The organism is Tamaricihabitans halophyticus, from assembly GCF_004340875.1.
Taxonomy (GTDB): domain Bacteria; phylum Actinomycetota; class Actinomycetes; order Mycobacteriales; family Pseudonocardiaceae; genus Tamaricihabitans; species Tamaricihabitans halophyticus.
Genome location: NZ_SLXQ01000007.1, coordinates 1 through 115343 on the forward strand (window position 1 = coordinate 1; position 115343 = coordinate 115343).

Annotated in this window: 97 protein-coding genes, 1 pseudogene and 3 riboswitches (1 of these 101 running past the window's edge); of the genes and pseudogenes, 58 read left to right on the plus strand and 40 right to left on the minus strand. The window is 65.5% G+C overall.

Annotation, left to right across the window (positions count from 1 at the left end; genetic code table 11):
- Positions 1–206 precede the first annotated feature (206 nt).
- Both EV191_RS16570 and EV191_RS16575 read right to left on the minus strand, forming a co-directional pair.
- Entirely contained in the window at positions 207–440 is a 234-nt protein-coding gene (locus tag EV191_RS16570) for a hypothetical protein (RefSeq protein ID WP_132877987.1), read from the minus strand.
- 119 nt (positions 441–559) lie between these two features.
- Positions 560–1135: a flavoprotein gene (locus tag EV191_RS16575; RefSeq protein WP_243659010.1), complete on the minus strand. Its 576-nt coding sequence runs from the start codon at positions 1133–1135 to the stop codon at positions 560–562.
- A gap of 293 nt (positions 1136–1428) precedes the next feature.
- Here EV191_RS16575 and EV191_RS16580 point away from each other — a divergent pair, with 293 nt between their 5' ends.
- Positions 1429–3264 (plus strand): vWA domain-containing protein, encoded by a 1836-nt coding sequence (locus EV191_RS16580; protein ID WP_165912979.1) that lies wholly within the window; start codon positions 1429–1431, stop codon positions 3262–3264.
- Between the two features lie 51 nt (positions 3265–3315).
- Here EV191_RS16580 and EV191_RS16585 read toward each other — a convergent pair whose 3' ends face one another.
- The 5 genes from EV191_RS16585 to EV191_RS16605 all read right to left on the minus strand — a co-directional run bounded on the left by EV191_RS16585 (position 3316) and on the right by EV191_RS16605 (position 8579).
- Complete coding sequence (locus EV191_RS16585; RefSeq protein WP_132877989.1) at positions 3316–4530, minus strand: acetyl-CoA C-acetyltransferase; 1215 nt, start codon at positions 4528–4530, stop codon at positions 3316–3318.
- Positions 4531–4542: 12 nt separating this feature from the next.
- Positions 4543–5403, minus strand: a complete 861-nt coding sequence (locus EV191_RS16590) for an HTD2 family dehydratase (RefSeq protein ID WP_132877990.1) — start codon at positions 5401–5403, stop codon at positions 4543–4545.
- Positions 5404–5407: 4 nt separating this feature from the next.
- Positions 5408–6163 (minus strand): 3-oxoacyl-ACP reductase FabG, encoded by a 756-nt coding sequence (gene fabG / locus EV191_RS16595; protein ID WP_132877991.1) that lies wholly within the window; start codon positions 6161–6163, stop codon positions 5408–5410.
- A 16-nt stretch (positions 6164–6179) separates the two neighbouring features.
- Positions 6180–7328: an acyl-CoA dehydrogenase family protein gene (locus EV191_RS16600; RefSeq protein ID WP_132877992.1), complete on the minus strand. Its 1149-nt coding sequence runs from the start codon at positions 7326–7328 to the stop codon at positions 6180–6182.
- Between the two features lie 63 nt (positions 7329–7391).
- The gene (locus tag EV191_RS16605; RefSeq protein ID WP_132878216.1) at positions 7392–8579 is read right to left on the minus strand and encodes an acyl-CoA dehydrogenase family protein; all 1188 of its coding nucleotides are present in this window, start codon (positions 8577–8579) and stop codon (positions 7392–7394) included.
- A 150-nt stretch (positions 8580–8729) separates the two neighbouring features.
- On the opposite strand from EV191_RS16605, the gene EV191_RS16610 reads away from it, so the two are divergent.
- Positions 8730–9416 (plus strand): GntR family transcriptional regulator, encoded by a 687-nt coding sequence (locus EV191_RS16610; protein WP_132877993.1) that lies wholly within the window; start codon positions 8730–8732, stop codon positions 9414–9416.
- Positions 9417–9549: 133 nt separating this feature from the next.
- Positions 9550–10776, plus strand: a complete 1227-nt coding sequence (locus tag EV191_RS16615) for an acetyl-CoA hydrolase/transferase family protein (RefSeq protein ID WP_165912980.1) — start codon at positions 9550–9552, stop codon at positions 10774–10776.
- A gap of 18 nt (positions 10777–10794) precedes the next feature.
- On the opposite strand, the gene EV191_RS16620 is transcribed toward EV191_RS16615, so the two are convergent.
- Positions 10795–11217 carry an MmcQ/YjbR family DNA-binding protein gene (locus EV191_RS16620; RefSeq protein WP_132877995.1) on the minus strand — a complete coding sequence of 141 codons (423 nt, stop codon included), beginning with the start codon at positions 11215–11217 and terminating at the stop codon, positions 10795–10797.
- A gap of 147 nt (positions 11218–11364) precedes the next feature.
- On the opposite strand from EV191_RS16620, the gene EV191_RS16625 reads away from it, so the two are divergent.
- Entirely contained in the window at positions 11365–12126 is a 762-nt protein-coding gene (locus EV191_RS16625; protein WP_132877996.1) for a phytanoyl-CoA dioxygenase family protein, read from the plus strand.
- On the opposite strand, the gene EV191_RS16630 is transcribed toward EV191_RS16625, so the two are convergent.
- Positions 12107–13000, minus strand: a complete 894-nt coding sequence (locus EV191_RS16630; protein ID WP_132877997.1) for a helix-turn-helix transcriptional regulator — start codon at positions 12998–13000, stop codon at positions 12107–12109. The two genes, EV191_RS16625 and EV191_RS16630, sit on opposite strands and share 20 nt — an antisense overlap.
- A 127-nt stretch (positions 13001–13127) precedes the next feature.
- Between EV191_RS16630 and EV191_RS16635 the strand changes: the two genes are divergently transcribed.
- Positions 13128–14033: an SDR family NAD(P)-dependent oxidoreductase gene (locus EV191_RS16635; protein WP_132877998.1), complete on the plus strand. Its 906-nt coding sequence runs from the start codon at positions 13128–13130 to the stop codon at positions 14031–14033.
- A 31-nt stretch (positions 14034–14064) separates the two neighbouring features.
- Here the strand turns inward: EV191_RS16635 and EV191_RS16640 are convergent, their stop codons facing one another.
- Positions 14065–14526 carry a VOC family protein gene (locus tag EV191_RS16640; RefSeq protein ID WP_132877999.1) on the minus strand — a complete coding sequence of 154 codons (462 nt, stop codon included), beginning with the start codon at positions 14524–14526 and terminating at the stop codon, positions 14065–14067.
- Positions 14523–15110: a DinB family protein gene (locus tag EV191_RS16645; protein WP_132878000.1), complete on the minus strand. Its 588-nt coding sequence runs from the start codon at positions 15108–15110 to the stop codon at positions 14523–14525. The genes EV191_RS16640 and EV191_RS16645 overlap by 4 nt, the downstream gene beginning before the upstream one ends.
- A 62-nt stretch (positions 15111–15172) precedes the next feature.
- On the opposite strand from EV191_RS16645, the gene EV191_RS16650 reads away from it, so the two are divergent.
- Positions 15173–16171 carry a helix-turn-helix transcriptional regulator gene (locus tag EV191_RS16650; protein ID WP_132878001.1) on the plus strand — a complete coding sequence of 333 codons (999 nt, stop codon included), beginning with the start codon at positions 15173–15175 and terminating at the stop codon, positions 16169–16171.
- On the opposite strand, the gene EV191_RS16655 is transcribed toward EV191_RS16650, so the two are convergent.
- Positions 16168–17115, minus strand: coding sequence for a LysR family transcriptional regulator (locus EV191_RS16655; protein WP_132878002.1), 948 nt, complete (start codon positions 17113–17115; stop codon positions 16168–16170). The genes EV191_RS16650 and EV191_RS16655 overlap by 4 nt on opposite strands.
- Positions 17116–17301: 186 nt before the next feature.
- Between EV191_RS16655 and EV191_RS16660 the strand changes: the two genes are divergently transcribed.
- Positions 17302–18597, plus strand: coding sequence for an aromatic ring-hydroxylating oxygenase subunit alpha (locus EV191_RS16660; protein WP_132878003.1), 1296 nt, complete (start codon positions 17302–17304; stop codon positions 18595–18597).
- Between the two features lie 53 nt (positions 18598–18650).
- Positions 18651–19409 carry a class I SAM-dependent methyltransferase gene (locus EV191_RS16665; RefSeq protein WP_132878004.1) on the plus strand — a complete coding sequence of 253 codons (759 nt, stop codon included), beginning with the start codon at positions 18651–18653 and terminating at the stop codon, positions 19407–19409.
- Positions 19410–19435: 26 nt separating this feature from the next.
- On the opposite strand, the gene EV191_RS16670 is transcribed toward EV191_RS16665, so the two are convergent.
- The gene (locus EV191_RS16670; protein WP_132878005.1) at positions 19436–19768 is read right to left on the minus strand and encodes a VOC family protein; all 333 of its coding nucleotides are present in this window, start codon (positions 19766–19768) and stop codon (positions 19436–19438) included.
- An 88-nt stretch (positions 19769–19856) separates the two neighbouring features.
- Entirely contained in the window at positions 19857–25370 is a 5514-nt protein-coding gene (locus EV191_RS16675; RefSeq protein WP_132878006.1) for an ATP-binding protein, read from the minus strand.
- Between the two features lie 385 nt (positions 25371–25755).
- Between EV191_RS16675 and EV191_RS16680 the strand changes: the two genes are divergently transcribed.
- The 3 genes from EV191_RS16680 to EV191_RS16690 all read left to right on the plus strand — a co-directional run bounded on the left by EV191_RS16680 (position 25756) and on the right by EV191_RS16690 (position 28641).
- The gene (locus EV191_RS16680) at positions 25756–27009 is read left to right on the plus strand and encodes a DegT/DnrJ/EryC1/StrS family aminotransferase (RefSeq protein WP_165912981.1); all 1254 of its coding nucleotides are present in this window, start codon (positions 25756–25758) and stop codon (positions 27007–27009) included.
- Complete coding sequence (locus EV191_RS16685) at positions 27009–27758, plus strand: SDR family NAD(P)-dependent oxidoreductase (protein ID WP_132878008.1); 750 nt, start codon at positions 27009–27011, stop codon at positions 27756–27758. Before EV191_RS16680 ends, EV191_RS16685 begins: the two co-directional genes overlap by 1 nt.
- 124 nt (positions 27759–27882) lie before the next feature.
- A complete protein-coding gene (locus EV191_RS16690) occupies positions 27883–28641 on the plus strand; it encodes an SGNH/GDSL hydrolase family protein (protein WP_132878009.1) in 759 nt (252 codons plus the stop codon).
- Here EV191_RS16690 and EV191_RS16695 read toward each other — a convergent pair.
- A complete protein-coding gene (locus tag EV191_RS16695; protein ID WP_132878010.1) occupies positions 28638–29336 on the minus strand; it encodes a YoaK family protein in 699 nt (232 codons plus the stop codon). The two genes, EV191_RS16690 and EV191_RS16695, sit on opposite strands and share 4 nt — an antisense overlap.
- A gap of 609 nt (positions 29337–29945) precedes the next feature.
- Between EV191_RS16695 and EV191_RS16700 the strand changes: the two genes are divergently transcribed.
- From EV191_RS16700 to ssuE, 3 genes are read left to right on the plus strand one after another with little or no spacing between them, the layout of a single operon-like run.
- Positions 29946–30914, plus strand: a complete 969-nt coding sequence (locus EV191_RS16700; protein ID WP_243659012.1) for an acyl-CoA dehydrogenase family protein — start codon at positions 29946–29948, stop codon at positions 30912–30914.
- On the plus strand, positions 30901–31086 hold the full coding sequence (locus EV191_RS30585) for a hypothetical protein (RefSeq protein ID WP_243659013.1): 186 nt from the start codon (positions 30901–30903) through the stop codon (positions 31084–31086). The genes EV191_RS16700 and EV191_RS30585 overlap by 14 nt, the downstream gene beginning before the upstream one ends.
- A 14-nt stretch (positions 31087–31100) precedes the next feature.
- Positions 31101–31652 carry an NADPH-dependent FMN reductase gene (ssuE, locus tag EV191_RS16705; RefSeq protein ID WP_132878011.1) on the plus strand — a complete coding sequence of 184 codons (552 nt, stop codon included), beginning with the start codon at positions 31101–31103 and terminating at the stop codon, positions 31650–31652.
- Positions 31653–31682: 30 nt separating this feature from the next.
- Here ssuE and EV191_RS16710 read toward each other — a convergent pair whose 3' ends face one another.
- From EV191_RS16710 to ku, 4 genes are all read right to left on the minus strand, one after another.
- On the minus strand, positions 31683–32894 hold the full coding sequence (locus EV191_RS16710) for an FAD-dependent oxidoreductase (RefSeq protein ID WP_132878012.1): 1212 nt from the start codon (positions 32892–32894) through the stop codon (positions 31683–31685).
- A 74-nt stretch (positions 32895–32968) separates the two neighbouring features.
- Positions 32969–34009: a DNA polymerase IV gene (locus EV191_RS16715; RefSeq protein WP_132878013.1), complete on the minus strand. Its 1041-nt coding sequence runs from the start codon at positions 34007–34009 to the stop codon at positions 32969–32971.
- Between the two features lie 60 nt (positions 34010–34069).
- Positions 34070–34306: a hypothetical protein gene (locus EV191_RS16720; protein WP_132878014.1), complete on the minus strand. Its 237-nt coding sequence runs from the start codon at positions 34304–34306 to the stop codon at positions 34070–34072.
- Between the two features lie 136 nt (positions 34307–34442).
- Positions 34443–35429 (minus strand): non-homologous end joining protein Ku, encoded by a 987-nt coding sequence (ku, locus tag EV191_RS16725; protein ID WP_132878015.1) that lies wholly within the window; start codon positions 35427–35429, stop codon positions 34443–34445.
- Positions 35430–35655: 226 nt separating this feature from the next.
- Here ku and EV191_RS16730 point away from each other — a divergent pair, with 226 nt between their 5' ends.
- The 6 genes from EV191_RS16730 (at position 35656) to EV191_RS16755 (ending at position 39504) form a co-directional block, all read left to right on the plus strand.
- Positions 35656–35925 carry a hypothetical protein gene (locus tag EV191_RS16730; RefSeq protein ID WP_132878016.1) on the plus strand — a complete coding sequence of 90 codons (270 nt, stop codon included), beginning with the start codon at positions 35656–35658 and terminating at the stop codon, positions 35923–35925.
- Positions 35926–35998: 73 nt separating this feature from the next.
- Entirely contained in the window at positions 35999–36463 is a 465-nt protein-coding gene (locus EV191_RS16735) for a MerR family transcriptional regulator (protein ID WP_132878017.1), read from the plus strand.
- Entirely contained in the window at positions 36460–36888 is a 429-nt protein-coding gene (locus EV191_RS16740; protein ID WP_132878018.1) for a carboxymuconolactone decarboxylase family protein, read from the plus strand. The genes EV191_RS16735 and EV191_RS16740 overlap by 4 nt, the downstream gene beginning before the upstream one ends.
- Before the next feature lie 25 nt (positions 36889–36913).
- Complete coding sequence (locus EV191_RS16745; RefSeq protein ID WP_132878019.1) at positions 36914–37453, plus strand: MarR family winged helix-turn-helix transcriptional regulator; 540 nt, start codon at positions 36914–36916, stop codon at positions 37451–37453.
- 129 nt (positions 37454–37582) lie between these two features.
- On the plus strand, positions 37583–38785 hold the full coding sequence (locus EV191_RS16750; protein ID WP_132878020.1) for a homogentisate 1,2-dioxygenase: 1203 nt from the start codon (positions 37583–37585) through the stop codon (positions 38783–38785).
- Positions 38786–38874: 89 nt separating this feature from the next.
- Entirely contained in the window at positions 38875–39504 is a 630-nt protein-coding gene (locus EV191_RS16755; RefSeq protein ID WP_132878021.1) for an NUDIX hydrolase, read from the plus strand.
- A gap of 3 nt (positions 39505–39507) precedes the next feature.
- Here EV191_RS16755 and EV191_RS16760 read toward each other — a convergent pair whose 3' ends face one another.
- Positions 39508–40455 carry a LysR family transcriptional regulator gene (locus EV191_RS16760; protein ID WP_132878022.1) on the minus strand — a complete coding sequence of 316 codons (948 nt, stop codon included), beginning with the start codon at positions 40453–40455 and terminating at the stop codon, positions 39508–39510.
- A 161-nt stretch (positions 40456–40616) separates the two neighbouring features.
- Here EV191_RS16760 and EV191_RS16765 point away from each other — a divergent pair, with 161 nt between their 5' ends.
- The 6 genes from EV191_RS16765 (at position 40617) to EV191_RS16790 (ending at position 45922) form a co-directional block, all read left to right on the plus strand.
- Positions 40617–41087 (plus strand): MaoC family dehydratase, encoded by a 471-nt coding sequence (locus tag EV191_RS16765; protein ID WP_132878023.1) that lies wholly within the window; start codon positions 40617–40619, stop codon positions 41085–41087.
- 33 nt (positions 41088–41120) lie between these two features.
- Positions 41121–42488 carry a sodium/glutamate symporter gene (locus EV191_RS16770; protein ID WP_132878024.1) on the plus strand — a complete coding sequence of 456 codons (1368 nt, stop codon included), beginning with the start codon at positions 41121–41123 and terminating at the stop codon, positions 42486–42488.
- A 227-nt stretch (positions 42489–42715) separates the two neighbouring features.
- Entirely contained in the window at positions 42716–43168 is a 453-nt protein-coding gene (locus tag EV191_RS16775; RefSeq protein WP_132878025.1) for a helix-turn-helix domain-containing protein, read from the plus strand.
- 133 nt (positions 43169–43301) lie between these two features.
- Positions 43302–43817 (plus strand): hypothetical protein, encoded by a 516-nt coding sequence (locus EV191_RS16780; RefSeq protein ID WP_132878026.1) that lies wholly within the window; start codon positions 43302–43304, stop codon positions 43815–43817.
- A complete protein-coding gene (locus tag EV191_RS16785; RefSeq protein WP_165912982.1) occupies positions 43814–44947 on the plus strand; it encodes an MAB_1171c family putative transporter in 1134 nt (377 codons plus the stop codon). Before EV191_RS16780 ends, EV191_RS16785 begins: the two co-directional genes overlap by 4 nt.
- 111 nt (positions 44948–45058) lie before the next feature.
- Positions 45059–45922, plus strand: coding sequence for a 3-hydroxybutyryl-CoA dehydrogenase (locus EV191_RS16790; protein WP_132878028.1), 864 nt, complete (start codon positions 45059–45061; stop codon positions 45920–45922).
- 58 nt (positions 45923–45980) lie between these two features.
- Here the strand turns inward: EV191_RS16790 and EV191_RS16795 are convergent, their stop codons facing one another.
- On the minus strand, positions 45981–47588 hold the full coding sequence (locus EV191_RS16795; RefSeq protein WP_132878029.1) for a peptide chain release factor 3: 1608 nt from the start codon (positions 47586–47588) through the stop codon (positions 45981–45983).
- A gap of 349 nt (positions 47589–47937) precedes the next feature.
- Between EV191_RS16795 and EV191_RS16800 the strand changes: the two genes are divergently transcribed.
- Positions 47938–51018, plus strand: coding sequence for a VanW family protein (locus EV191_RS16800; protein WP_165912983.1), 3081 nt, complete (start codon positions 47938–47940; stop codon positions 51016–51018).
- Positions 51019–51045: 27 nt separating this feature from the next.
- Positions 51046–51957: a LysR family transcriptional regulator gene (locus EV191_RS16805; RefSeq protein WP_132878031.1), complete on the plus strand. Its 912-nt coding sequence runs from the start codon at positions 51046–51048 to the stop codon at positions 51955–51957.
- A gap of 22 nt (positions 51958–51979) precedes the next feature.
- Here EV191_RS16805 and EV191_RS16810 read toward each other — a convergent pair whose 3' ends face one another.
- Complete coding sequence (locus EV191_RS16810) at positions 51980–52741, minus strand: SIR2 family NAD-dependent protein deacylase (protein WP_132878032.1); 762 nt, start codon at positions 52739–52741, stop codon at positions 51980–51982.
- A 524-nt stretch (positions 52742–53265) separates the two neighbouring features.
- Here EV191_RS16810 and EV191_RS16820 point away from each other — a divergent pair.
- The 8 genes from EV191_RS16820 to EV191_RS16855 all read left to right on the plus strand — a co-directional run bounded on the left by EV191_RS16820 (position 53266) and on the right by EV191_RS16855 (position 61735).
- Entirely contained in the window at positions 53266–54615 is a 1350-nt protein-coding gene (locus EV191_RS16820; RefSeq protein ID WP_132878034.1) for a cobyrinic acid a,c-diamide synthase CobB, read from the plus strand.
- A complete protein-coding gene (gene cobI, locus EV191_RS16825; RefSeq protein ID WP_207894559.1) occupies positions 54612–55352 on the plus strand; it encodes a precorrin-2 C(20)-methyltransferase in 741 nt (246 codons plus the stop codon). The genes EV191_RS16820 and cobI overlap by 4 nt, the downstream gene beginning before the upstream one ends.
- Positions 55349–56164: a precorrin-4 C(11)-methyltransferase gene (gene cobM, locus EV191_RS16830; RefSeq protein WP_132878036.1), complete on the plus strand. Its 816-nt coding sequence runs from the start codon at positions 55349–55351 to the stop codon at positions 56162–56164. The genes cobI and cobM overlap by 4 nt, the downstream gene beginning before the upstream one ends.
- Positions 56165–56233: 69 nt before the next feature.
- Positions 56234–57424, plus strand: a complete 1191-nt coding sequence (cbiE, locus tag EV191_RS16835; protein ID WP_132878037.1) for a precorrin-6y C5,15-methyltransferase (decarboxylating) subunit CbiE — start codon at positions 56234–56236, stop codon at positions 57422–57424.
- The gene (gene cobJ / locus EV191_RS16840) at positions 57421–59172 is read left to right on the plus strand and encodes a precorrin-3B C(17)-methyltransferase (protein WP_132878038.1); all 1752 of its coding nucleotides are present in this window, start codon (positions 57421–57423) and stop codon (positions 59170–59172) included. Before cbiE ends, cobJ begins: the two co-directional genes overlap by 4 nt.
- 91 nt (positions 59173–59263) lie before the next feature.
- A riboswitch (cobalamin riboswitch) is annotated at positions 59264–59434 on the plus strand.
- A 129-nt stretch (positions 59435–59563) separates the two neighbouring features.
- On the plus strand, positions 59564–60157 hold the full coding sequence (locus tag EV191_RS16845) for a precorrin-8X methylmutase (RefSeq protein WP_243659014.1): 594 nt from the start codon (positions 59564–59566) through the stop codon (positions 60155–60157).
- Positions 60157–61071, plus strand: a complete 915-nt coding sequence (locus EV191_RS16850; RefSeq protein ID WP_132878040.1) for a sirohydrochlorin chelatase — start codon at positions 60157–60159, stop codon at positions 61069–61071. Before EV191_RS16845 ends, EV191_RS16850 begins: the two co-directional genes overlap by 1 nt.
- A 22-nt stretch (positions 61072–61093) precedes the next feature.
- Complete coding sequence (locus tag EV191_RS16855; protein ID WP_132878041.1) at positions 61094–61735, plus strand: hypothetical protein; 642 nt, start codon at positions 61094–61096, stop codon at positions 61733–61735.
- Here EV191_RS16855 and EV191_RS16860 read toward each other — a convergent pair.
- From EV191_RS16860 to EV191_RS16895, 8 genes are all read right to left on the minus strand, one after another.
- Positions 61732–62007, minus strand: a complete 276-nt coding sequence (locus tag EV191_RS16860) for a hypothetical protein (protein ID WP_132878042.1) — start codon at positions 62005–62007, stop codon at positions 61732–61734. The genes EV191_RS16855 and EV191_RS16860 overlap by 4 nt on opposite strands.
- A gap of 116 nt (positions 62008–62123) precedes the next feature.
- Positions 62124–64019, minus strand: coding sequence for an ABC transporter ATP-binding protein (locus EV191_RS16865; protein ID WP_132878043.1), 1896 nt, complete (start codon positions 64017–64019; stop codon positions 62124–62126).
- A gap of 235 nt (positions 64020–64254) precedes the next feature.
- A complete protein-coding gene (locus EV191_RS16870; protein ID WP_132878044.1) occupies positions 64255–65142 on the minus strand; it encodes a methylenetetrahydrofolate reductase in 888 nt (295 codons plus the stop codon).
- 101 nt (positions 65143–65243) lie between these two features.
- Positions 65244–66707: an adenosylhomocysteinase gene (gene ahcY / locus EV191_RS16875; RefSeq protein WP_132878045.1), complete on the minus strand. Its 1464-nt coding sequence runs from the start codon at positions 66705–66707 to the stop codon at positions 65244–65246.
- Between the two features lie 68 nt (positions 66708–66775).
- A complete protein-coding gene (gene metH, locus EV191_RS16880; RefSeq protein WP_132878217.1) occupies positions 66776–70324 on the minus strand; it encodes a methionine synthase in 3549 nt (1182 codons plus the stop codon).
- A gap of 47 nt (positions 70325–70371) precedes the next feature.
- Positions 70372–71349: a carbohydrate kinase family protein gene (locus EV191_RS16885; RefSeq protein WP_132878046.1), complete on the minus strand. Its 978-nt coding sequence runs from the start codon at positions 71347–71349 to the stop codon at positions 70372–70374.
- A gap of 64 nt (positions 71350–71413) precedes the next feature.
- Positions 71414–72616: a methionine adenosyltransferase gene (gene metK / locus EV191_RS16890; RefSeq protein ID WP_132878047.1), complete on the minus strand. Its 1203-nt coding sequence runs from the start codon at positions 72614–72616 to the stop codon at positions 71414–71416.
- Positions 72617–72703: 87 nt separating this feature from the next.
- A complete protein-coding gene (locus EV191_RS16895; RefSeq protein ID WP_132878048.1) occupies positions 72704–74425 on the minus strand; it encodes a glycine/sarcosine N-methyltransferase in 1722 nt (573 codons plus the stop codon).
- A gap of 1007 nt (positions 74426–75432) precedes the next feature.
- On the opposite strand from EV191_RS16895, the gene EV191_RS16900 reads away from it, so the two are divergent.
- Positions 75433–75714: a metal-sensitive transcriptional regulator gene (locus tag EV191_RS16900; RefSeq protein WP_132878049.1), complete on the plus strand. Its 282-nt coding sequence runs from the start codon at positions 75433–75435 to the stop codon at positions 75712–75714.
- 35 nt (positions 75715–75749) lie between these two features.
- Here the strand turns inward: EV191_RS16900 and EV191_RS16905 are convergent, their stop codons facing one another.
- The 3 genes and pseudogenes from EV191_RS16905 to EV191_RS16915 form a co-directional block, all read right to left on the minus strand.
- The gene (locus tag EV191_RS16905; protein WP_132878050.1) at positions 75750–77330 is read right to left on the minus strand and encodes a SulP family inorganic anion transporter; all 1581 of its coding nucleotides are present in this window, start codon (positions 77328–77330) and stop codon (positions 75750–75752) included.
- Positions 77331–77456: 126 nt separating this feature from the next.
- Positions 77457–78395: a LysR family transcriptional regulator gene (locus EV191_RS16910; protein WP_132878051.1), complete on the minus strand. Its 939-nt coding sequence runs from the start codon at positions 78393–78395 to the stop codon at positions 77457–77459.
- A gap of 75 nt (positions 78396–78470) precedes the next feature.
- Positions 78471–79126 (minus strand): annotated as a pseudogene (locus tag EV191_RS16915) (LysE family translocator).
- A 405-nt stretch (positions 79127–79531) separates the two neighbouring features.
- On the opposite strand from EV191_RS16915, the gene EV191_RS16920 reads away from it, so the two are divergent.
- From EV191_RS16920 to cobO, 4 genes are all read left to right on the plus strand, one after another.
- Positions 79532–81832, plus strand: a complete 2301-nt coding sequence (locus EV191_RS16920; RefSeq protein WP_132878052.1) for a SulP family inorganic anion transporter — start codon at positions 79532–79534, stop codon at positions 81830–81832.
- Between the two features lie 282 nt (positions 81833–82114).
- Positions 82115–82320: riboswitch (cobalamin riboswitch) on the plus strand.
- 33 nt (positions 82321–82353) lie between these two features.
- Positions 82354–86043, plus strand: coding sequence for a cobaltochelatase subunit CobN (gene cobN / locus EV191_RS16925; RefSeq protein ID WP_132878053.1), 3690 nt, complete (start codon positions 82354–82356; stop codon positions 86041–86043).
- A gap of 143 nt (positions 86044–86186) precedes the next feature.
- Positions 86187–88250 carry a magnesium chelatase subunit D family protein gene (locus tag EV191_RS16930; protein ID WP_243659033.1) on the plus strand — a complete coding sequence of 688 codons (2064 nt, stop codon included), beginning with the start codon at positions 86187–86189 and terminating at the stop codon, positions 88248–88250.
- A gap of 15 nt (positions 88251–88265) precedes the next feature.
- Positions 88266–88880, plus strand: coding sequence for a cob(I)yrinic acid a,c-diamide adenosyltransferase (gene cobO / locus EV191_RS16935; protein WP_132878055.1), 615 nt, complete (start codon positions 88266–88268; stop codon positions 88878–88880).
- Positions 88881–88938: 58 nt separating this feature from the next.
- Here the strand turns inward: cobO and EV191_RS16940 are convergent, their stop codons facing one another.
- Positions 88939–92286 carry an AfsR/SARP family transcriptional regulator gene (locus EV191_RS16940; protein WP_132878056.1) on the minus strand — a complete coding sequence of 1116 codons (3348 nt, stop codon included), beginning with the start codon at positions 92284–92286 and terminating at the stop codon, positions 88939–88941.
- Positions 92287–92462: 176 nt separating this feature from the next.
- Here EV191_RS16940 and EV191_RS16945 point away from each other — a divergent pair, with 176 nt between their 5' ends.
- From EV191_RS16945 to EV191_RS16955, 3 genes are read left to right on the plus strand one after another with little or no spacing between them, the layout of a single operon-like run.
- Positions 92463–93467 (plus strand): cation diffusion facilitator family transporter, encoded by a 1005-nt coding sequence (locus tag EV191_RS16945; protein ID WP_132878057.1) that lies wholly within the window; start codon positions 92463–92465, stop codon positions 93465–93467.
- A 32-nt stretch (positions 93468–93499) separates the two neighbouring features.
- A complete protein-coding gene (cobA, locus tag EV191_RS16950; RefSeq protein WP_132878058.1) occupies positions 93500–94750 on the plus strand; it encodes a uroporphyrinogen-III C-methyltransferase in 1251 nt (416 codons plus the stop codon).
- Between the two features lie 57 nt (positions 94751–94807).
- Positions 94808–95662, plus strand: coding sequence for a crotonase/enoyl-CoA hydratase family protein (locus tag EV191_RS16955; protein WP_132878059.1), 855 nt, complete (start codon positions 94808–94810; stop codon positions 95660–95662).
- A gap of 47 nt (positions 95663–95709) precedes the next feature.
- Here the strand turns inward: EV191_RS16955 and EV191_RS16960 are convergent, their stop codons facing one another.
- The gene (locus tag EV191_RS16960; protein WP_132878060.1) at positions 95710–96252 is read right to left on the minus strand and encodes a hypothetical protein; all 543 of its coding nucleotides are present in this window, start codon (positions 96250–96252) and stop codon (positions 95710–95712) included.
- Positions 96253–96496: 244 nt separating this feature from the next.
- Between EV191_RS16960 and EV191_RS16965 the strand changes: the two genes are divergently transcribed.
- The 13 genes from EV191_RS16965 to EV191_RS17025 all read left to right on the plus strand — a co-directional run bounded on the left by EV191_RS16965 (position 96497) and on the right by EV191_RS17025 (position 110418).
- Entirely contained in the window at positions 96497–97051 is a 555-nt protein-coding gene (locus tag EV191_RS16965; RefSeq protein ID WP_165912984.1) for a MarR family winged helix-turn-helix transcriptional regulator, read from the plus strand.
- Positions 97048–99753: an MFS transporter gene (locus EV191_RS16970; RefSeq protein WP_132878062.1), complete on the plus strand. Its 2706-nt coding sequence runs from the start codon at positions 97048–97050 to the stop codon at positions 99751–99753. Before EV191_RS16965 ends, EV191_RS16970 begins: the two co-directional genes overlap by 4 nt.
- A complete protein-coding gene (locus EV191_RS16975) occupies positions 99750–100556 on the plus strand; it encodes a YceI family protein (protein ID WP_132878063.1) in 807 nt (268 codons plus the stop codon). The genes EV191_RS16970 and EV191_RS16975 overlap by 4 nt, the downstream gene beginning before the upstream one ends.
- A 94-nt stretch (positions 100557–100650) precedes the next feature.
- Positions 100651–100884 carry a hypothetical protein gene (locus EV191_RS16980; RefSeq protein WP_243659016.1) on the plus strand — a complete coding sequence of 78 codons (234 nt, stop codon included), beginning with the start codon at positions 100651–100653 and terminating at the stop codon, positions 100882–100884.
- Positions 100885–100975: 91 nt separating this feature from the next.
- Positions 100976–101602 (plus strand): cardiolipin synthase ClsA, encoded by a 627-nt coding sequence (gene clsA / locus EV191_RS16985; protein WP_132878064.1) that lies wholly within the window; start codon positions 100976–100978, stop codon positions 101600–101602.
- A gap of 104 nt (positions 101603–101706) precedes the next feature.
- On the plus strand, positions 101707–102135 hold the full coding sequence (gene gcvH, locus EV191_RS16990) for a glycine cleavage system protein GcvH (RefSeq protein WP_243659017.1): 429 nt from the start codon (positions 101707–101709) through the stop codon (positions 102133–102135).
- A 189-nt stretch (positions 102136–102324) separates the two neighbouring features.
- Positions 102325–102789, plus strand: coding sequence for a glycogen accumulation regulator GarA (garA, locus tag EV191_RS16995; protein WP_132878065.1), 465 nt, complete (start codon positions 102325–102327; stop codon positions 102787–102789).
- A complete protein-coding gene (gene ftsR, locus EV191_RS17000; RefSeq protein ID WP_165912985.1) occupies positions 102786–103529 on the plus strand; it encodes a transcriptional regulator FtsR in 744 nt (247 codons plus the stop codon). The genes garA and ftsR overlap by 4 nt, the downstream gene beginning before the upstream one ends.
- A 203-nt stretch (positions 103530–103732) precedes the next feature.
- Complete coding sequence (locus EV191_RS17005) at positions 103733–104206, plus strand: bifunctional nuclease family protein (protein WP_132878066.1); 474 nt, start codon at positions 103733–103735, stop codon at positions 104204–104206.
- A 255-nt stretch (positions 104207–104461) separates the two neighbouring features.
- The gene (locus EV191_RS17010) at positions 104462–105028 is read left to right on the plus strand and encodes a MerR family transcriptional regulator (RefSeq protein ID WP_132878221.1); all 567 of its coding nucleotides are present in this window, start codon (positions 104462–104464) and stop codon (positions 105026–105028) included.
- Positions 105029–105170: 142 nt separating this feature from the next.
- A riboswitch (glycine riboswitch) is annotated at positions 105171–105262 on the plus strand.
- Positions 105263–105433: 171 nt separating this feature from the next.
- Positions 105434–108322, plus strand: a complete 2889-nt coding sequence (gene gcvP, locus EV191_RS17015; protein ID WP_132878067.1) for an aminomethyl-transferring glycine dehydrogenase — start codon at positions 105434–105436, stop codon at positions 108320–108322.
- A gap of 152 nt (positions 108323–108474) precedes the next feature.
- Complete coding sequence (locus EV191_RS17020) at positions 108475–109224, plus strand: DUF3137 domain-containing protein (RefSeq protein ID WP_165912986.1); 750 nt, start codon at positions 108475–108477, stop codon at positions 109222–109224.
- 27 nt (positions 109225–109251) lie between these two features.
- On the plus strand, positions 109252–110418 hold the full coding sequence (locus EV191_RS17025; protein WP_132878069.1) for an amidohydrolase family protein: 1167 nt from the start codon (positions 109252–109254) through the stop codon (positions 110416–110418).
- On the opposite strand, the gene EV191_RS17030 is transcribed toward EV191_RS17025, so the two are convergent.
- Positions 110405–110683 (minus strand): hypothetical protein, encoded by a 279-nt coding sequence (locus EV191_RS17030; RefSeq protein ID WP_132878070.1) that lies wholly within the window; start codon positions 110681–110683, stop codon positions 110405–110407. The two genes, EV191_RS17025 and EV191_RS17030, sit on opposite strands and share 14 nt — an antisense overlap.
- A gap of 113 nt (positions 110684–110796) precedes the next feature.
- Between EV191_RS17030 and EV191_RS17035 the strand changes: the two genes are divergently transcribed.
- Positions 110797–111621 (plus strand): aldo/keto reductase, encoded by an 825-nt coding sequence (locus tag EV191_RS17035; protein WP_132878071.1) that lies wholly within the window; start codon positions 110797–110799, stop codon positions 111619–111621.
- A gap of 27 nt (positions 111622–111648) precedes the next feature.
- Here the strand turns inward: EV191_RS17035 and EV191_RS17040 are convergent, their stop codons facing one another.
- The 4 genes from EV191_RS17040 to EV191_RS17055 all read right to left on the minus strand — a co-directional run.
- A complete protein-coding gene (locus EV191_RS17040) occupies positions 111649–112275 on the minus strand; it encodes a hypothetical protein (RefSeq protein WP_132878072.1) in 627 nt (208 codons plus the stop codon).
- Positions 112276–112425: 150 nt separating this feature from the next.
- Positions 112426–113304: a 3-methyladenine DNA glycosylase gene (locus EV191_RS17045; RefSeq protein WP_132878073.1), complete on the minus strand. Its 879-nt coding sequence runs from the start codon at positions 113302–113304 to the stop codon at positions 112426–112428.
- A gap of 58 nt (positions 113305–113362) precedes the next feature.
- On the minus strand, positions 113363–113941 hold the full coding sequence (locus tag EV191_RS17050) for a TIGR03086 family metal-binding protein (RefSeq protein ID WP_132878074.1): 579 nt from the start codon (positions 113939–113941) through the stop codon (positions 113363–113365).
- Between the two features lie 96 nt (positions 113942–114037).
- On the minus strand, positions 114038–115343 hold the 3' portion of the coding sequence (locus EV191_RS17055) for a cytochrome P450 (protein WP_132878075.1). The gene runs 11 nt beyond the window's last position; only the last 1306 of its 1317 coding nucleotides appear in the window; the start codon falls outside the window, past its right edge; the stop codon is at positions 114038–114040.

Here is a 115343-nt window from a genome sequence, read left to right on the forward strand (position 1 = left end):
GAGAGCCATACGACCGGCAGTACCCGATAAGCCACGCCCCATCGCTTCTGGGCGGTCAGGGCGATCAATCCCTGAACAAGATCAACCTTAGGGGTTCCCGATGAGTGCGTGCTAATCCGCAACGGTGTGCACGTTGCTGACACCAGTCATCTGACCAGCCAAAGCGGTCGCGCCGGGTAGACGGAGGTCGTTGAGGGCGTGGCGGGTCAGTCTTTGTTGAGCGAGCGCCGGATCTCCTCCAGCTTGTCTCGGCCAGCCTGCTCTCGCGCGGTGAACTTCTCCTCGAACTCGGCGGCTTCTGGCTGCTCGCCGGCCAGCTCGGTGGAGCCGAGCGCGGTGGTGAACCGTGACTCGATCTGGTCGCGAACATAGTCAAAGCTTGGTACCCCGGACTCGGCGTAGTCGCCATCCGGCGCCGGTGGCAGATTGTGGTCGGTCATGAAGATTCCCTTCGCCTGCTTCCCTGCCATTGTGCGCGCGATGTCCAGGCGGTGTCCCATGAGCGTGCCGAGGGCGGTGGTTTCCTGGGCGAAGTCAGCTGGAAGGCCTGCCTGAGCTGCTATTGCCGTGCTTGGCGGGTGGACACGATCGCGTCGATGATCCGACTCCAGGCAACGTCGTGCGACGGTATGGCACGCGGCTGGGGGAGCGGCCAGATGTCCTCGCCGATGAGTACCCGCACTCCGGCGCCGCGAAGTGTCGCGACGTGGCCGGGCCAAGCCGGGTGCTGGGCATGTGCGGTATTGATCCGAGGGAAGACGACGATCGGCGGATCACCAGACCCGATCGCTTCGCTGACGGATGTCAGTGCCTGGTTGTCCGCGATGCCGACGGCGAGCTTAGCGACTGTGTTCGCGCTGGCGGGTGCCACGGCGAAGCAGTCGATCGGTGGGTGCGGGCTGACCTGGATTGGCAAGCGTGCCTGCGAGCGCACCGGGAGTCCGGTCGCCGCCTCGATTCTGGCGAGGTCACCAGACGCGCGTAACCAGGTCGCGGCGGTGGGCGTGAGGGTCACGGCCACTCGCCAACCTGATGCTTGAATCGGCTCGATCAAGCTGGGTAGAAGTTCGTCAAGGCCGTCGGTCGCCGAGCCGATAAGGCCGAGCACGGGTGTAGCTGGTTGTTTATCGCTCACCGTACGGCACGGTACCTCCTGGTACGCCGCCGTACCTTACCCGTAGCGCAATCGAATACCACGCGGCGACGTGCGGTTTTGTCGTTTAGCTCAGTGACAATCGACAGCAAGCATCGACTGATTAAATATAGACTATCTATATTTGTGTTGAGATCCGGATATTCGAGTAAATACGATTCTTTTGCTTATCGAGGAACCCAGGCTTACGGGTATTCGTCAGAATCCTGGTCTCACGGATATCGGCGATACGAACGGTTGAATCAATGTTCACGAATAGGGCCCAGCGTGGTCGCATGGCAAGCCTCACCGCCGTGACATCGATTGTCGGCATACTTGTCTTGGGCTTGTTCGCAGTGCCAAGTTACGCCCAGGATGGGCGCGAGACGCAGGAGAAACTCGCGCCCGTCATGCTCGTCCTAGATGCCTCGGACTCGATGAACGGGGACGACCCGAGTGGCGGGAGCAAGCTGGATGCCGCCAAATCGGCACTCCGCAAGATGATTGACCAGCTGCCAGCCGAAGCGGAGGTCGGCCTCACCGTCTACGGGAGCGAGGCCGAAGTCTCGGATGAGCAAGCTTCTTGCGCCGACATCAAGACGGCCTTCGAGGTCGCACCGATGGACCGGGACGGAATGCGGTCCGCCGTGGACGATATCGACGCGCGTGGCTGGACACCGATCGGCGGCTCACTCGAGCACGCCGCGGCTGAGCTGCCCGACGAGGGACCCCGCTCCATCGTGTTGATCTCGGACGGAGCGGAAACCTGCGCGCCGCCCGAGGCGTGCGAAGCTGCCAAGAGTCTGGGCCATGCCGGGGTCGAGTTGAAGATGCACGCGGTTGGCTTTGATATCGACGAAGCCGGTCGTAATGAGCTGGAGTGTATTGCCGAAGCTGGCGACGGTGACTACGTGGATGCTCCGGATGCCGGCACACTTGAAGAGGAACTGCCGAAGATCGCCGAACGCGCGCTACGCGTCTACGAATCCGAAGGCATTCGGGTGCGGGGAACCGAGACCCTCAACAAGGCCCCGGAGCTGCGGCCGGGGCAGTACCTGGATCGGATCGGAACGGGCGCGGCCCGCTATTACCGCGTTGACGTGCCGGACGGGATGGGCGTCCACGCGGCGGCCACCCTGATTCGACCGGCTGATGAGGGGCAGGGTGGTACCGCCGCATCCTATGTGGACTTGAAGCTGATCAACCGGAACGACGACCAGTGCGACAGTGACCGGGTCGTGGACAGTGATATGAACTGGACGTCGCACAACACGCCATCCGTCTACGCCGATATCTCGGAGGACGCGGACTGCTACACCGGAGAAGGGCGGTACTTCCTTCGTGTTGAGCGAGGCGACTCGGGCCGCGCGGAAGGTGAGCGGGACATCGAGATCCTAGTCGCCTTCGAGCCACCGGCGCGTGGGGAACAGACGTCCTCGACGGAGGAGGTGCCGTTCGCGGAGCCGAGCGGACAAGCTCAGGAAGCCGTCGGCGGTAGCTCATTCAACAAAGCCACCGAATTGACCGGTAGTGGCATCTACACTGACCGGATCGGGTATGGCGAGGCCGCGTTCTATCGAGTGCCCCTGGACTGGGGACAGGGGTTGTCCTATCAAGTGCATTTCGGTGACTCCGGAACTCAGGGCATCACCAATATGTTGACCAGGGTGTACAACCCGGTCCGTGCTAACGGGTATGACCTCGGCGCCACTGGTGCCTACGGAGGTAGGTCGACCGAACTCGGTCCGATCCAGACCGCGCCCGTCTATCACGGAAACCGGGAGTCCGGCAGCATCGAGGCCGAAGTGGCGAGTCTCGCCGGCGACTACTACATCATGGTCCAGCTCGCGCATCCGCGCATGGATGACACCCCAATCGACATCGACTTCGAGCTCACCCTGAACATCACCGGGCAACCCTCGGATCCGCCGCAGTACGCGAAGGTGAAGGACTACCCGGCCGAGGTGATGTATGACCTGGTCGCCAACACCGCCGCGGTACGCGTGGACGGCGTGACGACGACAAGTAGGCCAGCGCTGCTGGTTGGAATCGGCGCGGGAGTCGCCATCCTGGGGCTCGGTGCGTTCGGCCTGCGGTTGTGGTTGCGTAGCAGGCGAAGCGGAGCGGCCTAGCTGACGATGGCGAGCCTGCTGCCTGTCGAGGCTCGCGGCGAATCGGACGGCTCAGCCGTTGACCTTCTCGAAAACCGCCGCGAGCCCCTGGCCGCCGCCGATGCACATGGTTTCGAGGCCATAGCGCGCGTCCCGACGCTGCATCTCCCGGGTCATGGTGGCCAGGATCCGGGCTCCGGTGGCGCCAACGGGGTGGCCGAGCGAGATACCCGAGCCGTGCACGTTGAGCCGGTCGAAATCGGTCGCGCCGAATCCCCACTCCCGAGTGCAGGCGAGTACCTGCGCGGCGAAGGCTTCATTCAGCTCGATCAGGTCGATATCGGATATCGTCAGGTTGGCCCTGGCCAGGGCGGTCGTCGTCGCCGAAACCGGACCGATCCCCATGATCTTCGGCGCGACGCCCGCGACACCCCAGGACACGAGGCGCGCCAGCGGGCGCAGGCCGAGCTCGGCGGCCCGGTCCGGGTGAGTGACGATGCACAGGGCCGCCGCGTCGTTCTGGCCACTGGCGTTGCCCGCCGTGACCGTCGCCGCGGAATCCTGCTTGCCCAGTATCGGGCGGAGTTTGCTGAGTGAGTCCATCGAACAGTCCGGGCGCGGATGTTCATCCGTATCGACGACGATGTCGCCCTTCTTGGTTTGGATTGTTACCGGGACGGTTTCCTCGGCGTAGACACCGGACTGCTGGGCGGCGACCGCCCGCTGGTGCGAGGCGACGGCGAGTTGGTCTTGTTCCTCCCGGCCGATGCCATAATCCCGGCGCAGATTCTCGGCCGTTTCCAGCATCCCGCCGGGCACCGGGTAGTGCTTGCCACCCGGTGTCGTTCGCCCTCGGGCGAGCGTGTCGTGCATCGTGACGCTGCCGCTCTTGCTTCCCCAACGCATGTCGGTGGTGTAGAAGATCGCGTTGCTCATGCTTTCCGCGCCGCCAGCGATAATCACCTCGCTGGCGCCCGCCTGCACCTGTTGGGCGGCGAGTAGCACCGACTGCAAGCCGGAGCCACAGCGCCGGTCGAGCTGCATGCCGGGCACGGTGGTCGATAGGCCAGCGTCCAGGCCAACCACTCGACCGATCGCGGGGGCTTCGGCGCTTGGATAGCAGTGGCCGAGTACCACATCGTCCACCACATTCGGATCGAGCCCGGTGCGCTGCAGCAAACCAGTCAATGCGATGGTGCCAAGTTCGGCCGCGGACAGGCTTTTCAAGGAACCACCGAACCCGCCGATCGGGGTACGTACCGGTTCACAGATCACGGCGTCACGCATGACTGTTGCCTCCTACTCGATATCCATGGTCATGCTGGCGTGCGCCCCGGACGAACTACCGCCGGAACCGAACAACTCCAGCACAAGGCCGTCCGCGGTCCGTTCACCGTGCAGCTGGGCGGGCTCGCCACAGAACAACGGCGCCTTGCTCCGGTGCCGTACCCGGATCACGCGTCCCGGGTGGTTCTCCAGTCGGGGCAGCTCAGCAAGGGCCAAGGTGATCAGTGGGCCGTGCACCACGAGCCCGGGATAGCCCTCCACGCCGGTCGCATACGGCCAGTCGTAGTGAATGCGATGTGGGTTCGCCGTCGCGGCCGAAAACCGCATCAGCAACGTTGGGTCAGTAGCGAAATTCCACGTCCATTCCTGGACGCGTCGAAGCGGCGTGGCGACCGGTTGCGGTGTGCCGGCGGCTCCGACCGTCCGTGGCGTTGTTCCGGACTCCCGATAGATCAGATCCTGACGTTCGTCAACGCAGAGCGAACCGTCCGCATCGAACAGTCGGGTTCGGACAACCACGACGACCAATGCGCCGGAACGACCGGACTTCTCCGTGACCGACTCGACGGTCGACTCGCGTCGAACGGTATCGCCAACCCGTAGCGGCCGGTGCAACGTGACATCGCCGCCAGCGAACATCCGACGGGGGAGGTCGACTGGAGGCAGGAAGGATCCTCGGGCAGAGTGCCCGTCCGAACCCAACGCGCTGGACGATGGCCAGCGGGCGAGCGCCAGCCAGTGCCACAGCGGTGGCAGTTCGTCACCAGGCCGCGGAGTCGCGCGGCCGTCGTCGAGCAGCGCAGCAAAGGTCGCGACCGGATAGGGATCGAGCAGCTCGGTATCGCTGACGGTCCGCGGTTGCCAGTTCCGCATACGGCTACATGAACCTTCCGCCGGTCACCTCGAGCACGGTACCGGTTTGATAGGACGACATGTCTGAGGCGAGAAACAGCGCCACGGAGGCAACTTCGGCCACCTCGCCGGCGCGCCCCATGGGAATTTCGGACATCTTCTGCTCCCATGCCCTCGCCGGCATCGCTTCGGTCATCGCCGAGCGAATCAAGCCAGGTTGGATCGCGTTGACCCGAACGCCATGATGGGCAAGCTCCTTGGCCGCCGCCTTGGTCAGCCCGATTATTCCCGCCTTGGCCGCCGAGTAGTTCGTCTGGCCAACCATCCCGACCTTGCCGGACAGCGACGAGATGTTCACGATCGCGCCACGTTTGCGTTCGCGCATGATCGACGCCGCCTTACGAGTGCCGTTCCAGCTACCCTTCAGGTGAACGTCGATGACCTGGTCGAACTGTTCTTCGGTCATCGTGCGCATGGTCGCGTCCCTGGTGATCCCCGCGTTGTTGACCAGCACGTCGACGGGGGAGAAGGCCTCAGCGGCAGCGGCGAGCAGCGCGTCAACATCGGCGCCGTCGGTGACGTCACAGCGGATCCCGCGGGCCCGCGCAGGGCCACCCAACCGCTGTGCTGCCTGCTCCGCGGCGGCACCGTCCAGATCGCCGAGGACCACTCGAGCGCCCTCGGCCACGTACAGCTCCGCGATGGCGTAACCGATGCCCTGTGCACCTCCGGTGATCACCGCGGTCCGTTCGTTCAGCAAAGGTTGCCGTGTCGCTGACATACTGACTCCGTTCCCGTTATATCCCGCTGCGGGCGATGAGTTGCGCGGCGATCACATTGCGTTGGATCTCGTTGGTCCCTTCGCCCACGATCATCAGTGGTGCGTCCCGGAAGTACCGTTCGACGTCGTACTCCTTCGAGTAGCCGTAGCCCCCGTGCACTCGTAGCGCGTCGAGGGCAACCTGCATCGCCGATTCGGAGGCGAACAGTTTGGCCATCCCCGCTTCCATATCGGCGCGCTGGCCGGCGTCGAGCCGTTCCGCGGCGTCCAGGGTGAGCAATCGGGCAGCGTGCATCTTGGTGGCCATATCGGCCAACTGGTTGCCGACGGACTGGTGTTTCCAGATGGGCTTGCCAAAGGACTCGCGTTCCTGCGCGTAACGCACCGCGGCATCCAGTGCCGCCTGGCCAACGCCGAGCGCCCGCGCGGCCACCTGGATCCGGCCGACTTCCAGGCCACGCATCATCTGTGCCCAACCCTGGTGTGGGGTGCCGCCGAGTAGCGCTTCGGCTGGTACCCGCCGCTGATCGAAGGCCAGTTCGCAGGCCTCGATTCCGCGGTAGCCGAGCTTCGGCAGCTTCTCCGAAATACTCAGTCCTTCGCCTGGCTCGACGAGCAGCACACTCATCCCTTGATGAGCCGGCTCCGCGGTGCGGTCGGTGCGGCACAGCAGGCCGATGAGATCCGAATGGGCCGCATTCGAGATCCAGGTCTTCGACCCGGTAATTGACCAACCGTCGCCATCGGGCGTGGCGTGCGTGCGCATGGCTTGGAGGTCGCTTCCACCGCTCGGTTCGGTGAGTGCCATCGTCGCGCGCACGGCGCCTGTGGCCATTGCTGGCAGGTACCGCTCCCGTTGTTCGGTGGTCCCGAAAACGCGGATCAGGTAGGTGATCACGGAGTGTCCGCCGATCGCGCCGGCCAGGCTCATCCAGCCGCGTGCCAGTTCCTCGGTGATCCTGGCGAAACAGGTCGTGCTGACGTCGACCCCACCATACTCAGCCGGCACGAGAAGCCCGAAGAATCCGAGCTTCTTCATGTCGTCGATGAACTCGGCGGGATAGACATCGTCCTCTTCGAACTCGCGTACCCGCGGCCGCACCCGTTCGTCGACGAACTCCGAGACCAAGGTGACCATCTGTTCCTCGTCCTCGGTGAGCTTCACTACCCGCTTCCTTTCGTCGATGGCCGGCGAACAGATGCCGCGTGCTGTCCTCGATGGCCAGTACTAGCGGTTTCGCCGCGCTTCCCGCACCAGGGCGCCGCCGACGATCAGCCGCTGGATCTCGCTGGTTCCCTCGTACAACCGGAGCACACGAACGTCCCGATAGATCCGCTCAACCGGAACGTCGCGCATATAGCCGCTACCACCGTGGATCTGCACGGCGAGATCGGCGACCTTGCCGACCATCTCCGTGCAGTACAGCTTCGCCGCGGAAGGACCGATGCGCCGGTCTTCGCCCGTGACGTAACGCTGCGCGGTCTCCCGTACGAGCGCGCGGCCGGCGAGCACGCCAGCCTGCTGATCCGCGAGCATCGCCTGCACGAGCTGGAAGTCGCCAATGGGGCGCCCTCCTTGCGTAGCCGATGCGGCATAGTTGACCGATTCGTCGAGCGCGCGCTGTGCCGCGCCCACCGCGAGCGCCGCGATATGCACTCGGCCCCGTGCCAGGGCGGTCATCGCTGCCGAGTATCCGGCTTCCTCCTGCTCGCCGACCAGCGCCGAGCTGGGTACGCGTACCCCGGAGAACGTCACCTCCGCGGTCCAGGCTCCTTCCTGGCCCATCTTCCTGTCCTTGGTGCCGACCTCGATGCCAGGCGCGTCTGCGGGTACCAGGAACACCGCGATACCAGTCCCGGACTCGTCGGCTGGCCGAGTGCGGGCGAAAACCACGAACAAGCCGGCGATGGGCGCATTGGTGATGAAGCATTTGCGACCCTCGAGCACCCATTCATCGCCTTCACGTACTGCCGTAGTACGCAGTCCCGCCGGATTGGAGCCCGCTCCAGGCTCCGTCAATGCGAACGAAGCCACAACCTCGCCGGAAGCGATTCGGGCAAGCCAGGCAGCCTTCTGCTCTTCGGTGCCGAAACCAACCAACACCTGGCCGGCGATTCCGTTGTTCGTGCCGAACATCGAACGTAGCGCCAGCGACGTGTAGCCCAGCTCCATGGCCAGCTCGACGTCCTGGGCGAGATCAAGTCCAAGACCGCCCCATTCCTGGGGTATGGCGTATCCGAACAAGCCCATCGCGGCGGCCTGCTCGCGTAGATCCGTAGGGACGGCGTCCGCGTCCATGATCTCCTGCTCGCGCGGTACGACCGTGCTGCGGACAAACTCGCGAACAAGTTGACGCACGGAGTTGAAGTCGTCATTGCTCACCGTGGGTACGTATCCGCTGTTGGCCGTAAGCATCGCCATAGGAGGATATTTTATCAGATCTATGTGATAGTGATCATGCGTTGCGACGTCAGTCACGCCTGGTCCGACGGATGCTGGTGGGCCAGCGACGTTAGTATCGAGAGCCTGAGCAGCAGGCGTGAGCACTGATCGGAGTGTGGGCACATGGTGGCCGGGCTTGGCGCGAACGATGCGATCTCGCGCCCCAACCTGCCGTCGAACCTGAAGGGGGTCGCCGCACAGGAGATCAGGAGACAGGTTTTCGCCGGCGAGTTGCGCCCAGGAAGCAAGGTTGACCAGGAGGCGCTCGCCGAACAGCTTGGCGTCAGCAAGATCCCGATCCGCGAGGCGCTGCTGATCTTGGAACATGAAGGCGTCATCGAGAACGTCGCACGTCGCGGCGCTTTCGTGGCCCGGTTGAGTCGGAACGATATCCAGGACCACTATCGGGTGTTCGGCGTCGTATCGGGGTTGGCCGCCGAACGCGCGGCGAAGAACATGCCCAAAGCCAGCCTGCTGGCGCTGACGGATATCGCGGACCGGATGGAGTCCGGAGTCGGCCCGGAAGAGCAGGAGTCACTGAACTTCGAGTTTCATCGACGGATCAACTATGCCGCGGACTCACGTCGGTTGACCTCGATACTGGGCATCATGTCCCGCACCTTGCCGCATGGTTTCTATGTGGCACACCAGGAATGGCCGGAGAAGGCGCACGAGGATCATCGGAAGATTCTGCGCGCCTTGACCGCGCGGACCGCGGCACGGTCCCGAACCGCGATGGAAAAGCATTTCGCCGACGCTGGTGACCACGCCGTCGCCTTACTCGAAGCGCAGGGCTTCTGGGATCACTGAGCCGCGTTCCGGTGCGGGAATCGAAGGGCGGGCCACGCACCAACACTCGCCAATCGAGATACGATATATTTTATCGCGACTTGCTTCGATGGCTGCCAGCCCTTGCGAACCAGTGATGCGAAGGAGTGTCGCGGTGTCCACTTTCGACATCACGAAGTACCTACGTCCTGGCGACACGGTGGTGGTCGGGCAAGCGGCCGCCGAGCCACCGGAACTCGTTGCGAAACTCATCGAAGCGGCGGTTTGCATCCCCGATCTCACCGCGCTCTGCGGCTATACGGTGAGCGATGCCTGGGCCGGGGCAACCGAGAGTCGGCCTACGGTCAAGAGCTATGTCGCGCACGGCGGCCTGCGCGAGCTGAGCGACAAGGGGCTGCTGCAGCTCGTCCCGTGGAACTACAGCCGGTTCGAAGAGCTGTTGACCAGCGGGCATCTGCGCGCCGATGTGGTGCTACTGCAGGTTGGTCCGCCAGATGACGATGGCTACTACAGTTTGGGAGCCACCGTCGACTACGCCGTTGTCGCGGCGGAGCGGGCACGAGTCGTGCTCGTCGAGGTGAACCCGAATATGCCGCGCCCGAACGCGGCACGCCGGCTGCACAGTTCGCTGGTCACGGCGTCGATTTCGACAAGCCGCGCGCTTGCGGGCTCTCCCGCGCGAGCGCCGAGCGAAGTGGAGCGCGACGTCGCGGTGAAGGTGGCGGAGCTGGTGCCCTCCGGGGCGACGATTCAGCTGGGCGTCGGCGCCCTGGCGGAGGCGATCGGCTGGGAACTGCGCGGTCACCGAGGTCTGCGGGTCCGGTCTGGTTTGGTCGGTGACTGGTTGGTGGACCTTCAGGAAGCGGGCGCCCTGGACGCTGAGCCGGGCAGCTGTGTGGTCGGCATGGCCGTGGGGACGGAGCGGCTCTACCGGTTTCTGGACGAGTCGGACATCGTCTATCTTGCACCGATTACGGAGCAGATCTCGCCGGAGGCGATCTCGCGAGACGGCCCCTTGGTTGCGATCAACGCGGCGATTGAAGTGGATCTGCTTGGCCAGGTCAACTCGGAAGCGATCGGGGATCGATACGTCGGTGGAATCGGCGGACAGCTTGACTTCTTTCGCGCGTGCCGAGCAAGCGCAGGCGGGATGGCGATCGTGGCGCTGGCCGCGACCGCGCCATCGGGTACCGGACGGATCGTTGGGCAACTGAGCGGCCCGGTGACCACGCCGAAGAGCGATATCGACGTAGTCGTGACCGAATGGGGCGCGGCGGATATTCGCGCCTGCTCGTTGTCGGAACGCGCCGAAGCGCTCGCGCGTCTTGCCGATCCGCGCCACCGCGCGGAACTGCGCGCCTCACGTCCGAACTGGGCGTAACCGGAAATGACGCCTAGTTCAGGTACCTCGCCAGGCGTTGAGCCAGGCGGCTGCCCTGGTCGGTGAGGCCCGGGAGAGCCATGCGTCCTGGACAATCTCGGTGAGCTCCCGCAGGGTCAGTTCGCCGATCCGGCTGGCCCTGACCAGTACTGACTGGTGCCCATCGAAATGCGGCGTGGTGAAGAACGGTGATGTTTGGTCCTGAACAAGTGCCTGCTTGTCCGATTCCGACGGCACCCAGAACACGACCACATCCGGATAGCGTTCGCCACTGTCGGGGTCGACGGCATCGGGGCGGGGATTGCGGAAGAACACGAACGATCGTTGGCCGACTTGGTAGACCGGATTGCCACTTGAGCCGTGGACGACCGTGACATGAGGCATCCCGTACGCCAGCTCATGCACGTCCTCGACGCTGGCGCGGCGCGATCTGGCCGACATGGCAACAGGGTACGGGGCGCCCGAGGCCGCCACCAGGGGCGACAGTCCACACCACGACGGTCGTGGCCATCCGAAAACAGGTTGATCGGGTTGTTCGTTGCCCGCAGCATGGGGCGACACCTCGACTCCCGATGATTGGACCCTTCCGTGCAGCTCAGCTCTGAGCAGATCGAGCGGTTCGTTGACGACGGCTTCGTCAAGCTCGAAGGGGCCTTTCCCGCCGAGGTAGGAGAACGCTGCTTGGACGAACTGTGGGCGGCCACCGGATACGCCCGGGAAGATCCGGCGACGTGGACCGAGCCGGTCGTTCGACTGGGCGGCTTCGCGACACCCCCATTCCAGGAGGCCGCGACCACCGCCGTGCTGCACGAAGCCTTCGATCAACTGGTCGGCCCTGGGCGCTGGCTTCCCCGTATCGGACTCGGCACTTTCCCCGTCCGTTTTCCCAGTTCGGAGGAACCCGGCGATGACGGGTGGCATGTGGAGGCCAGCTACGCCGGGCCGGAAGGGGAGGGCAGGCTCAACCTCCGTTCCCGAGAACGGGCATTGCTGATGCTGTTCCTGTTCTCGGAGGTCGGCCCGGACGACGCACCGACGCGGATCCGCGTCGGCTCCCATCTCGACGTCCCGCCACTTCTCGAGTCCTGCGCCGACGAAGGGCGCGAGTGGATGTCGCTGTGCCGCGACGCCGCTTCCGCGTCCGAAAACCGACCCGTCACGCTCGCGACAGGCACCTTGGGCGACGTCTACCTGTGCCACCCGTTCCTGGTGCATGCCGCGCAGCCGCATCACGGACGTACGCCCCGGTTCATGGCTCAACCGCCGCTACACGCCAAGGAGCCGCTCGACCTCCAGGACGAGTACCCGAGCCCGGTTGCCCGCGCCGTACTCAACGGCCTGCGTCGATAGCTCGCGTACCGCGCGGTCCAGGCAGAACGTGGTTCCCGGCGCCGGTGGTCTGCGCGCAGGTGACGCGGAGGAGATCGAGCTTTCCGGCGTCGGTGGTTCCGGTTGCCGCGGTGTAGGTGACCATGCGGAGGTCCGCACCTGGGGCCAGGAGGACATCGCAGTCAAGCAGGATCTCGCCGACGTCTGGGTGGTGGAACGTCTTCTGCTCGCTCGTATGCCGAGCAGCGAACTCCGTGACCCAGTGGTGCGCGAAGGCTTTCGACTCCGCACGGAGGTGCTGGACGAGCCGATCGAGCTGACCGTCCGCGGGATAGCGGGAGACGGCGTCCTTGAGGTCGGCGACGATCGACGCTTCGAAGACGTCGAGTCCGCGTTCGGTCTCCATGGGCGGCAGGGCCGGGCCGTTGTTGCCGAACAGGGCCAGGGCGAGGTTGCGTTGCTCCGCCGGGAGCGCGGAGGGATCGCCGTTGAGGGAGCACCACATGGCGTTCCACCACACCAGCGTCCAGTCAGCCGTGAACACGCCGATCGGAACGTCCCCGAGGCGCACGGCGAGCCGCTGGATGCTCGCGGGAATATGGGTGCTGATCGTGCCGTCCCGCGGCGGCAGCAGCCCCGCGCTGCGGTAGAGCTGGTCACGTTCGGTCCGGGACAGCTGCAGGGTCCTGGCGAGTGCGCCGACGACCTGGGCAGAGGGGTTCCGCGCGCGGCCCTGTTCCAACCGCAAGACGTAGTCGACCGAGAGTCCGGCCAGCTGCGCCAGCTCCTCACGTCGCAGTCCGGGCGCGCGCCTGCCGTTCGTCGCGGTGAAGCCGGCGTCGACGGGGGAAAGCCGGTCGCGCCAGCCGCGGAGGAGCTCGCCGAATTCAGACATGGGTCCATTCTGGCGGCACAGTGATCGTTGAGCCTGGGTACCGCGAGTCCTAGGGACATCCACGTCACTGGCTGGCTGCGGCGCGCGCGAAGACAATCACGGCGCACCGACCAGCAGGGAGCCGTCCATGCAGCACACCATCGTGATGACCGGCGCGAGCCGCGGTATTGGCCGAATCGCCGCCGAGCACATCCTGCGCCAGTCGCCGGATGTCCATCTCGTAGTCGTCGTCCGCGAATCCACCAGCACGCGGTTCGGCGGCAACGTTTCATACGTCGAGGCGGACCTGAACTCGCTGCGGAGCCTCCGTTCGGCGGCCGGCGAGATCCGCGACCGGCTCGACCGGGGTGACCTGCCGCCGCTGCGGCACTTCGTGGGCAACGCGGGCATCCAGTACACCAACAACCTCACCGAAGGCCCGGAGGGGATCGAGTCGACGTTCATGGTGAACGTACTGGCCAACCACGTGTTCGTCCGCGCGTTCGAAGATCGCTTCGCCGCCGGCGGCCGGATGGTGATCACGGTCAGCGACACGCATTTCGGCGATCGCAAACACAACATGGGCATGGTGCCCGGCCCTGCATGGGACGCGCCCGGTGTCCTCGCCCGGACGCGTGCCTTCGCCGAGCCCGAGACCGCGGCCGCCGGGCGTACCGCCTATTCGACCAGCAAGCTGGCCGCGATCTACCTGGTACACGAGTACGCTCGCCGCCTGCCTGCCGGGGTGGACGTCATCGCCTACAACCCGGGCTTCGTCCCCGGCACAGGTCTCGCCCGCAACGCTGGTCCCCTTGACCGCTTCCTGATGCGCAGAGTCCTGCCGATACTGGCTTACACGCCGTTCGGCACCCACCGTCACGTCGCGGGCAGGTGCCTCGCCGAGGCCGTCCTTGGCGGCACGCCAGCTCCGAGCGGCTGCTACATCGACCGCGACAAGGTGACCTCTTCGTCGGCGGAGTCTTACCACCCGCGGCGCGAACAGGAACTGTGGGACGCCGCCGAACGACTCATCGCCCTTGATCTGGCGACATGACGTACGGCCGCGTCGATAGTTCGCTGCTCGCTCAGTCCAGACAGAACTCGTTTCCCTCCGGATCGGCCAGCACGATGTAACCGGCTTCCAGCGGTGGCTCCGGTTCGGTTCGGCGGATGCGAGTCGCGCCGAGCCCGACGAGCCGGTCGCACTCGGCGTCCAGCGTGGCCATGCGCTCCGCGCCCTCCATGCCGGGAGCGGCCCGTACGTCGAGGTGCACCCTGTTCTTACAGATCTTGTCCTCGGGAACCCGCTGGAAAAACACCCGAGGACCTTGGCCAGACGGATCCTCGATGGCGGCCCTCGAGTGATGTTCATCTTCCGGTACGCCGATGCGCGTGAGGAACTCGTCCCACGCGGCGAACGGATCCGCCTCGTCGACCGTCTCCACGCCCGGCGGGCTCGGATGCACATAGCCAAGGACCTCGCGCCAGAACAGCGACAGCGCGCGTGGATCGTGGGCATCGAAGGTGACCTGGAGTTCGCGGGTCATCGGGTGGCTCCATTCGCTGTATGCATCGTGTGCTGGTAAAGGTCACGCAGTAGGCAGACCTCGGACAGGTGGTGAATCAGTTCGCGGTGAATATGCAGCACCAGATCGGCCATGGGCGCCTCCGGAAACGGTTCGGTATCACCGATCGGCGCGCGCAGGCCCGCCGGACCAAGGTGGCGCACACCGGTCAACCATACGTCGACTTGGGCTTCGAGTTGCTCGAGCGCGGTGCCGGAATCACCAGCGTAGTCCCAGGATTCGTAACCTGCTGCCGGCGCGCCGAAATGTTGCCCGTTGCGAGCGGCGAGCACACCAACGATGACATGCCCGAGCCGCCAGGCGATCGTGGTGAATGGCGGGGGAGCGGGCTCTGGGATGGCGTAGTCGATGGTGAAGTCGCCGCCGCCCACTCGCATCGGTGCCGTCCCGCTTCCGCGCGGACGTACATTCCAGCAGTCCGGTACCGGCGACCAGAAGTACTCGTCATCGGTGAGTCCGTCGAGCCGGGGACGGAGCTGGCGGTTCCAATGCGCCTCCCACTGCGAAAGTAAGGCCTGGTTCCAGTCGAGTTCGGTCTTGGTCATGGCGGTAGCCTCGCAGGCAAAGCGGACAGGTATCGTCCGGTTTCCAGGTGAGGATGGCTGCGATGGACGCGACCGCTGGTGTGGAACGCGGAACGACGGAGCGGGTGCTGGCGTTGCTTGGGCTGCTCCAGCAACGGAGCTCCTGGGCAGGGCCGGAACTCGCCGACCACCTCGGCGTCACCACACGCACCGTTCGAAGGGACATCGAACGGCTGCGTTCTCTCGGCTACCCGGTTCAGGCGAGCCATGGGGTCGGCGGCGGCTACCAGCTGGGTCGCGGCCGCGACCTGCCGCCGTTACTGTTCGACGACGCGGAGGCAATCGCGACGGCGGTCGCGTTGCTGGTTGGCGCCGGCGATGCCGTCGCCGGTGCCGGCGACGCCGCGCTTCGCGCGCTGACCAAACTCGACGGAGTGTTGCCCAGCCGGTTGCGGTCGGAGGTGGCCGCGCTGGCCGGCTCAGTTGCTTCCTTCGCCGGCGGGCGTACTCCGGCCGATCCCGTGGTGCTGATGACGTTGGCCAGAGCTTGCCGCGACGAGACCGAGATCGGCTTCGACTATCCCGCCCATGACGAGCTACGGAGCCGGCGGGTTGAGCCGTATCGACTGGTCTCCTCTGGCCGGCGGTGGTATCTGCTGGCTTACGATCTCCATCGCGAGGACTGGCGCACCTTCCGAGTCGATCGGATGCGCGAGGTATCCGCGCGATCGTGGCGATTCCGGCCGCGCGTGACACCAGACCCAGTCAGCTACGTGCAGGAAGGCGTAGCCAGCAGAGGCTACCCACACCAAGCGCGGTTTCTTGTGTACGCCGCCGCCGAGCAGGTGCGGGCCCAGGTACCGGCATCAGCCGCCGTAGTGCTGCCACGCGGACCCGCGAGCTGCGAAGTGCGCAGTGGCGCGGACAGCCTCGATTACCTTGTCGCGCACATACTCCTGCTCGGACACCAGTTCGAGGTCATCGACCCTCCGGAACTAGGGCAACGCTGTCGCGTGCTGGCCGAGCGGTTGCTGTCCGCCGCCGATACCCATGCGCGGTCCGGAAGCCACCTTCCCGGCTAGTCGACCGCGCTTCCTGGATCTTGCGGTCGGGTACTCGCGACGTAGCGGGCGGCGACATCACGGAGTGCGGCGAGGCCCGCGGCGATATGCGGTTGCTCGCCGGATCCGGCACGTACGGCGGCGAGCAACCGGCGAGTTGGCGCGGGGTGCCCGGACAGTGGCAGCCGCGCGAGCTGATGCGCCTCTGGCACATGCGCCAGGCGAGGTATCAGCGCGACGCCAAACCCGCGGGCAACCAAGGCGGCGCCGGTGTCCCATTCATCGGCGTAGTGCGCGACATGCGGTACGAACCCGGCACTGGCGCATGTCAGCCAAACCAATTGGTGGTATGCGCTTCCCGGAGTGCCAACGATCCAGGGCTGTGTCGATGCGTCGGCGAGGGCGGTACTCGGCGTGCGCGCGAGCGGATGTTCGCGGGCAACCAGCAAATCAAGCGGCTCATGCAGCAGGAAGTGTTGTTCGAAGGCCGGATCGGTCGCCGTCGGGATGTCCTGAGTCGCCACCACGGCACCGATGTCCACGTCGTTACTGGTGAGCAGGTCGAATGCCCGGCGCGGCTCGGCCTCGCGGACCTGCACGGTCAGCTGCGGACTGGTGTCCCGTAGCTGGGTCACGGTAGCCGGTAGCAGCACCGCCGCCGCGGAGGAGAACCCGCACAGCCGCAGCGGGCCGGTCAGCGCGTTGTCCCGATAGGCCGCGAGGTCTGCCCGAGCCTGCTCCCATTGCGCGATCAGGGTGTCCGCATGCGCGAGCAGCGCGTGCGCGGCCGGGGTCAGGCGCACGTTACGGCCGACGCGTTCCACCAGCGGCACGTCGAGTTCCTGGGCCAGCGCCTGCAACTGGTGCGACACGGCGGATGGCGTGAGGTGACAGACCTCGGCGGCGGCGGTCACGGTGCCGTGCCGGGCTACCGCACGGAGCACGGTGAGCCTACGGTCAATCATGTTCGAACCGTACACGGTCACATGCAGTTTTCTGCGATAGACGTTGACGGACGTGCCTCTTCATCCTGAATTCCACACCGTCGTGGTCGGTGCAGAATCCAACTTTCCCGCACCCGTTTTTCGATCATCCAGTGTCCATAAGGGAACCCGAAGATCTGGTCCTGTTCGAACGAAGTGGAGTCGACGATGCGGAGCGATGCGGCGAGCGGTGAGTTCAGCCGACGGCCCCTCCCGAGCGAGGCGTTCACGGATGAAGCGACGTACCAGGACACCCGATTGCCCGTAGAGCAGGCCACCACCCTGATCCCGGATGCCTACACCGCGCCGGCGTTCTTCGAGATTGAACAACAGCGGGTTTTCGCGACCAGCTGGATCGCGGTGGGATTTACCGAACAGGTGGCTGAGGTCGGACAGGTGATCGTCGCCGACGTGGCTGGGCGGTCGATCATCGTGACGCGTAACCGGCAGGGTGAGTTGCGTGCCTTGCACAATGTCTGCCGCCACCGTGGGACCCAACTTCTCGATGCCGGCGCCGACGTGCGACGCACCCGCAAGATCCGCTGCCCGTACCACAGTTGGACCTACGATCTCGACGGACGCTGTCTCGGCACCCCGCTGTTCGAAGGTTCCGACATCCCGGAGGACCAGCAGGGTGTCTTCGACATGTCCGCGGTACGGGGCTTCGACAAAGCCGACTACGGGCTGCTGCCGGCGCGCGTCGAGTCCTGGGGGTTCCTTGTCTTCGTCAACCTCGATCTGGGCGCGGAGCCGCTGACCGAACAACTCGGCGACCTACCCGAGCGGTTTGCCGACTACCGGCTGGCGGAATGGCGTGTGCAGCGTCGTCAACGTTATGACGTGGCAGCCAACTACAAACTCGTCGGCGAGAACTTCATGGAGTACTACCACCTTCCATGGGTGCACCCCGAACTCATTCGGGTCTCCCGGCTCGAGGATCACTACCGATGGCAGGGCAGGGGGATGTACACCGGAATGTGCACCACGCCCATCTCGCGGAATACCGACGCGGGCGGCTGGCAGGGATTGCCGCCCATGTCCGGCCTCGGAGCGGCTGATGCCAACGCTGGTCGATTCGTCTGGCTGTTCCCGAACACAGCCATCGTGGTGCTGCCGAATCATGCGTTCGTCCTGCGCGCCGAGGCATCCGGGCCGGACCGGACAGTTGAGGATGCGGTGATTCTGACGCATCCGGAAAGCGTTGCTGGCGCGGACGCCGAAGCGAACCTGGAACAGCTGGCGGGATTCTGGGATCTGGTCAACCGTCAGGATCTGGAGATCGTTGAGCGGGTACAGCTCGGTCTTGCCAATTCGGGCTATACCGGAGGACGGATGTGTTACCGGTTCGAGGAACCGCTGCATCGGTTCCAGAACATGGTTATCGACCGGATGGTAGGGAAGTGGCGGGTACCGGATGGTGACGATGTCTCGATCACGCGGATGTTCCCGTCCGCAGGGGCATAACACAGCCGGTTAATCGGGATGCGGGCGCGCGTGCGGTAGGGAATGATGCGCCAGTGACTGATACCTTCGATACCCTCGTTGCCGAGGCCTGTGCTGTTGATGTCAGTGGCTGGGACTTTTCCTGGTTGGACGGTCGGGCTACGGAACAGCGTCCGTCCTGGGGTTATCAGCAACAGATGAGCAGCCGGTTACCGTCTGTTTCGTCCGCTTTGGATATTCAGACCGGCGGCGGTGAAGTCCTCGCGGGTGCCGCGACATATCCCGCCACAATGGCCGCCACCGAATCCTGGCCACCGAATGTCGCGAAGGCGACGAAGCTGTTGGGGCCGCGCGGAGTGGTGGTGGTCGCTGATCCGGACGAGCCGCCGTTACCGTTCGCGGATGGTGCCTTCGACCTGGTGACGAGCCGGCATCCGGCGAGCGTTTGGTGGCAGGAAATCGCCAGAGTGCTCAGCCCCGGCGGCACGTACCTGGCCCAGCATGTGGGGTCGGCCAGCATGTTCGAGCTGGTGGAGTACTTCCTCGGCCCGCAGCCGGAAGCCCGGCAGAAACGTCATCCCGATCTGGAAAGCGCCGAAGCGCGGGCAGCGGGGCTGAACATCGTCGACATCCGACAGGAACGCCTACGGGTGGAGTTCTTCGATATCGGCGCGGTTGTCTATTTCCTCCGCAAGGTGATCTGGACGGTTCCGGGGTTCACCACGGACGCCTACCGTGACGAGTTGTATGCGATGCACCAGCGTATTGAGTCCGAGGGCGCGTTCATCGCGCACTCCTCGCGGACGCTGATCGAGGCGCGTAAGCCCGGCTAGCGACGAAGCGGTGCCCGCCTGGCCGGTCAGCGGCCAGTCAGCACCACCCGGTTGCCATCCGGATCGGTGAGCTGCAGGATACGAGCCCCGCCGCCGGCCTGCGGTCCGCCATGCTTGATGCCCACGTCGGTCGCATGCGCGGCGGCGTCGTCGAGATCCGTTTCGTCGAGCACCACCGACGAGTGTCCGGCGCGGGCGGGCTCGGACCACACCTGCACGCCGAACGTATCGCCGAGGTGCCACTCGATAAGCCCGGCCATCGGACGAGCATCGGGTCCGCGGCCGAAGAGGCGGGTGTACCAATCCTCGGCCTGGCCCAGCTCACTGACCGTGCAGTTGGCGAGTACGCGGCGGATCATCGCAACTCCTCAAGTCCTCATCGACACCATCACCGTACCGCCGGGCACGGTTGTGGCCGACCCGCGCACTCCCCACACCAGCTGCCGGCTAGTCGCCGGGCACCTTCTTCATACCGTGCTCGATGGCTTCGATAATGCGCGGTCGCAGGTCCGCGGTACTGACGATCGCGTCGACGGAGCCAACCTCCACCGCGCGTTGGATACTGTGTACCTGGTCGAACTCGGCCGCGACCTCGCCGAGTTTCTCCGCGCGGACCGCCGACTGCACCTCGGCCAGTTTGCTGTTCAGCGCCGCTCGTTCGGCACCGCTGGCCGCCGCATGCTGGGTCTGTAGTTCGGTAACCCGCGGATCGTTCGCGGTGCGGTTGTTGACATCACCCGAGAACACCACCGCCGCCGCCGGTGCACCGCCGAGCACCGAGGCAAAGGACCCTTCGAGCGCCAGTACGGTCATATTCGGGTTGAGCGCCTTGGAGAACACCACGAAAGCCCCGCCGTGGTACCGCGAGATCACGCAGAACACGATCGGCCCTTCGAAGTTCACGATCGCCCGGCCGATCTCCGCGCCGTACTCCAGTTGCAGCTTGCGCAACGACTCCGGCGAACCGTCGAATCCGGACAGATTGGCCAGCACTACCAGCGGCCGGTTACCGGAAGCCGTGTTGATCGCGCGGGCCGTCTTCTTCGACGACCGGGGAAACAGGGTCCCCGCGGTGTAGGCATCGGGCCCGTCGGTGGGCGGAAAGCCGCGACGGGGTACCGACTTCGACTCGATGCCGACGAGGCAGACTGGCCAGCCGCCGATGTGCACGTCCTGCACCGCGGAAGTGTCGGCATCGGCCATTCCCGCCCAGCGTTCCAGCACCGGATGGTCCTGATCGGACAGCGCCCGCATGACCGTGCGAATGTCGAACGGCTTCTTCCTGTCCGGGTTGTGCTCGGCCGAGAAGATCTGGCCGACCGTGTTGAAGTCGCTTCCCGCGTCCGTATGCGGATAATCCGAGACGTCGCGGTCGGCCGGGTCGTTGGTACTCGCCCTGCGCGGCGTGTGTTCGCCCGGCATGACGTAGGTGTGGTCGTAATGCGTCATCAGCACATCGCGGGCCGCCGGGAGGTTGGGGGCCCAGTACTGAGCCTGACCGTTGGGGCCCATGACCCGGTCGTACCCGCCGATGCCGAAGTTGTCCTCGGCGGAAACCCCGCCGGAGAAGTCCAGCGACTGCTTTCCAGTCAGCACCATCGCCGAGTCCGGCGTCATCACGAGAATGCCCTTGGTGTGCATGAGCATCGTCGCTTCGGCGTTCCAGTATGGCTGGGCGCCGACGTTGATCCCGGCGACCACGATATTGATCTCACCGCCGGCTTGGGTGAACGTCACGATCCGCTTGAGCGCGGCGGCAACCCAGTCCATGTTCTCGGTACCCGAGGACATGGAGATCCGCGCGCCGGCGGAGAGCGCGAACCACTCCAGCGGCACAGCCATCCGTTCGGCGAGGTCGAGCGCCGCGATCACCCGCGTGCATTCGGGCTCGGAGAGCGCGCCGAGCGCCTTCGTCGGGTCGCCGAGCAGTACGACTCGGGTGACACCTTCCGGATGCTGTTGCGTGGGCGTGGATACGACACCGCAGACGATCGCCGCGGAGTTGTTGCCCTTTGGTCGCTCGACCGGGGTGAGTACGCCGTGTTCATCGAGATCGTGCTCGACGAAGCTGCCTGTGGATCCTGCCAGCAGATCGGTCAGTTCGTACGGGTAGGTCGTGCCGCGCCGCGCCGCCCGCTGCACCTTCTGGCCGTAGTCATCGAGCGGGCGGACGGGCTCGGTTGGCGGTTCGCCAACATGCAGCCGTGCGCCGTGCTCGGCGGTCAAGCCGATGCGGACGGACACCTCGGTGAGCTCCCCGTCCGCGGTGCGTTGGCGGGCGAGGAACTGTACTTCCTCCAGGCCGGCACCCGTGGTTGTCGGCAAGATTCGCTGCACCAGCATGTTGAGTTCATTGGCGGTCAGTTCGGTCGACGGCCAGACATACATCATGATCCGGTTGGTGGCGAACCGCTTGTTCTGCGGGCGTTGCGCCTGGATATTGCGGATCGCGTCAATGCAGACATTAACCGCTTCCTCTACCGCCGGTAGCGCGACCAGTCGACCATCCGCCTCGCGCAGCGGTGTCAGGTCGCGGACCTGGCCCATCGCGAAGAGCCGTTCATCCGCGGGGTTGCTGCGCGCGACCGCCTTGAACAGGTAGATCTCCTCGTCCGCGGACGGCAGCCTGGTGAGCTCGAACTCCCGGAGCCGCTGCAATTGGAGGCGTTGCGCGATCTGCGGATGCAGCCCTCGGATCAGCCGATCCTCGGTGAAGTCCGTCCCACCAGAGCCGCCGTCGCCCGAACGGAAGGTGAAGTGATGATGCATCACGGCGCCGCTGGTTCCCGCCACCGTGGTGGTGATCCGCCGGACGTCGGAGGGCACCGCCTGTTCGGCGAGAAGTTCGCCGAGCCGAACGGCCATCGCATCGGCATCTGGTTGGTCGTCCCAGGTTACGTAGAGATCGGCCACAACACCGCGTTCCGGCGCGTCGCCGGCGAATCCGCCGATCGCGCCGATCGCCTTCGGCAACGCGGCGATGTCCACCGCCGTGGTGATGACGCGGGTGATGCCACGGGTTCCCGAATGCGTGGCGGTGACGAACTGGCAGCCATTCGTGGTCGACGAGGCGACCTCGGACAAACCGCGGTTGCCGTAGTAACGGCGAGTCAGCACTTCGAGCAGCGGTGCGTGATCGCGATCCGCTCGGCCGATCCGCTGGCCGATCAGCCGGACGAGCGGTTCCGAGTTGGCAACCAGCGCCTGGATTCGCTCGTCTCGATCCGGCGTGTCCGGATGTTGGTCGAGGTAACGCAGCTCGCCGCGCACCGCGGCATATACCTGGGCGCGATTGCGGCGCAACAGCGGCTGAGCGAACCAGCGGAAGACCACGCCGCGGGCGAGGTCAGATACCGCGGGAAAGCGCACCTGGGTCGCCTCGATCACGTGTTCCAGGGCGAGTCCAGCGCGTTCGCTGAGTGCCTCGACTGGCGGGGCGCCGGCCAACCACTGGCGAAGTAGCTCCAGCACCACCGCGACGTCGCTGGACATGCGCTGCTGGGCGAGAAAGATCCGGAATACCGCGGCTTCCAGCTCGGGCGTGCGATCAAGGCCAGCGACCTCGTAGTGCCGCAGCATCTGCCGCAGCTTCGTCTGAAACACGTCGGGAAGGCCCGCGCGATCCGCGTCGAGGCTCTGCAGATAGCTGTGGAAGTACTCCCGCGGACTGTGTACCGGGCTCGCCGGTTCGTTGTCGAGTTCCCCCGCCGGCTTGTTCCGGCTCAACTCGGCGAGATCCGCGAATACGGTGAGTAGATCAAGTTCGCCCTCGACGGGCCGTCCGTCGAGTTCGGATCGTGCTGCCAGGTAGTCGGCGAGTATCCGGTTTCGCTCCGGCTGGTCGATATCGAAACCGAGTAGTGCGCCGCGCAGCTGGTGTAGGCCCTGCTCGACCTGCCGGGTGGTGTCCACGATCGACGACATCGCGGGCAGATCGATGTGGACGGTGTCGGTGACTCCGGCATCCTCGTCCGCACCGTCGTCGTCGGCGACCGGCTCCAACCGCATCAGTGGAGCGCCGGTTTCGACCTGGCTGCCCACCGACACCGGGCATTCCCTAATTCGGGCACGGAACGGAGCGCGCAGCACCGTTTCCATTTTCATGCTTTCCAGTACCAGGATCGGCGCGCCCGACTCAACCTCGGCACCGACTTCGAGTGGCGTCGCGACGACCAGTGCGGGAGCTGGTGAGCGGATGACGCCGCCCTCGTCTCGGCTGATCCGGTGCGTGACTCCATCGACTTCAACCAGATGGATCGGTCCGTGGGTGGCCGAGACGATCCGGAACCGCAGGTCGTTGACCAGCAGTTGAGCACAATGCTGGTCGAAGCGGTCCAACGTTACTTCCGCTGGGTAAGTGTGCTCGCCGACCGCGACACTCACCTGAAACCGTTTCTGGCCGACCCTGGCCACCCGTACCCGGTAGCCAACTCCCCGAAGTTTGAGATCCAACGGCCGACCGACCTCGTGCTGAACCTGGGGTCGGCCGCCGTGCGCCGTGGACAGTAGACGTTGCCGACTCACGTCTTCTTCGTCCTGGTAGGCCTCAATGGCGGCGGTGACCAGTGCGACACCCGAGTTCTTGTGCGCGACCAGGCGGCCCTCGGTGCGCGCGCGGTCGATCCAGCCGGTGTCCGCGGTGGCATCCACGACCTCCGGTTGATCGAGGAGGTCGAGGACGAAGCTCTTGTTCGTCGTGCCGCCGTCGATGATCACGGTGGTCTCGGCCATGGCGCGGCGCAGGCGCCCGAGCGCCTGATTCCGGTCACGGCCGTAGGCGATGATCTTCGCGATCATCGAGTCGAAGTCGGCGGGAATGCGGTCCCCTTCGCTGACCCCGGTGTCCACCCGGATGCCGGGACCGGCTGGCAACATCAGGCGGGCGATACGGCCAGGGGCCGGTGCGAAATCGCGATCTGGGTCTTCGGCGTTGAGTCGTGCTTCGACCGCATGGCCCGACTCGGCGGGACGATCGCCCGTGAGTGGTTCGCCGCTTGCCACCTGTAGCTGTAGCCGAACGAGATCGGTACCGGTGGTGATCTCGGTGATCGGATGCTCGACTTGCAGGCGGGTGTTGACTTCGAGGAAGGCGAAGAGTCGCTCGCCAGGGTGGTAGAGGAATTCCACGGTGCAGGCGCCACGGTAGCCGACGGCGACGGCGAGCCGTTCGGCTGACGTTTTCACGTCGGCGACCTGCTCGGGATTCAGTACCGGCGAGGCGGATTCTTCGATGATCTTCTGGTTACGTCGTTGCACCGAGCAGTCCCGAACTCCGAGTGCCCACGCGGTGCCCTCGCCGTCGGCGATCACCTGTACCTCGACATGGCGAGCGCCCGTTACCAAGCGTTCGAGGAAGACCACCCCGGACCCAAAGGCACGCAGTGCTTCCTGGCTGGTCCGTTCGTAGGCATCAGTGAGGTCCTCTTTCGAGGACACCATTCGGATTCCGCGACCGCCACCGCCCGCGGTCGCCTTGAGCATCAACGGGTAGCCGATATTGTCGCCGGCGCGCAGGGCGTCCTCGAGCGTGCTGACTTCGCCACGGCTCCACGGCGCGACCGGTACGCCGACCTCCTCGGCGATCAGCTTCGCCCCGATCTTGTCGCCGAGCTTGCGCATCGCTTCGGCGCTCGGCCCGACGAAGGTGACTCCGATTCGGCCGCACAGTTCGGCGAACGCGGGGTCCTCGGCGACGAACCCCCACCCGACCCAGGCGGCATCGGCTTCGGTCTCCAGCAGTGCCCGTTCCAGGACGGCGTAGTCGAGGTAGGGGCGAGCCGAAGCGGCTCCCAGAAAATACGCGACGTCTGCCTCGCGGACGAAGGTCGCGTTGCGGTCGGCGTCCGTGTAGAGCGCGATCGTCTCGATCCGCGTTCCGGTTTCCGCCGAAAGATCCCGGACGGCGTGGATGAGCCGCATCGCGGCCTCTCCGCGGTTGACGATCGCGACACGACTGAACACCGGTGGAGCCTCCCAAGTACTCGGGCGATCACGGCGGGGCCAGGGCATGCGGCCTCGCCGGTAGGTCTGTCCATACTTTGCTCGATTACCGCCGGGTACACCAATGTTCCGCATCGCGCATGGCGAAGCCTCTGAGTTGTCGGAACCCCACAAAAAGCGGACCGGGTGGCGCGGACCGGTAGCCATCTGATGCGAGGTCTACCACAAAGCGCGGGGAGTGCCCGATGAGGGTTACCTCAGGCGAGAAATGTGTATAACGACCTATACAGTGCGGCGCTGTAGAGCGGCCAGCGCCACGTCATGCGGGTCGCGTCGACGCGCCCCCGTCAATCGCCTGGAAAGCAACCCCTTGCCTACACTGAAGCGCTTCAGATACCGTGTGCCGGTGATCAGTGAAGCGAAGGCGGCTCAGTCATTCGTGGTGCCCTACAGTGGGGTGTCCAACCGGCTCGACGACACGGATATCGCGGCCGTAACGGCGGCGCTCGCGCAGGACACCTTGGCGATCGGGCCATGCAACGCGGAGTTCGAGCGGCGGTTCGGTGCGGTGGTCGGCGCCAAGCACGTGCAGGCGACGAGTTCCTGTACGACCGCGCTTTTCCTTGCCGCGCAAGCCCTTGAACTCGCCGAAGGCGATGAGGTCATCACCACGCCACAGACCTTCTGGGTGACGACGTGGCCACTACAGGCGCGGGGCTGTGTAATCAGGTTCGCCGATATTGACCCGAACAGTTTGACGATCGATCCGGCCACGATCGAACCGTTGATCACCGAGCGAACCAAGTCGATCTGGGTCGTGCACCATGGCGGGCAGGCTGCGGATATGGATCCGATCATGGAAATTGCTCGTCGCCACGGGTTGACGGTGGTCGAGGACTGCGCACATGTTCCCGGCGGCACATACCGCGATCGGCGCGTGGGGGCCATCGGTGACATCGGCTGTTTCAGTTTTCATTCGCTGAAGAACATGACGACCGGCGAGGGCGGAGCCTTCGTGACGAACAACGACCAGTACGCGGACAAGGCGCGTCATCTCGGCACCCTGCACGTGTGGGGCGAGCTGCACGAACGTCCAGACCCGCGAATCGGGCCCTACCGTCAACCGGAGTATTACCGGGACCCGCACGTTCGACGTTCGTACACTATGGACTACGTGGCAGGACGTTATCTGGTTGGCAACAACTACCGGATGAGCGAGCTGAGTGCGGCACTCGGTATCGCGCAGCTCGACAAGCTGGATCGGTTGAATGACCGCCGGCGGGCGATCGCCGCGGAGCTCGACGCCGGACTGCGGGATGTGCCAGGAATTGAACTACAGTCCGAACGATCGTATGCCCGACACGTTTACCACCTTTACACGCTGTTCTATTGCCCAGACGTCGTTGGCGTGCCGAAGGACGATTTCATTCGGCGGTTACAGGAACACCACGGTGTCGAGATCATCCTGCGCTATTTTCCCATTCACCTGTTACCGGAGTTCCGAGCGCTCGGTTACAAGTACGGATCCTGCCCGGTTGCCGAGCGAACCTACTTCGAACGCCAGGTTCAGCTGCCCATCTATCCGCATCTCACCGATGACCAGATTCAGCACATGATCAGGGCCGTGCGCGAGGCGGTCGCCACGCTGGGGGCAGCCTGATGTCCGTAGTTCGCCGGGTAGCGCTCGTCACCGGTGCCGCACGGGGCCTGGGTGCGGCGATCGCTGAGGAGTTGGCAGCGGACGGGATAGCGGTCGCCATCAACTTCGTTCGCAACCAGAATGCGGCGACTGAGGTGCGGGACCGGATCCTCGCCGCTGGCGGTAATGCGGAGACGTTCCGGGCCGACGTCACGGACGGACGGCAGGTCGCGATGTTGTATCGAGATATCGTCGCGCGATTTGGTCGGCTTGACGTACTCGTGTGCAACGCCACCGGACCACAACCCGAGCACTCGGTTGAGGAGTTGAGCTGGCAGGACATCCTCGATCAACTCGTTTTCTTCGTGAAGAGCCCATTGTTGCTCGCCAAACAGGTTCTGCCGGAGATGCGGCGTCGCGGGTACGGGCGCATCATCCACATCGGCTCGGAGGTCTTTGACCTTGGTGTTCCGCGTGCCAGCGCTTACGTCGCGGCTAAGGGAGCACAGCTTGGTCTCACGCGGTCCTGGGCCCGAGAACTGGGCGGGGACGGTATCACCGTGAATCTGGTCGCTCCTGGGTGGATACCTACCGACCGGCACCGCTCAACGCCAGCGGCCGACCATGCGGCTTACGTGTCCGCCGTGCCACTCGGCACGGGCGGCGAGCCCCACGATGTCGCGTCCACGGTGGCGTTTCTCGCGTCCGAGCGAGCCAAGTTCGTGACCGGACAACGTATCGCGGTTAATGGTGGCAACACCATCAGCTGAATACCTCCGGCCGGCTGTGGTGCGCGAGGCCTTCACCCGATGGGGTGCTGCCGGTAACGTCCCGGCTCGGTCGGCTATATCGCCTTCGTAGACCTTGATCAACGCGATGTCCACGAGGTGATGAATGCCCCGCAAGTCTCGGCTAGTCGCGCGCCTGTTGGTGATGCTCGTTGCCGTGTCGGCAAGTGTTTCCGGATTGTCGAGCCGTGTCGAGGCGCGCGGCGTCGACTACTGCGCGGCGCTTGGATCCGTTGCCTACCTCGGTTCTTCCACTGAGACGGGACAGGGATCGGCTGGTTGGCAGAGTCCGGACTTCACGTACTGGGAAACGGAGTTCGGCTGGGTATCCCAGCTGAGCAGGTACCTGCGGAACGGTTGGGGCATCGGTATGGTCAACCCGAGCCGGGGTGGCGCGACGGCAGCGGACTACCTGCCGGGCGGGCGATGGGCCGTTACGCGGCACGCGGTCGAGGAAGTTGCTCGCCATGCCGCTGGCTTGGCCATCATCAGCCTTGGCGTCAATGAGTTCGGCAGGCAGTATTCGCCGAGGCGATTCAGCACGGACCTGGCCGAGTTCGTGACGGCGCTACGCTCGGCCATGCCAACGATTGACCTGGCGTTGGTGATCAAACCGGATATCGGCGCGCCCTACGGTGGGTCGGTTCAGTACCCGTACCGGGACTATGCGGACGGCATTCGGGAGATTGCGGCGGAGACGACTGACTCCACGTTGATCGATCTGCGCACGGTCATCGAGGCGCAGCCACGGGATACCGCAGATATGTGGTCGGGCGATGGGGTACATCTGTCCGACAATGGGCACACCGCTACGGCGAGGGCGGTGCGGGACCGGCTGTTCGCTGGATGCGGCGCGCCGGACTAACCGGTGTGTCCCGAGCTGGCCTGCTCTGCGGTGTCCCCGGAACGGGTCAGCTGGCCGACGATCGCGACGCCGAGCATCAGCGCGGCCGCGGTCGCCACGGCGAGCCCGATATGCACCATCAGCAGCGTGGCACCGGCGAGCGCGCCGAGCGCGATCAGACTGATCGCGCCGGCTCGGCGTAGCCACGGCTGTTCGTTGCCCGCGCCCACCCGGGAATCGGCGGCGAGTCCGGTGATCGTAGAAGTCACCACCACCGTGGTGAGGTCCTTGATCGCGACGTGCCGGGCCGCAGCTGCCTGCACTCCCATCGCGGCCGCCATCCCAGCGGTCACGGTGAGGGCCCAGGGCCGGGCGAGATCGTCCCCGAATGCCAGCAGCATCGCGGCTACGCTGGACATCAGCAGGCCCGCGCCGATCAACAGCCAGCTGCACCGTGGGGACCAACCGGTCGGCTGACCACGAACCGCGCGCCCGGCGAGCGCGGCGCCAACCAGGAAACCGACGAGGGCTACCGCCGGACCCGCGACAGGTAGCTCGTCCGCACCAACCGCGGCCATGCCGAGGATCACCACATTGCCGGTCATATTCCCGGCGAAGACCTTGTCCAGGCCGAGGTACCCGGCCGCGTCGATGATGCCGGTGGTGAAGGTCAGGATGAGTAGTAGTACGAGCTGGATACGGCGTTGTGTCAACATCGGTGCACCAGCCTATGCCGGCAGGTGGGCAAGCGTGTGCCGGGATGGGCATGCCGGCACACACCGCGTAGTCGCCCGTGGGTAATAGGAAATACGCGTAGTTGAGTCGTGTGCTCGAAATAGCGTCAGCTATTTCGCGGTACCGCGACTACTTTCGAAATTCTGACCCAATGGGAAGCGTCACGATCCAGCGAGGCTGGCATTGTCGACGACCCGTCCGTACCGTGGGAACCCGCGTTCGCCTGTTGACGTCGGTGCATCGGCTTGGCCACGATATCCGAGTGTTGTGCAACATCTTGACCGAACGTCGTCACGTCGATCTACTGCGGGTGGTCGCGGCGTCCTGCCGAAGCTGATCGGGAAACGGATTATTTTCCACGTTTTCGTAAACGTGTCCAGGCAAGCCGTACAAATGTCCGGACGACGCTGTTCCGGTAGTCGAGATTATTTCAAGCAGAAAAGATTCGACATATGCCGCGTGCGTCAGTTGGTTTCGATAATGTGAGGTCGAGATGGTAAATGATCTGCTCCGTGAGCCGTCGTGGTTCGCCATTGGCCAGCTGATGATCAGTGCGTGGTGCGGACGAACCGCCCGATGAGGAGCAAGGGATGAGCACGGCGACGGTGACCGCGACGCGGTCAGCGGCACAGATTGTCCGCAGTGACCAGGAAGCACTGGATAAAGCGCGACTGCTGGCGAGTTGGCTCGGCGCCGAAGCGTCCGAGCGGGACGCTGATCGCCGGCTGCCCTGGGGTGAACTGAGCGCGCTGTCCGCTACCGGCCTGCTCGGGATTACCGTGCCACGTTCGCATGGTGGTGCCGATGTCCGCGCGCGCACGTTGGTAGAGGTGTGTCGCCTGCTCGCCGTCGCTGACCCGAGTATCGCGCAACTCGGCCAAAGTCACCTGGTGCATGTGGACGTGCTCAGGGAGAACGCGGCGGCGACGCAGCAGAGTTACTTCTTCGAGGAAGTGCTCGCGGGAGCACGCTTCGGTACCGCGCGGGCCGCGTTGGGTTCCAGCGGGGCCCTGGAAGTAGAAACCAGGCTCACCAGGTCATCCGATGGTTGGTTCGTGCTTGACGGCGTCAAGGACCACACGACCGGCGCGCTCTTCGCGCACTGGATCGCCGTGCTTGCCAGGGACGAACAGGACAACCTCCAGGTGGCCTGCGTACCTTCGGATACGCCTGGTGTCACGATCGCGGACAACTGGTCGGGTATGGGGCTTCGGACCGCGGCGAGCGGAACAGTCCGACTGGATCAGGTGCGCGTGCCACCGGACTGCGTGATTGCTCACCACCACAACGAAATCCGAGCGCAGCTACGCGAGGCCTTGGCTGGTGCGCTGCACGCCGCGATTGACGTGGGTATCGCCCGCGCCGCGCTTCTGGACGGTGCCGAGTTCGTGCGGCCCCGGAGCCGACCGTCGTCGCACGGCGGCCCGGCCCCGGCGACCGACGACCCGCTCACGCTGCAGCGGTGTGGCGAGCTGGAAGTGCGCGCGCGAGCAGCCGAGGCATTGCTTGGTGGCCTCGGCAAAGGCGTTCGCCGAAGGGGTAGCGGTGCAGCTGAGTAACGCGCTGTTCGATCTCTGCGTCACTCCTACGGGACTCGCGGATCTGAACCTGCACCGGCACTGGCGTAACGCCCGTACGCACGCCCTGTGCTCCCCGACGCACTGGCCGACCCAGCACATCGGCGGCTACCTCATCAACGGCACCTTGCCCCCGCACGTCCGGCAACTGTGAGCGAAGGAGACGCAATGTCCGACATCCTCGTGCTATCCGGTAGCCCGTCAACGAAGTCGCGTACCGAAGCGGTACTTGGTGAACTGTCCCAGCGGCTTCGGGAGCACGGTCACCGGGTGGTGGAGGCTCCGATCCGACGTCTCCCGGCGAACGCGCTGGTCGCGGCTGACTCGGCGGACGGCGAGGTGCGCGCGTTGATCGAGGCGGTTTCCCATGCCGAAGGGATACTTGTTGCCTCCCCGATTTACAAGGCGTCCTACACGGGTCTGCTCAAGTCGTTTCTGGACCTGTTGCCGCAGCACGGTTTGACGGGCAAAACGGTACTGCCGCTCGCTACCGGTGGCACACCGGCGCATGTGCTGGCGATCGATTACGCGTTTCGTCCGATGCTGCATTCGCTGGGTGCCGAGCACGTTGTGCCAGGCTATTTCTTGCTCGATAGGCTGATCGAGGTATCCGAGGACGGTGTGCGAATCGATGCCGAAGCCGAGCAGGCGCTTATGTCGGTTGTGGACTATTTCGCCTCGGCGCTGCATCGAAGGGCGCGCTACGCCGAGGCATCCTGACTCGTGCGCCAGCGAGTTACCGCATGGGTACTAGATGGCGCCGGAGCGCGGCCGACTGGGCTTCTGGCTGAACGGATCGTTGCCCACGGGCTCCTTACCAAGGAGCCGGAGAGCACCGTGTGCGGCACGGACCGCGCTGTTGATCGATATCTCGCCACGCATCCCCGGGGCCGCGACCATGTCACCGGCTAGGAATACCCCGTCACCGCGGTCGATGGCTGGGCGATCGCGCCAGGTTTGACCGGGTAGATCAAGTGCGCCAGTACGGTCACGCGCGGTCCCGGCGCGTCGCCAGGTTGCTCGTGAACGCCACTCAGGTACGGCCAGTTCGGCCAGTCGTTCCAGCCTGCGGTGGGCATCGGCATTGGCCTCGCCCGGCCGGCGAGGCAGGTCGAGTTGGAACAGTGCTTCGCCCTCCGGTGCGACGGTGCCGTCCTGCAGCGAGTAGCACTCGTGAAAACCACCCTCGTCCAGATCAAAAACCAGGAACATGTCCCGACCAGACCGAGGCACCGCGACATCGAGCAACACGCAGTCACCGCTGGTCCAGGTCAGCGAGTTATCGCCAAACAGTGCCCTGGCCGAGGACAGTTCGGTCGCCACGATCGTCGGTTGGTTGTTGACCTGGGTGACCCGAGAGCGTAGTTCGATGCGCACGCCTAGCTGCTCTGCTCGCTCGACCAGCCGGTCGATAACGGCTTGCCAGCCACCAACCACCCACCGAACGGCTGGCGGTTTCGGGGCGAAGACCCGATGGAACAGACCCCAGACGAATGCCGCCGAGAGTCGTCCAGTGTTCGCGTCATAGGTTGCGACGCTGATCGCATTGGCCGCGGCCACGGCCGCGGTCGCGCCGTACCGTGCACTGGCCCAACTGTGGAAGTCCTGGTCGACCGGGGCGGAACGGCCGCGTTCCACAATCATCCGCAGCAGCCCAGCTGGTGCGCGCCTGCCGAGCTTCCCGTTGAACCGGAACGTACTAAGTCTGGCGGCGGTGAGCAACGGTGGCCGACCAAGCGGCGGGATCAGCTTCCGTTCGCGTAGCCAGGTCCAATGTGGGCCGTCGGCGTAGAAGACATGTGGACCGGTATGGGCGACGTACGGGACTTGGGTGGCGCGCGCTCGGCCGCCAAGCGTGCCGTGCGCCTCGTGCAGGGTCACCGTGACCCCGGCCTCCGCGCATCCGATCGCCGCGACAAGACCGGCGAGCCCGCCGCCAACGACGGTGACTTCTGCTGCCATCAGTTTCCTCCTCGCGTCCGCGCTTACTGCTGAGACGAGGTAGCCGACGCGAGTGTGACAGCACGGGCAGCGGGCTAGTCCTCGTCGCCGTGCGCGAGTTCGGCTCGGACTCCGAGTAGCCGCACCGGGCGGCCATGCTCAAAGCGATCCAGTTCGGCCAGCGCCGCCAACTCGAGGACCGCCGAGTCGTCGGTGGGCGTGGGCAGTGTATGGCTTCGGGTCTGGGTAATGAACGGCGCGAACCGCACCTTCACCTCCACGCGGACTGCTGGGCGGCCTTCGGTCCGAACATCGTCGGCTACCCGATGGGCAAGGACCGACACCTGCCGGTCGAGCTCGGCGCGGTCGGTGAGGTTTTCCTGGAAGGTGACTTCCCGGCCGCGGGAGCGCGCCAGGTACGGGGTTGCGACCACTTCGGTATCGCCGATGCCGAGCGCGAGTAACCGGTACCACGGTCCCATGGTTCGCCCGAACCGCTCGTCGAGCATGGTTTGCTCGGCTTCGGACAGTTGGTAGACAGTGGACAGTCCGAGCGCGGCGAGCTTCTTGGCCGTTTTCCCACCGATACCCCAGAGCGATTCGGTTGGCAGTTCAGCCATGACTTCCCACCAGTTGTCCCTGGTGAGCCGGAACACCCCGGCTGGTTTGGCAAACCCGGTCGCGAGCTTCGCGCGGAGCTTGTTGTCGCCGATGCCCACCGAGCTGGACAGTCCCGTCGCGGCGGCGACCGTCTGGCGGGCCTGTTCCGCCAGGTTCTCCGGTGTGTCCGTGGCGGCGCCGAGGAAGGCTTCGTCCCAACCGACGACTTCGACGATCACCGGCAGCTCGCGCAGCGCGGCCATCGCATGCGCGGAGACTTCCTCATAGGCCGGCGGGTCGGAGGGGAGGAAGATCGCCTCCGGGCACCGTTTGGCCGCGGTGCGTAGTGGCATTCCGGAATGCACGCCGTACTCGCGCGCCTCATACGTCGCGGTTGCGACGACAGCCCGTTCAGTCGGGTCGCCAGAACCACCGACGACCACCGGGCGACCGCGCAGTTCCGGATGCCGGGCGACTTCGACCGCGGCGATGAACTGATCGAAGTCAATATGCAGGATCCAGTTTGCGGTGGTCACGCGACAAGTATGCCGGCCAAAGCCCGTGCGTGGGGTAGGCGCGACGCGCCGGACTACGGTTCAGGACGCCAGGTAGAAGTCGTCTCGCTGGGGTGCGACACATTCGCAGTACGCGAGCTCGGCGCAGCCGGCCTGTAGCCGGTGCCGGGCTGGATCATCATCACGGCAGGCCGCGTCGGTGCACTGCACCGGCCCATCCTGGTGGGTGAGTAGCGTGCCATGGCAGTGATCCAGGTCAGCCGCGCAATCGCGGCAGCCAGGGCTCGCCGTGGCCGAACTGGAAACGATGAACGCCATGGATCTGTGCTATCACGTCCGGCTCGCCGGTTCGGTGAAGCGGGTCGGCGTGTCTGGATTCTGGATTCCAGGCGCTGGATCCCGGAGGCGTGACGGTCCGTAATCGCGTTCTTTGAGGTTAGCGCTCCGGTCGGAGCTAGGCGCTTTTTGAGCGGCGTCCGCCGGATTTGCGTGTGCTCGCCGTCGAACCGGGCTTCTTGGAACCGTCTTGCTCTGCCGCGGGCTCGGCTTGCTCGTCGGTAGCTTGCCGTCGTGCGGCTCGTTTACCTCCCGATTTGCGTGGTTTGGCAGCGGTTCCGGCGCCATCGGCTTCCGGGTCGCCCGTTGTCGTCGATTCGGGTCGGTTGCCGCGTGCCTGCGTGTTGCTGATACTCGCTTCGAGCGCGGCCATCAGGTCAACGACTTCGGCCGGCCGGTCTTCGGCCGCTGGTGCCGTGGTTTCCTCGCCGGCGATTTTCGCGTCGATGAGCTCTCGCAGTGCTTGTTGATAACTGTCGTGGTGCGCGTCGGGGTCGAACACGTCTTCAGTCATCGAGTCGATCAGCGAGCCGGCCATGGCCAGCTCCTGGTCGCGGACCTGCGGGGGGTCGGCGAGAAACTCGAAGTCGGGCTTGCGCACCTCGCCTGGCCACAGCAGCGTGGTCAGTACCAGCACGTCATTGTGCACCCTGAGCAGGGCCAACGACTCTCGCTGGCGCAATGCGACTTTCACCAGTGCCACCCGGCCGGATTTGGCTAGCGCGTCGCGAAGCAGCACATACGGCTTGGTGGCCGTCTTCTGTGGTTCGAGATAATAGGCGCGGTCGTAGGAAATCGGGTCGATTGCCTCGATCGGGAGGAATTCCACGACCTCGATCGCCCTGGACGTCGCTACTGGCACCTGAGCGAGATCATCGTCGGTGAGTACGACCATCGAGCCATCTTCGAGCTCGTAGCCCTTCGCGATATCGGCGTAAGGCACTTCCGCGCCATCGACCGTGCATACCCGCTTGTACTGGATTCGTCCGCCGTCGGCCGCGTGTACCTGGCGGAAACTGATCGATTTGCTCTCGGTTGCCGCGTACAACTGGATCGGGATGGACACCAGTCCGAAGGACACAGTGCCTTTCCACATCGACCGCATGCCGCCTCCACCGGGTTTGTCCGGGCCGTACTCGTGATAATGAAGGTACGCTTCGTTGCTGGTCAACGGCAGTGCCAGCGGTTCGGGGTCAGTGTGCGCCCAGTGTTTCGTGTCAGCAGTGGGTTGTGTCCCGTCAACTCAGGGCGTTTACTAACGATTTGTATCTGATCGGCGAGTCGCCTTGCGTCGAACAGTGACCATTGTCGATTGACGTCCGGAGGATGGCATGCCGAGTGAGACGATCGTGCCGGAGGCGGTGTCCGTTCGGTATGCCCGCGAGCAGTACGCGCTTGGCTATTTCCAGGGGCGTACCAACGCCGAGCCTGGGGGCGGTGCGGGACTCGATTTCGCCAGGTTCTATGCCGAGTGGTGCGCGAGGGAAGACCGGCCGATGGACGTGCAGGAGGCGTACCGCCGATGGTTGGCCGACCGTGCCGAGTGGGTAGCCGAGCTCCGTTATGAGCGCGCACTCGAACACGCGACGAACTACGACTAGTCGCGCTGACTGGGGACATTGACCGATCGCGTCCTTGCGTTCGAGCGCGCTCAAACCCCTACCGTCGGTTGGTATGGAACCAGACGAGGCACTGCGCAGGGCCCTACGCCTGGCGGTGGATCCGCCCGCTGGGGTCTCGATCGAGGCCGTGCGTGAGCTCGCGCGGGACGACGATGCGAGCGAGTGGAACATCGCCACGGCGGCGAAGCACCTCGGGGTCAGCCCGCACACGCTGCGGTACTACGAACGCATCGGTCTGGTTCGGGTCGCCCGCGATGCGGCCGGTCACCGCCGCTACGACGCGCCCGCGGTGCGCCGACTGGTGTTCGTGACCCGGATGCGCGTCTCTGGCATGTCGATCAGCGACCTGCGCCACTACGTCGACCTTGCCGATGCCGAGCAGGACACCGTGTCCGAACGCATGGACATGTTGCTGGAGCATCGCGACACCTTGCGGTCCCAGATAGCCCAACTGCAACTCGCCCTTGCCGCAACCGAGTACAAGATCGCTACCTATCAGGAAGTGCACCAGCTATGACGAGCACCACTCCGCGGCACGACATCAACAGCCCGGACAACCTCGCCCGCCGCCGTCACGGGGAATCTGTCCTGGTCAAGATCGACGGACATCAGGGCGAGGCCGTTGTCGACTCGCTCGCCGACATCAACCCTGCCTTCGGGCACCATGTCGCCGCGTTCGTGTTCGGCGACATCTACGACCGGCCGGATCTCGATGCCCGCGGCCGCCAGCTGGTCACTCTCGGCGTCCTGACCGCCCTCGGCGGATGCGAACCGCAGCTCAAGGTTCACATCGGCGCCGCCATGAACGTCGGCATCAGCCGCACGGAGATCACCGAAGCGCTCCTGCATGCCGCTGTGTTCTGCGGCTTTCCCCGGGCCCTTAACGCGACCTTCGTCGCCCGTGAGGTCTTCGCCGAGCGGGACGACTCAGCTGGAAAATAGTTCAAACGTGTACTAGTTTCTCGTCATGGAGAGCGTGGACGAGCCCGGCGAGGAACTCGATTTCTGGTCCTTCGTGCGGCTCGCCAACGACAAGCTGGCCAAGGAGCATGGCTTTCGCTACCACCTGGCGACCGAGGTAGTACTGACCCTGAATCGGGTCGCCAATATCGTCACTTACGACCTCGAGGCGGCGGTGCACCGGCCGCGTGGTCGCTCGTGGTCCGCGTTTCGCCTACTGTTCGTGACCTGGCTTGCCGGTCCGCTCGAGCCGAAGCGAGCCGCCGAGCTGACCGGGATGAGTCGTGCCGCGGTATCGAACCTGGTGAAGGGACTGAGCTCGGACGGCGTGCTGGATCGGCTACCTGGCACGCGGGACGGCAGGTCGGTGCGGCTGTCCCTGACGGACAAGGGCGCCGCGGAGATGGTCGAGCTGTTTCGCGTGCACAACGAACGTGAACAGGAATGGGCGAGCGCTCTCACCGATGCCGAGCAGCGCATCCTGCTGATGCTGTTGGACAAACTCATCACGAACCGTGCACAGTTCGACGTCCGCGGCCGAAACTGAAACAGATCGTGCGTTCGGTTCGGGTTGCCGCCGAGCCAAATTAGTTAATAGATTAACTATATCTGCGTAGCCAGCACTGGTCGGGCTACGGCGATGACGTCAATGGCGCCGTCCGTGAGGAGGCAGGTTATGGCCTATTACCGAGCGGTGGGAAATGTCCCGCCGAAGCGGCACACCCAGCATCGGGACGAGCATGATCAGTTGTATTTCGAGGAACTGATGGGGGAGGAAGGGTTCTCGGCCGACTCCTCGTTGCTCTACCACCGGCATATTCCTTCCGCGATCGTGGATTCGCGGAACTGGGAGCTACCGGATCTGGCGACCACGCCGAACCATCCACTGCTGCCTCGTCACCTGAAGTTGCCTGAACTGTTTCCAGAAGGGTCCTGGTCGGACACCGATGTGGTGACGGGGCGTCGACTGGTACTGGGGAACTCGGATGTACGGCTGTCCTACGTGGTGGCCGAGCAGGACAGCCCGCTGTATCGCAACGCGATCGGCGACGAGGTCGTTTACGTCGAATCCGGCGACGCGGTCGTCGAGACCGTTTTCGGCGCGCTGTCGGCAAAGCAGGGCGACTACGTGGTCATCCCGCGAGCGACGACGCATCGCTGGTTGCCGCGCGGACACGATCCGCTGCGCGCCTATGCGATCGAAGCGAACAGTCATATCGCCGCACCGAAGCGGTACTTGTCCAGATTCGGCCAGTTTCTCGAGCACGCGCCGTACTGCGAGCGCGATCTGCATGGGCCGACCGAGCCGATGTTGGCCGACGGGACCGATGTCGACGTCCTGGTCAAACACCGGGTATCCACCGGAATCGTAGGCACCCGGATGGTTTATCAGCGGCATCCGTTTGACGTAATCGGCTGGGATGGCTGCCTGTATCCCTATACCTTCAGCGTGTACGACTTCGAACCGATCACCGGGCGGGTGCATCAGCCGCCACCGGTGCATCAGGTCTTCGAGGGCACCAATTTCGTGATCTGCAATTTCGTCCCGCGCAAGGTGGACTACCACCCGTTGTCGATCCCGGTGCCGTACTACCACTCCAACGTGGACTCCGACGAGATCATGTTCTACTGCGGTGGCGATTACGACGCCCGCAAGGGGTCGGGGATCGGGCAGGGCTCGATGTCCGTGCATCCCGGAGGCTACGCGCACGGTCCACAGCCCGGCGCCTATCAGCGCAGTATCGGCGTGGAGTTCTTCGACGAGCTTGCCGTCATGGTCGATACCTTCCGGCCCCTCGAACTGGGCGAAGGTGGGCTCGCCTGCGACGACGGGCGCTACGCGTGGACCTGGTCGGGCAAGGGGCCCGGCCACGACTGAACCACTGGCCCCCGGGTTGTCGGCGGCCTGGGCGCGACTACCGGTTCCGTGGGCTGACCTCGGAAGCTCCAGGGATCTACCATCAACTGATGGGCGCAGCGTCGAACGAACCCGGGTCCGATGGTGTTTCGGCGGCGGCGATTCGGGCCGCGCTCGAGCGGTTCCAGCCACGTACCGAAGCGCTGGCTGGCCGGCGGGCGGCGGCGGTCGCGATCGTGGTCGCCGACGGCAACGGCACCCGTGGTGTCTGGCTGACCAGGAGATCGGCGGGACTGCGCGCGCATGCGGGACAGATCGCGCTGCCCGGAGGGCGAATCGACGACGGTGAGGACGCGGTGGGCGGCGCGCTGCGTGAACTGGACGAGGAGTTGGGCGTCGCGCTGAGCCAGGATGCCGTGCTTGGCCGATTGGATGATTACCCGACGAGGTCCGGTTACGTGATTACCCCCGTGGTGCTGTGGGCCGGCGCAGGGTGGCAACCGCGGCCGAATCCCGCCGAAGTCGCACGGGTGGCCCTGGTACCGCTGCCGGAACTCGATGTGCCGCCGAGGTTCCTCCGGATCGCGGAGTCGGACCGACCGGTGATCCAACTTCCTTTGCTTGACACGCTGGTGCATGCGCCCACCGCCGCGGTGCTCTATCAGTTCCGGGAGGTGGCACTGCGCGGCCGACATACCCGGGTGGCTGAGCTCGAGCAGCCGGTCTTCGCCTGGCGTTGAGCGCTACGGCGCGGCAGTATGCCCGGACTCGGTCACGGGCGTGAGGTAGGGCTCGTCGGCTGGTACCGCTTGGCGTAGCGCGGCGATCGCGGCGGCGAGCAGTGGGTTGTTGTTGGCTCGTCGCCACGAGACGGTGACCGTACGGTAGGCGGCCGGATGTCGTACCCGGGTCGCCGAGACTCGGGGATCCGGGAGGTAACCGAGTGCCGGAACGACGGCGACGCCAAGCGAGGTGGCGACGAGTTCACGGACCACGTCATAGTTGTCACTGCGAAACGCCACCGAGGGCGCGAAACCGGCCGCGGCACAGAGCCGGTCCAGTGACCGGGCGCCGGCGGTGTCTTTCCCGGTGGTGATCCAGCGCCGATCGGCGAGCTCGGCGAGGTCTGGTTCGATCAGTTCGTCGGCGGTGTGCAGGAGTACCAGGTTTTCCCGTAGCAGCGTCACCCTGCTGAGCTCGTCGGGCCAATCCCGAGGGCTCAGCCCATACTCGTAACCGAGCGCCAGGTCCAGCTGGCCCGCGCTCACCGCGTCCAACAGTGTGGCCGGCTCGTCTTCCTCGAGGGCGACTTCGGCTCTGGGGTGCGCGGCGGTGAACGCGGCCAGCGCGGCCGGCACCAGGCGCACTCCCGCGGTGGGGAAGCTGCCGAGGCGTAGCCGGCCGATCGCTCCGGTGGCGAGTTCGTGTATCTCATGGTGGAAGTCGTCCAGAGTGGCCAGTAGGTGTCGGCTCAACTCGATCAACTGGTGGGCGGCCGTCGTCGGGCGGATGCTGTGTGCCGCGCGTTCGAACAGGGTGAGACCGGTGTCCTTCTCCAGCGCTGAGATCTGCTGCGAGACAGCGGAAGCGGTATACCCGAGGTTGCGTGCCGCGATCGCGAACGAACCACCGCGATACACCTCGTGAAAAGTCTTGAGGTGTAGTGGCTTGGTGGCTGGCCCCGCTGGCATGTGATCCTCCGGATAACCGCATCAGCACCAGGGATGTTGATGCTTGATGGGATCGTATTTCGTCGAACTTGTGCTGACAACTTCTGCTTCGCGATACCCGGTCGCTGGACCGGCTGTGGCAGGCTGCGCTGGTTGACGACAAGCAGCGAGCGGAGGTCGGCGTGCGGGATGAGAAGCCGGAATCGACCGAGTGGTACTTCGAGGATTACTTGCCAGGGCAGGTACGCCTGGTCGAGGAGACGATCGAGGTGCTCGAGGACGAGGTGGTGGCGTTCGGTCGCAAGTTCGATCCACAGCCGTTCCACGTGGACGAGACGGCAGCGGTGGCTGGCCCGTTCGGCGGATTGATCGCCAGCGGCTGGCACACCGGCTCGATGTTGATGCGCCTGTTTGCCAAGTATTACCTGTCCCCGGTGTCCAGCCTGGGGAGTCCAGGGATCGACGAGCTGCGCTGGCCGGTGCCGGTACGGCCAGGCGATCAGCTACGGCTGCGCACCACGGTGGAAAAGGCGCACCGTTCGCGGTCGAAACCGGACCGCGGCGTGGTACACACCACGGCCGAGCTGCTCAACCAGGACGAACTCGTGGTCATCCGGATGCGCGTGATCAATCTGATCCTGGCACGCGACTGAATCGGGAATCACTGGGTCAAAGGAGGCGCGCGCATGGAATTCGACGCGTGGTCGGTGTTCGTCGATGTCGGAGCGATCTGCCTGCTGTTGTTGGTGGGCAAACTGCTACGCGCCAGTATCCCACTGGTGCAGCGGCTACTGTTGCCAGCGAGCATCCTTGCCGGAGGGCTTGGTCTGGCGCTGGGGCCGCACGGTCTTGGCCTGATCCCGTTCTCCGACCAGCTGGAAACCTACGCGACGATCCTGACCGCCGCCGTGTTCGGTTCGCTCGCGCTGTCCGCGCCGATGAACTGGGGTCGGCTACGCCGCGCCAGGGTCATGTGGTCGTACTCGGTGTCCACCTATGTGTTGCAGTGGGGCCTCGGTGCCCTGTTCACCGTGGGAGTCCTCGGCCTGTTCGTCCAACTACCGGACGGGTTCGGTCTGCTGCTTGCCGCCGGATGGGCGGGTGGCTTCGGCACCGCATCCGCGGTGGGGACCACGCTCGCTGACAACGGGTGGGAACAGGCGACTTCGCTAGCGTTTACCTCGGCCACAACGGGCGTACTCGTCGCGATTGTCGGCGGGCTGATCCTGGCCAAATGGAGCGTCCGCAAGGGCAGGGTGGCCGCTTATGCGGGGGCAGCCGGGTTGCCAGCGGAGCTGCGTACCGGGCTCGTCAGCAATCCGAACGACCGCCATCCGATCGGATACGCGACGGTCTCGCCGAACTCGCTCGAGCCGCTGGCACTGCAGTTAGCGCTGATCGTCGCGGTCACCTTCGCTGGCTACCTGGTCACCGAAGCAGTGGCGCGGGTGTTTCCGGACGTGTCGGTGCCGGTATTCGCCGCCGCGTTCCTGCTCGGGATGTTGTTTCGGCTGGTGATCGACCGCACGCCGGCGCGGGCGTACCTGGATTCGACCACGATCCGGAGCCTGTCTGGTACCGCGACAGATCTGCTCGTCACGGTGGGGATCGCGGCGATCGTGCCGAGCGTGGTGGTCGCCTACGCGGTCCCGCTCGCGTTGCTGTTCGGTTTTGGTCTGTTGTTCTGCGTGCTGGTGTTCACGTTGCTGACGCCACGGCTTTTCCTCGATCGCTGGGTCGAGCGAGGGCTGTTCACCTGGGGCTGGTTGACCGCGTCGGTTTCCACCGGACTGGCACTACTTCGGATCGTCGATCCGAAGCTGCGCACCGGGACGGCCGAGGAGTTCGGCTTGGCCTACGTCGGCTTCGCGCCCGTCGAGATCGGCACGGCCATCGTCGCGCCGCTGCTGGTGATCGCGGGCTTTACTGGTGGGTTTATCGCGCTCGCCCTGGTACTGGGTATCGGGCTGTTGATCCTCACGTTCGCCCTGCGCTGGCCGGCGAAAACCGGTGAACCGGGGGAGCGGCGAACAGATGTGGCCCCGGAGGGATGACGGCCGGTTAGTGGACCGCCAACCTCCCCCGGACCCCCAGAACCGGGGGAGGCATGTACTGATGTGCAACAACCAGGTGACATCCGGATGCACCGCAGTTGAGCTGGGTACCAGCGGAGTTTATGCTGGCAGCAGTGGGATATCAACTGGCGGGAAAGTGAATTCGGGTATCAGCTTTCATCTCAGTGGAAGTGAATCCTGGATTCTGGCGCGGTGGGGAGCACGTGATGGACGACCGCGGTCGTAGCTTCGCGGACAAGCTGAACAAGTTGTTCGCCATCCAGCTGTCCACGAGTGGACAGGAGTACAGCAACGAGCAAGTGGCCGCAGCCATTACCTCGCGCGGCGAGGTGACGATCTCGCAGAGTTACCTCTGGCAGTTGAGAAAAGCCAAAAAGGACAATCCAACCGTCAAGCATCTGCAAGCCCTGGCTGGGTTCTTCGGCGTGCCAACGAGTTACTTCTTTGATGATGCGACAACAGATCGGGTCGACGCGCAGCTTGCCGATCTGCGGGCCGAGCGGGCCAGGCTGCAGGCGCTCACGACGCAAGACGACGCGCGACTGATGGCGATGCGCGCGGGCGAGTTGTCCGCCCATCGCCGGCAGCAGGTGATGGACCTGCTCGATGTGGTTTACCAGCTGGAGCGTGCTGAACGGGGCGAATCAACTCCGGACTGAACCACGGAGCTGGCTGGGTAGGCGATGGAATCCCGGCCGATCGGTCCCCGGTGAGGGTTCGCAGGACCCGCGCTGGAGACTAGTATGTGCAAGATCTCCAGACTCCGGGATGTGGCGAGGTGGACGGTGATCGGTGCGCGAGCGTGAGTTGCGTCGGCGGTGTCGACGCCTTCTCAACGAGCTCGACGTTCGCCCGCCACTCGATGTAGCTGAACTGTGTCGGCGCGTTGGCGAACAGCGCGGCAGGACCATCCGGTTGTTGGCGCACCCGATTCCCGTCCCGGGGCCATTCGGGGTCTGGATTGCTACCGAGAGCGCCGATTACATCTGTTACCAACGGGAAACCACCAGAGCACACCAGGCGCACATCATCCTGCATGAACTCGGGCACATCATCGCCGGGCACGGTGGCGAGGAACAGGACGATCCGCTGCTCGCCGAGTTGTATCCGGACCTTGACCCGGATGCGGTGCGGCGTGCGTTGCGCCGAACGGCATACGACACCGCGCAGGAGCGTGAGGCGGAGGCCGTGGCGACGATCATCCTCGAATGGGCCTCGGTACTTGACCGAGTTGCGGTCCGGCCGGCGTCTGACGCCGCCACGGCACGAACGGAAGCCGCGCTTGGTGATCGACTGGGGTGGCTGTGAACGCGGAGTGGCTGCTGAGCCTCGCGCAGGGTGTGCTGCTGGGCGCGGCGTTGTTGTGGAAGCTGTATCAGCTCAGCCGAGCGCCGTACGATGTGCCGCTGCGGATCGTCACCGCGTGCTTGGCCTGCGCCGCGGCTGCTTATCCGGTCGGCTTGCTGAACTCCTCGTTGCGGGCAAGCGGTAGCGCGTCACTGTGGCTGGAGTTGCTGCACTACGCACTGCTGTGTGCGGTTATCTATGCGATTGCCTGCTTCTTCATATTCGCCGCGCTTGGTCCCGAGCGTGCCGCGCGCAGGGCGCGTTCCGCGGCCGTACCCTTGATCGTCGCCGTCGTCCTGATGACCGTGCTGACCGCGGCGACCCCCGAGGGCACTGGCACCCGGGACTATGCCACGAGCACCGTGTCGCTGTTCTACCTCGTCGCGGACAGCTATCTCTGCTTTGGCCTGGTGATGGGGTTGGTATGGGCGCGGCGGTGCGCCCGCGGTGCTGGCGGGTGGTTGGCGCACGGGCTGCTGCTGACCTCGATCGGCTGCGCCGCGCTGATCGTCGGCTGTGGGTTACTGATGACCTCGGTGGTGGTGAACTGGACCGGCGGGGAACTGCCGGCGATCTACTACGCCGTGGTCAGTCTGCTGATGTTGCCCGCGATCCTGTTGTTCATCGTCGGGGTCAGCTATCCAGGACTCCGGATGCGTCTTGCTGCCGCGCGAATCTGGTTGCAGCACCTTGTTGGTTATCACCAACTTCGTCCACTATGGATTGAACTACATCGATACTTTCCAGAGGACGCTCTCGGGCGAGTGCCGACGAGCCCACTGCGGGATCTCCTGAGCCTGCGCGGAGTACACCGGCGGTACTACCGGCGGGTGATCGAGTGCCGGGACGGACTCGTCCGGATCAGCCCATATCTGGGAGTGATCCAGGAGCGCACGGAAACCACGCGCGGGCTGGCCGGGCAGCTTCGTGAGGCGCTGCACGCCTACGCGGCGGGCAGCAATGCGCCGGACCAAGCGGTGGCCATCGCCGTACCCGACACCGACGACCTGGAATCGGATGTGCGAGCGCTCCGGGCGCTGTCGGCGGAGCTGCGCGTGGAGCAGGCGGCCACTGCCGTGCGATTAGGGTGAGGCGCATGCCACACCTGGGTGGCTACCGGGGAGTAGGGGACGAGAGTGGCGCACGGCGATATCGGACGGACCGGGCACTACATGCCCGTCTGAACAGCAAAGGAGACGTTGATGAGCGAGATCCGCCGGGTCGGGGTCGTGGGAGCCGGATTGATGGGGTCGGGTATCGCCGAAGTATGCGCCCGAGCTGGCCTCGATGTGCTGGTGAACGAGATCAATGACGAAACGTTGCGGGCAGGCAAGGAACGGATTGAGGGCTCGCTCGCACGTGCGGTACGCAGCGGCAAGCTCAGTGAAGCCGAACGCGACGAGGCCCTGGCGAGGATACGGTACGTTACCGAGCTGACCGAATTCACCGATCGGCAGTTCGTGGTGGAAGCGGTGGCTGAGGACGAAGAGATCAAGACCCAGGTGTTCACCGCACTGGACAAGGCGGTAGAAGATCCGGACGCGATCATCGCCTCGAACACTTCGTCCATTCCGATCATGAAGCTGGCGATGGCCACCAGCCGACCGGGCAATGTGATCGGCGTGCATTTCTTCAATCCCGTGCCGGTGCTCAAACTCGTCGAGTTGATCCCCTCGCTGCTATCGAGCGAACAGACCCAGCAGCGGGCCGAGGCGTTTGCCAGCGACACACTGGGGAAAACCGTCGTGCGTTCGCAGGACCGCGCGGGCTTCGTCGTGAACGCCCTGTTGATTCCCTACCTGCTCTCGGCGATCCGGATGCTGGAGTCCGGCTTCGCGTCGGCCGAGGACATCGACAACGGGATGGTGCTCGGCTGTGCGCATCCGATGGGGCCACTCGCGCTTGCGGACCTGATCGGACTGGACACGACCAAAGCGGTGGCCGACTCGATGTACGCGGAGTTCAAGGAGCCCCTTTACTCGGCGCCACCACTGTTGCTGCGCATGGTGGACGCCGGTCTACTCGGCAAGAAGTCCGGTCGAGGGTTCCACGAGTACCAGCGCTGAGCTTGATGGCTGGATTGGGGCCGGCAAGTATCGGTCCCAACCCAGCGATCCGGGCTGGCTAGTTCGTCCCCGCGATGAGCTGCTCGATGCCGAGTGAGGGGTGCTGTCTCGTCAACACGCCGAGCGCGATCTCGTCGGTGAACAGGGCGAGATCGGTGCCGTCGGTGCGGGTCAACACTTCGCCTCGTCCAGAGGAATCGATGGTCTTGCGGTCATCCGGCACGGTCAGCAACCGCACGACGGAATAGGGCAACCGGTCGAGTGCCACCGGAACGCCGAACTCGGCTTCCAGCCGGTGCGCGGCCACTTCGAACTGCATGGGGCCGACCGCCGCGAAAACCGGGGTCGCATCGCCTCTGCGGTCCGACCGCAGCACCTGGACCACCCCTTCGGAGCCAAGCTGGTCCACGCCACGGCGGAACTGTTTGGCTCGGCCGAGATCCTTCGGCCGTACCACGGCGAAATGACCCGGCGCGAAACTCGGTAGGCCAGGGAATCGGACGGCTGGTTTGCCTTCGTGCAAGGTATCGCCAACCCGTAGCGCGGTGGCGTTGACCAGACCGATCACGTCTCCCGGATACGCTATATCCAATGTGGACCTTTGTTGGCCGAACACCTGTTGCACGTATTTCGTGGCAAAGGGTCTGCCGGTGGTGGCGTTCGTGACGGTCATCCCGCGTTCGAACCTTCCCGAGCACACCCTGGCGAAGGCGACCTGATCCCGGTGCGCTCGGTCCATTCCGGTCTGCACCTTGAATACGAAGGCGGAGAACGGGGTATCCAAGCCCCGTGCCGCGCCGTCGGCGTCGGCCCGCGCGAATGGCCGCGGCGCCAGCTCAACGAGTAGGTCCAACAGCTGGCGCACGCCGAAGTTGAGTACGGCCGCTCCAAAAAGGACGGGCGTGGCCGAAGCGTCGGAATACCGGTCGACGTCGAACTCGCCGCCGGATTCCACGAGCAGCTCGGCCTCGTCCAGTGCCTGGGCCCATTCGTCGGGTAGTTCCGCGGCGGCCCGTGCGGCGTCCAGTTCGGTCTCGGCTGCTGCCGTCGCGCCACCGGCGGTGCGTTCGTACCGGACGAGCGAGCCAGTACGCAGATCGTGCACCCCATGAAAATTCCCGGCTTCACCGACCGGCCAAGTAAGCGGCATTGGCTGGAGATTGATCCGCTCGCTGAGTTCGTCGCAGAGGTCGAGGGCGGCCTGACCTGGTCGATCCCATTTGTTGATGAAGGTGATCACCGGGATATTTCGGTGCCGACACACATCGAAGAGCTTGAGCGTTTGTGGCTCCAGGCCTTTCGCCGCGTCCAGCAGCATCACCGCCGAATCAACTGCTGAAAGGACTCGGTAGGTGTCCTCGGAGAAATCTGAGTGACCTGGTGTGTCCAGTAGGTTGATCACCGTGTCGCGGTACGCGAACTGCAGTGCCGCCGAAGTGATGGAGATTCCTCGGGCCTGCTCCATCTCCAGCCAGTCGGAGGTTACCCCGCGCCGATCACCCTTGCCGTGTACGGCGCCGGCGGAAGTGAGGGCCTTGGCATGCAGGGCGAGTGCTTCCGTGAGGGTGGACTTGCCCGCGTCCGGGTGGCTGATCACCGCGAAGGTGCGGCGACGGTGCGCCTCGTGTGTGATGTCGTGCTGTTGGGCGGCTTGGCTCGCCGTCATCGAGCGGCACCCTTTCTTCGCTGGTGTGGGGTCGAATCGCCCAACGGGCGATGTTACCCGGCCGGCACGCGCGTCGATTGTGGGCCGGCGGGTTGGCCGAATCGAGACAAGATCGAGATATGCCTGGCCAGGGGGTGGGCGGCAATGCCACCCGACTTTGTGGCAGCGTGTGGACGCCTGGCTAGCATTCGGTAGGAACCGAGTTTGTCGGCCGCCTCGCGCCGCCGCCCGTTGCGTGACTTATCGTGACGAAACCTGCGCGGACCGTTCGCTGGTGGTCGCGGGTCGGGCGTCGTTAGGTCCGGTCTGGTGGCAGCGCGCTGCCACCACCATGCAGAGAGGAACACGCATGTCGGAATCGTCTGACGAGTCGGGCACCGACGGGACGGTTTCGCCGGATGGCAAGGCCGGCGCGGATACGCCTGAGGACAGCACGGAGACGGTGGACAACGCTGGGGCCGATCACGCTGGGTCCGATCACGTTGGGTCCGACGACGTCGGATCAGACAACGGTGGGCCTGGCTGGCCAACCACCGACGAGGAACACGATGAGCCAGCTGGCGAGGTCGCCCCTGCCGAGCCCGACAGCGCGGCGGCCGACGGGCCTGACCAGGCGGACACGGGCCAGCCGGACACGAATGCCGAGGACTCCTCGTCGGAGCAGGGCCAGCCAACGGAGGATGACGCCGCGGCAAACGCGGACACCGCGATCTCGGAGCCGGAAGTAGCGGAAGCTGGCGAAGCAGCATCGCCAGCAGTCGACGAAGAAGCGCCCGACGCTGCGGAAGCTGACCCAGTCGAAGGTGACCCAGTCGAAGGTGACCCGGCCGAATCTGAAGGGGCGCAAGCCCAGGAATCAGGTTCCGAAGCGGTCACGGTCGACGCTGCCGAGCAGGACGAGGCTGCTGAACGGGACGCGGCAGCGGTCGAAAGCGCGGACAGCGAGGGGAACCCGGCGGCGACTGACGCCGCGGACAGCTCGAACCCGCAACTATGGCCGGACGAGGAACCGGATCTGGACGGGGCCGATGCTGCCGCGCCAGACGCGGAAACGGCTGCGGCCAAATCCGATGACCCCGAGCGCACCGCGGTACTGCCAGAGGTGTCCAGCGCACCAACCGACGGCTCGCCGGCAGAAACGGCTACCGACGATGAGGCGGTATCGGCTGAGACGGCGTCCACCGACAAGGAGCCCACCGACAAGGAGCCCACCGACAAGGAGCCCGCCGGTGCTGAGTCAGCTGATGCTGGTGACGCCACGGCAACGACGGTTCTCCCGGCGATTCCGCCGGAAACATCGGATGCTGATGCCGTATCGGCGCGGGAAGCCGCAAGCGAGCAGGAAACGACGGCGGTCCTTGGCGCGGTGGACAACGACGCTGCCACGGACGCGGGCACCGCAGCCGCTGACGATTCCGGCGCCGATGGTTCCGGGGCCGATGGTTCCGGCGCTGACGTCGCGGCGAGCACGAGCGATTCCGCCCCAACGACCGAAGAATCCACCGCAGCCATCCCGGTCGCGGACGGTAGCCCATGGTGGCGCAAGCGCCCAGTACTCATTGCGGCCGCGGTACTTGGTCTGCTTGTTGTCCTTTATGGCCTAGACCTGTTGATCAGCAGTGGCAAAGTTCCTCGCGAGGTCACCGTGGCCGAAGTGGACATTGGTGGGCTCAGCAAGGACGACGCGAAGCGGGCACTCCAGGAGGAGATCGGCCCCCGGCTGCAGGAAGCGGCGCGCGTGTCTGCCGCCGAAATACGTCATAACGTGCCCGCCGATATCGCCAAACCCGAGGTTGATTGGGACGCCACGGTCGAAGCCGCCGCGCAACATCGGTACAGCCCATGGGCGCGCCTCGTGTCACTGTTCAGCAGCCGGGAAGTTCCGCCGGTGATGAGCGGTGATCGCGAAGCTATCGAGGCTGAACTCGGCGGCGTAGCCGAGCAGGTCGACGAGCCGGCCGTGGAAGGTTCGATTCGGTTCGAGGGTACGACGCCGTTCCCGGTTATCCCGGAGCAGGGCAGGGAACTGTCCATGGACAGTGCGATTCCCGCACTGCTACAAGGTTGGGCGCGCGGCGGCGCGATTACCCTGCCGGTCAAGGATCTGCCGGTGCGGACAACCGAGCAGAGCGTGCGCGACACCTTGGAGAACTTCGCGCGGCCAGCGGTATCCGGGCAGGTTGTGCTCAAAGGTGAAGGCAAGGATGCCACGCTCGCTCCGGAGGACATCCCGGAGACACTGCGTTTCGAGCCAGGCAAGGACGGCGCGTTGAACGGCTCGGTTGATCCGAAGGGCCTCGCCGGCGCGGCCAGTGATCAGCTCGCGAGTACCGAACAAGCGAGCCGGAACGCCTCGATGATCTTCGAGGGTAAGAAGGCGCGGGTCCGGCCCGCGGTGGACGGGCACACTGTTGACTGGGCCGCGACGGCCAAGGAACTCACTCAGGCACTGCCTCGGTCCGAGAACCGGGCCGTGGACGCGACCTATCACAAGAAGAAGCCTGATCTGACCACTGAGGAACTCAAGGGCTACGGGATCAAGGAAATCATCGGTGAGTTCACCACCAATGATTTCGCCTACGACTCCGGGATCAACATCCGGACCGTCGCGGAAGAGGTGAACGGGGCGATCGTCGAACCGGGCGGCACGTTCAGCCTCAACGGGCATACCGGACCACGTGGACTCGAGCAAGGTTATGTCGGCGCGGCGGTCATCGAGAATGGCGAGGAATCCCGCGCCGTTGGTGGTGGGATATCCCAGTTCGCGACGACGATGTACAACGCCACGTACTTCGCGGCGATGAAAGACGTGGAACACAAGGAACACAGCTATTACATCAGTCGCTACCCGATGGGGCGCGAAGCGACGGTCTTCCAGAACCCGGATGGCAGTAGCGTGATCGACCTCAAGTTCAAGAACGAGGAAGAGACCGGGGTCGCCATTCAAACGATCTGGACGCCGAGTTCGATCACAGTTCGGCTGTGGGGCACCAAGCGGTACGAGGTCGAGTCGATTACCGGCGACCAGTACTCGTTCACGGGTCCGCCAGTGGTCACGAAGTCGGGAGGAGAGTCCTGCACGCCGACCGGTGGATCCTCCGGGTTCAGTGTGGACGACACGAGGGTGATCAAGGACCTCGAAGGCAACGAGGTTCGTCGGGATGAGCGGACCGTCGTCTACAACGGACAGCCACAGGTGGTGTGCCCGGAACCGGAACCAGAGCCGGACCCTCGGCCAGCCGATGGCAATGACAACGGCGGCAACAATGGCGGCGGCAACAATGGCGGTGGCGGCAACGACGGCGGCGACAGCAACAACGGCGATGGTGCGGGTAGTCCAGATGGCGGGAGCGAGCCGCCGGAGGGCGGAAACCCGGGCGACGGTGGCACGCAGACCGAGCCGCCTCCGGAGGACAACGCCGGCGGATAACCGACGATTCGGCGCCAGGGTGGCAGTGTGGAACGAAAACAGCTCGAGTATTTCCTCGCCATCGCCGCGCATGGCAGCTTCACCAGCGCGGCGGCCGCGTTACGGGTGGCCCAGCCTTCGTTGTCCTATGTGATCCGAACGCTCGAGCGGGAGATCGGCGCGCAGCTGTTCCGCCGGTTGGGGCGGGGTGTGGTGTTGACCCATGCCGGTACGGAACTGCTCGCGCCCGCTCGGCAGGTGCTCAGTGATTTCGCCCAGCTGCGCACGGTGGCGCAGCGGGTTGTCGGATTGGTGAGCGGTCGGCTGGACGTTATCGCGGAGACGACGCTCGCGGTCGAGCCGCTGCCCACCCTCGTCGGCGCGTTTCGCCGGCAGCATCCCGGAGTGGAGATCCATGTGGCTGATCCGGAGAATCCGGCCGCGGTGATCGACGGGGTGCGCAGAGGGCAATGCGAGCTTGGCCTGACCGAACGAGGAGTCAATACCGCCGGTCTGGCTACCTATGACCTGCCGGAACAGGAAGTGCTCGCGGTGTTGCCGCCGAGTGCACCGCGACCCGAAAACGGCGTGCTTTCCGTCGCTGCGCTCGCCGAGCTGGATTTGGTGACGACGCCACCGGGGACAACGACGCGAAGTCACGTCGACGAGGTGCTGGCCACGGTGGGCGCCAGGGCACGGATCGCGGTGGAAACGACCCAGCGGGCGGCATTGGTGCCCATGGTGCTCGCTGGCGCCGGAGCAACGCTGCTGCCGCGCAGCCTGGCCGTCGAAGCCGAATCGGGCGGTGGCATCGTCGCCGCGCTGGACCCGCCGGCGCGCAGACGCGGGGTGCTGGTGCACGCGCCACCGCCATTGAGCCCGGCGGCGCTGGCTTTCGTCGAGATGCTCCGGACCTGGCAACCGGCGCCGAACGGCGTTCTCGAGACGCCTTCGAACTAGTTACCGGTGCGCATGCCGCGGATCAGACGAGTGCGGGCAGCACAGTGCCCAGCGGTTCGCGGATGACCGCGGCCGCCAGGTCGTCGTAAGGCGTCTCCGCGCCGTTGCAGATCACTACATCGGCGCCGGCGCGCGCGGCCAGAGCGACCAGGCCCGCTGCTGGTTGCACGGTGAGCGACGTGCCGACGGCGAGTAGCAGATCGCAGTCGCGCGCTGCTTCGCTTGCCCGGTGTAGCACGGACTGGTCGAGTTCCTGGCCAAACGAGATCGTCGCCGATTTCAGGATGCCGCCGCAGGTACGGCACGGCGGGTCGGTTTCACCCGCCGCCACCCGATCGAGCGCCGCACGCATCGTGTCGCGTTCGCCGCAGCTCAGGCATTCCGTCTCGAACATGGTGCCGTGCAGTTCGAGTACTTTCTCTGGTGTGGTACCGGCCCGCTGATGCAAGCCGTCGATGTTCTGCGTGAGGATCGCGTGTAGCCGGCCGTCACGCTCCAGTTGGCCGATGGCCTCGTGTGCGGGGTTGGGCTTGGCCTGCCATGCGGGATGGTGTAGCCGCGACTGCCAGGCCTGTACCCGCACGTCCGGCTCGGCGAGATAGGAACGCAAATTCGACATTCGCTCGGCTGCCGGGTTCTTGGTCCACACCCCGTTCGGGCCGCGGAAATCGGGTATGCCCGAATCGGTGGAGATCCCGGCGCCGCTCATCACCACAATGTGCCGCGCGTCCGCCAGCAAGGTTCGCGCGATTTCCCGCTGCGTGTCCGCATCACAAGCCGTCATACCCCGATGATGCCGGTCGGCTCGGGAGCAGGCGAGGCCCGCCGACGGCCGACAGCGCAAATGATGTAGTCATCCCTACATGATTATGTGCACAAACCGAACCTAGACCTACATGGTTCTGCTCAATCATCCTGCACAAGGCATGTCGATCGTCAGTACTCCAACGAGTATGGGAGGTCCGGTGTACGAATGCCCTTACTGCGGCTGGCCGGACGACCGTCCGGTGGCAATCCTGTCCCGCCACCAGGACGCGGCGAGCGAGACCACCTGGACACAGTGTGTGTGCGGATCCGTCCAAGTACGGGTAGCAGCACCAGGCGAGCGGCCAGCGGTGTGGGCGCGCTCCCGGCCGAGTTCGGCGGCCGCCCCGGCTACTGAGTGTGATCCGACTTCCGGCGGCTGAGCGAGTTCCCCGCCGCGCGGTGCCCGGCTTCGCGGTAAACCTGATCACGTATCGGCTGCCGAGCGGGCCGCAACCACTACGCTGACTGGGCCGATTCCCGGTTCGAGGAGGTAACAGCGCAGTGGTAGCCAGGCTCGTCATCGCGGCCCCGGCGTCGGGCAGCGGTAAGACGACGGTAGCGACCGGCCTGATGGCCGCGCTACGTCAGGCGGGTCGGCGGGTGGCCCCGTTCAAAGTAGGGCCTGACTACATCGATCCGAGTTATCACACGCTCGCCACCGGGCGTGCTGGACGAAACCTCGATCCGGTGCTGGTGGGTGAACAGCGAGTAGGGCCGCTGTTCATGCATGGTGGCGCCGACGCGGACATCGCCATCGTGGAGGGCGTGATGGGGATGTTCGACGGCCGTGCGGCCAGCGGGGAGTTCGGTTCCACCGCACATCTCGCCAAGCTGATCGACGCGCCAGTCGTGCTGGTCGTGGACGCGTCCGGACAGGCCCGCAGTCTTGCGGCACTGATCCACGGCTTCCAGAGCTTCGATCCGGCGGTTCGGGTGGCCGGGGTCATCGCAAACAAGGTCGGCTCGGCAGCCCATGCGCGGCTGCTGTCCGAGGCCTGCGCGGAGACCGGTCTGCCGTTGCTTGGCACGCTGTTTCGCGGTGGTCGACTCGAGTTGCCGTCCCGGCATCTCGGGCTGGTCACCGCGCCCGAGCAGGGCAGCCAGGCGACCACGGCCGTGTCGGCGATGGCCGAGCTGGTTCGTGCCGAGGTCGACCTCGCGGCGGTCGAGAGGGTTGCCGCGTCCGCACCAGAACTGTCCGTGCCGGCCTGGGATCCGGGGGACGCGGTGGCCGACACCGGCCATCGCCCGGTGATCGGTGTTGCCGGCGGCGCGGCTTTTACGTTTGGCTACGCGGAGCACCCCGAGCTGTTGCGGGCCGCGGGCGCCGAGGTCGCCGTATTCGATCCGCTACGCGCGGAACGGCTTCCCGAAGGAACCGCCGGGGTGGTGCTGCCGGGTGGCTTCCCCGAGGAACACGCCGCGGAGCTGTCCGCGAATGCCACGTTACGCGCGGATATCGCCGATCTTGCGCGCGCTGGTCGACCGATCCACGCCGAGTGCGGCGGATTACTGTACCTCGGTCGTGAACTGGACGGCCTGCCGATGTGTGGGGTGCTCGACTCGACGGCCACGATGAGCGATCGGCTGGCGCTCGGCTACCGGGAAGCCGTCGCGCCCACTGATTCGGTGCTGTACCCGGCAGGCAGCCGGGTAGCTGGGCACGAGTTCCATCGCACCCTGGTCGAACCAGCACACGGTTCGACACCCGCGTGGTACTGGCGGGATGGGGTAGGTCAACAGATCACCGAGGGGTTCGTGACCGGACGGGTGCACGCGTCCTATCTGCACACTCATCCGGTCGGCGCGCCCTCGGCGGTCGCGCGATTCGTCGAGGAGTGTGCACGGTGACTCGGCCAAGACTGGTCGGGGTCGGTGTCGGCCCTGGCGATCCGGATCTGCTGACGATCGCCGGGTTGCGGGAGTGTCGCGAGGCATCGCGCATCTTCGTCCCGGTGCTGGGCACGGATGAACAGGGCAGGGCAGAGGCAGTGGTCCGGGCACACCTGCCAGCAGGGCACATCGAACGGCTGGTTTTCGCGCTCAACGATACGGTCACCGGGCCACAGGAGCGGCGGCGGCGACATTGGGACGCCGCCGCCGAACGAGTCGCCGAACACCTTCGATGTGCGGGTGGCAGCGCGGTATTCGCCACGATCGGCGACCCAGCGGTGTATTCCACCTTCGGTTATCTGGCAAGCACGGTGCGGAGCCTCGTTGGCGACCTGGACGTCGCGACGGTGCCGGGAATCACCGCGATGCAGGCCGCGGCGAGCACCGCGGGGCTGTCCCTGACCGAGGGAACCGAGCCGCTGACGGTGATTCCGGTGACTCGTGACCTGGCCGCGTTACGAGCGGCGCTCGAAGGGCCGGGTACGGTCGTGGCGTACAAGGGCGGCCGGCGCATCGCCGAGTTGCGCGCGGCCGTCGCCGAAGCGGGCGCATTGGACCGGGCGATACACGCCGAGCACCTTGGCACCAAGGATGAGCGCGTGCGTGCGTTGGCCGAGCTGGCCGATGAGCCGGCGCCGTATCTGTCCACAGTCGTCGTATTGCCCCCTCGGGGTGGGAGAGGAGAGCAGTTGTGAGTGGACGGGTCTCGTTCATTGGCGCCGGACCTGGCGCCGCCGATCTGATCACCGTGCGCGGCGCGCAACGCATCGCCGATGCGGATATCGTGGTCTGGGCCGCCAGTCTGGTCGAAGCCGACTGCATCACCGAGCATGCCAGCGCGGATGCTGAGATCGTCGATTCCTCCCGGCTGACCCACGAGGACGTGGTGGAAATCTACCGGCGCGCCGCCGCCGAGGACCTGATGGTCGCGCGAGTGCACTCGGGTGATCCGTCCCTCTGGGGCGCCGTGCAGGAGCAGTTCGATCGCGCCGTGGAACTTGGCCTCGATGCCGAGATCGTGCCTGGCGTGCCGGCATTCTGCGCGGCCGCCGCGGTCGCCGGACGGGAACTGACCGTTCCGGAAATCGCGCAGTCGGTGGTGTTGACCCGGTTGGAGGGCGGCAAAACACCGATGCCGGATGGCGAACGGATTCGGGAGTTCGCCAGGCATGGCACGACGATGGCGATCTTCCTGTCCGCCGCGCGTACTGGTCAGCTAGTGACCGAGCTCCTCGCCGGCGGCTATCAGCGGGACACCCCCGTCATCGTGGCGTACAAGACCACATGGCCAGACGAGCTCACCCTGCATACCACGCTCGATGAGCTCGCCGAGCTGGTCAAAGAGCACAAGCTGTGGCGGCATACGCTGTTCCTCGTCGGCCCTGGACTGCGTGCCGGTGGAACACGATCACACCTTTACCACGCCGGCCATTTTCACACCTATCGCAAGGCGGATCCGGCCGCACGCAAGGAGTTGCGGGCGGCGAGGCAAGCCGGCACCGGCTGAGCGGGACCGCGTAGCTGCCAGCGACGTAACCGCCCTGGTGGACATGATGAAACCGAATCGAGTACGAACGTGACTACCACGGTGATTGGCGTGGACGGCGCCGAACTCGCGCCTGGCGCAGCCGAACTCCTCGGGCAGGCGTCGCTGATCGTCGGCGCGAGGAGATACCTGGATCAGTACGCGCCCGCTGGGGTGACGACCGTGGAGCTCGGCCCGCTGGAGCCAGCATTACATGAGCTCAGCGCGGCCGCGGGGGCATCAGTAGTGCTGGCCTCCGGCGATCCCGGCTTCTTCGGTATCGTCCGGGCACTGCGCGACTACGGACTGCGCCCAGCGGTCATTCCGGCTGTTTCGGCCGTCCAGCGACTCGTGGCGCGCTGTGGTCGGTCCTGGGACGATGTCGCGGTGGTCAGCGCGCACGGCCGAGACCTCGGCCCCGCGCTGAACGTCTGCCGGGCGCGGCGGAACACCGTGGTGCTGACGGCACCGGGGGCGGGGCCGGCCGAGTTGGCCGCTGGGCTAACCGGATGGCGACGTACGCTCACGGTAGCCGAACAGCTCGGCGCTGACACTGAAACCGTGTCCACGGTGGATCTTGCGGAGGCGTGCGCCAGGGTATGGGCAGAGCCGAATATCGTGTTGTGTCAAGCAGATCCGGAGGCAGTACCAGGTACCGGTTGGCATGCTGGTGGCGAACCCACCCCGCCGGCAGGTGGCTGGGCTCTGACCGAGGACGCCTTCATACATCGGGACGGGATGATCACCAAAGCCGAGGTCCGGGCGATGGCACTTGCCAAGCTTGGGCCACGGCCAGGGAGCATGGTCTGGGACGTCGGCGCCGGGTGCGGTTCGGTAGCCGTGGAGAGCGCGCGGCTCGGCGCGGCGACGATCGCCATCGAGCACGATCCGGTCCAATGTGTCCGGGTTGTCGCGAACGCGAGCGCATTCGGTGTCGACGTGCGCGTTGTTGAAGCTGATGTGCTGGATGTAGCCGACGAGTTGCCAGCGCCGGACGCGGTTTTCGTGGGTGGCGGTGGATCCACGGTGATCGCAACCTGCGCGCGGCTTGGTGCCGAACGCGTCGTGGTGGCGTTGGCTTCCCTCGACCGCATCGCTCCCGCCAGGGAGACGCTGCGTGCCAATGGATACGCCGTATCGGGCGCGCAACTATCGACGGCCCGAATGGTCGATCTACCGAACGGCGGCAGTCGTCTTGCCGCCACTAATCCGATTACCTTGATCTGGGGGAGTAGCACGTGATCGCCCTGTTCGCCGTCACCCCATCCGGCAGGCAGGCCGCGGCCGCGCTCGCCGCGTATCTGGGCCCGGACGCCGCGGTGGTGGACGGTCCGCCGCGCGCGGGCATCGAACGGCTGTGGTCGAGATTGGACGCGGCGGTGTTCTTTCTGGCAGCCGGAGCCACGGTCCGTCTGATCGCCCCGCTGCTTCGAGACAAGCGAACCGACCCTGCGGTCATCTGCGTTGACGAGGCGCAGCGCTTCGCCGTGCCACTGGTTGGCGGTCACGCGGGCGGTGCGAATGACCTAGCCGAGCGCATCGCGTCGGCGCTGCTGGACTGCACGCCGGTGATCACGACCGCTTCCGACTCGGTCGGCGTTACACCACTCGATGAGTTGGTTGAGCAACTTGGTGCCGCGGTCGACGGTGATCTTGCCGGCTGTGGTGTCGCGTTACTCGGCGGCGAACCGATCCTGTTGCGTAATCCACTCGGATTTCCGTTGCCCGCCTTGCCAGACAACGTATCGGTAGACATCGCTGATCCCGAATGGACAATCGTCATCGACGACCGGGTACCTGCGAGGCCGGACGACCCGAGCGTGTTACGACTCGTTCCGCGGACAGTCGTCATCGGACTCGGCTCGGCACGCGGCGTGACCAGGACGGCCGTAGCCAACACCATCGCCGAGCTGCACGAGCGGGCGGGCTTGGATGCCCGCGCGGTGCGTGGTTTCGCAACGGTCGACCTGAAGGCTGATGAGCGTGGCATTATCGAAGCCGTTGGCGACTGGGGATTCTGGAACGGCGAGGGGCGTGCCGGCCTCCTTACCTATCCGGCTGAGACGCTCGCCGCGATCCCCGTTCCGAACCCGAGCTCGGTAGTGGAGTCCGAAGTGGGCACTCCGAGCGTGGCAGAAGCCTCGGCGCTGTGCGGCGCGGCCGAGCTTGGTGGCGCCAGGTCCGCTGAACTGGTCGCCGAGAAGATCAAGGGCGCGAACGTCACGGCTGCGGCCGCCCGCGTTCGACCGCGTGGCAGGCTTGCGATCGTCGGCCTTGGACCGGGCGCGGCCGAGTTGCGGACCCCCAAGGCAGAGGCGGAGTTGCGGCGCGCGTCCACCATCGTCGGCCTTGACCAGTACGTGGATCAGATTCGGCCACTGTTGCGCAGAGGCACCGACGTACGTGCCAGTGGACTCGGTGACGAGGAGGCGCGAGCAGCGGAAGCTGTGGCGCTGGCCGCCGAAGGCCGATCGGTCGCGCTCATCGGCTCCGGTGATGCCGGGATCTATGCGATGGCAAGCCCCGCACTCGAACAGGCCGGTGCGGACATCGAAGTGGTGGGTGTGCCAGGTATCACGGCCGCACTCGCCGCGGCAGCGGCGCTGGGTGCGCCGCTTGGTCACGACCATGCGCTGATCAGCTTGTCGGATCTGCACACTCCCTGGGAGGCCATCGAACGCAGGGTGCGGGCCGCCGCCGAAGCCGATCTCGTGGTGTGTTTCTACAACCCCCGATCCGCGCAGCGTGATTGGCAACTGCGGTCCGCCCTACGGATTCTCGGCGCGCACCGGCCAGCGACCACCCCGGTCGGCGCGGTTCGGCAGGCGAGCCGGCACGGTGAACGGGTCTGGACCGAGCCGATCGCCGAGTTCGCCGTGGAGAACGTGGATATGCTCACCACCGTGCTGGTCGGCTCCTCACGGACGCAGATGGTCGCTGGACGAATGGTCACGCCACGCGGATACACCTGGATGCCCAGTACCGAGTAGGAATGTTTGGTATGCGTGGCCGTGGCCTGTGCGGTGTCAGCGAGTCGAACGTGGCGCTGCACACCTCAATTTGACCCGGCAGTGGTCGAGGGGCCAGGATGCGTAGGTCGGTAGCGGAGGAACCCGGTGTGAATCCGGGACGGTCCCGCCACTGTGACCGGGAAGCGGTCCCAACGTGAACGCCACGGCCAACTGGCTGGAAGGCATGGGATACGCGGTGATCCGGGAGTCAGGAAACTCCTGCCGACCCGTACGCGACCGCGTGCGGCCTGAGTCCCCTAGGGCGCGGTAACCCGGGAGGTCTTGTGCCACTGCTGTGTCTTGATGCTGCGCACCGAATGGTGGGTGGCGCGCGAAGTCCCTATGGGGGCGGGCGCCCGTGAGACGCGTTGTGCATCCCATCGAAACCGAGTCGTACCAGATCCTGCGCTCCCGGGTCGATACCGCCGAGCTGCCCGCGCTGTGCCGCGCGGCGGTCGAACGAATCGTGCACACCACGGCTGACCCGACCTGGGTGGGCGATGTGGTGGCCGAGGAATCAGCGCTGTCCGCCGGCGTGACCGCGCTGCGGGCCGGCGTACCCGTCGTTACCGATGTGCGCATGGTGGCCGCCGGGATTACCGCGCACGAGACCGTCATCGCATTGGACCTACCTGGAGTCGCCGAACTGGCCAGCGAAGCCGACCTCACGCGATCAGCCGCCGGTATCCGGTTGGCCGCGCGGCACTGGCCAGCCGGCGCGGTCTGGGCGATCGGTAATGCGCCGACGGCGCTCGCCGAGTTGGTTCGGTTGACGGTGGCGGGCGCCGTTCGGCCCGCGCTCGTCGTCGGCGTGCCAGTGGGGTTTGTCGGGGCTGTCGAGTCCAAAGCCGCCCTGCGAACGGCGGGGATCGCGGCACTGTCCACAAGGACCGAACGCGGTGGGGCCGCGGTGGCCGCCGCCGCGGTGAACGCGCTGCTTTACTTCGAGGAACAGGAGAATTAGTGAAACCGCCATTGTTGCTGGTAGGACACGGTACCGTCGCGGAAACCGGAGTGCGCCAGTTCGACACGTTCGTGTCCCGGATGCGAGCCAGGATGGCGCCGTCCGGAGTGGACGTGGCCGGCGGGTTCATTGAGCTGTCCGCGCCGGCCGTCACGGAAGCCTGGGGTGAGCTGGTCCGCGGTGGCCACCGCACGGTGGCCGCGGTGCCGCTGGTTCTGGTGGCCGCCGGGCACGGCAAAGGGGACATCCCAGCCGCGCTGGAACGGGAGGTCCGCCGCCATCCGGGTACCTCCTACGAGTTCGGTCGACCACTCGGGCCGCATCCGACACTGCTTGACCTGCTTGACGAGCGGATCGCGGCCACGCTCGACCGTGAGCAGTGGTCCGAGACCGCTGTCCTGCTGGTGGGCCGCGGATCGACGGATCCGGACGCGAACGCGGAGGTGTGCAAGGTCGCGCGGCTGCTGCAGGAAACGCGGGAGTTCTCCTTCGTGGAGGCGGGCTTCGTATCGTTGGCATGGCCATCGGTAGCGGAGGGCTTGGAGCGGATCCGCCGGCTCGGTGCGAAGCGAGTCGTCGTGGCCCCGTACTTCCTTTTCGATGGGGTACTTCCGCAGCGGGTCGTCGAGCAGGCCACCGCGTACGGCCAGTCGAACCCGGAACTGCCAGTGCATATCGCGGAGTATCTCGGTGATTGCGCCGGCCTGGCGGATCTCGTAGTGGAGCGCTACGAAGAGGCCCTGCGCGGAGACATCCGGATGAACTGCGATACCTGTGCCTATCGGGTGCTCCTGCCGGGCTTCGACGACAAACTCGGCGCACCGCAGACCCCGCATCACCATCCGGACGACCCTGCCGGCAACGGCCACGGGCATGGGCACGGCCACGGGCATGGCCATGTGCACCTCGGATAAAGCGGGCATACGATAAGGCGCGATGTCCGATACCTCCGACTCCGCCCGCGCGACCCAGGCGGAGTGGCTGGAGGAGCGGCTGGCCGTGCCGGTGATCATCGCGGCGATCGCGTCGGTCCCGGCGGTGTTTCTGATGATGACCAGCGAGCCATGGACGGTCGTCGGGGAAATCATCAACTGGATATCGCTGAGCGTGCTCGCCGTCGAATCATTGGTCCTGTTATGGCTTTCCCCTGACCGGTTCGCCTGGCTGCGCATTCACAAATGGCCGCTGCTCACCGTGGCGGCGGCGGTGCCGGCCGTAGTGTTCGCGATCGGACCGGTGCAGGTGTTGCGGGCGATTCTCGCCATCGGCGCGCTCCGAGTGCTGGATGCGCGCCGGATTCTTCGTGCTGGCAGCGTGCTCCGACGCCGTGCCGCGCCGAGTAGCCGCTGGGCCACCTGGTTGACCATCGCACTTGTCGGGCTCACCGCGGCGTTCGTGGCGGCGGTGCTGGCCAACCCGGATTCCACAAGTCGACGGTTCCTGGCCTACCTGCTCGACCGGTTCGGCGTGATTCCGGTCATCGGTGTAGGGCTTGTTGCCGCGATGCTGATCGCGGTTGCCGGGCTGCTCTGGCGATACCGGCGACGGGCGGCACGTGCCCGCGACGTGGACCGTTAGGCGCCTTTCGCCGTGGCGTGGCCCAACGCCCGGTTGCCGACCGTGGTCAGTACGGCGGCCACCTTACCGCCGACGGCGATCGGCGAGGCCGGGGCGATCAATCCGAGCTGTGCCAGTCGGTGCGCCGCGGATTGATCGCCGCACCAGTAGCCATCGATCGTCAGGTCCGGTTCGCAGCCGCCCACCAGCTCGGCTCGTCCCTCCGCGACCGCGCGCAGCAACGCCCGATCGCGATGGGAGAGCTCGTCGTCAGCTCCTGCCTCGGATTCCACCTGTAACACCCCCGGTTACCTGGTCCGTGTTCGTGGTCGTTCAATCGCTATATCGGCGCTGGCTGCGCTGAGTTACGCAAATTATCACTGTACGGACAGAAACTGGGGGATTTACCTTAGACCGCCACTCGCTCAATGCATTCAGTAGTTGACTGGCCGGCGAACTGCGTGCGGTACAGCTCGGCATACCCGGCTCCGTTGGCGAGTAGCTGTTCATGCGTGCCCGACTCGGCGATACGCCCGTCGGCGATGACCAGAATCCGGTCCGCCTCGCGAATAGTGGACAGTCGGTGTGCGATCACTAACGAGGTGCGCCCGGCGAGTGCCGTGCGCAGTGCATCCTGGATCGCCGCCTCCGATTCGGAGTCCAGATGGGCGGTGGCCTCATCGAGGACCACGATCGACGGTTGCTTGAGCAACAACCGGGCGATCGACAAGCGTTGCTTCTCGCCACCGGACAGGCGGTAGCCTCGATCGCCAACCAGGGTGTCCAGCCCATCGGGCAGCTCGGCGATCAGCTCGCCCAGTTGAGCCGTACGCAGCGCATCCAGCAGTTCCTGTTCGGTGGCTTCCGGCCGGGCATAGGTGAGATTGGACCGGATCGTGTCATGGAACAGATGCGGGTCCTGGGTAACCGTGCCGACCGCCCGATAGAGCGAGGCCAGGCTGACATCGCGCACATCGTGTCCGCCGATCCTTACCGCGCCATCGGACACGTCGTAGAGCCGGCTGGCCAATTGGGTGATGGTCGTCTTGCCGGCGCCCGAATGCCCGACGAGCGCGATCATCTCGCCCGGCTTGGCTTCGAAAGACACATCGTGCAGCACCGGATTGGCCGGGCTGTACTCGGTGCGGGCCACCGATTCCAGCGAAGCCAGCGATACCTCGTCGGAGGCCGGGTAGCTGAACGCGACCTTGTCGAATTCAACCGTGGCGACCTCGTTCGGCAGCTCGGTGGCGTTGTCCCGCTCCCTGATCATCGGCCGAAGATCGAGGATCTCGAACACCCGGTCGAAACTCACCAGCGCGGTGAGGATGTCGACGTGCACATTGGACAGCGCGGTGAGCGGCCCGTACAGCCGGTTCAGTAGCGTCGCCATGGCGACGAGCGTGCCGAGTTCGAAGGCACCATTGATGACTAGGCCGCCACCGAGCCCATAGACCACCGCGGTCGCGAGCGCGGCGAGCAAGGTGAGTGCGATCATGAAGATCCGGGTGTACATGGCCGAGACCACGCCCATATCGCGTACCCGTGCGGCCCGCTGGCCGAAGCTCGCCGCCTCGTCGCCGGTGCGCCCGTAGAGCTTCGCGAGCATCGCTCCACCGACGCCGAAACGTTCGGTCATCAGCGAGCTCATCTCCGCGTCGACCTTCATCTGCTCCCTGGTCACTCGCTGCAGCCGGTGCCCAACCCATCGAACCGGCAGCATGAACAGCGGCAGCAAGGCCAGTGAGATCAGGGTGATCTGCCAGGACAGTGCGAACATGGTTACCAGCACGATGATCAGGCTCAGCACATTGGACACGACGGCGGACAGCGTGCTGGTCAGTGCGCGTTGCGCGCCAATGACGTCGTTGTTCAGCCGGCTCACCAGCGAACCGGTCTGCGCGCGGACGAAGAAGGCGACCGGCATTCGCTGGACGTGATCGAATACCTCCACCCGAAGGTCGTAGATCAAACCTTCGCCGAGCCGGGCCGAGTACCAGCGTTGCAGTAGTCCGAGCGCGGCGTCAACCAGTGCGACGAGCGCGACGGCGGTGGCCAGCCACACGACGAGGCCCAGATTGCCCGGCACGATGCCGTTGTCGATGATCGCCTTGAACAGCAGGGGATTGGCGATCCCGAGGCCAGCGGCCACGGCGACCAGAATCAGAAAGAGTGCGATGTCCTTGCGGTAGGGACGCGCGTACTTGGCGATCCGCGGGATGAGGCCACGGGCTAGACGTTGCTTCGTTACCGAGTCGTCCACGACGAACGAGCGCATCGCGTCCCAGCCGAACGGCGCGCTCATGACGGAGCGCCCTTGCTGGCGGCGCTCGGTCGCTGAGCGCGTCGGTCTGGGGGGAGCTGAGTCAGTTCGGTTTGGTTCACATCATCGATGATGAAACCTCAACCTTAGTTGAAGTCAACTCGATTTCATCATGAGCGAAAAAACCTGCGGGTAGTCGTGCCCGCCGAATCGCGATGTTCAGGGATCTTGCGGTCCGTGGACCGCAAGATCGCCGGCGTGATCGGGCCCAGCGTGATCAGACTAGGGCGGGGGACAGGCCGAGGCTGTCCACCAGCTGACCGGTCGCCGTGGATCGATTCATCGTGTAGAAGTGCAGCGCGTCGACCCCTTCGCCCAGCAGGTCGGCGGATAGCTTGTGGACGAAGTCCATGCCCGCTGCCCGAAACGACGCGGGGTCGTCCATATACGGTTCGAGCTCCCGAACGACCGCTGGCGTCTCCGGAACACCGGACAGCTCGACGGCCTTACGCAACGTTTTTGGCGTCGTCAACGGCATCACGCCAGGCAGGATCGGCACCGTGCAGCCGCGCGCGGCGACCCTTTCGCGTAGCCGGAGGAAGTCGTCGGGGTGGAAGAACAACTGGGCAATCGCGAAATCCGCGCCCGCATCGATCTTGCGAACCAGGTACTCGGTGTCGGTGGCGAGACTGTCGGAGCGCGGATGGCCGTAGGGGAAGGCGGAGACGCCGACGCAGAAATCGCCGAGTTCCTTGCAGAGCCGGACCAGCTCGTCCGCGTAGGTCAGCCCCTCGGGGTGGGCGATCCACTCACCCATCGGATCTCCTGGCGGATCGCCACGAACCGCCAGGATGTTGCGCACACCGACAGCCGCGTACCACCCGATCACATGGCGCAGTTCAGCGACCGAATGGCTGACCGCGGTCAGATGCGCCATCGGCACCAGTGTGGTCTCCTGCGCCACCCTTCCGGTAGTCCGGATCGTCCGCTCCCTGCTTGACCCGCCCGCGCCGTAGGTCACCGAGGCGAACAGCGGGTCCATCGTCTCCAGCTGGCGGATGGCGTGCCACAGGCGCTGCTCATCGGCAGCATCCCGGGGCGGGAAGAACTCGATCGAGAACGCAGGACGCCGGGCCTCGGCGAGCCTGTCCACGATCTTGTGCACCAACAACCTCCACTGTGTGCGTGCTTAGCGCGGCCGAAGGGCCAAAATATACCTGTGGGGACGGGAGCGCGTGCGCGCTCCCGTCCCCACAGTGGGCTGACTCAGTACCGGTAGTGCTCCGGCTTGTACGGCCCTTCGACGTCCACGCCGATGTACTCGGCCTGGTCCTTGGAGAGCTTGGTCAGTTCACCGCCGAGGGCTTCCACGTGGATCTTGGCGACCTTCTCGTCGAGCACCTTGGGCAGCCGGTACACCTCGTTGTCGTACTCCTTGTGCTTGGTGAACAGCTCGACCTGGGCGATCGTCTGGTTCGAGAAGGAGTTCGACATGACGAAGGACGGGTGACCAGTGGCGTTGCCCAGGTTCAGCAGGCGACCTTCGGATAGCACCAGCACTGAGTGGCCATCCGGGAAAACCCACTCGTCGACCTGCGGCTTGATGTTGATCCGGCGAATGTCCTTGCTGCGCTCGAGCGCGACCATCTCGATCTCGTTGTCGAAATGCCCGACATTGCCCAGGATCGCCTGGTGCTTCATCCGCTTCATGTGCTCGAAGGTCACGACGTCCTTGTTGCCCGTCGTGGTGATCACGAGGTCGGCCTGCTCGATCACGTCGTCGAGCTTGGCCACCTGGTAGCCGTCCATCATGGCCTGCAGCGCGTTGATCGGGTCGATCTCGGTGACGATGATGCGCGCACCCTGGCCGACCAGCGAGTCGGCGGAACCCTTACCCACGTCACCGTACCCACAGACGACCGCCACCTTGCCGCCAAGCATGACGTCCAGACCCCGGTTGATGCCGTCGATGAGCGAGTGCCGGATGCCGTACTTGTTGTCGAACTTGGACTTGGTGACCGAGTCGTTCACGTTGATCGCCGGGAACAGCAGCTCGCCCTGGGCGGCCAGCTGGTAGAGGCGGTTCACCCCGGTGGTGGTCTCCTCGGTGACGCCGCGGATCTCCTCGGCGGCCTTGGTCCACTTGGTGTTGTCCGCGGCCAACGAGGCCTTCAGGGTGGCGAGGATGACCTTGTACTCGTCGGGGTCATCGTCTTCCGCGTTCGGCACCACGCCGGCTTTCTCGAACTCGACGCCCTTGTGTACCAGCAGCGTGGCGTCACCGCCGTCGTCCAGGATCATGTTCGGTCCAGGCGCGGACTGCCAGGTGAGCATCTGCTCGGTGCACCACCAGTACTCCTCCAGCGTCTCGCCCTTCCAGGCGAAACAGGGCACACCCTGCGGCTTGTCCGTGGTGCCGTAGGGACCGACGACCACCGCGGCCGCTGCGGAGTCCTGGGTGGAGAAGATGTTGCAGGACGCCCAGCGCACCTCGGCGCCCAGGTCCACCAGTGTCTCGATCAGTACGGCGGTCTGCACGGTCATGTGCAGCGAGCCGGAGATGCGCGCGCCCTTGAGCGGCTTGACGTCGGCGTACTCCTTACGCAGCGCCATCAGGCCCGGCATCTCGTGCTGCGCGAGACGGATCTCGTGCCGCCCGGCCTCAGCCAGATCCAAGTCCGCGACCGCGAAGTCGAGACCGTTGCGGTTCTGCAGCTTGTCCTTGCTCATCCTTTGGGAAACCTCAATCCTCAGTTTCGTTGTCGGTCGGTCCTGCGCGGCCAGCGGCCACGACCTAGCTACGTATTGAAGTACTTCGCCTCGGGGTGGTGGGCGACGATGGCGTCGGTGGACTGCTCGGGGTGAAGCTGGAACTCCTCGGAGAGCTCGACGCCGATACGTTCGGGCTGCAGCAGATCGGTGATCTTTGCGCGGTCCTCGAGATCCGGGCAGGCACCGTACCCGAGCGAGAACCGGGCACCCCGATAGCCGAGCTTGAAGAACTCCTCGACGTTATCCGGGTCCTCCTGGGCGACATTGCCGCCGGACGACCACTCGAGTTCCTGGCGGATACGGCGATGCCAGTATTCGGCAAGCGCCTCGGTCAACTGCACACCGAGCCCGTGGATCTCCAGGTAGTCGCGGTAGGCATTGTCGGCGAACAACTCGTTCGCGAAGTCCGCGATCGGCTGCCCCATGGTCACCAGCTGCAGCGGCAGCACATCGAACTGCCCGGTCTCCTTCACCTTGTCCAGCGGGCGGTAGAAGTCGGCGAGGCACAGCCGCCGATCCTTGGGCTGGCGGGGGAAGGTGAACCGGCACCGCTCGGCTGATCCGATCTCGGGTTCGGCGAGCACGACGAGATCGTTACCCTCCGAATAGCACGGGAAGTAGCCGTAGACCAGTGCGGCATGCTGCAGGATGTTCCGCGTGGTCAGCTCGTCGAGCCAGTAGCGCAGCCGCGGCCGCCCCTCCGATTCGACGAGCTCCTCGTAGCTCGGGCCGTTACCGCCCTTCGCGCCACGCAGACCCCACTGACCCATGAACGTCGCCCGCTCGTCGAGCATCGAGGCGTAATCGGCAAGCTTGATTCCCTTGACGACCCGCGTGCCCCAGAACGCCGGTACCGGTACCGGTACGTCGGCGTCCACATCAGAGCGGGCATCTGGCGGCAGCAGGTCTTCCGGTTCCTGCTGTGCCTTGCGCTGCTCGGCGATCCGTAGCGAGCGTTCCCGCCGCGCCTTACGCTCCGCCCGCTTCTGCTCCTCGACCGGATCGGCCTCGATGACGCCGCCCTTCTTGCGGGTCATGATGTTGTCCATCAACCGCAAGCCGTCGAAGGCGTCCTTCGCGTAGTTGACCTCCCCGGTGAACATGTCGGTGAGGTCGTTTTCCACGAAGCCACGGGTGAGCGCCGCGCCGCCGAGCATCACTGGCCATTTCTCGCCGACACCCCTGGAGTTCATTTCCTCCAGGTTCTCCTTCATGATCACCGTGGATTTGACCAGGAGTCCGGACATGCCGATCACGTCGGCCTTGTTCTCCTCGGCCGCATCGAGGATCGCGGTGATCGGCTGCTTGATGCCGATGTTCACCACGTCGTAGCCGTTGTTGGACAGGATGATGTCGACCAGGTTCTTGCCGATGTCGTGCACATCGCCCTTCACCGTGGCCAGCACGATCTTGCCCTTGCCGCCGGAGTCGTCCTTGTCCATATGCGGTTCCAGGTGGGCTACCGCGGCCTTCATGACCTCGGCCGACTGCAGTACGAAGGGCAACTGCATCTGCCCGGAACCGAACAGGTCACCAACGACCTTCATCCCCGCGAGCAGGTTGTCGTTGACGATCTCCAGCGGCTTCTTCTCCTGCATGGCCGCGTCGAGGTCGTCTTCAAGGCCGTTGCGCTCGCCGTCCACGATGCGCTTTTCCAGCCGTTCGAACAGCGGCAGCTTGGCCAGCTCCGCCGCCCGCGACTCCTTGCTCGACGAGGCGGTCTTGCCTTCGAAGAGCTGCATCATCTTCTGCAGCGGGTCGTAGTCCTCGGTGCGCCGGTTCCACACCAGATCCAGCGCGACCTGACGCTGCTCCTCGTCGATCTTGTTCATCGGCAGGATCTTCGAGGAATGCAGGATCGCGGTGTCCAGGCCGGCTTCCCGGCACTCGTTCAGGAATACGGAGTTCAGCACTTGGCGTGCCGCTGGGTTGAGACCAAAGGAGACGTTGGACAGCCCGAGAGTCGTCTTGACGTCCGGATGCCGCCGCTTGAGCTCGCGGATCGCCTCGATGGTCTCGATTCCGTCGTTGCGAACCTCTTCCTGACCAGTGGTGATCGGGAATACCAGAGTGTCCACGATGATGTCGGACTCCCGCAGGCCCCAGTTGCCGGTGATGTCCTCGATCAGCCTTTCGGCCACCTGGACCTTCCAGTCCCTGGTACGCGCCTGGCCCTCCTCATCGATGCACAGCGCGACAACCGTGGCACCGAATTCGGACACCATCCGCATGATCTTCTGGAACCGTGAGTCCGGACCAGTGCCGTCCTCGTAGTTCACCGAGTTGACCGCGCAGCGGCCACCGAGGTGCTCAAGACCGGCCTGGATGACTTCCGGTTCGGTGGAGTCCACCATGATCGGCAACGTCGACGTCGTGGCGAGCCGGAAGGCCAATTCGGACATATCCGCGACGCCATCTCGCCCGACGTAGTCCACGTTGAGATCCAGCATATGCGCGCCCTCGCGGGTCTGCGCCTTGCCGATCTCCACACAGTCGTCGTAGCGGCCTTCCAGCATCGCCTCGCGGAACTTCTTGGAACCGTTGGCGTTGGTTCGCTCACCGATGTTCAGGATCGAGGCATCCTGATCGAAGGGGACCGACTGATACAGCGAGGAGATGCTTGCCTGCGGTTCGGGAGTCCGCTGTGGCGGCGGCAAGTCCTTGACCGCCTCGACGGTCTTGCTGATGTGTTCGCCAGTGGTGCCGCAGCAACCGCCGACGAAGGCCACCCCGAACTGCGTGACGAACTCCCGCAGCGCCTCGGCCAGCTCGTCCGGGCCAAGTGGGTATACCGCACCGTTCGGTCCGAGTTCGGGCAGCCCCGCGTTCGGCATGACCGACAGCGGCACCCTGGATTGCTGAGAGAGCACCCGGATGTGTTCGCTCATCTCGGCGGGACCGGTCGCGCAGTTCATCCCGATCAGGTCGATGCCCAGCGGCTCCAGGGCCACTAGCGCGGCGCTGATCTCGGTGCCGAGCAGCATCGTGCCCGTGGTCTCCACCGTGACCTGCGCGATCAACGGGACGTACCGCCCCTCGGCGGCCATCGCACGCTTGGCGGCGAGTACCGACGCTTTCGTCTGGAGCAGATCCTGCGAGGTCTCCACGAGGATCGCGTCCGATCCACCGGCAAGCAAACCGCGTACGTTTTCCACATAGGCGTCGCGCAGCGTCGCGTACTCCACGTGCCCAAGGGTGGGCAGTTTCGTGCCGGGGCCGACCGAGCCGAGCACGAAGCGGGGTCGATCCGGCGTGCTGAACTCGTCCGCCGTCTCCCGAGCCAGGCGAGCGCCCACTTCGGACAGCTCGCGGATCCGTTCGGGGATGTCGTACTCGTTCAGGTTCGCCAGGTTCGCACCGAAGGTGTTTGTTTCGACGGCATCGGATCCAGCTTCGAAGTAACCCCGATGTACGCCACGCACGACGTCCGGCCGCGTGACGTTGAGGATCTCGTTGCAGCCCTCCAACCCGGCGAAATCGTCGAGGGACAATGGGAACGACTGCAACATCGTCCCCATTGCGCCATCGGCGACCAACACCCGACGCGCGAGCGCGTCCATGAATGTGCTGTCCATTGTTGGCTTGTTCTCAGCCATCGACATGCCCTATGCCTGCCGCTCCTTCAGACCCGCAGTTTCGGCTCGATCTCCGCGGCCGCGGCCTCACCGTAGGTGCGCGCGACACGATCAGAGAACCCAGCCCGGTCCAGTGTGTATTCCTGGGTACCCACCGTTTCCAACACGATGGTCGCGAGGGTACAGCCGACCTGTGCCGCCCGCTCGTGGCTGAGCCGGCAGCTCAGGCCCCACAGGAACCCAGCACGGAAAGCATCGCCCACTCCGGTCGGCTCCGCCTCGGATTTGACCGGAACGGCGCTGATGTTGACCGTCTCCTGGTCCCGTCCCTCGATGCGGACACCCTCGGCGCCGTGGGTCATCACCCAGGTACCGACTCGGCTGAGGATGTCCTCGTGTGTCCAGCCGGTGCTCTTGCGCAGCAGCGCGGTCTCGTACTCGTTGGTGAACAGGTAGGCGGCGCCATCGACGAGCTTCTTGATCTCATCGCCCTGCATCCTGGCGAGTTGCTGTGAAGGATCCGCCGCGAAGGGGTAGCCACGCTGGCGACATTCCTCCGTGTGCCGCACCATCGCTTCCGGGTCGTTGGGCGCCACCAGTACGAGATCAAGTCCACCCAGTCGCTCAGCGACGGGGAGCAGCTCGATATCCCGTGCTTCGCTCATCGCGCCCGCGTAGAACGACGCCATCTGGTTCTGCGCCTCGTCCGTGGTGCACATGAACCGCGCGGTGTGCTTCGTGTCGGAGACGTGCACCGACTTGGTGTCCACACCGTGTCGCTGCAGCCAGGACCGGTAGTCGTCGAAATCGGCACCGACGGCGCCGACGAGAACTGGCGTGAGGCCAAGGCTGCCCAGCCCGAACGAGATGTTCGCGGCGACGCCGCCTCGACGAATATCGAGCCGATCGACCAGGAACGACAGCGAGACGTTGTCGAGCTGGTCGGCAACCAACTGATCGGTGAACTTACCGGGGAACACCATCAGATGGTCGGTCGCGATCGATCCGGTGACCGCGATTCGCATAGCTGAAAACACCACCTTGGGAAGTTGTGGTCAGACCGAGCAATGACGTGCGCCGCACGTCAAGTTACAGCTTGGCCGCGTCCTTGAGCGCGTCGGCGCGATCGGTCCGCTCCCACGGCAGGTCCACATCGGTCCGACCGAAGTGCCCATATGCCGCGGTCGGCGCGTAGATCGGGTGCAGCAGGTCGAGGTCGCGAATGATCGCCGCTGGCCGCAGGTCGAAGACCTCGTTGATGGCCTGCTGGATCTTGACCGGATCGACCTTCTCGGTGCCGAAAGTCTCCACGAACAGACCAACCGGGGCCGCCTTGCCGATCGCGTAGGCGGTCTGCACCTCGACCCGCTCGGCCAGCCCGGCAGCGACGACGTTCTTGGCGACCCAGCGGGTGGCGTAAGCGGCCGAACGGTCCACCTTCGACGGATCCTTGCCGGAGAAGGCGCCGCCACCGTGCCTGGCCATACCGCCGTAGGTGTCCACAATGATCTTGCGGCCAGTGAGCCCGGCGTCACCCATGGGGCCACCGACAACGAACCTGCCGGTGGGGTTGATCAAGAACCGAGTCTCGGCGCTCTCCAGGGACAGCTCGGTCAGCTCGGGCTTGATCACATGCTCACGTAGGTCCGGAGCGAGCATTTTGTCCAGATCGATGCCCTCGGCGTGCTGGGTCGAGATCACCAACGTGTCGAGCTTGACCGCTTTCTCGCCGTCGTACTCGATGGTGACCTGCGTCTTGCCGTCCGGTCGAAGGTAGGGAAGCACGCCGTCCTTGCGGACCTTGGTCAGCCGGCGGGACAACCGGTGGGCGAGCGCGATCGGCAGCGGCATCAGCTCGGGGGTGTCCGAGCAGGCGTAGCCGAACATCAGCCCCTGGTCACCCGCACCCTGGGCGGCGATCTCGTCGATCGCGCCCTCAACCCGCTTCTCGTGTGCGGTGTCCACACCTTGCGCGATATCCGGCGACTGGGCGTCGATCGCGATGTTGACGCCGCAGGAGGTGCCGTCGAAGCCCTTCGCGGAGGAGTCGTAGCCGATGTCCAGAATCCGCTGCCGGACCAGACCGGGCATATCCACGTACGCCTCGGTGGTGACCTCGCCAGCGATGTGCACTTGGCCGGTCGTGATGAGGGTTTCCGCCGCCACCCGGGAACGTGGATCCTGCTCGAGCAGCGCGTCCAGGATGGAGTCGCTGATCGCGTCGGCCATCTTGTCTGGGTGACCCTCGGTCACCGATTCGCTGGTGAACAACCTACGGCTTGTCGAGCTCAACGTTCGTCCTTACGTCGACGGTAGTATTAGGACAGTTAGTCGTATATCGGACAGTTGGTATGGTCGTCGCTAGTTGGCGACGTATGTTTAGGCCTGGGCGCGGAAGATACCCCAGGCCAGATTGTTGGTGTTGCCACCATCGACCCAGTTTCGCAGGCCGGTTTTCATCCTGGACAGGTACTGGTCACTGACCTGCTTGCTGATCTCTGGCTCTCGCTGCTCGGTCTCGGCCAGTACTCGCCCGTAGTGGGTCGGGAGTTGCGGAGTGTGATCGTCGAAGTCGACGGTCTTCATGCCCAGCCGGTTCAGCTCCTTCCGGTAGAAACCGGGGGAGCCCATGCTGTCCAGATGCAGGCGATCCAGGATCGGCTGCAGCGCTTGCTTGCCAACTCCGTCTGCCGCCATCGGGTCGGTGAAGATGAGTTCGCCACCGCTACAGAGCACTCGGGTGACCTCTTCGAGAACGCGAACCCGGTCGCCACTGTGTAGGAAGGCGTCCTGGGACCACACCACGTCGAAGCTGTTGTCCTGCAGCGGAATGTCCTCAAACGACCCGTCGACCACCTCGATGAGCTCGCTCAAACCCTGTTGGGCGGACATCTGCCGGTTCCGGTCGTTCTCGACTTCGCTGAGGTTCAGGCAGGTCACCTTGCAACCGTACGTTTTGGCCAGATACCTGGCCGCGCCGCCGTAGCCCGCTCCGACATCGAGAACGCGGGTGTCCGGCGTGATCGTGACCTTGCTGGCCATGGTCTCGACGGTACGCCTGCTCGCCGACTTGATGTCCTCTTTTGGCGTTTCGTACAGGCCGACGTGGATGTCCTCGCCACCCCAGATGGAGAAGTAGAAGTTGTCCGCGTCGTGGGAGTTGTAGTACTCCCGCGCGGTCTGCACGGCGACCGAATACGTATCGGCGAACTCTTGATCGGTGCGATAGTGCTTTTCGGCTACATGGACAAAGAAGTCGGGCTCGTCATCCGAGTAGCTGTCCTGGAAATCGCCGTAAGTGTCGATTCGCTGGAAACCGACTTCCCGCAAAAGGCGGCGCACGTAGTCTTTCCGCAGCGGGAACATGTTGAGGTGATACTGCGATTTGTCCGGGAAACTGTAGCGGAATCGCGCGAGGCCGTCGTCCAGATACTCTGGCTCGGCGGTTACTTCGTCGCCGCAGTAGTAATAGGTGTGTTTTGTGCTGAAGCCGTTGTCGAGAATAGAATCGTAGTTGCGCTGATCGATGATCAGGATTCCGTCGTGCTTGAGCATGGCGTAGAACTCGGCAAGTGTTTTCCGGCGGTCGCGCTCGGAGAACAAGTGAGTGAAGGAGTTGCCGAGGCAAATGATCGCGTCGTACTCGCCGTGCACGTCGCGGTTGAGCCACCGCCAGTCGGCGTGCACGGTCCGTAGGATGTGCCCGCCGTAGGACTGGCCGTTCTCGAACGCCTTGGCCAGCATGTCGGCGCTGCCGTCCACGCTGACCGTCTCAAAGCCTTCCTCGAGTAGCCGCACCGAGTGGAAGCCAGTTCCGGTGGCCGCGTCGAGTACCGACTTGACGCCACGCGATTTGAGTAGATCTATGAAGAATCGCCCTTCGCTTTCGTAGCGCTTCTTCCAGTCAATGAGGTCGTCCCATTTCTCGACGAACCCCTTGACGTATTCATGTGTATAATGATCGGTATCGCGTACCGCCAATGGGTCATCGCCGAATTCTTGATTCGGATGGGCCGCGATTACCTGCTCTCCGGTGCCGGGTTCAGGAGATGACGCATCGGTTGCTCCGGTGCGGGAGCTGCCTTTGCTGGAATTGCTCATCGTGTCCTCTCCAAGCCTTGCGTGGCTTCCTCGTACCGCCGCATGATCGCCTGGTCGACCTGCCTAATTGTGCAGGCCGACGCTGGGCCGCGGGTCGTGTGCTCGCAGGCGGGACCACCGAATTGGTCCGCCTGCCGCGCGCCGGTGCGCGTTCCGCCACGAAAATCACCGCGATGCTCTGGCGGCCTCGTCCATGCGTTCCGTGCTGCCTAACGAGTCGCCATTAGTTCTTATCGCCTTTACGGAGAAGAGTCAAACTTCGTAACAATGGGTAACTCTGTGCGGGACCAAGAGTATGACGAAATATTGATAGTTCCGCAGATTGCAAGTTCGTAAAGAATGGTATTTCTGAGTGACGTGGAACTCATCGATCTTTATTTTTGATGTGAGACCACCTAAGATGGGCGGATTCTCCAAATTGATGTTGCACGGGGTAAGCGCTTAATCCTGCTGGGCGACGGCCGCGATTGCCGGTTTCCCAGGACGCGGGTGTGGTTGCCGCCGGCGAAGTCGACCGGCGCTCCCCGTTGGCATAATGCCAGGTAGGTACGGCGTTTCGATTCCGGATTGGCTGTCGGCAGGGCGATGTGCCGCACTGATTGGAAGCGGCCAAGCGGACAGCGCCCATCGTCGGGTCAACGCCAACACCCGTTGTAACGGGGCCGCGTAGGTAATGTCGTCGCCGAGCCCCGTGGCATTACACGCCTTTTCGCAAACTCGTCAACCTGAGCGGGCCCGGCGTGTCGTGTGTTCGATTATTACCCTGGGTGGAGCATTCTCGGATGGTATGCCGGCCGGATCATTCGGCGCCGATCGCGCCGCGTCGTGTCGAAGCGCGATGCGCGGAGTACCGGGTCGACGGTGGCCGCGTCGCCGAGCTCCGAGGCTCGGCCGGCTTTGGCGCGATGTCGCATATACGGAAACGGGGTATAAGCATCCGTTGATGGCGCTGGCCTCGATGCGGGCTGCGGTACCCTTGGATAAGCGAGTTTTCGAAAGGGTGGCGCATGACCGGCTACGGCAACGACAGAGAAGCCTATCTGAAGCGACTGCGGCGGATCGAGGGGCAGATCCGCGGTCTGCAGCGGATGGTTGAGCAGGACAAGTACTGCATCGACATCCTGACGCAGGTATCGGCCGCGACCAAGGCGCTGCAGTCGTTCTCTCTCGAGCTACTCGACGAGCACCTGGGTACCTGTGTGGTGGACGCCGCGGCTCAAGGTGGCGACGAGGCCGCCGCCAAGGTGAGCGAGGCCTCGGCGGCGATTGCCAGACTCGTGCGTTCCTGAGGCGCATGACAGGACGGGAGCTGGCTGCGTACTGATCAGGTCGACGCGGTATCGGGGGCCGCGGTGTTCGACCCCGGGGATACCGACCTGGCGGTCGCGTCGTCCCGCAGCACCTTGCGCACGAGGCGCTCAGCGCTTGGCGCGATCCCGGCGAAACGGCAGGGCATCCCTTCGCCCGCGACCCGGTCGAGGACGTTGCGCAGCACGAGCACCGCGGTGAGGTCCAGCCGGCCGACCCGATCCAGGTGCAGTACCAGTTCACCGGCATCGGGTTGCGCCGCGAGTGCGGCACGCAGCTTGCGCTCTACCTCGGGTGCCGAGCCGAAATACAGCACGCCGTGTAGTTGGATGTGCAGCTCCTGGCCACGACGCCAGCTGTCGATGTCCACGCGGAACTCCCGCCACAGATGCACCGCGATCGCGAGCCCAACGCCGACGAGCACCGCGAGCTCCACCCGTGGCGCAAGCAGCAGCGTCAGTATCAGCGTCGGCACGGCAACGCCGAACTGGGGGAGGGACCATCGCCAGTACTCGCGGAACGGTCGAATCTCGACGAGTGAGATGGCGGCGGCGATCACCAATCCGGCGAGCACCGCGGTGGGCAGGGTGCTCAGCAGTGGGGCGAGCGGCAGCAGAACCAGCACCCAGAGCCCGGTGAACACGGCGCTCCAGCGGCTGGTCGCGCCGGAAAGCCGGTTCAGTGCCGTACGGGAGAACGATCCGCCGACGGAGTAGCCGGAAAGCAGTCCGGAAGCAAGGTTGGCCGCGCCCTGGCCGACGAACTCGCGGTTGGCGTTCCACGGTTCGTCGTCCTGCGCCGCGTAACGGCGGGCGATCGCCGCTGGCTCGGCGAAACCGACGAGCGCGATCACCACCGCGGGTATCAGCAGGGCGCCAACCGAGGCCCACGGCAGGTCCAGCGATGGCAGTGGCAGGCCGCCGGAGATCGCGCCGACCTGGGCGCCGCCGAACCCGGTCGCACCGAGTATGACCCCCGCCACGGTGGCCAACAGTGCACCGGGAAACAACGCGTGCAACTTACGGCCGCCGAGCAGGATCGCGATCGTACTGAGCCCAAGCAGGACCGGTCCGAGTTGCCATTGGTCGACAGCGGTTATCGCAAGCCAGCCACCGACCAGCGGGTTGTCCGCGCCCGCCGAGACCCCGAGCAGGGTGGGCAACTGAGACGCGACGATCAGCATCGCGGCGCCCACGGTAAAGCCGGCCACCACCGGTTGGGACATCAAATACGAAAGTGCCCCGCCGCGAAGCAGGCCAAGCAGCACTCGGATGATGCCCACCAGGATCGCCAGCAGTGCGGCATGTGCCGCGTACTCGGCGGTTCCCGTGGCCATCAACGGTGCGAGCGCGCCGAGGGTGAGCAAGCTGGTGAGCGCGACTGGGCCGGATTGGAGATACCTGGACGAGCCGGCGATCGCCGCGATGGCGGGGGCCGCGGCCGCGGTGAACAGTCCTCGTTCCGGCGGGACGCCGGCCAGCTCCGCGTAGGCGAGCGACTGCGGTATCAGCACCAGTGCCACGCTCGGTCCAGCGAGCAGGTCCCCGCGGCTGGGCCAGGTCGGCGCCGTTCGGCTCGGAAGCCACCGAAGCCGCATGCGCGCTGCCTCCCCGTATCCGGTACGCCGCAGCGCGGAGCAAGGCGCCCGAACTGCTCCTATAACTCGTACGGTAGGTCCGGATTCGGAAACCTGTCCGCATCGCCGTGTCTTGGTATGCCAAAGTCAGACTTTGGACCCAGTCGTCTCCGTGGTTGGTGCTTCGCTGGCGCCCACGACGGCGATCACGTCCCGTAGCGCCCCGGTGGGCTGCCGGCCGGTGGGCCACACCATCCGGAGGGTGCGGTGTAGGTCGACTCCTTCGACCGGGACGCCGACGAGCCGGTGTGCGGCAAGATCCTCGGCGACCGCGAGTGAGCTGAGTACCGCGGGGCCGGCGCCCGCCTCGACGGCCGACTTGATCGCTGCGGTGGAGGAGAGCTCGAACAACGGTGCGGCGAGTTCGCCGTGCGCGCCGAGTACCTCTTCAAGCGTATAGCGGGTGCCGGAGCCCGGTTCGCGGTGTACGAGCGAAGTGTTCGCAAGTGTGGCCGCGCTGACCGGCCGGCGGCGCCGAGCCCAGGGGTGTCCCGGCGCGACCACCACGCGCAGCTCGTCGATGCCGACCGTGCGGGCAGAGAGCCCGTCCGGAAGGTTGGGGCCTTCCACGAAACCCACGTCCACCTCGCCGTCCAGCACAAGCTGCGCGACCTGCGCCGAGTTCGCGACCTGCAGTGACACCGCGACCTGCGGATGTCTCCTGCGTAGTTCCACAAGCCAGGACGGCACCAGGTACTCGGCGATGGTCATACTGGCAGCCACCCGGATCCGGCTGTTTCGTTCCGCGCGTAGTGCTGCCACGCCAGTGTCCAGTGCGGAAGCCGCGCGAATCACGTCACGTGCCCAATCGGCGACCACGGCGCCCTCCGGGGTGAGGTGCGAGCCACGCGGAGAACGTTCGATCAGGGACAGGCCGACGAGGCGTTCGAGGTAGCGGATGCGCGAGCCGGCGGCTGGCTGGGAGATTCCGTGCTCCTTCGCGGCTTGCCCGAGGCTGCCCAGCCTGGCGACGCTCAGCAGCAGCTCCAAGGCGCTGAGCTCGGGCATTCGCGCGGAAAGCGGCATTCGCGCGAGTCTAGTCGACCTCGACGTGGCTTCCGCCGGCCCGATGTCACTGGCGCGCCATCGCGCGCCGCGTGATCAGTTGGTGCCGTCATCCACGGCGAGGCGGATCGCGAGGCCGCCGAACACGGCCGCACAGAGCCGGTCGATCCAACGCCGTACCTGCGGTCGGCGGATGAGCAGATCGGACAGTCGGCCCGCGGTGAAACCCGCCGTGGCGTCCACGGCTATGCCGATAGCGATGAAAACCCCGCCGAGGGTGAGTAGCTGCAGGCTGATCGGCCAGCTCGCGTTGATGTTGGTGAACTGCGGGATGAAGGCCAGATAGAAGAACAGAACCTTGGGTTGGCCAGGTTGGTCAGCACCGCGAGCGCGAAAACCTTGCGCAACGACCGGGCGGGCTGAGCGGTGAGCGTTGGGTCCGCAGTAGACATTGACGAGCGCCAGGTGGCGATCGCGAGGTAGAGCAGGAAGCCGACCCCGAACAGGCGGACGATATCCATCGCCACCGGCATGGTGTGCAGCAACACGCTCAACCCCAGCGCGGCCGCGACGGTGTGCACGGCGAGCCCGGCCGACATTCCGCAGGCGGCGACGACACCGGCACGTGGTCCGCCGGAAAGTCCGTTGGCCAGTACATAGAACAGGTCAGGCCCGGGGGCGATACTGAGCAGCGTCACGGTGGCCATGAAGGCGAAAAGCAGGGCGATGTCCATGGCCTCCTCCCAGATCATTCAGTGCCCGCGCGCTTCTCGCCGGCGGTTCGTGCGCAACTGGCGACTTTAGCGCGGCAGCGTCGCGGGAAGGATGCACGACGCGATCACGTGAACAGTTTTCGTATTGGTCGGACCTCAATGCAACCATCAGCTTAGTGAACTTCCGGAAAATATTTGAACTCTGGACGGTCCACAATGGAGTTGAATCGTTAACTCGGCGGACACGGAGCGGATACAGGTGTGTCAGATGATCACTCCATGGTGGGAAATGTGATCACAGTCGAGATTGGTGGGAACTTGTTTACCGAACTCGCGCGTTGATCATCAGGCATGGCGCTGAGTGTCATCGTTCAGTCACTGAGTGTCAGACATCGCGCCGCCTTTAACGCTCACGAATGACCATAGCTTCCACAAAGGACCCTTATGGCTAACCCGTCTGCATCTCCGCCAACTGGCATGCGCGAGCGTGCCAGGAGCTGGATTACGCAAGACCTGCGGTACGACGTACCCGCATCTCTCGTTGTCTTCCTCGTCGCGATTCCGCTATCGCTCGGCATCGCGGTGGCTTCCGGAGCTCCGGTAACCGCCGGTTTGATCGCGGCCGCGGTCGGCGGGATCATCGCCGGCGCGCTCGGTGGCTCGGCGCTGCAGGTGAGTGGCCCGGCAGCGGGCCTGACCGTCATCGTTGCTGGTTTGGTTCAGCAGTTCGGCTGGGCCGTGACCTGCGCGATCACCGTGGCGGCTGGACTGTTGCAGATCCTGCTCGGGATGAGCAGGGTCGCCCGCGCCGCGCTGGCGATCTCGCCGACCGTGGTGCACGCGATGCTCGCCGGCATCGGGCTGACGATTGTGCTTGGCCAGCTACACGTACTGCTCGGCGGCAGTGCGGAGAGCGACCCCATCCAGAATGTGCTCGACCTGCCGAGTCAGCTGCTGAATCTGCACGGCACGGCCGCGTATCTCGGCCTCGCGGTTATCGCGATCCTACTTGTCTGGCCACGCATGCCCGCGAAGATCCGGGCGATTCCCGGTCCGCTCGTCGCGGTGATCGGGGTGACCCTTGTCGCGGAGCTGGTGTCCGCCAACGTTGATCGAGTGGCGCTGCCTGGCTCGGTGCTCGATGCGATCACGCTGCCCGAGCTGCCGAGCAACGCGTGGGGTGCGGTGCTGCTCGGCGTCTTCACCATGACCATCATCGCGAGCGTGGAGAGCCTGCTCTCCGCCGTCGCGGTGGACAAGATGCGGCCGGAAAAAAAGGCGAACCTCGATCGTGAACTCGTCGGCCAGGGTGCCGCGAACACCGTATCCGGCATGCTCGGCGGGCTGCCGGTGACCGGCGTCATCGTGCGCAGCGCGACAAATGTGCGCGCGGGCGCGCGGACCAAGGCTTCCGCGATCTTGCACGGCGTATGGGTGGTTGCCTTCGCGCTCCTACTGGTCGACCTGATCGAACGGATTCCGATGGCGGTGCTCGCCGGGTTGCTTGTCGTCATCGGCATGCAGTTGGTCAAGCTTGCCGACATCAAGACCGCGCTGGCCGGCGGCGAATTCCTTGTGTATGTCGCGACCGTGCTCGGTGTGCTTGCGCTGAACTTGCTCGAAGGCGTGCTGATCGGTCTCGCCCTTTCCGTGCTGCTGATGCTGCGCAGGGTCGTCTGGGCCCAGGTACGGGCCGAACGAGCGGAACGGACCCATCCGGACGCGCCCGAGCACTGGATCGTGGTCGTCGAAGGGACGCTGAGCTTCCTGTCGATCCCACGGCTTTCCCGGGTGCTTGGCAAGGTGCCGGCGCGTAGTTTCGTCGAGTTGGAACTTGTCGTCGACTTCCTCGACCATGCCGCCTACGAGCATCTCACCGTATGGAAACGGCAACACGAAGCCGCCGGCGGCAGCGTGCTCGTCGACGAGGTGGGGTTGGCATCCTTCTCCGGTGCCGAATCAGCCACACGGAAACCACTGGGCCGGGTGCTACCGAGGTGGTTCTCCCCGTGGTCGAGCTGGCAGGCGGCCACCGGAGGCAAGGAGCTCGAGGTACTGCCGCCCGCGCTGCGCCCGCTGGTGACTGGCGTACGGGACTACCACCGCAGGTCGGCGCCGCTCATGCGGGACATGTTTTCCGATCTGCGCGACGGGCAGAACCCCCATGCGCTGTTCCTTACCTGCGCTGATTCCCGGGTCGTACCCAATGTCATCACCAGCAGCGGGCCAGGTGACCTGTTCACGGTTCGCAACATCGGGAACCTCGTGCCGCCACCGGCGGAGCCGGCAAGCGCCTCGGTGCTCGCGCCGGTGCATTTCGCCGTGGAGCAGCTGGGCGTTTCGACGGTCCTGGTCTGTGGCCATTCCGGCTGTGGCGCGATGAGCGGGCTGATCGCGGGCGCGGGCGATCAGGAGGGTCCGGTCGGGGATTGGCTCCGCTGGGGCGTACCCAGCCTGGAAGCCATGCGCACCGGACATCCGGTCAGCACGGCCGCCGCGGCCGATGGCTGGTCCGAAGTGGACCAGTTGGCGATGGTCAACGTCGTGACACAGGTTCGGATGCTGGCACAACTGCCGATCGTGCGCGGTGAAGCCGAGAGCCAGCCGATCCGGGTCGTCGGCTTGTTCTTCGATATCGCGAGTGCCCAGCTGTTGATCCTGAACGAGGAGCAGGATCGCTTCGTGGCCATGCCGGGAGGCGAGGCGCGGCGACTGAACCTCGCCGTCGAAGGCGAGCCGAGCTAGCAAGCTCGTTCTTGTCGAGAGGTGCGGCAGCGGCAGCAGACGGGCGAGTCCCACACCTGCCGCTGCTCGCCGTACAACGTCGGATGGTGCGTTACCGAGCCGAACTACCGACGCGGCGCCGGCGAGCTTCCCGACGCTACCCGCCAACGTGAGCAGTGCCACTAACCATGGATCGGCCGGGAAGGCCGGAGGCTTTCCCGCCTGGTCCGGGGGTTTCGGCGCAGGTACCCACACCGGTGATACCGGTACCCGAGCGACGGGGACGGCCCCAGCACGGCGGCCTAGCGCGATAGAGTTCCCGGTTGTCGATAGCATGACATCGAGAAGTCGACGGCAGTGGAGGAACCCGGTGTGAATCCGGGGCGGTCCCGCCACTGTCACCGGGGAGTCGTACCCCACACGCCACTGGACGTCCGTGCGTCCGGGAAGGCGGGGTGACGGCATTAACCCGGGAGCCAGGACACTCCGGCCGTCGATCCCAGGACCTGGGGCGGGAGACCCCAAGGAGGGACGGCTGCCGGATGAGTGTGCCCAGCGAATTTCGCGCCAATATCGTATTGCTTTCCACTGCGGACACGGATCTGCTCGCCGCGCGGGAAAGTGGCGCGGGCTACCGGGTGGGTAATCCGGCACGGCTGTCCGCGGCCGATGTTCCAGCGCTGCTGGACGGCCAGGATCTGGTTGTTGTTCGGCTACTTGGTGGGCTGCGGGCCTGGTCCGAGGGGGTTTCCGCGGTACTTGCCAGCGGCATTCCGACGGTGCTGCTGGGTGGGGAGTCGACACCGGACGCCGAACTGATGGCCGCCTCGACCGTACCGTCCGGCGTGACGGCGGAAGCACTGAGCTATCTGGTCGAAGGCGGCTCGATCAACCTGCGTGAACTCGCGGGTTTCCTTTCCGACACGATCCTGTTGACCGGGTATGGTTTCGCACCGCCACAGCCCACGCCGTTCTGTGGATTGCACGGTGCACCGGACATGGACGACAGCCGGCCAACGGTCGGCATCGTCTTCTATCGGGCGCACGAGCTGTCTGGCAATACGGGATTCGTCGATGTGCTTGCCGAGGCGGTCAACGCGGCTGGCGGGAATGCGCTACCCATCTTTTCCGGTTCGCTCCGTGGCCTGGCTGGCGCCGATGAACGCGCCGTCGAGCTGCGCGCTTTGCTTGGCCAGTGTGATTCGGTGATCACCACGGTGCTCGCCGCCGGTGGCGCGGTGGCAGCAGACGCCAGTGCCGGCGGGGACGAGGACAGCTGGGACGCCGGACTGCTCGCCGAACTCGACGTTCCGATCGTGCAGGGCATGGTGCTGACCTCGTCTCGCGCGGAGTGGCAAGCCTCCGACGCGGCGCTGACGCCGATGGATGCTGGGATGCAGGTGGCTATTCCGGAGTTCGACGGCAGATTGATCGGCGTGCCGTTTTCCTTTAAAGAGCGGGATTCCGAGGAGATTCCGGTGTACGTCGCGGATCCGGAACGGGCGAGTCGCCTTGCCGGTATCGCCACCCGGCTCGCGTCGCTGCGCCGGACGCCGCCACGCGAGCGCAAACTCGCCGTCGTGCTCTCGTCGTACCCGACAAAGCATTCGCGAGTCGGCAATGCGGTTGGCCTGGACACGCCGGCCTCGGCCGTCGTGCTACTGCAAGCGGTGGCGGCAGCCGGCTATGACCTCGGCACTCTCGACCCGACCGGGCTGGACAGCGACGAACTGATCCACCGGTTGATCGCGGCCGGGGGCCAGGACGTGGAATGGCTGACCGAGGAGCAGCTGCGCCACGCGGAGGTGCGGATCGACCAGGAACGGTATCGCGATTGGTTCGAAGCTCTGCCGGAATCCCTCGGCGCGTCGATCCGGGAACACTGGGGAGATCCACCCGGCGAACTGTATGTCCAAGATGGACAGATTTACGTGGCCGCGCTGCGATTCGGCAACGTGGTTCTGCTGATTCAACCGCCACGCGGATTCGGCGAGAACCCGATCGCGATCTATCACGATCCCGATCTGCCGCCGTCCCACCAGTACCTCGCCGCCTATCGGTGGCTGGACACCGAGTTCGGCGCGCATGCGGTGATCCACCTCGGTAAACACGGCACGCTCGAGTGGCTGCCCGGCAAGGGCGTCGGACTTGCGGCCGATGACGCGCCAGACGCGGTACTCGGTGACCTGCCGCTGATCTACCCGTTCATCGTGAACGACCCGGGCGAGGGAACACAGGCCAAACGCAGGGGGCACGCCGTGGTCGTGGACCACATGATTCCCCCGATGGCGCGCGCGGATACCTATGGCGAGATGGCCAAGCTCGAGCAACTGCTTGACGAGTACGCAATGGTGCAGGAGCTCGACCCGGCCAAGTTGCCAACCCTGCGAGCGCAGATCTGGGAGTTGGTGACGAGCGCGGAGCTGCACCGGGATCTGCATACCGAGGAACAGCCGGCCGCCGAGGATTTCGACGACTTCGTGATGCATATTGACGGTTACCTGTGCGAGGTCAAGGATGTGCAGATTCGCGATGGGCTGCACATTCTCGGTCGCGCCCCGGCGGGTGCCGAGCTGGTCAACGACGTACTCGCCGTGCTGCGCGCCCGGCAGGTCTTCGGCGGCACTGTCGACGCGTTGCCCGGTTTGCGCGCCGCGCTGGCCGGCCATGTCGGTCTGGACGAGGACGTGCTGCTCGCCGAGCCTGGCGCGGTCGTTTCCGCGCCGACCGCACTGACGGCGTTGGTGGACGGCCCGGCACGAACTGGTGCCGACATTGTCGATCTGCTCGAGGCGATCGCTAGAGATCTGGTCGAGGCGCTCGAAGTCGGCGGCTGGGATATGACCACGGTGGACGACGTAGTGGCCAAGCGTCTGGGCATGCCTGTGCCCGCCGTCGGGAAGGTGTTGCGGTTCGCTTGCGCGGAGGTGGTCCCCCGGTTGGCGAGGACCACCGATGAAGTAGGTAACGTCGTACACGCATTGGACGGTGGCTTCGTGCCACCAGGGCCGTCCGGCTCACCAACCCGTGGTTTGGTTTCCGTGCTCCCAACCGGGCGGAACTTCTACTCGGTAGACCCGAAGGCAATCCCGTCCAGGAACTCCTTCGACGTGGGCAGCGCACTGGCGGACTCGCTGCTGCACCGGCACCGCGAAGACACCGGTGACTGGCCGCGCAGTGTCGGGCTCACGGTCTGGGGTACCTCGGCGATGCGAACCCAGGGCGACGATATCTCGGAGCTGATGTGGCTCCTCGGTACCCGGCCGACCTGGGACGCGGCCTCGCGCAGGGTGACCGGTTTCGAAGTAGTTCCGTTGACCGAACTTGGTCGCCCGAGGGTCGACGTGGTGGTGCGGATATCCGGCTTCTTCCGTGACGCATTTCCACACGTGGTGGCGCTATTGGACAGTGCGATCGACACGGTCGCGAAACTCCCCGAGGAAGACGCGGACAACTTCGTAGCCGCGCACTATCGAGCCGACCTCACCGAACACGGCGACGAGCGCCGCGCGACCACCCGGATCTTCGGCTCCAAACCGGGCGCGTACGGCGCGGGGCTACTTCCGCTGATCGATGCGCGGAACTGGCGCACCGATGGTGACCTCGCTGAGGTGTATGCCACCTGGGGCGGCTTCGCCTACGGCAAGGGGCTTGACGGCGTTTCCGCGCGGGCGGATATGGAGACCGCTTTCCGCCGAATCCAGGTGGCCGCGAAGAACGTGGACACCAGAGAGCACGACATCGCCGACTCGGACGACTATTTCCAGTACCACGGCGGGATGGTCGCGATGGTGCGTCAGCTGACCGGCACGAACCCCTCGGCGTATGTCGGTGACTCGGCCGTGCCACACGCGGTACGAACCCGAACTCTCGGCGAAGAGACCAAACGGGTCTTCCGCGCCAGGGTGGTCAACCCCCGCTGGATCGCCGCGATGCAGCGACACGGCTACAAGGGCGCATTCGAACTAGCCGCGACCGTGGACTACCTGTTCGGGTTCGATGCCACCGCGGGCGTCGTTGATGACTGGATGTACGGCAAACTCGCCGATTCCTATGTTTTCGACGAGCAGGTGCAGCGATTCCTGCGCGACGCCAATCCGTGGGCACTTCGCGGTATCACCGAACGACTCCTCGAAGCCGCCGAACGAGGGTTGTGGTCCGAACCAGCCGCCGCGACTTTGGACGATCTGCGGGCGATCTACCTCGACCTGGAAGGTCAGCTGGAGGACTGAGGCGTGCCCGAGCAAACCCGTGATTACCCCCAACCGCTCGGCGCCGGATTCGACTACGCCGAGATGCACGCGCTGTGCGAAGGAGGCATCCAGTGAGCGCACCAGCACGGTTCCCGTTCTCCGCCGTCGTCGGGCACGACGATATGCGCCTGGCACTGATCCTGAACGCGATACACCCGGCTATTGGCGGGGTGCTGATCCGCGGCGAGAAGGGCACGGCCAAGTCCACTGTGGTCCGTGCGCTTGCCGAGCTACTGCCCGCGGTGGAGGTGCGCGCGGATTGCCGATTCGCTTGCTTGCCGGAAGTTCCGGCGGCGGACTGCCCGGACTGCGGGCCGCCCGCCGATAGCGCCGAGGTGCACGACACTGGGGCGAATGGTTCCGGGGCGAATGACTCGGGTTCGAACGGACCGGGGGCCGGTGGCGCGTTACGCCGGGCCGCCCGTCTTGTGGAGTTGCCGGTCGCGGCGACCGAGGACAGGGTCGTCGGTTCACTTGATCTCGAGCGGGCGCTGACCGAAGGCAAGCGCGCGTTCCAGCCCGGCCTACTGGCCGAGGCGCATCGGGGTGTGCTCTATGTGGACGAGGTAAACCTCCTGCACGACCATGTGGTGGACCTGCTGCTGGATGCCGCGGCGATGGGGCGGGTGCATGTGGAGCGTGACGGGGTATCGGTCTCGCATGCGGCTTCCTTCCTGTTGGTCGGCACCATGAATCCGGAGGAAGGCGAGCTGCGACCGCAACTGCTCGATCGGTTCGGTCTCACGGTCACCGTCGCCGCGGACCGAGACGTAGCCAGGCGCACCGAGGTAATCCGCCGCCGACTCGCCTACGAGGCGGATCCGGCATCGTTCGCGGCTGACTGGCGCTCCGCGGATGCGGACCTGGCCACCCGAATACTGCGGGCCCAGCAACGGCTCGCGGACGTCGTGCTGCCGGACAGCGAACTGCGCCGGATCGCGGCCGTATGCGCCGCGTTCGACGTGGACGGCATGCGGGCGGACTTGGTGGTGGCACGTACCGCGATTGCGCATGCCGCGTGGCGGGGTGGCACCGAGGTCCTGGAGGACGATGTGGCCGCCGCGGCTCGCCTCGCGCTACCGCACCGACGCCGGCGTGATCCGTTCGACGAGCCGGGCATCGATGACGACCAGCTCTCCGACGCGTTGCGGCAGGCGGCCGAGGACGCGGACTCGGCGGATCCCGGGTCCGACCAGGCCACGGACCAGCAGAGCGACGACTCCCCGCCGGAAGACCCACACGACCCAGATGACGATCCTGGCGGCGGCGCAAAGGGTGACACAGCCGAAGACACACAAGCGGGCGAGCAGGGAAGCCGGAATGGACAGTCCACACCGGAACAGCGGGGTTCGGCAGGCGATCGTCAGGCGCCGAGCCCTGAACAGCCATTTCGGGCCCGACTGCTGAGCGTTCCGGGGACGGGGGAAGGTGCGCCTGGTCGGCGTTCGCGCGCCCGTGGTCCCGGCGGTCGGATTGTCCGGGCGGCGCGGGAGGAGGGCACCGGGCTGCACCTGACCGCGACGATCGCGGCGGCCGCGCCACACCAGCACGACCGGGGCCGTACCGGGCCCGGACTGCTGCTGCGCGCCGGTGACCTGCGGCGCGCGGTACGAGAAGGCAAGGAAAGCAACCTGGTCCTGTTCGCGGTGGACGCATCCGGATCGATGGCCGCGCGCGCACGGATGTCCGCGGTGACCGGCGCGGTGCTGTCCCTGCTGACAGATGCGTACCAGCGCAGGGACAAGGTTGGCGTCGTGACCTTCCGGGGCACGGGGGCCGAGACGGCGCTACCGCCAACATCCTCAGTGGATGCCGCCGTACGCCGGCTGCGGGAGCTGCGAACTGGTGGCCGGACTCCCTTGGCCGATGGTCTGCTCCGCGCGCGAAAGGTGCTCCAGGTCGAGCGCGTACGTGATCCACGACGACGCGCTTTGCTTGTCCTGCTTACTGACGGACGTGCTACGGCGAGCGTGCGGGGTGGAGACCCGATGCAGGACGCACGGCGTGCTGCTGCCGCGCTTGCCGGGGACGGAGTTGCGGCGATCGTAGTCGATTGCGAGGAAGGGTCTGTCCGACTGGGACTAGCCGGGCAGTTGGCGAACGAGCTGGATGCGAGTTGTCTGCGTCTTGGCGAGCTGTCCGCGGAGCACGTTGCTGGCGTGGTACGACACGCGCGGGCCGCGTGAGAAACGGGGAGTCACATGCCACAAGGTAAGCCGCTGACGGTGCCGGAGGACGGTCTTACGACAAGGCAACGTCGGCACCGGCCCTTACTGATCGTGCATACCGGTGAGATGAAAGGGAAATCAACCGCGGCGTTCGGACTCGCGTTGCGCGGGTGGCACCAGGGCTGGTCAATTGGCGTGTTCCAGTTCGTGAAGTCCGCGAAATGGAAAGTGGGCGAAGAGGCCGCGTTTCGTGCGCTGGACGAGGTGCATACGGAGACCGGCAAGGGCGGTCCGGTGGACTGGAACAAGATGGGCGAGGGCTGGTCCTGGGCGCGCAAGAAGGGCAGCACCGAGGATCACGCTGCCGCGGCACTCGAAGGGTGGCGGGAGATCGCTCGGCGGCTGGACGACCACACCCACGACCTCTACGTGCTCGACGAGTTCAACTATCCGCTGCACTGGGGCTGGATTGATCCGAACGAAGTGGTGGAAACCCTACGTATGCGACCTGGCCGGCAGCACGTAGTCATCACTGGACGGTACGCGCCGGACGTCCTTGTCGCGGCCGCGGATCTGGTCGTCGACATGACCAAGGTGAAGCACCCGATGGATGCTGGCCAAAAAGGACAACGCGGTATCGAGTGGTGAAGCCGTGATCACCGCAAGATCCCTGAAGAACCGGTGACACCCAGTCACCGGGTGCACTTCACCGCTCGCCCCGCGGAGCTGGGTCCTGGGCGTCGTGATGCGCCAGATACCGGGCTAATCCGAGCGTGGCTCCTCGTTCGAAGTGCTCGGCAAATTCTGCCTCACCGTGCTGCTCGACCGCGACGGCGCGGATTCGATCGACGTCGCCGCGCTCGGCGGCCGGTAGCGGTGCTCGCACCGATTCGCGCGCCGCGCTGGCCACCCCGAGCAGCAGGGCAGCCTGGTGTGCTTCACCGTCCAATGCGGCGACGCCGGCGAGTCCTTCGATGGCCAGCGCGATAGAGCGGGGATCTCCGGTTAACCGTGCGGTTTCCAAGCCCTGCTGATGGATCTCCCTGGCCAGTGCCGGGTTTCCCTGCTGTTCGGTGAGAAAACCGTGTTCAGCCAGGACGAAGGCGAGCCCAGCTTCGTATCCTTGGTTGCGGTGCCAGTCGAGGGGTCGCTGAATATGGGTTTCGGCCTTGGGGAAATCGCCTTGCCTTCGGGCGGCCATGACCAAGCCCATTTCGGCGAAGACGGCACCCGGTTTGAACGACTGGTCGAGTGCGACGTGCAGCGCGCGGTCGTGCAGCTCATCGGCCCTGGCAAAGTCCTTGGCGAGTAGAGCGAGCCGACCGAGCCGGCCGAGCGACTCGGCGACCATCGGCCATAGACCGAGTTCTTCGGCGAACCGCAACCCCATCTGATTCAGTTGGTCGGCCCTGGTGTACTCGCCATCGATTTCGGCGAGCACGCCAAGCAACTGGATGACATGCACCCCGCCCCAACGGTCGCCGATTTCTTGGAACCGCGTCCAACTGTCTTCGGCGTCTTGTCGGGACGCGGTGAGTTCGCCGCGACTCAGTGATTGCCAGGCACGTAAGGCGAGTGCGGCGGCCTCGCCCCACTGGTCGCCGATCGCCCGCATGGCGTCGAGTGCGTCGGTCAGCAATGTGTCCACGGTGTCGCGAGCGCCGACCTGGGACATGCAGAAGGCCAGTAGCCACTGCGCGTACGCGCGCTCGACGGGTGCGTCCAGCCCATCGAAATGGGCGATTGCCGTGGTACTGCGGCCGAGCGGGTCGGTCCCCGCGTTGCGCAGCATGTCGATTCCCGCCAACCAGGCGGTGACCATCGCGCGGGAAAGGCTGAGCTGGCCATCCCCAGTGGAGTCAGGCCCAGTGGAATCCAGCCCAGTGGAATCAGGCCCAGTGGAGTCCAGCCCGGGTGAGTCGGGGACGTCGAGCGCCCTGGCCAGGGTGCGGTGGGTTTCGCGGTAGCGACCGCGCAGGAACCAGTACCACGCAAGGGCGCGCGCTAACCGCAGGGCCAGATCGGCCCGATGCAGTCGATTCGCGGTCTCCAGCGCCGCACGCAAGTTACCCGCTTCGGTGTCCAGCACGCAGAGCCACTGCTGTTGACTGGACTCCCGTAGCCTCGGCTCGGCGGTTTCGGCCAGCGCCGTGTAGTGCCGCAGGTGGCGGAGTTCGGCGGCCTGTTGCTCGCCGGTTTCGGCAAGGCGCTCGAGGCAATACGAGGTGACCGTTTCCAGCATGCGGTAACGGACCCGAGACTCCTGGTCGAGCACCTGAACCAGCGAGCGGTCCACGAGTTGCGCCAGGATGTCGAGCACATCGCGTTCGTCGATCCCATCGCCGGCGCAGATCGCCTCGGCCGCGGCAAGGGTGCAGCCGTCGGTATGCACGGCGAGCCTGCGCAGCACGGTCCGCTCTGGGTCGCTGAGCAGCTCCCAACTCCAGTCGATGACGGCGCGCAGCGTCTGCTGCCGTTCGGGCGCGTCCCGGTTGCCGGTGGTGAGAATGCCGAACCTGTCATCCAACCGAGCGGCCAACTGTTCGATACCCAGTGCGCGTACCCGTGCCGCGGCGAGCTCAAGAGCCAGCGGTAAACCGTCCAACCGGCGGCAGATGGCCGCGATCGTCGCGGCGTTGTCCTCGCTCAACCGGAAACCTGGTGCCCTAGCGGCCGCCCTGGCGACGAACAGTTGGATCGCGCCGGACTCGGACCAGCTCTGGGTGTACCCGCTGTCCGGTGCTGGCAGGGTGAGCGGAGCGAGCGGCCACAGCTGCTCGCCGTGCAGTCCGAGCGGTTCTCGACTGGTGGCCAGCAAAGACAGTTCGGGGACGGCTCTGCGCAGCCGGTCCGCCAAGGCGGCCACCGATTCGACAAGGTGTTCACAGTTGTCCAGGACGAGTAGCTGCCGCTTGTCCCGCAGCGCGTCGGTGAGCTGCTCGGCGGCCGAACGGGGCTCAGTACTCATGGACATGGCAAGGGTCTGGTGCTCGCGAATATTGAGTGCTGCCGCGATGTGTTCGGCGAGTGCGCTGACCGGATCGGTACAGTCGTGTTCGCTCAGCGCACCGAGTTCGAGGAACCAGACGCCATCGGGCGCTTCCTGGTATTGATGGGCGACTTCGAGGGCGAGCCGGGTCTTGCCGACGCCTCCAGGACCGAGCAAGGTAACCAGTCTGCCGGGGTGCAGCGTGGCCACGATCGAACTGAGTTCGGCTTGCCTGCCGATGATCTCCGTTGCCGGCAGGGGCAGGTTCGTTCTTGGTGGCGTGTGCCGAGTCGTATCGTGCGCCGGTTCTGCGAGCCGTAACGTGGGGTCCTGGCGCAGAATGCGCTGCCGCAGCTCGGAGATCTCCGGTCCCGGATCAAGACCCAGCTCCTCGGCCAGGTGCTCGCGCAGCTGGTCAAAGCTGTGCAGCGCGTCTGCCTGGCGTCCGGCCAGATACAGCGCGTGCATATGCAGTGCGCGGAGCCGCTCGCGGAGGGGGTCGTGGACCAGCGCATCGGATAACTCGCCGATTAGCTCGGCGTGCTGACCGAGCTCGAGGCGGGCCTGTACGGCGTCGTCCCAAGCGGCTCGGCGACTTTCTTCCAGCCGGTCGATCGTGGACCTGGCGAATTCCTCATCGGCGAAATCCGCGTAGGCCGCGCCGCGCCAGAGATCGAGCGCCTCGCGGAGCAGTTTCGCCCGAACGCCCGGGTCGGGTTGCTGTCGGGCGTCCCGCACCAGCTCGGCGAACTGGTTCGCGTCCACGGTGGCCTGGTCAAGCCGCAGGGCGTAGCCGGATGGACCGGCCGTGAGCAGTTGCCGCCCACCCGGTTCGACCTCGTCGAGAACCCGGCGTAGCTGGGAAACCTTGGCCTGCAAGGCGCCAGCGGGATTACCGGGCTGGTCGGCCCCCCACAGATGCTCCATGAGCCGATCGGCCGAGACCGGTTTGCCGTCCAACACGAGCAGGTTGGCGAGCAGCGCGCGAACCTTGCGGCCGGGGACGGCCACCTCGGTACCGTCTGCGTTCCATACCGCTAGTGGGCCGAGTACGCCGAATCGCATAGTGCCGACGATAGCTGGCGAGGTCAGCGCGGGGGCGGATGGCCAGCAACGGCGCGTGATCGGCTCAGCGGCCCGACCCATTGTGCTGTTGCGACTTAGGGGCAACTTCCAGCCGCTGGCTGTTGGGACCAATCGGCAATAAGTCTAATGTGGACAGAAAGCGGTATGCTCGGACAATGCATGGGCATGGGCATGGGCATGGGCATGGGCATGGGTGGCGGTGGCGACTGCTCCGGCCGCATAGCCACGATGTGGCCGATCAGGTAGATGACCATATGATCGCGAGCAGGCTCGGCCTGCGAACCCTGTACGGCTCGTTCGCGGTGCTACTGCTGACCGCGCTGGCGCAAGCCGGCGTGGTGTGGATCAGTGGCTCGGCGGCGTTGCTCGCCGATACCCTGCACAACGCCGTAGACGCGCTGTCCTCGATTCCCATCGCGATCGCCTTCCTGCTTGCCAGGCGCGCCGCGAGCCAGCGCTTCCCGTACGGCTACGGCCGGGCGGAGGACTTAGCCGGGTTGCTCGTTGTCGCTCTGATCGGCGTATCGGCCGCGCTCGCCGTGATCACCTCGACCCGCCAGCTGCTCGCCGCGCAGGAGGTCGCGGCCCTACCGGTCGTGGCGGCAGCCGCACTGGTCGGATTCGCCGGTAATGAGTTCGTCGCGCGCTGGCGGATCAGCGTCGGCCGGCGGATTGGCTCGGCGGCGCTGATCGCGGACGGACTGCATGCCCGTACGGATGGGTTCACCTCGCTCGCGGTACTCGTCGCGGTGGCCGGGGCGGCTCTGGGGTGGCACTGGGTGGATCCGGTGATCGGATTACTGGTCGCGGTGGCGATCGGATTGGTTTTCCTCGGCGCGGCACGCCAGGTGTTCGCCCGGCTGTTGGATGCCGCGGACCCGAGCCAGACCGAGGCCGCGCGGCGCGATGTGCTGGCGGTACCTGGCGTGCTGGCGGTCGAGGAGCTGCGGCTGCGGTGGTCAGGCCATGGGCAGCTGGCCGAGTTGACGGTCGTGCTGGCCCCGGAGACCAGCCTGGTCGCGGCGCACCGGATAGCGCACCAGGTGGAGCAGGCGGCGCGGCGGGCGGTACCGCGATTGCTTCGGGCGCAGGTACATATCCACCCGTGCGGTGCGACCGAACCAGCTACGGGTCAGCAAGGTCACCGTGTCTCGAGCTGACTCCGCGCGCCGGGCCAGGCATGCTATCCGCCATGCACGCTGAACAGCATTACTTGGCTGGTCTGGACCTGGCGGGACGGCGGGTAGTCGTCGTCGGTGGGGGAGTAGTCGCGCAGCGTAGGCTGCCGAGACTGCAATCGGCCGGTGCGGCGATCGAGGTGGTCGCACCCGCGGTCTCCGCGGCGGTACAGGCGATGGCCGAAGCGGGGGAGCTCACCTGGACGCGACGAGCGTACGCGGAAGGCGATCTGGCTGGCGCCTGGTACGTCATCGCCTGTACCTCCGATGCGGCGGTGAACGCGGCGGTCGGCGCCGAGGCCGAACGTCAACGGGTGTTCTGCGTGCGGGCGGATCTGGCCGCTGACGGCAGTGCGGTGACCCCGGCGGTCGGTTCGTACGAAGGTCTCGTGTTCGGTGTCCTGGCTGGCGGGGCATATCGACGCTCGGCCGGTGTCCGCGATGCGGTGCTCGCGGCCCTGCGGGACGGCAGGGTGGACGATCAGGGCGCGGCGGCCGCCACCGCGGAGGTTGCCTCGGCCGGTGACGAGACGCTGCCGGGCGTCGCGTTGATCGGTGGTGGGCCTGGTGATCCCGAGTTGATCACGGTACGCGGCCGGCGGCTGCTGTCCCGGGCGGATGTCGTCGTGGTCGATCGACTGGCGCCACGGGAACTGTTGGACGAACTGCCACCCGAGGTAGAGGTCATTGATGCCGCCAAGATCCCGTACGGGCGTGCGGCCAGCCAGGACGTGATCAATACGACGCTGATCGAACACGCCAGGGCAGGCCGGTTCGTGGTTCGCCTCAAGGGCGGCGATCCGTACGTCTTCGGCCGGGGCTTCGAGGAGGTGCTTGCCTGCGCGCAGGCTGGCGTGCCGGTCACCGTGGTTCCCGGTATCACCAGTGCCTTCGCGGTGCCTGCGATCGCCGATGTACCGGTCACCCACCGGGGCGTGACCCACGAGGTCGTGGTGGTCTCCGGGCATGTCGCGCCGGATGATCCGAGCTCGCTGGTGGACTGGGCGGCGCTCGGTCGGTTGCGCGGCACCATCGTGCTGATGATGGGCGTGGAACGACTGAGCCAGTTCGCCGAGGTACTACAGCGGCACGGGCGCGGCGCGGACACACCGGTCGCCGTGGTCCAGGACGGCACCCGACGGACCCAACACACGCTGCGCTCGACGCTGGCCAAGGTCGCCGCGGATGCCGCGGCGGCGGACATCAAACCCCCCGCGGTGATCGTGATCGGCGCGGTCGCCGCGCTCGGCGAGTCGGTCACCTGACACCCGGCCCCGTACCCGCCGGTAGCTTCGTCGTAACGGCTGCGCCAGGATGGGCGGATGGCGACTGATGTGGACGGGACCGGGGCGAGCTCGGCTGGGCTGGCCTCGCTCGCGGTGGACCGAACTGACGGCATCGCGGAGGTAACCCTGCTTGGCCCAGGCAAGGGCAATGCGATGGGGCCAGACTTCTGGCGGGAGCTGCCGCGGGTGTTCGACGAGTTGGACGCGGATCCGGATATCCGGGCGATCGTGCTGACCGGAAGCGGCGCGAATTTCTCGTATGGCCTGGACCTGCCCGCGATGTTGGCTGACTGGGCCGAGGTGCTCGGCGGCACGGCCTCGGCCAGCGCACGCACCGGGTTCCTGCGCGAGCTCCGTCGGCTGCAAGCCAGTATCGACTCCGTCGCGCGATGCCGGACACCGGTGATCGCGGCGATCTCCGGCTGGTGCGTGGGCGGCGGAGTGGATCTGATCAGCGCGGTGGATGTCCGGCTCGCCAGCGCGGACGCGAAGTTCAGCGTCCGCGAGGTCAAGGTGGCGATGGTGGCGGATCTGGGTAGCTTGCAGCGGCTGGGTCCGATCATCGGCGAGGGACACCTTCGTGAGCTGGCGTTGACCGGAAAGGACATCGACGCCGCGCGAGCCGAGCGGATCGGCCTGGTCAACGACGTCTACCCGGACCACGACGGGGTATATGCGGCCGCTCGCGCGATGGCTGTCGACATCGCCGCGAATCCACCGCTGGTCGTGCACGGCGTGAAGGAAATGCTCGCGGTGAACCATCAGCAGCGCATCGAAGAGGGGCTGCGATACGTCGGTGCCTGGAACGCCGCGTTTCTGCCGAGCGCGGACCTGACCGAAGCGGTCACCGCGTTCATGGAACGCAGGGAGCCGCGGTTCACGGGCGACTAAGGCTCCGCGTGCGCGGGTGAACCAGGGCTGAACTCGGCCGACGGCGGCTATTCGATGGGCTGCAGGTTGGCCAAGATCACCTGGTCGGTTTGCGTGTCCCGGCAGGTGGTGCCGCCTTGGGACTTCGGCGGACCGGAGACGCATTGCCAGGATTCCACCTGATCGGCGACCGGCCGTGTGCTGTCCGTTGGCTGTTTGCCCGCGATCTGTTTGTGGAACAGCTGAACGATGCGCAGCGATTCGGCGCAGTCGATCTGGTCGGATGGCAGTACCTCGACCACGGTGCCGTTGTCCGCGGGTACCGTCCCGCAGGCGTTGGGGTCCCGTTGCGGTGGCGCGTCGGGGGCGGATTCGCTGCTGCTGGATGTCTCCGGCGGCGAGGTCGACGGCCCGGTGGACGGGGCGGTACTCGTGCTGCTTGGCGTCGAATCGGCTTGCGAGGGTGACTCGTTCGATTCGGCGCAACCGCTGAGCAGCAGCACGGTGAGCAGTGCACCGGCGCCGATCGGGGTAAGGCCCCAACCGTGCCGGCGGCGGGATTTCCGCGAGTGTGCCCTGGGTATCTGACCGTGCACGACGAACCTCCGCATATCGACGTCCGCTGTTATCGGACCATGCGGTAGGTGGCGGATGCGGTAATGGCGGGACGTGTCGCGCCCGGTTTTCGGCAGGCGGGCCTGGGCGCCAGGCTAGGACTGAGATCACAACTAATGAATTTGCCGAGTCGGGCCAAACAGGTTCATAGTTGACCCTAGCAACCACTTGCATTCATCAATCAATAAAATGTCTGGTTCGGGCAGTGTCCGGACCTGGAAGAGTGGAGTACGCAGGGATATGTCGGCCGCAGCGGCCCCGCCCGAGGGTACGGAGCAGGACTTCCCGGTCGAGCTCGCCAGCGCCGACCGCATCGCGAGCGCGTTGGTGCGGTTCATGCGCCTGTTGGGGCGGGCGAAGCAGCAGTTCGCGGCGTCCAGCGAAGGACTGGAGCACACCGCCTTCATGCTGCTTGCTCGTCTGGTGACCGACGGCGCGCAGCGATTGACCACCCTCGCCGAGTCGGTGATGTCCGACCCATCCACGGTCAGCCGGCAGGTCGCGCCTCTGGTACGCGAGGGGCTCGTGGAACGCAGGCCCGACTCGGAGGACCGGCGAGCGAGCCTGCTGGCGGTCACCGACGACGGAATGCTGCTGTTCGAAGCTGGCCGGCGGCAGCGGGACATGTTTATTGCGAATGCGTTGCGGGAGTGGGCATCAAGCGATGTCGAGCAGTTGACCTCGCTGCTGGAACGGCTGGCGACGGATTTCGAGAACGAACTCACCGATCTCGCCCCCGGTAGTGAAGCGGTACCACGCCGAGGAGATCGAGGGGACCAAGGGGAACAAGGATGAGCAGGACCACCGCCTCGCCAGTGACGGGCGACGGGTCGGCAGCGGCGCCAACATCGGCGGAGTCGTTGTCACACAAGCAGATCGTTACGATCCTCATCGGACTGATGACGGGGATGTTCCTGGCCGCGCTCGATCAGACGATCGTGGGTACGTCGATTCGTACCATCGCCGATGACTTGCACGGACTGAGCCTGCAAGCGTGGATCACGACCGCGTACCTGATTACCGCGACGATCTCCACGCCGATTTACGGGAAGCTTTCCGACATATACGGTCGCAAGCCGTTCTATCTCGCAGCGATCTCGATCTTTATCGCTGGCTCGATCGCGGCGACCTTTGCCCAGTCGATGTACCAGCTGGCCGCGTTCCGCGCGATTCAAGGACTCGGCGCGGGTGGGTTGATGTCGCTGGCCATGACGATCCTCGGTGACCTGGTGCCGCCTCGGCGACGGGCCAAGTATCAGGGTTACTTCCTTGCCGTCTTTGGTACCTCAACCGTACTGGGGCCGGTACTCGGCGGGTTCTTCGCCGGAATCGACACCTTCGCGGGAGTTGATGGCTGGCGGTGGGTGTTCCTGGTGAACGTCCCGCTCGGCGCCATCGCGCTGTTCGTCGTCGCGAAAGTGCTGAACGTGCCGCATGAGCGGCATAATCACCGGATTGACTGGTGGGGTGGACTCGCGCTGATCATCGGCCTGGTTCCGTTGCTTCTTGTGGCCGAACAGGGTCGGGAATGGGGCTGGGGCTCGACCCGGTCATTGGTGTGTTTCGGGATCGGCGCGTTCGGGATCCTGCTGTTCATTCTCATTGAACGGGCGATGCGCGACGAGGCGCTGATCCCGCTCCGGCTGTTCCGGAACGCGACCTTCGCGGTAGCCATCGTCGGCGGCTTCATCGTCGGTATCGCGATGTTCGGCGCGATCATGCTCGTGCCACAGTATCTGCAGATCGTGCAGGGTTACACACCCACCGAGTCCGGCCTGTTGATGCTGCCGCTGATGGTCGGGGTGATGTCGGCTTCGGTCCTTTCCGGTCAACTGACCTCGCGGACCGGCCGGTACAAGATCTTCCCGATCATCGGGACCGCGTTGATGACCGTTGGGATGCTGCTTTTCGCGCAGATCGAGTGGAACAGTCCACTGTGGCAGCCGATGCTCTACATGTTCGTGATCGGCATCGGGCTCGGTAACTGCATGCAGACCCTGATCATCGCGGTGCAGAACGCGGGCCCGAAGCGGGATATGGGTGTTTCCACCGCGACCGCGACCTTCTTCAGGCAAATTGGTGGGACTACCGGCGTCGCGGTATTCATGTCCATTTTGTTCAGCACCCTGATGGGCAATGTGGTCCGGGCGTTCCAGAACTCGGGGATGCCCCCGGAGGCGATGGGTGCCGGCGGCAACATCATGGAGGACTCCTCGTTCCTGCAGCAGCTGCCGATCGAGCAGGCGCGGCCGTTCTTCATCGGCTTCACCGACTCGCTGTCGACGGTGTTCTACGTCGGTGCCGGCGTGGCCGCGCTCGCTTTCCTGGTGCTGCTGTTCATGCGGGAGATACCACTCGCGGACGGTGCCGGCCCAGCAGCCGCGACACTCGAGGGCGGCGAAGCGGCCCTCGACGACACGGACGGCACGGACGATTCTGTCGTTGCCCCCTCGGCGAACTCGGCCACGGCTGGCGACGGGGCGCGCCATCGACTGGCTAGCGAATCCGAATGGGTGGAGCCGGAGTTCGCCGAGGCGCTACCGGTCGGAGCCGGTAACGGCCAGGCACACCCAACAGACACGGCCAGCTCGGCCGCACAAGCTCCGAGCGTGCGCACGGCGGCGCTCCCCGTGGCGAGTGCCTCGGCGGACCTTCCGCAGGCCGAGCCCGTCGCCGAGCCGTCCGGTGCCGTCATCTGGGGCACGGTGCGCCAGGGGGACGGTTCCGCAGTGGCGGATACCGCGCTCACCTTGATCGACCCGCGCGGTAGGCAGGTAGGGCGCGGGCGGTCGGGCATCGATGGCGTATTCCGGCTCGTGGCTCCTGGCCCCGGTAGCTACGTGCTGATCGGCGCGGCCGAAGCCCATCAACCCGAGGCCTACACCGTGACGGTGGACAACCAGCCGGTCGAGCTCGCGCTCGTGTTGACCGGTACCAGCAGTCTCGGTGGCGCGGTCACTACGGAGGACACCGGCCAGGCCGTCGCCGGTGCCACCGTCACGCTGACCGATGGGCGGGGAGAGGTGATCAGCGCTGAGCAAACCGATGTTGCCGGTAACTACCGCTTCGCCGAGCTCGTCGCGGGCGCCTACACCCTGGTAGTCAGCGCGGCAGGGCATCGACCGAGTGCCGTCGCGGTGACGGTCCCCGGTAGCGGGGCGACCAGGCAGGACGTGCGGTTGACCGGCGGTGCGCAGCTACACGGGGTGGCGCGGACGGGTTCAGCGGACCGAGCGGTGGCGGACGCGCGGATCACCCTGCTGGACGCGAACGGCAACGTGATGGGTGTGACGATCACCGGACCGAGTGGCGAGTACCGGTTCACCGACCTACCAGAAGGGGATTACACGGTCATCGCGAGCGGATATCCGCCGGTGGCGAGCGCGCTGCGGGTTGAGCCGGGCCAGGACGGCGAACACGACGTCCGGCTGGGGTATCCCGAAGACGGGCAGCCAGACTCGACCGCGGACACCGGACCGAGCGGAGCGGCGGAATGACCCCGGCCGTGACGGCACGGCTGCGTGGCACGGATGGTTGGCCGGTAGCTACCGCGGTACTGACGATCACCGACGGCAGTGGCGAGCAGGTTGGCAGAGCCAAGCCCGAGTCCGATGGAATGGTGCGGGCGGAGTTGCCGCCCGGTACCTACACGGTGGTGCTCACGGCAGCGGGTTTCACGCCTGCTGCTCGCACCGCCGTGGTGACCGCGAGCGGAGCGGATCTCGGCACCATCGTCCTGGAGCGTGTCGGGGGTATCGCGCTGCCGGAAGCTGGCGAGTGGTCGATCGATCCGGTGCATTCCACGATCCAAGTCACCGCTCGACACCTGGGCATCTCGAGCGTGCATGGTCGGTTCGCCGAGTTCTCCGGTCGGGTGACGGTCGCCGAACCCGTCGAACTGTCCACGGTGTGGGCGGAGATCGAGGCAGCGAGTATCGATACCGGAAACAAGATGCGGGATGATCATCTGCGCTCGATGGATTTCCTTCAGGTGGACGACCATCCGCGGATCTCCTTTGCCAGCACGGGATTGAGTCCAGCCGGCGGCTCCAAGTGGCTCCTCGACGGCATCCTCGATCTGTGCGGCGTGCGCAAACCGGTCCAACTGGATCTGGAGTACCTCGGTTCGGAGCAGGACCCCTGGGGTGAGCGGCGCGCTGGCTTCGCGGCGCGGACCGAGTTGCGCCGGGACGATTTCGCCATCAACTACAACCAGGTACTTCGGGCTGGAATCGCCGCCGTGGGCACGACATTACGGGTCAATTTGGATATTCAGCTGGTTCAAGGGACAGCGGGATAGCCTGTCTGGGCGACGTTGGTTAACGCGCGGCCGTAGCTTGCCGACCTACGAGGTGTAGGTACGCGCATGTCGAGCTGTGATCGCGAAGGAAGCCATGAACGGCGAAGCCCACCCCGAATCGACCGACGAGACTGATTCCGTGTCCGGCCGTGCCGCCGGCACGGCGCCGCCAACCACGCCTTGCACCGTGGTGTGGAGCCAGGGGAGGGCGTTCGTATTGGAAGCGGCGCTCAGCGGTAACCGGTGGGTGGGTTTCGATCAGCGAGGTCGGCCGCAGTCGCTGAGCTCCGGTGATCTGCAGCGGCGCGGCTGGAGCCGGCACCGCTAGTTCCGGCCCGACCCGAGCCAGCTAGCCGACCGGCGGACCGCACTGAGGCGGGTGAACCACGGCGGCTTCGCAGGTGTGGCACGCTAACCGCGTGTCGGCGGAAACTGGACAGCAGGCGTCTGATCGGATCTGGACGATCCCCAATGCGCTGAGCGTGCTCAGGCTCGCTGGGGTGCCAGTGTTCTTGTGGCTACTGCTCGGGCCGGAAGAGGACGGGTGGGCCCTCGCGTTGCTGGTTGCCAGCGCGCTCACCGATTGGTTGGACGGCAAACTCGCGCGCTGGCTCAACCAGACAAGCAAGTTCGGTGTGCTGTTGGACCCGGCGGCCGACCGGCTGTACATCTTCGCCACCCTGTTGGCCTTCGTACTCAGGGACATCCTGCCGCTATGGGTCGCGTTGATGCTTGTTGGTAGGGAGCTGGTGGTTGGCCTGTGCCTGCCCCTGTTGCGCCGCGCTGGCTATGCCCCGCCCGAGGTCACCTACGTCGGCAAAGCGGCGACGTTCTGCCTGATGTACGCCTTCCCGCTACTGCTGCTCGTGCAGACCGACACGACCGCGGCCGAGGTGTTCCGACCGATCGCCTACGCGTTCACCGTGTGGGGTGCGGTGCTGCACCTGTGGTCCGGGCTGCTCTACGTACTGCAGACCATCTCCGCGCTGCGGCAACGATCCGATGCGCCCGCCAGTTCAGCTGAGGACTCCCGGTCCGACTCCTGAGCCGGCGAGCACACCGGGGAGGGCCGTCGAGAGTGCTGGACGGGGGTGCCTTGCCGCGCCGTTCGAGCGCCGCATACGCTTCGGCCGCACGAGATCATCGGTGGGTGAGGGCGGGCCCGTACCTACTCGACGGGAGGAAGTATCCGGTGGTACCCGAGGAGTTGAAGTACACCGAGGAGCACGAGTGGATCGCCGTGCGGCAGGGTGATTCGGTACGTATCGGCATCACCGACTACGCGCAGACTCAGCTCGGCGAGGTCGTGTTCGTCGAGCTTCCAGAAGTAGGTCAGCAGGTTGGCGCGGGGGATTCGGTCGGCGAGATCGAATCGACCAAGAGCGTCTCGGAGGTCTACGCGCCGCTGAACGGCTCGGTAACCGCCGTGAACGAGGCCTTGGCGGACTCGCCGGAACTGATCAACAGCGAGCCGTACGGCGAAGGCTGGATGTTCGAGATCGCCGTATCTGATGCGGCCGCGTTGGATACGTTGCTGGACGCGGCTGCCTATCGTCAGCTGATCGCCGAGGACGCGTAACTCGGGTGAACGCGCTTGCCTCGACGAGGCGTACTGCTCAGGAAACCCGGTCGTTATACAGACATGGATCGTGGTAAATATCCGCGGGCCGATTGGGGGAGGCCTCATGTGGCTCGGTCAGGGTGGCACGGTACGTTGAGGCATATCGGCTGTTTCATGCGGAATCCACTAGCGTAGAGGAGAGCTCAGGTGAGCACGAACGACGGGCCCGGCGTTCCCCCGGAGCAATCTCCGGAACGGACTTCCGTCTTCCGGGCTGATTTTCTTGCGGATGCCGAGGCCGCGGACGCGCCGGCGCAGGAGCCATCCGTTGCCGGTGTAGACGCGTTGCCTGCCGGGTCGGCACTGCTGGTGGTCAAGCGGGGGCCAAACGCGGGTTCGCGGTTCCTGCTGGACAGGGACACCACCAGCGCGGGGCGGCATCCGGACAGCGACATCTTTCTCGACGACGTCACCGTTTCCCGTCGGCACGCTGAGTTCCGCAGGGAAGGCGGCGAGTTCGTGGTGATCGACGTTGGCAGCCTCAATGGCACCTACGTCAACCGGGAGCCCGTCGATCAGGCTGTGTTGGCCGGTGGCGACGAGGTTCAGATTGGCAAGTTCCGCTTGGTCTTTCTGACCGGCCCGGGTTCCGGAGGCCAGGGGGCGCAGTGACGGCGGCCGGTCGGCCATACCGAGAGGGGCTGAGCATCGGGGCGGTTCTGGCGCAGCTGCGCGCTGACTTCCCCGATGTGACGATCTCGAAGATTCGCTTCCTCGAGGCTGAGGGATTGGTTCAGCCGGCGCGTAGTGCCGCCGGATATCGCCAGTTCACCGACACGGACGTCGATCGTCTCCGATTCGTGCTTTCGGCGCAGCGGGATCGATACCTACCGCTGAAGGTCATCAAGGAGCAGCTGGACGCCGCCGATCGAGGGGTGGAGCCGATCACTCCGGTGCCACAGCCCGTGTCCGGTGAGTTGGTGGCGATGCGCCCGGAACGGGGTGGCATGCCATCCGCCGACGACTTCGTCATCGGTCAGGAGGTGCGGGTCACCCGCGAGGAACTGCTCGCGGAGGCCGGTATCGACGGCGCGATGCTTGCCGAGCTTGAGCAATACGGGCTGGTCAGAGCGGGCGCGGCCGGGTTCTACGACCAGGATTCGGTGCTGGTCGCCAGCACCGTGCGCGCACTGACCGGATACGGCATCGAGCCACGGCATCTACGCGCGTTCCGAGCTTCCGCGGACCGCGAAGTCGGCCTGCTCGAACAGATCGTTACACCGACGTACCGCCAGCGTGACCCCGAGGCGCATGAGCGGGCGGACCAACAAGTCCGTGAACTGGCAGCGCTGTCCGTTACGCTGCACACTTTGTTGGTGAAAGCCGGCATCCGGCGTGTCGCTCGCGGGTAATTTGTCCGTTTCTCCGGTCATCTTTGGCGTTTTGTGCAAGCGTGCAGCGGCTAGGATCAGTAAGTGAAGGCCGAATGGTCCGGCGATCTGTCGGGCATTGGATCCGATAGACGGGTAGCGTCAGGAATGTCGATGCGGGATCCTCGGATGGGCGGGGACGCTGTGTTGCTCGATCCGGACGCGGATGAGGGAGGCGATGCCCGATGAGCGAGATGCGCGTCGTGGGTGTGCGGGTCGAGTTGCCCGCCAATCAGCCGATCCTGTTGCTACGCGAGACGGATGGTGAGCGTTATCTGCCGATCTGGATCGGCTCGGTCGAAGCGACCGCGATCGCGCTCGAGCAGCAAGGTGTCCGACCGGCTCGGCCGTTGACGCATGACCTGCTCAAGGACGTGATCGGAGCATTGGGACGGGAGCTGGAGCAGATCCGGATCACCGATCTACAGGAAGGCACGTTCTTCGCCGAACTCGTCTTTGACGGAGATGTACGGGTCTCCGCGCGCCCGAGCGATTCGGTCGCGTTGGCGCTACGGGTTGGCGTCCCGATTCACGCCGAGGACTCCGTTCTCGAGGAGGCTGGGCTGCTGATCCCGGATGAACAAGAGGACGAGGTGGAGAAGTTCCGGGAGTTCCTCGACTCGGTATCGCCGGAAGACTTTCGCGGCGCGGACACCTGACGGCTCGCGTCGATGGGCGAATCCACAGGTCGCGAGCAAGTCTGAAGTTCTGGTAAAGCGCGCACGGCGTGTTCGCGTTGACCCGCCTCCCGGACAGCTCTACCGTCAACCTTAAGTGAATCGCGGTGATGTGATTCGGTGGCGGTCGAGGGTTTGGCCGACGCCGGTTCGGTGTCGCATTTCGCCGATCGGTTGCCCGCAGGTGGGGCGACGGATCTCGCTGCCGGCCGCCAGGCCGGGCGAGGGGAGGCAGGCGTGGTCGAGGATAGGCCGTTCGGAGTCGAGTCGGATGGGCAGGAAGCGCTGTTCCCGGATGCCTCGTACCCGGATGAGCTGGTCGGTTATCGCGGTCCGGCTGCCTGCCAGATTGCGGGCATCACGTATCGGCAGCTCGATTACTGGGCACGGACCGGTCTGATCGCCCCGTCGATCCGCACCGCGCATGGATCCGGTAGCCAGCGTCTCTACTCGTTCAAAGACGTGCTGGTTCTCAAGATCGTCAAGCGGCTGCTGGACACTGGGGTGTCGTTGCAGAACATTCGGGTAGCCGTCGACCACCTGCGGCAACGAGGTGTGCGTGATCTCGCCAAGATCACTCTGTTTTCCGATGGCACGACGGTATACGAGTGCACCTCGCCAGAAGAGGTCGTCGATTTACTGCAGGGTGGTCAGGGCGTGTTCGGGATTGCCGTCAGCGGCGCGATGCGGGAGATCAGCGGAACCATTCACGAGTTCCCCGCGGAGCGCGCGGACGGCGGGTCGGTGGAGCCCGTGGTCGAGGACGAGCTGTCCCGGCGGCGGCGCACCCGCGCCACGGGCTGACCCGGCAGAGCGAGACGTAAGAATGCGCGCACGGTCGTGCGCGTGATTACGCTCGGTGCAGCATGTCGAGGGAAGATTGTGGTTTAGCCTGTCGTCTGCACGCGAATCGGACGTGACGGGGTATTCTGCGGGGCGTAGTCGTTGAACCCACGCGGGAGAGTTCGGGATCAGCCCGACGCCGAAGGAGCAAATCCTCCCCAAGAACCTCTCAGGCGCATGGACCGCGTGGATGAGACGCCTCTGGAAAGTGGGTCGCCGCCTGGTGACCCCGCCGACGGTGCAAGCCGACGTCCTACCGGCGTGGGCGAAGCTCTCAGGCGCTCGCGCGTGAGCGGAGACAGAGGGGGAGGGCAGTAGACGGCGCTGGTCTGCGTCGTTCAGCCCGACCTTTGCGGAGGCGTAGCAATGGCAGAAGACCGCATCCCGCTCGCCGCGCTCGAGCACGGCACCCCGTTCGCGGATCGACATGTTGGTCCCCGATCCGCTGAGCTCGCGCGAATGCTCGACGTGATCGGCGTTGGCTCGGTGGAGGAGCTGGCCCAGCGGGTGATCCCGGCATCGATCGCGGAAACCGAGCCGACCATCGACCTGCCGGCACCCGCCACGGAGGCGGAGTCGCTCGCGGAGTTGCGGGCGTTGGCCGCTCGTAACCAATCCATGGTGCACATGATTGGGCTCGGTTACTACAACACGGTCACGCCGCCGGTGATCCTGCGGAATGTGCTGGAGAGCCCAGCGTGGTATACCGCCTACACCCCGTATCAGCCAGAGATATCCCAGGGCCGGCTCGAGGCGCTGCTGAACTTCCAGACGATGGTTGCCGACCTGAGCGGACTCGAGGTCGCGAACGCCTCCATGCTGGATGAGGCGACGGCGGCGGCTGAGGCCATGACACTGATCCGGCGGGCGGGCAAGTCCAAATCGTCGACCTTCGTGGTGGACGCGGACACGCTTCCACAGACGATCGCGGTACTCCGCACCCGAGCAGAACCGCTGGACATTCACTTGGTGGTCGCGGACCTGTCGAACGGCCTGGCTGATGTGGACGTGCCAGACTGTTTCGGCGTACTGCTCTCGTATCCGGGCGCGTCCGGTGCGGTCCGCGATGTCGAGGCCACGATTGCCGACGCGCATGCCAGGGGAGCGTTGGTGGCGGTCACCGCTGACCCGCTCGCCCTGACCCTGCTGCGTCCGCCAGGGGAGATCGGCGCCGACGCGGTGGTCGGCTCGACACAGCGTTTCGGGGTGCCGATGGGCTTCGGCGGCCCGCACGCCGGTTACCTCGCGGTGCGTAAAGGCATCGAGCGACAGTTGCCTGGCCGGCTGGTCGGAGTCAGTACGGATGCCGATGGCGCGCTTGCCTATCGACTCGCCCTACAGACCAGGGAACAACATATTCGGCGGGAAAAGGCGACAAGCAATATCTGTACCGCGCAGGTGCTACTTGCGGTGATCGCGTCGATGTACGCGGTCTATCACGGTCCGGAAGGGATCCGGGCGATTGCCCGCCGAGCGCATCGGATGGCGACGGTACTCGCCGCGGGGCTTCGGGACGCTGGCGTGTCCATTGTGCACGAGAAGTTCTTCGACACGGTGCACGCCGAGGTACCTGGCCGTGCTGCGGATATCGTCGCGGCAGCCAGGGACCTGGGGGTCAATCTGCGGCTTGTCGACGACGACCGGGTTGGCATTTCCTGTGATGAGACGACCACCAGGGAACACCTTGAGTTGGTCTGGAAGGCGTTCGGTGCCTCGGTGTCCGATGTGGATGGGCTGGACGCCAGCACCCCGGACGCGCTGCCGGTTGAGCTACTCAGGGAGTCCGAGTATCTGACGCATCCGGTCTTCCATGCGCACCGCTCCGAAACGGCGTTGCTCCGCTACCTGCGCCGGCTGTCCGATTCGGACCTCGCGCTGGACCGCAGCATGATCCCGCTCGGATCCTGCACCATGAAGCTCAACGCGACCGCCGAGATGGAACCCATTACCTGGCCGGAATTCGCGGACCTGCATCCTTTCGCGCCAAGTGCGGACGCGGAGGGGATTCTGCGGATTATCGCGGACCTGGAGCGATGGCTCGCGGAGATCACTGGCTACGCGGCCGTCAGCCTGCAGCCGAACGCCGGTAGTCAGGGCGAGTTCGCCGGATTGCTAGCGATCCGGGCATACCACCGGGACCGTGGGGACGCCGGGCGGGACGTGTGCCTGATTCCCTCGAGCGCGCATGGCACGAATGCGGCGAGCGCGGTAATGGCCGGTATGCGCGTCATCGTGGTGCGCTGCGACGACGATGGCAATGTCGACCTGGAGCATCTCAAGCAGGTCGTCGATGAGCATCGTATGGACCTCGCCGCGATCATGATCACCTATCCCTCGACGCACGGCGTGTACGAGGACACCGTGCGCGAGGTGTGTGGTCTGGTCCATGACGCCGGCGGTCAGGTGTATGTGGATGGTGCGAACCTGAACGCGTTGATCGGCCTTGCGCAGTATGGCAAGTTCGGCTCGGATGTATCCCATCTGAACCTGCACAAGACGTTCTGCATCCCGCATGGTGGTGGCGGGCCTGGCGTGGGGCCCATCGGAGTGCGTGCGCATCTCGCGCCCTACCTGCCCAATCATCCGTTGCAGCCGGATGCTGGGCCGGAGACGGGAATCGGGCCGATCAGCGCGGCGCCATGGGGTAGCGCCTCGATCTTGCCGATCTCCTGGGCATACGTGCGAATGATGGGTGCTGATGGCTTGCGTAGGGCCACGCTTACCGCGGTGGCGGCGGCGAACTATGTGGCCAGGCGGCTGGACGAGCACTTCCCGGTGCTCTACACGGGGCGCGGTGGATTCGTCGCGCATGAGTGCATCCTCGATCTGCGGCCGTTGCAGAAGGCCACCGGCGTCACCGTGGACGATGTGGCAAAGCGGCTCGCCGACTATGGACTGCACGCGCCGACGATGTCGTTCCCGGTGGCCGGGACTTTGATGGTCGAGCCGACGGAGAGCGAGGACCTCGCCGAGTTGGATCGGTTCTGCGCGGCGATGATCGCGATCCGGCAGGAGGCGGAACGGGTTGGTTCGGGGCAGTGGCCTGCCGACGACAATCCGCTGCGCAACGCACCGCATACGGCGGCCTGCCTGACCGGCGCTTGGGAGCATCCGTACAGCAGGGAGACCGCGGTCTTCCCCGGTGGAAACGTGCGCGACAAGATCTGGCCACCGGTACGGCGAATCGACCAGGCCAAGGGTGACCGCAATCTGGTGTGTTCCTGCCCGCCACTGGAGGCGTACTCGTCCAGCTGATCCGGGCTGGCGCCCAGCCCAGCTGTTTTGGCTGCCCGTCCCGTACGCCGATTTCCCGGTGGTATCGGGACGGGCAGCCGGCTTCTGGTCGCCCCATGCGTTAGCGTGTTCAGCAATATCACATGCGCATGGGGGTGGCTATGTCTAGTCCGATGGACTGGGTCTGGTTCGGCGTCGCCGTAATAGTCATCGGTGCAGCCGTGTATTGGGATTGGCAGCGCCGCAAGAAGCTGATCGCGCGGATGACCGCGGCGGCGAGGCAGCGCGGCTGGACCTACGAAGCGAAGCGGCAGAGCTTGTGTCGGGCGTATCGAGGCGCGCCGTTCAAATCATCGCACAACAGCGAGAAGGCGGAACATGTCATCACGGGTACCTACCGGGATCGGCAGTTCATAGCCTTCCAGTACCGGTACAAGATGGACGAGGACGAGCGGCGCCGTCAGCGGGAACGGGAACACCGACGTCATCCACTGAACCTGCCGTCCGTGCTCGGTGGTCGCCGGCGCGAGTCTGACCATAAACACTCTGAATGGCGCTATTATCACGTTTACGCCGTCTCGTTGCCAGCCACTCGACCGTTTCTCGAAGTGAGCAAGGAAGGGCTGTTCCGGGGCGTGCTGGATGCCGTTGGCATTCGTGACCTGCAGTTGGAAAGCGAAGAGTTCAACAAGACATACAAGCTCAAAACCGATAACAACAAGTTTGCCTACGACATCCTGCATCCGCGCATGATGGAATGGATGCTCAACGATGGCAGGGTCAAGAAGTTCGGCTTCACTTATCAGGGCAACGAGATCTGGACATATCGGCAGGGCCGATTCAAGCTCGAGGACACCACCGATTACCTGGACTATCTGCACCGGATCCTCGAGCGCGCGCCGAGCTTCGTCTGGAAAGACTAGCGACGCCTGGACGCCTCGGGTGAGCCGATGACCCGAACGGTACTTGCCGGGGGCCACGTACTTGACGTCCTTTCGGGCGTCGTTGAACGTAGCGACCTCGCGTTCGAGGGGGATCGGATCGTCTCGGTCGCCACTGGGCTGGACGGCGACGTCGTGGTCGACTGCGCTGGTGGCCTGCTGGTGCCGGGCTTTATCGACTGCCATACCCACGTATGCCTTTCGCGAACCCTCGGGTCCACGCAGCCGTACTCGTTACCTCGTTCGGCTGTACCGCTGTCCGCGGTCCCAGTGCTGGCCACGCTGCTGCGGCTGGGGGTGACGACGGTACGAGACGCCTGGGGCGCGGACGCCGGCATTCGACTCGCGGTCGCCAGCGGGTGGATCGACGGCCCAGAGGTGTTGATCAGCTTGCGGCAGCTGTGCACTACGGGCGGAATCGGTGATCAGTGGGCTTTCGGGCTCGGTGGTTTCGACTCCTTTGCGGACCCTGCGATGCCAGACCCCGTATCCGAGGGGGAGGTCGGCGCGCGTGCGGCGGTACGGCGCATGGTGCGTGCGGGAGCCGATTGGATCAAGGTCACCGCGACGGGGTCCATCCGGTTCCCGGATGCCCATGATGTGCAGCTCACCGTGGCGGAGATGGCGGCGTTGGTCGAGACGGCGCACCGGCACGGCGGGCGCGGGGTGATGGTGCACGCACACGCGGCTCGTGCCGCGGAGCTGGCCGCGGTGGCTGGTGCGCGCAGCATCGAGCACGGGGTCTGGCTCGACGAGGCAGCCGTGCACGCGATGGCTTCGGCTGACTGTTGGTACGTGCCGACGTTATCGGCCACACATGGCGGGTCGGCGCGGCACGACGGCGATCTGGCCGAGGCACACCGCAGGTCCGTTCGGCTGGCAATAGACGCCGGTGTGCCGATCGCGATGGGTAGTGATGCTCCGGTTCAACCACATGCCGAGGTACTTCATGAGTTGGCGTATCTGGCTGAGGCCGGCCTCGGCGCCATGGGCGCGTTACGGGCGGCGACGGTGAACGCGGCCCGTCTACTGGGGTTGTCCACTGATCGTGGCGTACTGGCGGCCGGAATGCGGGCCGATATCGTGCTGCTGAACGGTACCGAACCGGATGTTGCCGCGCTCGACCAGCGGGTGCGAGCGGTCTGGCGCGGCGGCACCCGGGTCAGTCGCGAGTGAGTCGAAGCTTGCGTGCAAGGTAGCCGAAGTTGACAGACCAGCCGACGCCAAACACGTGCGGCGCCAGGATTCGCGGTTCGGTCGGATTCCAGCAACGTTCGCGGACCCGCTCGAGGGTGGGCCGGCGAAGGTCGTAGGGCACCAGTCCGGCGATCGTGCCTTCCCAGGTTCGATCGGCTGGTTCCTTGCCAATCTCGGTGACGATCGCGGCCCCGAGTAGCGCCGCGCCCGTGAAACCGACGATTCTGCGAACTTTGTCCATCATTGGATTGTCCTCTGGATCACCCGGCGAGGGGACGTCTGACCTGGAATTATCGCACCGATCGCAGGTGTTGTGCGAAATGGCAGTAACGATCGAGTTTTGGAGGCACAACCTCGATGGGCAATGTTCCCACGAAGACGCTGAACAACGGCGTTGAGATTCCGCAGCTCGGGTTTGGCGTATGGCAGGTACCACCCGAGGAGACCAGCGTCGCCGTTGGCCATGCCCTGCGCGCTGGGTATCGGAGCATCGACACCGCGGCCCTCTACGGCAATGAAGAGGGCGTCGGTAGGGCGATCGCCGAATCGGGCATCGATCGCGCCGAGCTGTTCATCACCACGAAGCTGTGGAACACCGAGCACGGGTACGACTCAACATTGCGCGCCTTTGACGAGAGCATGCGCAAGCTCGGGCTGGAGGTACTCGACCTCTACCTGATTCATTGGCCGGCGCCGAAACAGGACGGCTATGTGGACACCTGGCGTGCCTTCGAGAAGCTTTACGGCGAGGGTCGGATACGCGCGATTGGCGTGTCCAATTTCCATGTGCCACACCTGGAGCGCCTGCTGCGGGAAACGGAAATCGTGCCCGCGGTGAACCAGGTCGAGTTGCACCCCGATTTCGCGCAGGCCGAGTTGCGTGAGTTCCACGCCAAGCAAGGCATCGCCACCGAAGCATGGAGCCCGCTGGCACAGGGTGGACTGCTCGCCGAAGGCGCGTTGGTCACGATTGCCGAGAAGTACGGTAGGACCCCTGCGCAGGTCGCTCTTCGCTGGCACCTGCAGATCGGCAATATCGCGATTCCGAAGTCGGTGACGCCGACCCGGATCGTGGAGAACTTCGACGTGTTCGGCTTCGAACTCACCGCTGACGACGTTGCCGCGATCAGCGCACTGGACCGTGGTAACCGCCTCGGCCCGAATCCCGACGACCTGAACTGATCACCAGGGCCGCTGGCCGCGAGCCGGTCAGCGGCCCTGCGCGAAACTCAGAAACTGCTGTGCGGCGCGTGCCTGCACGGCGCTGACCTCGTCGCCGGCGAGTGCGACGTAGGAATACTGGGCTCCGTCGCCACCAGCGAGCTGTTCGGGAGTCGAGCCGGCTAGCTCCGGGCGCCGATCGACAAAGTCCGCGGTGATCGATCCCTGATCGGCAATCCACGCCTGCGGGCGCTCGCCAAGATCGGCGGAATCCCAGCCGTTCTCCAGCGCGGTTCGGACGGTTTTCTCCGGGATGGCCGCGATGTTTACTTGAACACAATGGGCCTGTACCACGGTCCGCTGCTGATTCCAGACCTTGGCCGCGGCCGTGGCTGTGCGCTCGGCTTCCGGGGTGACGGCGACTCGCAGGGCAGCGGGACCTTCCTGGCAGTCCGCGGCCGCGGCGTTGGCGCGCTGGTTCACCTCACCGTTCGCCCAGGCCCAGCCGAACCAGCCAGCGGCGCCGAGCACGACGATGGCCAGCAGAGCGATGGGCCACCGGGCAACACCACGACGAAATGAACCCGAGGCGCCACGGTGCCGCGCGGATCGCTGCGGCGACGGCTGACTGGTCGAATTACGCTCGCTTGAAGGCGCCAGGCTATGCCGCCCCATGCCCCGTCCTCTCGTCACTCAAGGCTGCGTTCGGTAACCCCGATCCGGGCGCCATCCCGCAGCCGAGTGGCGACCGACATCGATAACGCTAACAGGCGATAACGGTTCAGTAAATCTGAACACGCGGAGTAGTCTCGATCGCCAGGTGAGTTAAGGCTGTGCGCTCGACCAGTGTAGGAGACTTTCGCAGGCCTCGATCAGCGCGGATCGTAGTGGGGCGGCGCGCCTGGCGAACGCGGCTTGTTCGGCGGCGTAGTGCGCGCGGCCTTCGGTGGTTTCGATGGGAACCGCTGAGTAACCGTAGGCGCTGAGGTCGTAGGGCCCTGCGCGCATATCGAGGATCCGAATCTCGGCGGCGAGCTCAAAGCAGTCCGCGGTCAGCTCGGCGGTGACGAACGGGGCGAGTTTGGCGGCCCACTTGTATAGGTCCATATTGGCGTGCAGGCAGCCGGGCTGCTCAAGTTCGACCTGCTGCTCACGCGTCGGCTGATGGCTGTTCAGCGGCCTGGCGGGCGCGCTGAAGAACCGAAACGCATCCGCGTGGCTACAGCGGATCGGCAGTCGTTCGACCAGGTCGTCGGTGTGTTGCCGGCCGAGCCGCAGCGGCAGCGCGGTGTGCCGGACGTCCTCGGTGCGATACACCATGGCCCACTCGTGCATTCCGAAGCAGTTCAGCCGTGCTGGACGCTCGGCGGTCGCCGTGAGCAGGCCGTGAATGAAGCGCGCGGTACGGCGGCGGGATTCGGTGAACGCGACGGGGTCGAGGCCGACGAGTTCGCCGTACTGGCGATAGCCAGGCCGGCTCAGGAACCGTCGGGCCGCCGTGCCCGCCAGCAGGTGCGTAGTTCCTGGATGCCATCGTTCGAGCAGCGATGGTCGGTGCGGGTAATAGGTGAACAGGAAGTCCAGGATCGGATGCGTTCGCCCGGCTGCCTGCCGGGCACGATGTGGTCCGGTCCATGCTCGGATACGGCGAAAATGCGCTGCTTCGCGCGCGGTCCACTCCTGTTCGGCCAACGCGGCGGTCAATAGGTCCTCGTGTGCTGCTTCGTGATGGGTCGGCGCCCATCATTCTAGTGCCGCGAACTCATCCCAGGGGCTTCGCCGGGTCGCGGCCGAGCAGGGCAAGTAGCCGCTCGGGCTCCGTTGCCGAGTCCGGAACCTGGACTGGCGCGTGGAACAAACCGGACTCCACCAGCAGCTCGCGCTGGGGTTCGAGTTGGGCGAGCAGAACTGTGGCGAGTTCGGGCTCGATGGGCTGGCTGGCATCGATCGACATGGCGAGGTCCCAGCTGTGTACCGCCAGATCGGAGGTCATCTGCCAGCCATAGGTTTCCGCCGGAAGTTGCCCGCCGGTGACATGGACATCGCCGTCGAGCGCGCCGGGAGTACGCCATGCCGCGTGGGCCACCGCGGATGCCTGTTCCCAGGCGGTAACTGGATCGTCCCCGAGTAGCCAACCGTCAAATCGGTCACCTACCTCGGCGAGCGTGTATCCGCGCAGCAGCCACGGCGCCCATAGCTGCTCGGCCACCAAATGGTTGACGAGATCTCCGGCATTCCAATCGGAGCACGGGGTAGGCAGCGTCCACTGCGGTTCGGTGACCTCGTGGACCACGCGGTCAAAGGCGGCCATTGCCATGCCGTGTGCTTCGAGTAGGCGCATGCGTACACCCTGACAGGCCTGATCAACGGGGGCGGCAAGGGGATGCCAAATCGTGTCACCCCGTGCCCACGATTGCCGTGCGCCGTGGCGAGCTCCCTAGCGGCGCGCGAGGACGTTGCGCGGTACGCCGGTGTGCATCGGCATGCTCCGCAGGCCGCGGATGGTGCGACCTTCCCTGCGCAGCGGCGTGCCGGCGGCGCGCAGGTGGGGATACCTGCGGAACAGCTCGCGCAGCGCAACCTCGCCCTCGATCCGTGCCAACCCGGCACCGAGGCAGTAGTGAATCCCAGAGGAGAAGGCAAGGTGCTCGCGGTTGTTCGGCCGATCCGCGTCGAATCTGGTTGGCTCGGCGAATACCGCGGGGTCGCGGTTGGCCCCGCCGAGAAACAGCACGATCAGCCGGTTGGCCGGGATTCTGGTGCCGCCGTATTCCACCGGTTCATGCGTCAACCGGCCGGTGACCTGTACTGGGGGATCGAATCTGAGTACTTCCTCGGTGATATCCGCGGCGCGGTCCGGCTCCTCGATGAGCAGCCGCTTCGCATCTGGATTGGCCAGCAAGGCGGTGACGCCGTTACTGATCAGGTTCACCGTGGTTTCGAAACCGGCGCCGAGCAGCAGGCCGGCGAGCGCGACGAGATCGCGACGGTTCAACGCGGCCCCGTCCGGCCGGGCGCGCACGAGTCCGGTGACCACATCGTCGGTACCCGGATGTGTCCGGCGGTGCTCGACCAGGTTGTCGAAGAAGGCGGTCATCTCGACGAGCGTGTCGCGTACCGCGCGGCGCTCGCGGATCGTGCGAATGCCGTCAAGTGTGCCGGCCAGTACCGTGCCCCAGCGGCTGAACGCGTCCCGGTGATCATCGGAGATGCCGAACAGGTCGCAGATCACCCGGACGGGCACCCGAATGGCGAAGTCCCGGACCAGGTCGAACTCGCCGTCACCGATCTCGTCGAGGAACTCGGTGACCGTCTGCTCGACGCGGTCCGTTCGGTCGCGCAGGGCGCGCGGCGTGAACCACGGCGCAACAACTTTTCGTAGCCGCGTGTGTTCGGGCGGGTTCATGGTGAGCAGGGAGTGCTCCACCGGGTGCACAAGCTGCTCGTCCTCGGGATGTCGTTGCCAGCGCACTCCGTCCAGTGCGGCGCTGCTGGTGGTGCCCAGGCGCTGGTCCCGAAGCATCGCGCTGACCAGCTCGTGTGTGGGGGTGAGATAGAAGCCCATCCGGTTCTGGCTGAGCGGTCCACGCGCGCGGAGTTTCTCGTACAGCGGATAGGGGTCGGCGGCGGGCTTCACCCCGAGCAGGCGCGCGTCTGGGTCTCCAGCCAGCGCGAACAGCTTCTGAAGTCCGTTGCCGGCCAGCAGCATGCCGCGGGTTCGAATCTCGTTGCCTAGACCAAGC

Excerpts from the sequence above, each read along its gene's own strand:
- EV191_RS16645 (WP_132878000.1), bottom strand. The coding sequence starts at position 15,110 with ATGACCAAGACCGAACTCGACTGGAACCAGGCCTTACTTTCGCAGTGG.
- EV191_RS16795 (WP_132878029.1), bottom strand. The coding sequence starts at position 47,588 with ATGACGGCGAGCCAAGCCGCCCAACAGCACGACATCACACACGAGGCG.
- EV191_RS16955 (WP_132878059.1), top strand. The coding sequence starts at position 94,808 with ATGGCGACTGATGTGGACGGGACCGGGGCGAGCTCGGCTGGGCTGGCC.
- cobO (WP_132878055.1), top strand. The coding sequence starts at position 88,266 with ATGCCACAAGGTAAGCCGCTGACGGTGCCGGAGGACGGTCTTACGACA.
- EV191_RS16810 (WP_132878032.1), bottom strand. The coding sequence starts at position 52,741 with ATGACGGCTTGTGATGCGGACACGCAGCGGGAAATCGCGCGAACCTTG.
- EV191_RS16630 (WP_132877997.1), bottom strand. The coding sequence starts at position 13,000 with ATGTCTGAATTCGGCGAGCTCCTCCGCGGCTGGCGCGACCGGCTTTCC.
- EV191_RS16945 (WP_132878057.1), top strand. The coding sequence starts at position 92,463 with ATGCATGGGCATGGGCATGGGCATGGGCATGGGCATGGGTGGCGGTGG.
- EV191_RS16605 (WP_132878216.1), bottom strand. The coding sequence starts at position 8,579 with ATGCTTACGGCCAACAGCGGATACGTACCCACGGTGAGCAATGACGAC.
- EV191_RS16670 (WP_132878005.1), bottom strand. The coding sequence starts at position 19,768 with ATGATCCGCCGCGTACTCGCCAACTGCACGGTCAGTGAGCTGGGCCAG.
- EV191_RS16895 (WP_132878048.1), bottom strand. The coding sequence starts at position 74,425 with ATGAGCAATTCCAGCAAAGGCAGCTCCCGCACCGGAGCAACCGATGCG.
- EV191_RS16735 (WP_132878017.1), top strand. The coding sequence starts at position 35,999 with ATGGAACCAGACGAGGCACTGCGCAGGGCCCTACGCCTGGCGGTGGAT.
- EV191_RS16590 (WP_132877990.1), bottom strand. The coding sequence starts at position 5,403 with ATGCGGAACTGGCAACCGCGGACCGTCAGCGATACCGAGCTGCTCGAT.
- EV191_RS16905 (WP_132878050.1), bottom strand. The coding sequence starts at position 77,330 with ATGCGGCTTCGGTGGCTTCCGAGCCGAACGGCGCCGACCTGGCCCAGC.
- EV191_RS16900 (WP_132878049.1), top strand. The coding sequence starts at position 75,433 with ATGACCGGCTACGGCAACGACAGAGAAGCCTATCTGAAGCGACTGCGG.
- EV191_RS16975 (WP_132878063.1), top strand. The coding sequence starts at position 99,750 with ATGACCCCGGCCGTGACGGCACGGCTGCGTGGCACGGATGGTTGGCCG.
- EV191_RS16740 (WP_132878018.1), top strand. The coding sequence starts at position 36,460 with ATGACGAGCACCACTCCGCGGCACGACATCAACAGCCCGGACAACCTC.
- EV191_RS16580 (WP_165912979.1), top strand. The coding sequence starts at position 1,429 with ATGGCAAGCCTCACCGCCGTGACATCGATTGTCGGCATACTTGTCTTG.
- EV191_RS17020 (WP_165912986.1), top strand. The coding sequence starts at position 108,475 with ATGGACTGGGTCTGGTTCGGCGTCGCCGTAATAGTCATCGGTGCAGCC.
- EV191_RS16750 (WP_132878020.1), top strand. The coding sequence starts at position 37,583 with ATGGCCTATTACCGAGCGGTGGGAAATGTCCCGCCGAAGCGGCACACC.
- EV191_RS16710 (WP_132878012.1), bottom strand. The coding sequence starts at position 32,894 with ATGGCAGCAGAAGTCACCGTCGTTGGCGGCGGGCTCGCCGGTCTTGTC.
- ahcY (WP_132878045.1), bottom strand. The coding sequence starts at position 66,707 with ATGAGCAAGGACAAGCTGCAGAACCGCAACGGTCTCGACTTCGCGGTC.
- EV191_RS16745 (WP_132878019.1), top strand. The coding sequence starts at position 36,914 with ATGGAGAGCGTGGACGAGCCCGGCGAGGAACTCGATTTCTGGTCCTTC.
- EV191_RS16980 (WP_243659016.1), top strand. The coding sequence starts at position 100,651 with ATGAACGGCGAAGCCCACCCCGAATCGACCGACGAGACTGATTCCGTG.
- EV191_RS16635 (WP_132877998.1), top strand. The coding sequence starts at position 13,128 with ATGCAGCACACCATCGTGATGACCGGCGCGAGCCGCGGTATTGGCCGA.
- EV191_RS16720 (WP_132878014.1), bottom strand. The coding sequence starts at position 34,306 with ATGGCGTTCATCGTTTCCAGTTCGGCCACGGCGAGCCCTGGCTGCCGC.
- EV191_RS17035 (WP_132878071.1), top strand. The coding sequence starts at position 110,797 with ATGGGCAATGTTCCCACGAAGACGCTGAACAACGGCGTTGAGATTCCG.
- EV191_RS16690 (WP_132878009.1), top strand. The coding sequence starts at position 27,883 with ATGCCCCGCAAGTCTCGGCTAGTCGCGCGCCTGTTGGTGATGCTCGTT.
- EV191_RS16730 (WP_132878016.1), top strand. The coding sequence starts at position 35,656 with ATGCCGAGTGAGACGATCGTGCCGGAGGCGGTGTCCGTTCGGTATGCC.
- EV191_RS16965 (WP_165912984.1), top strand. The coding sequence starts at position 96,497 with ATGTCGGCCGCAGCGGCCCCGCCCGAGGGTACGGAGCAGGACTTCCCG.
- EV191_RS17005 (WP_132878066.1), top strand. The coding sequence starts at position 103,733 with ATGAGCGAGATGCGCGTCGTGGGTGTGCGGGTCGAGTTGCCCGCCAAT.
- fabG (WP_132877991.1), bottom strand. The coding sequence starts at position 6,163 with ATGTCAGCGACACGGCAACCTTTGCTGAACGAACGGACCGCGGTGATC.
- EV191_RS16655 (WP_132878002.1), bottom strand. The coding sequence starts at position 17,115 with ATGATTGACCGTAGGCTCACCGTGCTCCGTGCGGTAGCCCGGCACGGC.
- EV191_RS17040 (WP_132878072.1), bottom strand. The coding sequence starts at position 112,275 with ATGGGGCGGCATAGCCTGGCGCCTTCAAGCGAGCGTAATTCGACCAGT.
- metH (WP_132878217.1), bottom strand. The coding sequence starts at position 70,324 with ATGGACAGCACATTCATGGACGCGCTCGCGCGTCGGGTGTTGGTCGCC.
- EV191_RS16760 (WP_132878022.1), bottom strand. The coding sequence starts at position 40,455 with ATGCCAGCGGGGCCAGCCACCAAGCCACTACACCTCAAGACTTTTCAC.
- ssuE (WP_132878011.1), top strand. The coding sequence starts at position 31,101 with ATGTCCGACATCCTCGTGCTATCCGGTAGCCCGTCAACGAAGTCGCGT.
- EV191_RS16790 (WP_132878028.1), top strand. The coding sequence starts at position 45,059 with ATGAGCGAGATCCGCCGGGTCGGGGTCGTGGGAGCCGGATTGATGGGG.
- EV191_RS16660 (WP_132878003.1), top strand. The coding sequence starts at position 17,302 with ATGCGGAGCGATGCGGCGAGCGGTGAGTTCAGCCGACGGCCCCTCCCG.
- EV191_RS16620 (WP_132877995.1), bottom strand. The coding sequence starts at position 11,217 with ATGTCGGCCAGATCGCGCCGCGCCAGCGTCGAGGACGTGCATGAGCTG.
- EV191_RS16775 (WP_132878025.1), top strand. The coding sequence starts at position 42,716 with ATGGACGACCGCGGTCGTAGCTTCGCGGACAAGCTGAACAAGTTGTTC.
- cobA (WP_132878058.1), top strand. The coding sequence starts at position 93,500 with ATGCACGCTGAACAGCATTACTTGGCTGGTCTGGACCTGGCGGGACGG.
- EV191_RS16970 (WP_132878062.1), top strand. The coding sequence starts at position 97,048 with ATGAGCAGGACCACCGCCTCGCCAGTGACGGGCGACGGGTCGGCAGCG.
- EV191_RS16960 (WP_132878060.1), bottom strand. The coding sequence starts at position 96,252 with ATGCGGAGGTTCGTCGTGCACGGTCAGATACCCAGGGCACACTCGCGG.
- EV191_RS16930 (WP_243659033.1), top strand. The coding sequence starts at position 86,187 with ATGCGCCTGGCACTGATCCTGAACGCGATACACCCGGCTATTGGCGGG.
- EV191_RS16685 (WP_132878008.1), top strand. The coding sequence starts at position 27,009 with ATGTCCGTAGTTCGCCGGGTAGCGCTCGTCACCGGTGCCGCACGGGGC.
- EV191_RS16885 (WP_132878046.1), bottom strand. The coding sequence starts at position 71,349 with ATGCGAATCGCGGTCACCGGATCGATCGCGACCGACCATCTGATGGTG.
- EV191_RS16585 (WP_132877989.1), bottom strand. The coding sequence starts at position 4,530 with ATGCGTGACGCCGTGATCTGTGAACCGGTACGTACCCCGATCGGCGGG.
- EV191_RS16650 (WP_132878001.1), top strand. The coding sequence starts at position 15,173 with ATGGACGCGACCGCTGGTGTGGAACGCGGAACGACGGAGCGGGTGCTG.
- EV191_RS16570 (WP_132877987.1), bottom strand. The coding sequence starts at position 440 with ATGACCGACCACAATCTGCCACCGGCGCCGGATGGCGACTACGCCGAG.
- EV191_RS16695 (WP_132878010.1), bottom strand. The coding sequence starts at position 29,336 with ATGTTGACACAACGCCGTATCCAGCTCGTACTACTACTCATCCTGACC.
- EV191_RS16800 (WP_165912983.1), top strand. The coding sequence starts at position 47,938 with ATGTCGGAATCGTCTGACGAGTCGGGCACCGACGGGACGGTTTCGCCG.
- gcvP (WP_132878067.1), top strand. The coding sequence starts at position 105,434 with ATGGCAGAAGACCGCATCCCGCTCGCCGCGCTCGAGCACGGCACCCCG.
- EV191_RS17050 (WP_132878074.1), bottom strand. The coding sequence starts at position 113,941 with ATGCGCCTACTCGAAGCACACGGCATGGCAATGGCCGCCTTTGACCGC.
- EV191_RS16770 (WP_132878024.1), top strand. The coding sequence starts at position 41,121 with ATGGAATTCGACGCGTGGTCGGTGTTCGTCGATGTCGGAGCGATCTGC.
- EV191_RS16700 (WP_243659012.1), top strand. The coding sequence starts at position 29,946 with ATGAGCACGGCGACGGTGACCGCGACGCGGTCAGCGGCACAGATTGTC.
- EV191_RS16920 (WP_132878052.1), top strand. The coding sequence starts at position 79,532 with ATGGCTAACCCGTCTGCATCTCCGCCAACTGGCATGCGCGAGCGTGCC.
- EV191_RS17025 (WP_132878069.1), top strand. The coding sequence starts at position 109,252 with ATGACCCGAACGGTACTTGCCGGGGGCCACGTACTTGACGTCCTTTCG.
- EV191_RS16940 (WP_132878056.1), bottom strand. The coding sequence starts at position 92,286 with ATGCGATTCGGCGTACTCGGCCCACTAGCGGTATGGAACGCAGACGGT.
- EV191_RS16910 (WP_132878051.1), bottom strand. The coding sequence starts at position 78,395 with ATGCCGCTTTCCGCGCGAATGCCCGAGCTCAGCGCCTTGGAGCTGCTG.
- EV191_RS16855 (WP_132878041.1), top strand. The coding sequence starts at position 61,094 with ATGTCCGATACCTCCGACTCCGCCCGCGCGACCCAGGCGGAGTGGCTG.
- EV191_RS16610 (WP_132877993.1), top strand. The coding sequence starts at position 8,730 with ATGGTGGCCGGGCTTGGCGCGAACGATGCGATCTCGCGCCCCAACCTG.
- cobN (WP_132878053.1), top strand. The coding sequence starts at position 82,354 with ATGAGTGTGCCCAGCGAATTTCGCGCCAATATCGTATTGCTTTCCACT.
- EV191_RS17030 (WP_132878070.1), bottom strand. The coding sequence starts at position 110,683 with ATGATGGACAAAGTTCGCAGAATCGTCGGTTTCACGGGCGCGGCGCTA.
- EV191_RS16755 (WP_132878021.1), top strand. The coding sequence starts at position 38,875 with ATGGGCGCAGCGTCGAACGAACCCGGGTCCGATGGTGTTTCGGCGGCG.
- ku (WP_132878015.1), bottom strand. The coding sequence starts at position 35,429 with ATGCGGTCGATGTGGAAAGGCACTGTGTCCTTCGGACTGGTGTCCATC.
- EV191_RS16640 (WP_132877999.1), bottom strand. The coding sequence starts at position 14,526 with ATGACCCGCGAACTCCAGGTCACCTTCGATGCCCACGATCCACGCGCG.
- EV191_RS16865 (WP_132878043.1), bottom strand. The coding sequence starts at position 64,019 with ATGAGCGCGCCGTTCGGCTGGGACGCGATGCGCTCGTTCGTCGTGGAC.